Here is a 115343-nt window from a genome sequence, read left to right as displayed (position 1 = left end):
ATTTATAGGAGACTGTGATAAAGTTGAATTTAGCACATAGAGAAAATCGGACTTGGGGACTGTCCCTGCTGTTTGCTCGGTTTTGGCACAACAGAGGGACTGTCCCCATGTTTGATTTTCGAACGATTAAGCACTTTTTCACATCCTCCTATATAGTCATATTCTAGCTTTTCAGCAGTATATCACTTTTTTCGATAAGTTTTAGAAAACGTTCGGCAGCAGTAACCATTTGTGAATGTGTGGCCTTGTCATCTCCATTTATGCTTCCATCAGGATATCCGATAATCAACCCAAATTCTAATGCCCTTTTCACATCATCACGATACGCCTCCGGAATTTTTTGATTTATATCATCAAAGGTCGATATTTTGTGATCTATACCGGCAGCTTCCGCAGCTTTTACAAACAGATGTATCATTTGATATCTGTTTAAAGTTCCTTGGCTTGTCTCAAGCTCAAGGGTTTGCCCCGTTGTAACAAGAAGGATCTTCTTCAATAAATCTGCCAGTTTCTGCCCCTCTACCGGAGGATCATATTTAAAGGCACCTGCATCATCTATCAGTCCTTTCTCCCAAAGTTCGGGAAGATAAGAATCATATGCTTGGTTTCTATCCTCATTATCCATATTTTCAATGTTATAAGACATGCCGTGACCGTTTCTGTATAATATTTCTCCCTTACCATCAGGTAAGGTAACAGGTAGTTTGCCTACCGGATTAATAATCCCGAAGACTGTCTTTAACGCTGCTTCCACACCGCCGCCTTGCCAATCGGTGTATGCAGCGATATAAGATTTTACATCGTTGAGAAACTGTATATCATAAGGATTCCTCACTGCAATGGCAGCAAGCTTTTTACCATATAAATCCGTGTACTTCACTACCTCTGACGCAAATACCGGCATAAAACTACTGTCCGGCGACATGTCGGCAACCTTTACCGACCGGGTAAACAATAATACAAACGTACTATGTTTTAACGCGTTCTTTTGCTCTTCTATCATCATTTTTTCGCCGTCATAATTGAAGCCGTGCACACTCACTTTTTTTATCCCCGTACTCTGTACAAGATTCTCTAAAACCTCTTGCACCTTATTTGCACCTATTTGAGACGGTGCGAAAAACACGACATCGCTGCCCTCTTTAAGCTTGAACGGAAGATTGCTGTTGTCATTTTTGACAAGTGTTACCGCTGTTTCCGCAGCGATTTTCTTGATAAATTCGTTTGCTGTCCCACCTACCATATCAAGGGCTGCTTGATTCGAGTCAGCGTTATTTCCGGTCTCATTGCTGATAATTCCTCTTTTAATTTTGAGCGAAAGAATCTTTTCAACCGAACTATCGATTCTTTGCTCGGAAATTTCTCCATTCTTTACCTGATCCAATATGTATGGAAAGGTGTTTTCCAGATCCTGAGGCATGAGAACAATATCTGCACCGGCTTTTATTGCCATTGCCGCTGCTTCCTTATCCCCATAACGGTCGGTGATTGCCTTCATGCTGAAGGCATCGGTAATAATAACACCTTTAAACCCCATTTTTTCTCTTAACAGTCCGGTAAGGCATGGATATGATAGCGTTGCCGGCGTTCTCTCGCCATTATCAATAGCGGGAAATGTCACGTGCGCCGTCATGATCATGTCTATACCGTTGTCTATTATCTCTTGAAAGGGCTTAAGTTCTATTTTTTCAAGCCTTTCTATCCCGTGGGGTACTGTAGGAAGAGCGATGTGGGAATCCATGGCTGTATCTCCGTGCCCGGGAAAATGCTTTGCAGCCGCAATAACACCCACATCATTGAGGCCCTTCATAAATGCAATCCCCATCTTTGCAACTTCCTCCGGATCATCTCCAAAGGACCGGATTCCTATGACCGGATTGGAAGGATTGTTGTTGACATCCACTACCGGCGCAAAGTTCATATTAATGCCTACCGCTTTAAGTTCTTCTCCCGTTGCCTTTGCAACAGCATATGCCAGTTTGCTGCTGTGCGCTGCCCCTAGAGCCATATTTCCCGGCATGGTGGTACCCGACTGCAGCCTTGTTACTGCCCCTCCCTCCTGGTCTGCTGCAATGAAAAGCGGAATTTTGGGTGTGGCCTTTTGATAAGCACTGGTAAGTTCCAATGTTTGCAGCGTGCCGACAGTATTCTCCCTAAAAAGGATGACTCCTCCGGGTTTATACTTTTTTATCGCATTGACAATGCTTTCATCCAGCGAGGTTATATCTTGGCCATCCTTTTTTCTGAAATCCAGCATAAACATCTGCCCGATTTTTTCTTCCAGTGTCATATTCTTCATGATCTTCTCTATCTGCGATGACCCGTCTGTATCGATGTCTGAAGCAGCCTGGACATAAGCTCCCAAGCTGCCTCCTCCCATTATATACCATATGAAAAACATCATCACTAATAAAGCAATATTCATTTTCTTGGTCAATGACTTCATTTAAAACCTCCTAATGCTATAAACAAGTAACCAATCAGTCTTTTTACAGCAGCACTATTTTCATCTATCAGACAGGCGTGATTCCTTTCCAATCTGATATTTCATGCCATTTATGCCATTAGCCTAATCTTACAATGTCCTTTTTCTATCATATGCTCTTGCGCCGCTGCTCTGATTGTTTCATAGTAGCCTCGTTTGGTTCTCCACGCGCATTGACAGCATATTGCTATAACTATTTTTCCTTCAAACTCGTTTTCTCCCTCTCCCCCTATAACCTCACACAGTTCCTCATCATTCAATAGGGTTCCATCATCTCCAAACTGCATTAAGCTCGGTTCACTGATTGCTTCAGTTTGATTTTGACCTATATCGGGTTTTAGAAACTTGTCGTTTGACATGTACATTCCCTCCTAAATTTCAAATTATAAGCTGATATGCAAGCGAATACATTCCTTTTTAACATTTGATACGGTAAGGATCATATGTTTTATTCGTCATATCGGCGCCTTCTTCATACTGCGTATAGTGAAAGACCTGCATGGCCCGCCTCTTCCATATGTATTTTCGCCCAATATTCTACTTGCTCGTAATGACTGATACCCGACCTCCATCCGCATTTATAACATTCGCAATAAAACCGTCCTTCAGGTATGTTTCTTCCTCCAGCCACCCCATTCAGTTGCTCATCGCTCAATATGTCCATGACTTTTCCAGGCGTATGTGAGCTTGCTTCGCCGACTGTACTAATTTGATCTTGCTGTGCTTCGGATTTTAAAAAATTTTCGTTTGACATTTGAATCCCTCCAAAATATTTTTTTACTTTTACGCACAAATATGAAATCCGATACGTCTATTGCAAAAATATAAATACTTTGCTTGTTTTTTTGAATGTGCTTTAGTTATATATACGAAATTTTTTCAAAAGTAGCTCAAAACTACCTACAAAGATAATGCTATGGTATTAAGTGCTGAATTGATTACAAAATTTTGACACTCTCTTGATAAGATATATCCGATTAAGTATAGACATGTTCACAAAATTGCATTAAAATTTAATTATAACCATAATATGGAGGTGACTAATATGGCTATTGCTGAAGCAACAATCGTCCCGTTGGGAACGGGTTCAACCAGTGTTAGCAAATATGTGGCTGATTGCCATAAAATTTTACAAAATGATACGCGTGTTAAACATCAGCTTACGCCGATGGGTACAGTACTTGAAGGTGACTTGGATGTTATTTTGGAGATGGTAAGAAAAATGCACGAAGTCCCCTTTGATAATGGTGCTATGCGGGTAATTACCTCAATAAGAATTGACGACAGAAGAGATCTGGCAGCTTCCATGAGTCAAAAACTGCGTTCAGTAAAAGAAAAACTGGATACATAAATTTATCGGCGAAAACCTTTCGCCGATTTTTCATCTTAACATAAATGAAGACTTAACCTTGTCCTTATAAACCATGTTGTATAAAAGAGCTATATATACAAGATCAAAAAACAAAGTTCCTATAGAAAATAAATTTATAAGGGATGATTCAAAATATAGGCAAAAGCCAATCGCAGCTAATAAACTTCCAAGCATTTTAAAAATACCTATATATACAGACTGGCCTGACGCATTACCACGTTTAAACAGCAACACTATAAAAAGTGCAGACATCATAAAATTCTGACCAAAGGCGGAATATTTCCCCTGTAAGTCGTTAAATTCAATGGATACGGTTATAATCATAGACGCACTTAACATCAATACAATCAAGAAGGTAATATAGAAATATTTCAATGGCATGTATCTTTGACAACTCTTCCATCCGAACCATAAGAATTGCAGCATAATAATCATATCTAAAAAAAGCCATAACATATTAATAATAAGCTGAATACCTTCATGTGGATATACAAAAGAAAAAATAAACTCCCAAGAAATATTCGCACAAAGAGCAACCATTGGTATCCCATAAGTTTTATCCTTAAATCCTCTTCTAATAATCAGTATATATGCAACGGTCCAAAATAATCCGGTGCCTATTTGTAGAACAAAAAAAAGAATACTTTGGGGAAACATGGCAGGATTCCTCCAATCCTATTAAATATTCACTCTTGTATGCTATACACAAAAAATGAATGAAATGATTTTAATTTTTTATCCTAATCTATATTTACTAAATTGAATACTTAAATATTACTCTTCTTCCCCTTTTATATAAACTAAATGAACCGAAAAGTATAAAAAATAATCAACAAAATTCATATTTATTAGAAATGTGCTAAGAATATTTAATGTAAAATAATATGTAAATATAAGATAAGGAGGTACAAGTAATGAAAGAAAAGAAAAAAGACAAAGACATCGTAAAAGACGCGATCGGAGATCCGGCTTTTTATAATGATCAGATAGCCGCTAATAGGGAGCCGGTCAAGGCAACCATGGACAATAAAAAAAATGCTAAGAGCAAAAACGGTCTATAGATCCTCGCAGTGAAAAAAACAAACTAAAGATAGCGGCTAAAAAGACAATCCCTCAACCGCTATCTTTACTACACTTCGCAAATAATCTCTAAGATTTTCCATAAAACATCGTTCCATTTTTTATGGAACAAATTGAAGAAGTACCTGTTCTCCCAAACTGTATCGTTTAAATTGATCGTTGTGTACTTCATAGGTTTCTTTCATGACTTGAACATTATAATGGATTTCTTTACCTTGATATTGCGCATTTTTTATCGTACCCGGAATACCTTCACCATGCTCAAGTATTGAAAACTGTTCAGGCCTTACAGGACATATTCCCTTTTGACGAAGATTTTCAGTGACGGTATCAATAACCCAATAGGTATCTTGATTCATACCGCTAGGATAGAACTTATCACCTTCCCACTTTCCCTTTACAAGATTTGCTTTTCCTACAAACCTTGCAACAAACTCGGTATGGGGTTTGCAATAAATTTCTTCCGGTGTTCCTATCTGCTCTATTTTCCCATCTTTCATGATGACGACACGATCTGCCATCGCAAGCGCCTCTGCCTGGTCATGCGTAACATAAACAATGGCTGTCTTAGTAAATCTATGGATGTTCTGTATCTCCCGTCTCATGTTGATTCTTAATTCAGCATCCAGGCTGCTCAGCGGCTCATCCATTAATAACAGGGCCGGTTTTGCTGCGATGGCCCTCGCCAATGCTACGCGCTGTTTCTGCCCGCCCGACAGTTCGTTTGGCATGCGGCCGGACAGATGGCTCAGTCCTGTAACCGACAGTATTTCTTCAATGCGCTTTTGTTCATTCTTTTTTATATCCTGCGATACAAATCGATGGTACCGGATAGGAAACTGCAGATGCTGTCTTACATTCATATGAGGCCACAACGCAAATGATTGAAAAACCATTCCGATGTTTCTTTCTTCGGGAGGCAGAATAAAATTTGCGCCGCTCACTGTTGCACCGTTGATCTTAATCTCTCCCGAATAGAGTGCTTCAAACCCCGCAATAGATCTGAGCAGCGTTGTCTTGCCGCACCCGGAAGGGCCAAGAATAGCTACAAATTCACCGTTCCGAATGGATAAACTAACAGATTTCAGCGCTTCAAAGGCACCGAATTTTTTACTGACATTAATGATTTCCGTACTCATATATGCATCACTCTTTTTTTCCAAAATTTTCGAAACAAATAGAAGGCCAATCCCCCTATCATAATCAGCAAGACTACAAATGTCGAAAAGGCAGTAGAATAGGTAATATATCCGGCCTGTTCGAAATTAAAAATGGTAAGGCCTATTGTTTCGCACCCGCTCGACCATAAAATGGATGAAAGCGTTAGCTCGGTGAGCGATGACAGAAGCACCATAAAAGCTCCGCTCATCATGCCCGGCAAAAGCAGCGGAATAAGCACTTTTTTCCATGTACTCGCCGTCTTGGCGCCGCACGCTCTGGCAGCTTCCTCCATGGACCGGTCTACCTGCATCATCGCCGTTATACTTCCACGCACTTGCAGGATCATAAATCTTGTGATATAAGCAATAATCAATATTTTAATGGTCCCGTATATTCCCGGATTCCATCCCGGAACAGGCTCCATCCATGTAAAAATCATCGCTAAAGCCAATACCATTCCCGGAAGTGCATAAGGCAGCCCTACAAATATTTCTACAGCCTTACTGATAGGAGAAACCTTGCGGGTCCGGTAATAAGCAATGATGGTTCCAATCAACAAACATAACATTGTAGTCACCATTCCCAATATCAAACTGTTTTGAATCGCATTTTTGGTTTTTTGGCTTTCCGCCAGAATAAAATGATAGTGCCTGAACGTTAAGTTCACCGGAGTGAAATCCATGCCGTATGCATTCACCAGTGATGTCATTGCCATAGAAAACACCGGTATAATACTAATCGTGATAAGGAAAATCCATACCATTACCTCTATATATATCCGATGCCTTGCAAAAGAAAACCGTGGTGCATAATCCTCTTTTACCGTTTCAAAACGCTTGTATCTTCTTAACAACCACCATTGAAAAAGCGTTCCTATTAAAGCAATAATACCCAGAATCACTGATAATGCTGCACCCCTTGCGAATGCTGATGGCCCGTACCCGATGATCTCCTCGTAGATCATCGTACTCAATACGCTGATTCTTGCCGGAATTCCCAGAAAAGCAGGTATTCCGAAATTATCCAGGCTCGCCAAAAAAGCAAGCAGCCCACCGCTGGCAATCCCCGGCAAAGCCAGCGGCAATGTTATATGATAGAATGCCTGCACCCTATTGACACCGGACATTCTGGCCGCTAATTCCATATCTCTAGAAATCTTCCTAAATACGCTTACCGTTAACATATATACGAGGGGGTAATGGGAAATGCCCATAATCAAAATCATTCCACCATAGCTGTAAATATTCCACGGCTTCAAATCACCAGAAAAGACAGCCAGTAATTTTATCGCCAGTCCGTTTGTACCCATAAACTGTGTCCATGACAGCGTAATAATATAAGATGGAATAATAAACGGAAGCAGAATAAAGATCTGCATAAGTTTTTTCCCCCGTATATCACTGTACGCCACAAGCCAAGCCATGCATACCCCTAATACAAGGGATAGAACCGTAGAACCGCAAGCAATGATCACCGTATTGCTGATGACCTTCCATGTTTTTTGCTCGCTCAACACCCTGGCATAATGCTCAACAGTTATTGCAGTTTCCGATGTAAAACTCAACATCAACAACCGAAATATAGGTATAAAAAAAACAATAATGACCAATGCAAGCAGTAATAAAGAGCGATATCTTTTTTTTATACCTGAAAAGAAAGAAGGGTGGAAAAGCACTCCTTGCTGCTTTTCCTCCCTGCACATGATACCATTTGATAACGTGTCACCCATGATCGTCCTCCTACGTATTACTGCCCGAAAATACCTTCAAATTGCTTTTTATCTTCATCTCGTGCTTTATATAGTTCTTGTATATCGGCAGTAATCACTTTCATTTCTTTAACGGATTTTAAACCCTCAGGTGCATTCACTCCTTCACGAATAGGCGTATATCCCATTTCAACTGCCAGCTGCTGTCCTTCTTCAGATAACACAAAATCTACAAAAGCTTTTGCAGTAGCCTCATTCTTGGTACCTTTGACAATTCCTACAGGTTCTGTAATTGCCGGCACACCTTCTTTGGGATAAACCAGTTCTACCGGAGATCCTTCTTTCTTTGCTCTTGCAGCCATATAATCCACAATCATTCCGTATGTTTTTTCTCCGGCTGCAACCGTTTTTAATACACTGCCATTACCTTTGGTAACGGTAATATCGTTATCTTTCAGTGCTTTGTAATAATCCCATCCAAAATCCTTCTGTCTTGTTAGTACACCAACATTATAGGCTGCAGCTCCTGAATAAAGCGGACTAGGCATAATGCTTTGCCCTTTTGATTCTTTCGCAGTCAAAACCTTCCATGAATCCGGCATTGTACTTGCATTTTTAGTATTAATGACCAAAGCCGTAGAGATGATTTTAGTACCGGTATACATGCCATTCTCATCAACGTATTCTTTAGGGATTTTAGTAAGCTCCGGAGATTTGTAAGATAAGAGCAGACCTTGTTCTTTTAATCTTTCAAAAGTAACTGCATCTGCCACCAATAGTACATCGGCCTGTACCGCACCTGCTTGTTCTTCTGCCATTAACTTACTGATCACTTCTTCGGTACCTGAACGGAAAATCTCAACTGTCGTTCCACTGTACTTTTTAGTAAACGCATCTACCAAAGCTTGGGCGTCCTGGTCCGGTTGTGAAGTATACAATAGAATCTTACCGGTTGCTTTTGCATCTCCTGTTGAAGTATCGGCACTTTTTGGTGTCGCGCCGCTGCATGCCGTCAGGAATATCGTTATTCCTAAAACCAACACAGTGATTATTCCTCTTACTTTTAATTTTGACATAGTCAACCACTCCTTTTTTTATAGTTTTCAAAATGCTGACGAAGGAAGTTCAGATTTTCTTGTAACACTTTTTGTTTTTTACTATCATCAAATCCCTCTATAACCAAAGGTAGTTCTGAGTGATACAAAACCTTTAACATATTTACACAGTCAAGTTCCCCTTGCCCGAGAGGCACATGATATTTCTTTTTAATTCTATCGCTTATATGTATCTTATTGATCCGCTTAATTTGCGAATAATATATTGCAAAGTCTTCTTCGGAAGGAATATGGGCAATATCAAGGGTAGTCATAACCGAATCGGGCAAATAATCTAAAAGTGAGTTAATTGCAGCATAATCTGTTATGAGCTCTTTTTTCACATGTTCCATGACTTCAATTGAAACCACTACATGATGTTGTTGCGCAAACACTGCAATTTCATTCAGACTCTCAATAAGCACTTTCACATGCCAATTTGTCCATTCCTTTGACATCGTTCTTCTTCCCGGATGTATAGTGATGTTTCCTGCATGCATTTGTTCAGCAAGTAAAATCGATTTCTTTATCTCCTCAACAGACTGCACTCTAATACCCTTGTTAAGTGCAGCAATATTTAAATCCCAGCTTGCAGCATGACAGGTAAGGCTCATGCCATGTTTTTCCTTCGCATGAACAATATCACGAACTGTGCTGTTATAGTACCATACCTGTTCAGCCCATACTTCAACACCTTTAATACCGTGTTCATTAACAATCCCGAGCACTTGCTCCATCGGATACGCCCACAGCATCGGGGACGCAATATAAATATTCTCCAGTCTTACCACTCTCCTTTATAATTTTAGTATATTTCTGTAAATCCAATATATATTTTACATAAAAGAAGTTAATTATATATTAAATACAGTTTAACATTTTGTAAATTTATTTTCATTCTTATAGTTCATAAAAATAAATTTACATTTTTATTGTATTTAACGAATATCTGATATATAATAGATAGAAACTAATTAGGGTGAAATGATATGAAATCTAATATTTTAAATATAGATATCAATAAGTTATCAAAAAGTCAGAAAAAAATTGCTGATTTTATTTTAAAAAATAAAGCTAGACTGCCGTATCTCACCATTGATGAAATCGCCGGTGAACTTAATATAAGCACTGCAACAATATCACGTTTTTGTAAATACCTGGGTTTCGATAATTTTAAAGAATTTAAAAGTCATCTTAGAAAAGACATGAACATTACACCGGCTAGCAAAATTAAAACTACCTTAAGTAAAGCACACAATGACGATTTATGTATGAAATTGATCTCTCAACAGATTGATAATCTGCACAATACTATTCAAAACCTCTCTCTCGAAGAATTTGATAAAGCAATCAATGCATTGGTTAAAGCAAATAAGGTGTATATATTTGCTCCGGGCCCATCGCAAAGCCTGGCATATATTCTTAAATACCGTCTTGACCGTTTTGGTTTGGATTTGATTATAATGGAAAAAAGCGGATCGGACATATATGAATCACTTGTTCACGTTGACAAAGATGATGTGATCATTGTTTTCGGATTTGTAAAAATGCTGGTAGAAACCCATGTTGTACTGGATTATTCTAAAAGCATAGGATGTACAACCATCCTAATAACCGATTTAATGGTTTCAGAAATGGTTGATGCCGCAAATATCATTCTTTATACTTGTCGGGGAGAAATATATGAATTTCACTCCATGGTATCACCGATGGCACTCATGGATTGTATTATCGTCGGTATAGCCTTGAAAATGGAATCCAGCGCATTAAATTTAATGGATAAGCTGATAGATATCAGGAAAACTTATTCAAGTTATTTACCACGCTAGAGGTAATGCATTTAGGCTAATCTCATCGACAACATGGTATTTCTCTGTTCGATCTTATTATTTGATACCGCAATACCCACGGCCTTCTTGGCCCCAACCAATACAAACACCTTTTTAGCCCTGGTTACACAAGTATATAGTAAATTTCGCTGCAGCATCATATAATGCTGCATGGTAAAAGGTGCCACGACGATTTTATATTCACTCCCTTGGCTCTTATGAACGGTAGTAGCATAAGCCAGTACTACTTCATCCAATTCGGTGGCATCATATTCTACATCGTTCCCGTCAAAACGGATGACCAGCGTTTTATCTTCCGTGTCCATATTTACGATGGTTCCTATGTCACCGTTAAACACGTTTTTATCATAATTATTTTTTATCTGCATTACCTTGTCATTTAAACGATATACCGTACCACCATATTTAATAGTTACATGCGTAGGATTTAAAGCTTCCTGCAGCACAGCATTCAAGTTCTGCGCACCGGTTTCACCCCGCTGCATGGGACACAGCACCTGAATATCATGAACAGGATTGACTTTATAATACTGCGGCAGCCTTTTAGTACACAGGTTTTGGATGGTCTCCACTCTTTTCTGGGGTTCATCCTCCTGGATAAAGAAAAAGTCACTGTTCCGGCCGCTATGAAGATTTGGCATCTCCCCTTTATTGATCCGGTGGGCATTTGTAATGATGGCACTGCCCAAAGCCTGCCTGAAAATCCTTGTCAGTTTGATTACCTCCACCTGTCCCGAGTCGATAATATCTTTTAATACATTGCCTGCCCCAACCGAAGGCAGCTGGTCCACATCTCCTACTAAAATCACTACCGTGTCATCGGTGACTGCTTTCAGAAGATTATACATCAGAATAATATCCACCATGGATGTCTCATCAATAATCAGCACATCACATTCCAATGGATTATCGGTATTTTTCTGATACCCCTCGGGCGGTTTGAATTCAAGCAAACGATGGATGGTCTTTGACTCCATACCGGTGGTCTCGGACATCCTTTTGGCTGCCCTGCCGGTGGGGGCTGCCAGCAGTACTTTTTTACCCATCTTCTGAAACACAGTGATAATAGCGAGGGTAGTGGTGGTTTTTCCTGTCCCAGGGCCGCCGGTCAACACCATGAATTTTGATAGTGCTGCTGTTTTAATCGCATCCTTCTGTACTTCATCATAGGTGATATGCTGCTCCTGCTCTATTTCAGTAATCAAATTGTTTACGTCTATAGCATCTTGGGTTGCTTGTCCTGCCAATATTTCTCTGATCCTTTTTGCTGTACCGGTTTCACTGAAATAAAAAGGCGGGAGATAAATGGCGTTTTGCTCATCGGGTATTACCGATTTTTCTTCAATCATCCTGTCAATAGTACCATCAATAAGACCTTCTTCCAACTCAAGCATATGAACCGTCTCGGAAATGATCTGTTCCCGTGTCGCATAGCAGTGACCATCATTGGAAAGTTGGTTGAGAACATAAATAATCCCTGAACGGCAGCGTTCAAAGGAGTTCTTATCAAACCCAAGCTGCTGGGCAATTTTATCGGCAGTTCTAAAGCCTATCCCCCAGATATCATCGGCCAAGCGGAATGGATTGCTTTTGACAATATCGATACTTTCGTTCCCATAGGTTTTATAAATCTTCACTGCATACGCCGTTGATACGCCATGACTTTGGAGGAAAAGCATGACATTCTTAATTTCCTTCTGTTCTTGCCAAGCTTTTTTGATCATATCGACACGCCTTTTTCCAATGCCGTCCACATGTATCAAATGATCAGTTTCTTCCTCAATCACCCGCAAGGTATCTTCTTTGAAATGTTTTACAATCCTCCGGGCATAAACAGGCCCTATACCTTTAATCAAACCGCTGCCCAGATATTTTTCAATACCCGCAATGGTTGCGGGTATTGTCTCCCTGTAATCAATCGCTGAAAACTGTTTTCCGTATTTGCTGTCATATTTCCATTCGCCCTTTAAGCGCAAGACAGCCCCAACATTAACAGCTGCCAGGTTGCCTACAACCGTTACAAGGTCAGGAAAACCCTTGGATTTTATTTTGATGACACAAAACCCGTTTTCCTCATTTGCATATGTAATTCTTTCAACAACTCCGCTGATGTATTCCATAGTAAACCTTCCTAACTTCTCACTACTTAAATCATTATAGCATAAAGAATATTAGTGCGGAAGGGTTGTTAAAAAGCAGAATATATTGCTTTAGTGAGGAGTGGGGAGTGGATAGTGAGGAGAGCGTAAAGACTCCCCACTTAATGATTGCTGATGTAAATTCTTTGTCACAATTTATATAGCATTTTGTTTTCTTATTTAAACTCTGTAGCTTTTCCCGATTTTTCTGTCAATAAAATATCCGTATTGAGATGGGATCTTTCTAAAATAGCCGTTTTGAATAGCTTTTCTACCACAAGTGATATGAGCTATGGAATTTCCAATTTTGCCCTTTAGCTCTTCGGCTTGTTCTACATTCATATGATTAATACGTGTTATTTCATTTGAAAGATATTGAATGGATTGTTCAAGTTTTTCTGTTTCAACATCCTTTTTTATATTCCGGAAAATATCAGAAGCACACCCTATGGCATCAAGACGTTCGATACATTTCTGACGATCATTTAAAAGCTTTTTAAGTAAATGTTCATCATTTTTCTTTAGGGCATAGGACTGCGTCACCGTATTTTTATAGATTTCTTCTGCAATGCCTAATTTTATCTGAAGGTATGCGTAATAATCCGAGACTTGTAATTTCATTATATCACCCCTAACCGAGCATAGATTGGATTGAGCTTAGCTGACTATTCATTTGATTGATATAAGTTTCCATGTTAGAAAACTTCTCATAATACTGATCTTCCTTATCATCCAACTTATCCAACATCTCATCAATCTCTTCTTCATAATCCTCAATTTGGTCGGTAATAAAATTTGAATAACTCGAAGTATCCCCCTCTATTCCCGCCTTTTCCAGAAGAGTGCCTTTCTTTCCGCTATTATTTCTCATCGTAGAAATATTGTCTTGCAAAACATCATAGATTCTATATATCAAGCCTTCTTCGCTTTGTCGTATGCTTCTTTGACTTGAATCCAAAGTACGGGCACTTGTGGTTCCCGGATAGCTTTCGGATTTCTTTGAAAAAAGGTTCGCCACTGCTTCAGGATTATTTTCAATAGCTTTTTTCAATGCAGTTTCATCAACTTCCAGCTTTCCTTTATCTTCATAGTTGCTGGTTGTTGTAATCCCGATACTTGACAGATGCAAGGAAGAACCCTCAACAGATTGATAAAGAGCCCATCTCATATCATCTAAGATCTTTTGTAGTGTTGAGTCATTTTCAAGCAATCCGGTTTTCGCTTGATTTTCCCACAATTCTATTTCATCATCCGTCATTGCCTCTTTTTCATCATCCGTCAACGGCGGATAGTCACTATCGTACTCTTCGGAAATTTTATCATTGATGGTATTTATTAACGCATTATAGTCATCAATAAAACTTTTGATTTTATCATAGATCCCGTCAGTGTCCAAGGACAACCCAACGGTCTGCTCTTCAGTACTCTCTGATAAAAGTTTATAGGTTACCCCATCCTGGGTGATGGAATTACTGCTTCGGGTATGCTTTTCCCCGTCCAGTATAATTACGGCATCTTCCCCCTCAGTAAAGTCAGTTACACATGCATTTTCTAAAAATGTACTGCCTGATTCACTTAACTGAATATTATCCTTGCCCGCTCCGGTAGTTATTGCCATTAACATAAATATATCCTTTGTTTCATTATATGTCATCCTAACACCGGCATCCGAACTATTAATTTTCGACATCATTGAACTAAGGGTTGTATCTTTATCAAATTCAAAATCCGTTCCATTAATAGATATCGCTATATTTCCATCATCATTGAAGCTAAATATATTTTGCATATTTGCACAAATGGATTCCAAAGTGTCGGATGTTTTCAGCCGGTTACATAGATTATCATCATCCGAAAATCCTAATGCTGACAATACCCCATCCGTACCCTCACTGAGCGTGATTTTACTAACACCACTGTTTTCTACCGCACTAAAAGTCAGATAGCCGGTTCCATCCCCCACCGTATCCGATACCAGCACTTTACCGGTACCTATCGCATCATCAACCGCTTGCTGTAAGCTGCTGATATCCGTGTTACTGTCATCAATATCGATGGTCTTTTTTGTACCGTCTACCGTTAATATGAAGCTCTTTCCGTTCGCTGCACTAAAATCCGCTGCAGATGATCCTGCAATGGCTTTTGTTACGGCGGAAGAACTTTTATATATTGCTGCCGTAGCTAAATTACTCACTGTAATTGAATGCGTTCCCGCCTCAGCCTCTGCGTTTGCTGTTACACTCACAACCGTATTATCACTAACGACAGATGTATATTTTTTATATGTAGACTGGGACAGCATGTAGGAATCGCTATTTAAGATATCAAAATATTCATCACTAAACGCTCTTAATGCGTTGGAAATCTCCCTATAATTATCCCTTTTCCATTCCGCTAGCTGCTTTTTCTGGTAAAGCTTATTCAGAGGAACTTTTTCAGCAGTCATCAATTCTTCTACAATCGTATCGACATCAAGCCCGCTTGCCATTCCGGTAATTCGGGTGGTACTGCTGCTTATACTGCTAATTGAACTCATAGCAAACCTCCTTATCCATTATAAAATAACTACTTTGTTATAGATAAAAAACTTTAAAGTTATTATTAGCCAATATGTTAATTCTTGTTTGAATATATCTGTTTTATTATCGTAGGGGTGGACGACCCTGTCCACCCGCTGTACTATTACCCTATCTGCGGGCGGACAGAGTCGTCCGCCCCTACGGAATCTTAACTGTTAGCGTGATATATAACTTGGTAAATTACAAGTCTAAAGTTCGTTATCTATACCTATTGAAGGAAATCCAACAAGCTCGGCTGGATCACTTTTGCAGACGCAGATAAAGCCGCCGAGTAGACTGTTTCGGCACTAGCCAGTTTCATGCTTACCTCCGCATAATCCGCATCTTCCGTATTGCTTAATAGTTCTGTAAACGTGACGTTATTGCTGGATAACCGGTTTTGTGTCAGCTCTACATAGTTTGTCTTTGCGCCAAGTACCGATCTGGATTTAAGTATCCGGCTTAAATCCAGGTCCAAATCCCCCAGCAAACTACTAATATCCAGTTCATGTGTTTCTACGATTACTTCCGCCGGAGGACCTTCATCGTATGTTGCCGTTTTATAACTTGTTTCTCCCTCCAATGCCATCTCCAGCTTTGTAAGGGTATTGAAGAGAGACTCCTCACCCTTTCCAAACATCTCATTGCCTTCAACATTAATGGTTATAAGATTTCCTACTCCCATTTTATATTCTATTTCCTGCTTTGCATTAGCTATAGATTCTGTGCCTCCAGTAAAACCTATTGTTTTGACGTTCAACGTTCCGCTGTCAATCTGAATACTGCTGCCATCCTGTACGGTGAGCTTTAATTTATCATCTTGAGTACTAACTTTAATCAAAGGATCCGGCTGACCGGTTCCCGATGGAAAGGCAGCATTGATTTTACTTTGCAACTCTATCTGAAGAGTATCCGCATCATATGTCGTTCCATCTGTCAAACTGATACTTTGACTTACCCCATCCAGTGAAAGGCTAAAATCCAATGCCGGCGCCGTAGCAGTAAAAGTATTGATTACTGCTGATTGCATCTCCGGCTGCCTACTGATTTTATCCATATTGTCCAAGTAAAAAGCTTTATAGTCCTCATCAGATACCGTAGAAGAAATGGGACCTCCAAGTGATAGGTATTTACCATTGTACATGATTTTTTCTCCCACTGCTGTAGATACCGATTCAAAAGGAGCGTCACCGGTATTATAGCCCGCAAATACATATCTGCCCGAGTAGTTTGAATTTCCGGTTTCCAATATACTTTTCTTTATTTCGGTAATTTCTTCTTTAACCGCATTGAGGTCATCATCGGAATAGGTGCCGTTAGCCGCCTCTACCGTCAGTTCTCGAATTCTATCCAAATTGTCATCTATCTGACCCAATGATGACTCACAAAATTTCATCCACGACTTTGCGTCCTCGGTATTCTTCTGCAGCTGCTCCACTTCGGATAAATAACTCTTTATCTTTATCGACCTAGTGGCGATAACCGGATTATCCGACGCGTATTGTATTTGCTTGCCTGTTGATGCTTTCTGCTGTAGTGTGTCCAGTCTGGACAAATTGCTGTTAATATTTCTGATTGCATTTTGAACCAGCATACCGCTCGTTACCCTCATCATACCCCTCCAAACAATCATATAATCAAGACCTATTTTTTATGGGATTACCCTGCACCAAGCCCGTTGATAGTAATATCCAGGATTTCATCCAGTACGCTGATCATCTTGGCCGCAGCGCTATATGCCTGCTGGTATCTGACAAGATTTGCCGACTCTTCATCCAATGAAACACCGGATACCGAAATTCTGCCGGTATCGATTTGGTTTAGAGTGCTCTCATAATTAGAAGCCAACCGGGAAGCATGTGCCGCACTTGTCCCCATGGTTGAAACAATGGAATTAATATAGTCCACCGGCATTCCATCCGCAAACATACGACTATCATTAAACATATTTACAAGTTCATTGATATTCTCGTTGTTCCCGTCTTCACCGCTTAACGAAGCAGCCGCTATTTTACCCGGATCATCTTCTATATCTGACGAAATTGTAATATTGGCAGCGGTAACATTCTGATATATTTCATTCATATCGCTTCCGCTTTTCATGAGCTCGTCCGACGATTTACCGTCAAAAGTAAAAAACCGTATCCCTGTTGTTTCGTCCGAATCTGCCCCTCCGGCATGTCCTTGGATATATTGTGTCCCATCGGCATAGATCCCTTCGTTAAAAGCTTTTGCGAAAACTCCGGCAAAATGATCTAACTGCTCCATATAATACGGAATTCCTTTGTACCCTCCCTTTTCTCCTGTTCCATCACGCATATCCAGATACCCTTTGATTTCTCCACTATCAAATTCGACTTCATTTCCTGTCTTCATCCATCGGATCCCATACGTACCATCCTGCTCCGAGCCTTCATCAATGGTATAACATTCCAATTCATTGACTTGAAAATGATTGACCAGACTAACGCCATCCAATGTGATTTGAAGACGAATATCGTCTTTGCCGTTGGCTAGTGTACCGGCATCCACTTCATTTATCCGGACATCAGCTAAGCATGTCAGCTTGTCCATAAGTAAATCCCGTTGATCTCTCAAATCATTTGCAGAACTTCCGTCCAGCTCTGACTTATAAATTTGTTCATTCAAATCCCGGATTTGTGAAGCATAAGAATTGATTTCATTCACCTTTACCTTGATATTGCTGTTGTAATCCTTTTTTAATAAGATCAGGTTACTTGCCGCATTATTCAAGTATTTGCACAGGTAATCCCCGTTTTGCACTACAACAGCTCTTGTCTGTTCGCTGTCCGGATCTTTCGCAAGTTCTTCCAATGCAGAAGAAAAGCTGCTTAACACTTCATTTAATCCATCTTCCGATGTTTCGTTCATAATCGCTTCCAGTTCCGAAAGGGCTTCACTTTTTGCATTCCACTCACCATAGCTTATATTTTGATTCCAAAACCTCATATCAAGATATTCATCCCGAACTCTCTGTACGGAGATAAAATCCACTCCTGTGCCAATCATGCCGCTTCCTGTATAGGTACTTAGCGGAGCAGAAGCTTTTTGACTTGTTACCTGCCTTGAATACCCGGAAGTTTCCGCATTACTGATATTATGATCAATGGTATACAGAGCCGCCTGACTGGCATATAGACCTTTTACAGCTACATTCAAACCAAAAAAGGAATTCATATTTTCACCTCCCGACTACACCGGTACCGTTAATCAATTTATCCAGCATCCCATCTATCATGTTCATCACCTGTACGCTGGCATTATACGCATACTGATATTTCATCATGTTGGTCATTTCTTCATCCAAGGATACGGCAGACAACGATGTTCTTTTATTCTCGATTTGTTGAACCAATGTGCTCTGATTGCTTGCAGCACTTTCCGCTTGATCTCCGGCTGTTCCGATCCAATTTACAATAAATGCGTAAAAATCATCAATACCCATCTTAAGACCATCATTTTTAAAGTATTCCATGTCTTTAAAACTGATGATTTCATTGGCAATGGTAATATCACCCGAAGCTCCTGTCGCCGACACCGCAATTTTATTCGGATCATCCAAATCAGGGTTAATCATAATGTTACCGGCTTGAAAAGGCAAATCTTCATCTATCTTCACAAAGAAATCCGTTCCGGTGCTTCCATCCAAGCCTACTCCATTACTGTGTATGGCATTGATCTTTCTTGTCATCAGACTAACCAGCATATTTAAAGCAGTACGTAATTCAGGAATCAGATTACCGGAATCTCCTGTGAAATTATAAGCGTCTGCATCATTGTCCACATCCGTTTCGTCATATCCCGATTCAACCGGTGATCCGTTCTCGGAGCTACCCTTATCTCCATTCACATCCCCCCGTTCTTCTATTAAACCTAATAATTCTCCGTCTTTTAGCTTCACTTCCGATCCGGTCTTTTCCCAAAGCACCGTGGCGAATGCTCCATTGGATGCATTGGTCTTACAAATCATCTTATTCACCGCAGCCCCATTCACCAGCGAGGTTCCTCCAATAGTAACATTAAACATGCCGCTGCTGTCTTCGGTAACTTTGATATTTACATATCCTGAAAGGGTTCCTAATAACCCATTCAACTGGTCGCGGTAATCGTTTGCATTATCTCCCATCACTTCATTCACACGGATTAATCCATTTAATTGTGCAACCTGTTCTGAAACCGAATTGATTTTATCCACCATATCTTTGATTTGATCATCTAAATTTTCTTGTATCTGGTCTAATTGTTGAGATAGCTGATTGAAGGTATCCGCCAGACGATTGCCATATTCGACCAAAGACTCCCGACATGCTCTGCTTTCAGGATCTTTGGCAAGCTCTTCCCATCCATCAAAAAATTCATCGATCGTATTGCCAAGATCGTTATCAGAAAACTCATTCATAATACCTTCAATATCTTCTACAGTTTTTTGCATGGTATTCCAATAATTCAAAGTACTGTTTTCTTTTCTATAGCTGTTATCGAGAAATAGGCTTCTGATTTGCCTCACTTCATCAATATTCACCCCGGTGCCTATTTGATATCCTGTATAGGTCGCGGGACGATTTTCAGATTGAATCAACTGCTGTCTCACATAACCTACAGTATCTACGTTGGATACGTTATGTCCTGTAACATCCAAAGCCCTCTGGCTGGTATACATCCCTGACCTGCTGATTTCATAACATGAAAATGTAGATCCCACTCAACCACCTCCAAAAAAAGCTATATTATTGACTATCTTTTCAGATTGACAAGTTCCTGCAGCATCTCATCGGCGGTGGTTATAATCCTGCTGTTCGCTTGATAACCTCTCTGCGTAATGATCATCTGACTGAATTCGTATGAAAGGTCTACATTGGACATTTCCAGGCTTCCGGCGCTTAACATACCGCTTCCGTCATCCCCGGCCATCACCCCGTTTACAAAATCACCGGAGTTTGCAGTAGCAACATAATTGTTCGATCCTAATTTGGAAAGTCCGGCAGGGTTGTCAAATTTAGCCAGAGCAACCATACCCAGCGGCTGTTGTTTTCCGTTAGAATACACGCCCATGATGATTCCATCGGCACCGATACTGAAATCTTCCAATGTACCGGATGCATAACCATCTACCGAGCTTGCTTCTACCGAACTGTCATCATTGGTCATGGTAAGATTTGAAAAATCGATGGATACTGTAAAAGGACTTGCACCGCTGCTATCCGGTGAGAACTCCACTTCCGGCGTGATACTGTAATCCGAGTCGTCGGTAATAATGTTTCCTTCACTGTCAAATTTGATATATCCGCCGGTACTGCCGGCACCGGAATCATCTTGAATCTCCCAGTACCACGATGTAACCGGGTTGTCGGCATCGGTAGTACTATCTACATAACATTTAGTGAAGCTTACCTCAACCTCGTAGGTATTTCCTAAAGCATCATATACGGTCATTGTAGTACTATATTGAGATTCTAAATCAGTAGTATCCGCGATATCGTTAAGCGCTGCCCCTACCGCATCTTCGGCGGAATCCAGACTTCCGGCAAATACAGCATTTCCGGTTTCTTTTGCGGCTAAAACTTTCTTGTTCTTATTATAGGCATCCGAAAAAAGATTGAGCGGTTCTACATCTTTATCAGTATCAAAAACATAAGACCCGTCCGCTTGCTGTTCTTGTCCGTAATCCATCCAGCCATATACGTTCAATCCGTCACTTGTCACAAGATTCCCCGATTTATCCAACGTGAAATTGCCCGCTCTAGTAAATAAATAGGAACCACTGTTGCCCTGCCGTACAATGAAAAGTCCATTTCCATCTATGGCAAGGTCGGTCTGACTTCCCGTTGTTTCTGTGCTGCCCCTTGTAGTAATGGTATCTATGGAAGAAACCCCCACGCCAAGTCCTACCTGCATTGGATTGATCCCTCCTCTACCGGTGGTAGAATCAGGAGCGGTTGCCCCACTGAGGGTTTGATTGAATATATCGCTAAAAGTGACTCTAGATGACTTAAAACCTACTGTATTTACATTTGCGATATTGTTTCCGATCACATCCATCTTTTGTTGATGTGCTCTTAATCCCGAAACACCGGAAAACAAACATCTCATCATAATAAACGCCTCCTTGACAATGTTTTAATTTACACTGAAAATGCTATCCACCGGAACCTTTACCTCATTCAGTGTTACTAATAGAATTCCGTCTTTCTCACTTACTTCTGCCAATTCAGCGGTTACAGGTACCACTTTACCGGTAGCACTGTCTGTAATGCTTAAATCGATTTCCTCCCCGATACGTTCATTTAAATAATCATATTCACTTTCCGAATTTTTATAGTCTTCTGAAAGGATAGCATTCAATTGTCCTTGCACGCCATCCATCACTGCATAATCCTCATAAACCCCTTTTTCAATCCCTGACACTTGCCCTTGCACTTCGATAATGTCAAGGTTTTCAGAGTCATAAATATACCCTCTGCATGTTTGTCCAACAAGTGTTGAAAGTGTGGCCACATCCGACCGGTCATAATCATATACTGCAGTAACGTCATCCAGTTCAATCTCCTGGTCATCTACTACCAGTGTCGCTTTTCCGTTTTTAAGCTTCACATAGTCTACCACTCCCTGGACCTGGCTTGTCTCGCCTGTACTTGAATCAGTCACTGAAGCAATCACCATTTTTCCGGTCATGGTTAACGCTTCCATAGAAGAAACCCGGGTGCTGACATTATTCATCTGCTCCAAAGCGCTGAATTGCGCCAGCTGCGCGACAAATTCCGAGTTATCCGTAGGGTTTAACGGGTCCTGGTATTTTAGCTGCGTAACCAATAGATTGAGAAACTCATCCTTTCCTAAATCCCCTGTATTTCTGGTACTGGTTGTACTGGTTGTAGTACCGGCAATACTGCTTATTGAACTTACTGACATAACTCTCACCTACTTATCTATTAATTAAGTGTTGTACACCTCTTCAACTGGCATGATAACAAATAATTATGGGATAATTGTCAAAACATGATGATAGTGATTGAAATATTGTGGTAAATATTGAAATACGCATACAAAAAACCTCTAATTTACTGAATAGTAAATTAGAGGTTTTTTTGTATGCTTGAATTTAAGGTTGTGAATCAAAAGTGCAGCCTATCAAATCGTAATAGTACTGTTGCTTTCTATAGTGTTTTTTCTTTGCTGATCCGAATATATGGATTGAAGCATCCTGTATCCATATCCATAAACTGTCTCTATTCTTAATAATTTCATTTTTTTGCGTAATCTTCGGATCAAATCATCTACTGACCGGTCAGACCCGAAGTGGTCCTGCCCCCATATGTTTTTAATAATCTGTTCTCTCGAAAAAATTCTTAAAGGATTTTTTATAAATAAATACAGTAAATCAAATTCTTTGGATGTAAGACGGATAATAGTTGTTCCCATCCTCACAACCCTTTTCATTTCATCAACAACATAAGGAGGAATATGATATTCGGTCTTTTTCCTCGTCGTCCGTACACTTCCATAAGTAAGCTCCATCATTTTCCTCGCACGGATTACAAGCTCTTTTGGCAGAAATGGTTTGGCCAAATAGTCATCACATCCCATTTCCAAACCAATGACTCTGTCCATGGTTGAATTGCGGTCTGATATTAACAAAAAGGGTACTTGCGGATAAGTCTCTTTCACCTCATTTAATATCTGGTATCCGTCCATATCCGGAAGATGACTATCCACAATCCATATGTGCGGACATTTCTCCATATTTTTACACGCATTTTCTCCATTCATGAATGAAGTAATGGTCCATCCTTCTTTCTGCATGTATAACGAAAGTAAGTGATTTAGATTTCTATCATTTTCCACTAAGTAGACCTGAAACAAAGCTCTCCCCCCATCATCTATCATTCTTGTGATCACAATTAACAATAGATTTAAACTAATACTGCATTTCTTTGACTGTAACATCATTTATTTCAAACAATACTTATAACATTTCTAATTCTATCCATAATAATTTGGGAAATCTCCGCAAAACTGTGGCAAAATTATGGTAATCATGTTTTTTTATTTAAAATCATTAAATTATGGCAAAATTGTGGCAAAAACATAAGTTCTAATGTTAGGAATAACTTTTTCATGTTAGAATAGTAGATGTTCAGTAAATAACAACAAAATGGTATAGAATGTTAAAGTTTTAGGTTATAGCAATAAACTATGTTCATGTGTACTTTGAAAATTTAAAGAATGGATGATAGGAATAATTTGGTATCTAAAAATGGTCGGAGATTCCCTATGCAAGAGAATAGTAAGAATATTTTTCCTGTAGTTTATGCAGCAGTCTTATGGTATTCTTTATTCTCAAGGGTTATGGCTATGGCTTTTGCATGTTGGAGCATGCAAACTAAGGCAGTTCTCACGAAGAAGTTCTTGGTACCCCTAAATAATGGAGATTTAAGACCGTTGTTGAGTACAATATCTCCAATAACGGATTCTATACGTGCTCTTCTTGAATAGATGTCTTTCCAGAGTTGTGAGCCTCTGGGAACTTGGGTAAACCAACGAATATCATCTTCAATGTGAGTATAGACTGTCTTGCCATAGCCAGAATCACAACATGGATGATCACACTTTAGTTTTTCAGCCAATTTTTTAGAAGCTTTTCTTGGACACCGCCATTTTAGTCGTCTTTTTTTCTTATCAATACCCCAATAGTAAAATGTATGACCAGCAGCACAAACAGGCAAACCAAACTCATTAGTAGGTGTTGGAGTTTGAGAATTTCTTGGATTAATTGCAATAATAGGCTTACCGCCTAGTAAACTAATCCACCAGTAAACATAATAAGCGTCGTATCCCGAATCAGCAATGACATAATGAAAGTCAACTTTCAAGTTGTGATAAAGATGCATTATTAGATGTGGTGTCATTCTAACATCGTGGACATCAGCACCTTCGACGAAGAATGTTAGTGGTAGGCATTTAGATGGATTATCTATCATAGGAGTTGTTGCAAAATGCAGACCGTATCCCATTAGATATTCATCAAGATTATGATCATAACCTTTTGTGGCTTCGGAGTCAGTACACATAGAGCATTTAAAGGGTTTTATATTACTGGCATAGCATCTACAATATTTTTCAGGAACATACTTTTGTTTGCAAAAAGATTTTACCTTGCAGCCGTCAAAGATTACTTTATCATGGGGATCAATGATTCCTAATTCGATAGATTCTTTGACAAATAACAATTCAAATATTTTACGGATTAGAGAACCTTGAAGCATGACATCTTCAACGTTTTCATCGCCGAAAAGATTAGAGATAAACCAAGAGAAATAAGCCTTAGAGGGCGTCTTGTCAGGAGAGAAACCTGATAGATAAGCATATCTTGGTGTATCCCTAAGTTCTTTGACCCATTTATTAATGGATGTAAAGCCAGCAAGGTACATCACAAGTAAAGACCTTAAAGCATCTTGAGGGCGATAAAGTGCAATACGTCCTGCAGGATTTTGTGAATAAAAATGTAAACAGAAGTCATAAACACGAGATAGATCAATCTTTGATATTATCTTAGCAATGCTGTCAGTCTCACTGACAGATAGAAATAAATTAAGTTTATAAGCCAGGTGACTCTGGTTTGGTGGAAGCAATGACATCAGCCCCTTTCTAAAATATTCTCTATTTTAGCAGGTTTGAGGGCTGTGAGGTGAAGAAAATTGTTTCCAGTTGATAAAATCAAGTTGAATCAAGGGGTTCAGCTTTGCTGAACACCAACTTAGAATACTTTAAGAGGTGAATAAATCATGACAGATAAAAAATTGATATATATCGCTGATGATGAAGTGAATATCTGTAATATTATAAAATCTTTTCTTAATAAAGAAGGCTATGAGGTTGAAATCTTTCATGACGGATATTCCATCCTTGAAGCTTTTAACACAAAACCGGCAGATATGCTCCTTATAGATATTATGATGCCTCAAATAGACGGGTTTTCCCTTTGTGCTTCGATACGACAAAAGAGTTCCGTACCTATTATTATTGTTTCTGCTAAAGACACTGAACCGGATAAAATAGCAGGCCTCACTCTGGGAAGCGATGACTACCTTACAAAGCCATTTAGCCCGATGGAGCTTATCGCTAGAATCAATAGTATTTTCAGAAGAATACAGTTAGACAAAAATAATATTGGCAATGGTAACTTGATTAAAATCTTAGATATATCCATCAATCCAAATACTAAGCAAGCTGATTGCAAAGGTAAGAACCTAGGACTTACAGGTATGGAATTTTTATTATTATATTACCTTGCAAAAAATAAAGATCGGGCAGTAAGCCGTAGCGAACTTCTAGATAAAGTATGGGGTTTTGAAAACGAAGTCGAAACCCGTGCAACCGATGATATGGTTAAAAGGATCCGTAGAAAACTCTCGGATGCCGGTTCAATGGTAAGAATCGATACCGTATGGGGATTTGGCTTTAAACTCGAAGATAAGGAATGATGTCATGAAAGGAAATACTATAAAATGGAGGATCTTTAAGTATAATCTGATTGTAATCCTCCTATTGATCGCATTAACGACCGCTATATTTAATATTGCTGTGCGTTTATACATAAAAAACGATATCCTTGATCAGTTAAATATCATTTCATCTCGCACCGAAGATATTGCATTGCGTAAAGGACCGGAGTTTTTCCCCAAGCCTGGAGAATCAAAGCATAAACTGCCGCCTCCTCCCGATATCGAACATGACGAATCAAATAACGATGAGGTTTTCAGATTTTATTTTATGCTGGACCGATCTTTAAGAGAGCCTCTTTCCGTATTGAATGCGGATTATATTTTACTTGACGGAGATAAGAATATCATCAACATTTCACTTGAAGAGTATTTTAATACCCCAGATGAACTCTTGAATAAGACTACTGATGAAATGTTCAATAAGATTGCTGATGAACTCCATAAATCGGATGACTTAAGTAAAGATGGATATTTAAGCTTTCATTTATCAGGAATCGAATATATTTCTATCGTCAAGCCGGTATCTGAAAAGAACTCTTTTGGCTTGGGCTGGATTGTCATATATTCCAGTTTGGAAAAACTTAACCAGTTGCAGTGGACAATAAATTATATTTTATTTGCAATACTTATTTTATCCGCTATCATTACCGTGATCTTTTCTTCTCTCGCTGCAAAAAAGATTTGTGCTCCGTTTTCATCTCTTGATGAGCATATAGGCGCTATTGCAGAAAGAAACTTCGGCACTAAACTAAATACACCGGTATATGAAGAGCTGCAAGAGTTTGTAAATAACATTAATATGATGTCAGAGAAACTTGAAATCTATGATAAAGCGCAGAAAACTTTTTTACAGAATGCATCTCACGAATTTAGAACACCGCTGATGACCATTCAAAGCTATGCTGAAGGTATAAAATATAATGTCGTAGATAGCAATACTGCCGCAAATATTGTTCTAGATGAAACAAAACGCATGACACTGATGGTAGAAGATTTGTTATATCTGTCACGGCTGGATACAATTGAGGAGAACTATCATTATGAAAATTTAAAATTTAATGAACTAATCGATAACTGCATTGAACGAATGAATAGAATTGCAATAAAAAATAGTATTACGATTATCAATAATAAAATTAATGATGACATTAAGATATATGGGGATGAAGAAAAACTTTGCCGCGCAATTACAAATTTAATCGGTAATTGTATTCGATATGCCAACTGCACTGTATTGGTCAATGTAAAAGCTATCCATCATGAGATCAAACTAACCATCTCGGATGACGGCCCCGGCTTTGAATCCGACGAACTTCATAATGTTTTCGAAAGATTCTATAAAGGGAAAAAAGGCAATTTTGGACTGGGACTAGCCATCAGTAAGAATATCATCGAAAAGCATAATGGGATCATCATGGCTAAAAATACTGAAGCGGGAGCCTTATTTATTATTGAATTGCCAACTATTTAATACAAGGGTACATAAAAAGTGTTTATCGTTCGGAGATCTGACAGGAGGACAGGGCCGCAGTCCGGCCAAAAACCAGGCCTGACAGCAGGCCAGCCCCCCTGACCGACTTCCTCTGAGTGCTAAATCGGGCTTTTTCAGTAGTCTCGAACCGTCCCCATGTGTCTAATATACTTAGAAAACCAGTTTTAAATTACTTAGCCTGTTTTTCATCTTATTGATGATTTCCTATTAGCTATATTTTAGCTTTTCAATAAACGCCTTGTTACAATCCAGCGTCGCAAAATAATCAGCAGGCGTTTCTGCACGACGTATCAGTTCAGTTTCTCCGTCTTCTTTAAGAAGTATTTCAGCCGAACGCAATTTACCGTTATAATTATATCCCATCGCATAACCATGGGCACCGGTATCATGTATCACTATCAAATCGCCTATATCAATTTTGGGAAGCATCCGGTCAATTGCAAATTTATCGTTATTCTCACATAATCCCCCCGTTATATCATACTGATGGTCACAAGGCTCATTCTCTTTTCCCATAACGCTAATATGATGATATGCACCGTACATTGCCGGACGCATTAAGTTCGCCGCACAGGCATCCAGACCGATATATTCCTTATGTGTGTTTTTTTGATGTATTGCAGTTGACACAAGACATCCGTATGGTCCAAGCATAAATCTGCCTAATTCGGTAAATATTGCGATATCATCCATTCCAGCCGGTATAAGAATCTCTTCAAACGCCTTTTTGACTTCTTGTCCGATATGATAAATATCCGCCGGCTGCTGTTCAGGATGATACGGAATACCTATACCTCCGGAAAGGTTTATGAACGCAATATGCGCACCTGTCTCTTTGTTCAATTCCACTGCTGTCTCAAAGAGCATTCTCGCAAGAACCGGATAGTACTCATTTGTTACCGTGTTGCTTGCTAAAAATGCATGCAGCCCTAAATGCTTTACCCCTTTATTTACGAGGGTTTTAAATCCTTCAGACAACTGAGAGCGTGTAAAACCATACTTTGCTTCCTGGGGCGTATCCATAATAGCATTGTTGATAACAAAATTCCCTCCGGGATTGAATCGGCAGCTTATTGTTTCAGGGATTCCTGCCGTCTTTTCCAAAAACTCAATATGTGTGATATCATCAAGATTGATGACCGCTTCCAGCTTTTGGGCAAGAATAAAATCTTCCTTTGGCGTGGCATTTGATGTAAACATGATGTCCTCATTTTTAAATCCTGCTGCTTCAGACATCCTAAGCTCAGTATACGAAGAGCAATCCACTCCGCATCCTTCTTCTTGTAATATCTTGAGTATTGTAGGGTTTGGCGTCGCTTTTACTGCAAAATATTCCTTAAATCCCTTGTTCCAAGAAAATGCTTGCTTTAGGCGGCGTGCGTTTTCTCGAATTCCTTTTTCGTCATATAAATGAAATGGTGTAGGGTATTTTTTTATGATTTCCGTTAATTGATTTAAGTTTATAAAAGTCTTTCTCATTTAGTATCATTCCTTCCCATCATTTCTATCAGTTTAATTTCATTTTTCAGAGAATCCTTTAGCAAATCAATGAGGTTTTTCTTTTTGGAATACAAGCAAGTTGAATGCTCTCCATCATCAATATCTCCTGTCAGGACATTGGTTGAGTCTGCAATGAGTCTGATTTGCTGTTGAGACCTCTCAACAAAGTATATTGTAGCTCCGTCTAAGCAAACCGGCTGGTTAGTAATCAACACCATCTTAATACCTCTTTTGACCGCATCCTTTATCTCCGGAAAGATTGCCTCAAGTACCTGTTTTGACACCGAAAGATATACCCTTTCTTCTGCTTCCAATATCATATTTCTCATTTTATTCAAAATATGATGATGTCCTTTGATGGTGATATATCCTTCAGAATCTTCCCTCTTTTGTGGAACACTTTTTATCAGTTCTTTTTTTGTTTCCTGAAACTTTCTTATTTTATTATTGCAAAACTCTTCAATGGGCACTGATGTATATCTCGTTGTTGCCCCTTCCATCACAAATGCTCCTCCTTTTTCAACGAGGGCAGCAAGAGATGTGTACGTATTAGACCGTGAAATACCGGTGATTTTTGCAACTTCATAGCCATTTAGGTCACCCTCTGAAATGAGTGTTAAATATATTGTTGCCTCCTGCCTTGTAAGTCCAAAATGTATAAGCATCTCAACTATATCCATAAAAATGACTCCTTTTTACAGATCTTGATTCAACATAAATATCAAAGCTATTTAATACATATTACAACTACTTAAATAGTGTTCCTTTTTAGTAATACTATATACTAATTTATTGTGTTTGTCTATATGTAAATGTTAAATCTGTTAAAATGAATATCAGCTGTCAACACCGTATGCTATCGACGCAAGTAAAAAGAAGAGAATCCTCTAGGCACTGATATGCCGCAAGATTCTCTTCTTTTATAGTTCTAATTATTAAATCTTTCGTTCAGATTGTCAAGTCGTATGATGCACCTTGTTTTCCATCAATTCTCGTAAGATACTATTAATTTCCTAATATCTAACGTACAGTATAAATCATCATCTTCATCAAATTCGCTGACTTCAACGGTATAATCTCCTGCCGGTAGATTTTTACGGATCAAAGAATATACACCATTGTAATCATCGTTATATGCTATTTTATTACCGTTTTCGTCCCATAAAGCCATTTGCGTATCACAGTTCTGTTTAAAGAAAGAGGTTTCAATTTCAAACAAACCTTCATCTTGTTGTGTTACCGTAAAATCATAATAGTACGGTAATTGGTTTGATGCTAATTCAATATCCTCTGTATAAACATCTTGTTTCTCAACCTGAGACGGTATTTCATAATTGATTTCAAGTTCTGCTGTCTGACAGGATAAGATGGTTACATTTTTTTCTTCGTGCCGGTACTTATCTTCAAATGGATTGTAGTAAGACAGCACCACTCTATATTCTCCCGGATTAATAAAGTGGAAAGTATGACCTCCGTTCTCCCCTGTCGTACCATAGCTTACTAAATTCCCGTCCTTGTCAAATATGCTGAGAACTCCGTAGCCAACGTCAGTGACTAATTCTGTCTCCTTAATATTTGTTTTTACTTTTAAAGAACCATAATCAACAGGCTGAATGTCCCCAAGCATTGCTTCCATATCGATCACACCATATCCCAATTCTTCAGTGAAACCATTCCCTTGGGCGGTTTTTTCCAGTTGGGTTTTCACCTGAGCAGGAGTTAATTCAGGATGCTCGGATAACAGCAGTGCTGCTGCCCCTGCTACATAAGGCGATGCCATAGAAGTACCATCCATAAACTCATAGGTTCTTTCGTCATCGAATGGGTCATATAATGTTGAATATATTTTTTCGCCCGGTGCTGCCACGGAGGTCCATGGACCGGTAGTGGAAAAAACTGTCCGTGTATTCTTAGGCGTAGAAGCTGCTACGGCAATCACCCCATTATATGAGGTAGGATAACTCGGAACTCTCTTATCATCGTTGCCTGCGGAAGTTACAAACACTACCCCATTTTCCAATGCCTTATCAATGGCATCTTTAAAAGCGAAGTTATAGCCCCTGCCACCAATGCTCATATTAATAACGATACGTTTGTCAGGATATTGTTCTATATATTCCGCCACATGGGAGGTTGCTTCTATCAAATAAGAAGTAGAAATCTTTCCAAATTCATTCGCTACTCTTATTGGCATAATAGGACAATCCCATGCTACTCCGGCAATTTTTCCATTTCTGCCGTTATCCCCGGCAATACCTGCCACATGGGTACCATGCCCGTCAGTATCTATGCCCGGTATTCCTTCCCCTGTAGCATCATACGCGCCAATAAATATCTTATCTGCAAATTCCGGATGATCTAGCTGCACGCCGGTATCTATGATCGCAAGAATTACATCAGATGACCCCGTGGTTTTCTTCCATGCTTGTTCTGCATGAATATTCTTTAGCCCCCATAGCTTCTCTACTTCAACTTCCGACCCCAACATCATATCGGTAGATCCTGATTCAACCATATTTAATGATGTTTGACTATCCTTTGTTCTAACAGGCTCCGGCCCATCAAGCAAGTAGTCGGGCTGAGCAATTATAACATCTGGATCCTTAAGCAGTTTTTTGATAAAGCTTTTTACATCTTCGTCTTGGGGCACTTCCACCATACTCCATCCGGTTTTTTCCCATTGCTTGAGGGTAGCACTGCCTAAAAGATCAAGGGTTTTTGCTAGGCCTGCCATATTATTGCTTTTTACCAATACATGTCCATCGGTAAATTGACTGTCCTCAATGTTTAGAAAATCCATCTGAGGTATATTGTCCGCCCCCAGGTTCTCAACAGCTGTCGCAAACATGTTTTCACCGTTTAGAGAACCAATTTGTCCATCTGCCGCATATGAGATTGAATACGAATATCCATTACCGGTATATTCATGAGATACATAACAATCAGCTTCATTGATATCCCAAGAATAAATACCGCCCGGTTCCAGCTCAAAAGTCAGATCATATTTATTCTCATATGACTCATCTTCCCATATCAAATAGGATGTTGCATCAAATAAACGCAAGTTATAACTCTGGGATATCTGTATATTATCATATTTTGCCCGGTATTCTTCAAAACTACCGCCTATTGTTTCAATATCCCATGTGAAAGTAGGTGAAAGTTCAACATCTGTTGCTCCATGCTTGGGACTATTAAGTACTACGTTAAATCCCGGCAAAGGCGCACCGAAACGGATTAAGGCGTTCTCATTGTTATCTCCTTGGCTGTTGTAAGGCACCACTTTGTAGTAAGTTAATTTTCCGATTTCCAATGCTGAGCTAGCATCCTGATATTGGGTGCTTTTCACGGTACCAATCTGCTGATAATTCACTCCATCGAAACTCCGGTATACCTTATATCCGTCAGCTCCCGTTGCAGCGGTCCAAGTTAATCTATTCCGGATGGTAACGTCATTCATATCAGCATTTTGACTATCATCCTCTAAGATTTTAGCTTGATCCACCGGAACAGCATATAACCCCCAGTTCATACCATATGTGTCACAGATTAAATTCAGTTCTTTAATTTGATTCGGAACATCATTCTGCTCAGGATCCATCTGATTTTCTACTATCACCGGCAAAACGCTTAAAACCGAATTTCCGTTGTAATCGTAAGCCAATACTTTTAAATATGTCGGGCCATTCGGATAGGACGTTGTATCAATGGATACTGTTGCTGAATTCTCCCCCCATCCTCCTATACCATAATTTTCAATAGGGAATCGTTGTTCGCCACCTAGGTAGACGTAATAAACATAAATCCCTGATTCGGATTCAAAGGACAAATCAGAATAAACAGTCCCCGATACTGTAGCTCCTGGAGTAATTCCTTCCAATTGTATACCTGGAGGTGTCTCTCCCCAAGAGGGATTAAACAGATCTCTGACAGGGACTTCATAAATATAATTCTGTCCATTCCATCCATAAACAGCCTCAGTAACGCTAATGCTGCCTCCACCGCCATATACACTATTAGAAACAGTCTCTTCTTCATATACATACTCACTGACACTCTTCCAGTATACATTCTGGACTCTTGCTGCCGCCAAATCATTGATTGAAACCAAGAGATCGCCAGGTGTCTCGAAAATATCCACCGGATAGGTTACAGTGGCTCCGGAAATTCCCGCACCACCACGGTTATGCGTCACATAACCTTCAATCACTCTAGTGTGATCGTCGTTCTCTATCACAAAATATCCATCGCGGTTCGTTCTGACTTCCGGTTCTTTGGTTGTAAACTTCCATAATGGACCGTCAGTGCGCCCACCCTTCTCATCTTTAGCTACTACTTTCCAGTAATAAGTAGTTAAACCCTCTAACTCACCGGGTAAATACGCGGTGCCATTGTATCCGGCCTCCTTTTGAACTGATACATCCAATGTATTTACCAGCGTTTCATCGGTTCCGAAATAAACATCATAGGTTAATGCATCTCCATCCGGATCGCTGCACGTCCAGCTTAAATTTGGAGATACACTCACGCTTTCTACCTCATTAACCGGTGAAAGAACTTGCGGTACGGTAGGTACATGATTGGATGGGAGCGGATTACTGCCTCCACTGCCTCCTCCAGCATTAGGAGTATCGGTAGTAGTAAATTGCCAAACCGGGCTGGCACATTCTTCACCGTTACTATCTCTAGCTACTACTTTCCAGTAATATGTTACATGACTTTGAAGATCACCGGGAGTATAGAAATTATCAGTCTGGTTAGCTGCTCTCTTAGCTGTTACGTCTAAAATCAATTCCTGTGTGTCCACATTTATTACAAGAGTGGGTTCACTTGCGAAATAAATATCGTAGGTTAGCGCATCTCCATCCGGGTCGCTGCATGTCCAGCTTAATGTCGGAGATAGATTCACAATTTTTGCCTCATTTGAAGGATAAGGTTCGGCTGGAGTATTAGGTGCATTGTTTATTGTAGTAAACTTTAGCAACGGGCTTTTGCTTTCACCACCCTTACCATCTTTTGCTACAACTCTCCAGTAATATATCGTTAAACTGCTCAGTGTATCCGGTGCATAGGCCGTACTACTCTGACCGGCAGCTTTCTGAACGGATACATCCAAAGCTTCTACCGATGCTTCATCCGTTCCAAAATAAATATCATAGGTTAGCGCATCTCCATCCGGGTCGCTGCACGTCCAGCTTAATGCCGGAGATAATTCTACATTTTCCACATCATTAGCCGGTGAAAAATCTTGCGGTGCGGCGGGCGCATTATTGGATGAACTACTGCCTCCTGTACCTCCGCCGCCACCGGAAGGTGTACTCGGTGGTTCTGTTTTATTTTGTATGCGGCCCTCACCTTTCACGTCTACATTTGAATTCAATACAAGATCCTGTACCTGCGTACCTTGGCTTATATTTAACGTAGTACCGGACACATCATTAGACACTGTCATGGTGCCAATGCTGGTATCTCCCTGTGTCGTGACCACAACATTACTTGCTTCAATATTTATGCTATTGAATTCACCGTTAAGTATTACTTCATTTCCTGCGGCTTCTTCCGCGATCACGATGTCTATATCTTTTCCATCCGGGCCTTTAACCCCTTTAGCTACAACACGTACTTTTCCATTTACATTTTGAACGATGATGTTCTTATATTGACCTCCGTCAATCACAATACTGTTCGGGCCGCCGCCGCGTACATAGGTATCTCCGTCCACAGTTACATTATTCAAAGTCACTGTTCCTTGACCTACTTCTTCAGCGATGATTAAATCCCCATGTATCTGCTGATTTTGTAATATTACTCCGTCGGCTTTAATGATTACATCAGCATCTACTGCTTCTACGGCTTTTTCAGGCCCATAAGTGCCAGCTTTATCAAATATCAGTTGGCCGTCTTTTATTTTTGAAATACTGGTAACAGAAGCAGCTATATCCAGTGCTGTGATGGCTTCTGCACGGGTAACATTTTTCTCCGGTTTAAAGGAACCGTCAGGATAACCCTTCATATAACCCGCTTTAGCTACCGCACCAATAAAGCCTTTTGACCAATCAGGCATACCGGCTGCATCAACAAAAGCAGAAGCACTCTCCGGGTCACTCTCTAATTCTTTAATCTTTGCAATAACGACCGCTGCTTCTTGGCGGGTTATAGATGCATCAGGTCTGATGGTCCCATCAGTATAACCTGAGATATATCCTGCCGCCTTTGCTTTTGATATAACATCTTCATACCAGGCACCTTTAGGTGCATCTGTATAGTTCATATCTGCGATTTTTTTGTAACCGAATGCCTTATTTACAAATGTCATAAATTCCGCCCGTGAGATCGGTTTATCTGGCTTGAATGTACCGTCTGAGTAGCCATTGACTAAACCTTTATCGGTCCATTTTGAAATCACTTCTTTAGCCCAGTGATTATCCGTATCTGTAATGGGCGCCGCATAACCAATGCTGGCCGTAAGTGTTAAAGTAAGAATCAAAAAAATTGTTAGCAATAAATTGCCAAGACCTCTCTTTTGTAACACCATTGTTTTCCTCCTCTTAGCTAAAAATTAAGTATAATCTCTACTATTTTAGATGGTAATTGTTAGAAAAGTTCATTTTTATGTTATGGAAATGTAAAAAATATGTCTAATTTTCTGTTTCACATTATCAACCGACACATATATAACCGGTATCACAATCATTGTGAGCATTGTGGACAGCACAAGGCCATTCATTAATGCAACAGCCATCGGACTGAACAATTCACTGTTTGAAAAAGCCAGCGGTGCAAGTCCCATCAGTGTGGTGACGGTGGTAAGCATAATGGGTCTGAAGCGCATGCTCACCGCATTGATGCATGCCTCCTCGTTAGAAACTCCTTCTTTTTCGGCTTCTTTAATATAATCGATTAATAGAATCGCATTATTGACCACAATACCCATTAGGCTGACAACACCTAAAAGCGCGGTAAAAGATAATGGCTTTCCGAAAACCAACAATCCAATCATTGAACCGATTAGGGATAAAGGCACGGTAGCCAGAATAATCATCGGTTCGATGAATGATTTGAATTCAATCAGCAAAATGATGAAAAGAAAAAATAGTATGAATATACCCAATACACCTAAATTAGAGAAGTTTTGTCCTATATTTTCCCTTTCACCTTCAAAAACCAATTTGACACCTTCCAAATTTACTACTGCCAATTTTTCATTTTCTATGATATTCTCAACATCTACCGCACTGTAACCGGGTTTAACATCGCAAGTAACCACGATGCTCCTTTCTTTTTTATACCGCTTTATATTATCAATCTCAGGCTTTAATTTAATATCGGCCATTTGTTTCAAAAGCGCTTTTTTACCTGTAATGCTTGATTTTATCGCAAGGTTTTCCAATTCATGTACATTGACAATATCGCTTTTAACATAAATATCATATTCCTTGCCTGATTTTCTGTAGACTGTTGCTTTATTGCCAAGTAAAGCTGTCTGTATCTCCTTTTGTATATCTACGTTCAACATTCCCAATATAGCTGCCTTGTTCCGGTCAACCTCTACAGCATATTTATAAGTGCTTTCACTTGCATTGCTATTGACGTTGATGGTTCCCGGAATATTACTCAGCATATTTTCAAACTGCTCCGAGACCTCTTTTAATCGGTTAAGATCCTCACCATATAACCTAATTCCCACCGACGCATTCTCAGGATCTGTCAATTCCATCATTTTAACAGTAGAGGACGCTCCGACGATCTGCGAATTCAGCTTTTCTTGCAAATAAACCGCAAGTTCGTTTTTTGTTTTAAACCGATCGGTTTTTGATAAATCGGACTTTAGAATCGCCCTTGTGCGGTTGTCTTGGTCATGTAAAATATCCATCGTTAGATAAAACTTAGGCATGGAAGTTCCTACTCCTGCTGTTATGCTTAATACTTCGGGTTCTTCCAGCATTAACCGGCTTATCCGATCGGCAATTTCTTCGGTACGCTTCAGATCCCCCACCTTTTCGACATATGTATCTATATACATCACATCCTTGTCTGCTTTAGGAAAAAAAGCCACCTTCAACTGAGGAATAATTACACCAATAGTAAATACTAATAAAATCACAACGGCTCCGATGGTTGCCATCCTTTTTTTCAGCGCCAACTTTAGCAAATGCATAAAACCTTCTTTTATTTTGGTTAAGTGCGCTTTCCTTCCCGGCTGTTTCTCTTTTCTTTTCTTTATCATTGAAAGCAGCGCCGGAACGGCAAATATGGCGGAGATAAATGAAGCGGTCAGCGCATATATCACTGTCTTAGGCATGCTGGATATGAATTGTCCTACATCACCGGGTATGAACAATAAAGGAAAAAATGCCGCTACCGTTGTCAGTGTAGATGTAAAAACCGGTGCCGCTACAGCGCTTGTTGCATTGACCGCTGCGTCCGTTTCACTTTCACCTGCCGCAATCCTGACTTCTATTGCATCATTTACAACAACCGCATTATCCACCAGCATCCCTAATGCGATGATCAGCCCTGTGAGTGACATGCTTTCAATTCTTACACCAGTCGTATTCATCAATATAAAAGTGATGGCTATGGTAAGGGGTATACTTAGCGAAATAACCAGCGCATTTCTTAAACCCATACCTAAAAATATAACGGCGATGACCAAAACCATACCCATAATTAAATTTGATATAAAATTCCTCGTACTTTTTTCAACATCATCGGGCTGAAAGGTAACTTCGTTTAAATTCAAATCCGGGGGCAGATTCATTTTAGCGTCTTCGAGCGCTCTTCTGACTTTTTTGCCGATAGGTATGATATTTTTCCCGTCTTTAAAATATCCGGCAATCACTACGGCATTTTTTTCTCCCTGTTTGCATTTTTTTACATCATCCTCAAGCTCCATATCCACCGCAGCAATATCCTTTAACCTGACCAGTGCACCTGTTTGTCCCGATACGTCTACGATCACATCCCTGATATCGTCAACGGATTGGTACAATGCTTCGGTAGTTACATATGTTTTTCCTTTCTCATTCTCTAAAGCCCCATTGGGCATCTCCAGATTTTGTGAATACAGCATTTGACTTACTTCACTCAGTGAAAGTCCGAATTGATTCAATTGACCGGTATCCACTTTTACGGTAACCTGCTTATCTACCTCACCTACTAATTCTGTTTTATAAATCCCATCTACTTCGCCAATCACATCTTTGATGTCTTCAGCGTAGAAAGACAGCTGCTCATAGGTATAATTGTCACCGGATAAACTGATCAGCACCCCTGCTACTTCTGCCAAGTCCGTATTTATTTCCGGCTCATAGCAATCATCGGGCAGCTCATCCTTTATTTCGTCCATCTTATCTTTCAATTCACGGTTTGCCTTATCAATGTCCGCATCATCACGATAGGCTACCACCACAACGGATACATTTTTTCCCGATTCGGATGATACATAATCATATTCCGATATTTCCGAAACGGCATCCTCTATTTTTTTGGTTACCAACTGCTCGACATCTTCAGGAGAAGCCCCAGGATAAATAGTGGTTATGACAGCGGCTGTAATTTTTATATGCGGATTTTCCTGCTTTGGAATCACTGAATAACTATATATTCCAAATGCTGTGATAACGAATGAAATAAACAGCACTATCATTCTTCCTCTGACCACCGCGTTTAAGATGCTTTTCATTGTTTCACCCCCTATTGTCCTATCGAATTGGCATGGCTGCCATTTGCAGAAACCTCATATCCGTCCTTAATACTTTTTATTCCTTCTGTTATCAGCATCTCTCCTTCACTTAGCCCTTGGGCACACACCTTTTCCTCAATCATGCCGTTTAGTTTCACATTCTTTCTCTTAGCTCTGCTATTCTCTATAACATAGACATAATCTTCACCATCATTCAAGATATATTGAATAGGTACCCATATCCCTGTTTGCCGCCCTGCATTCATCACCACTTTTATAACTGTCCCAATATTCACTCCTGCGGTATTATCAAAGGAGATCTCTGCCGTATACGTTCTGGTTTCATCATCCGGCACTTTATGAATGGTCGTAATTTTACCCTTCATTTCTTTACCGTCAACATCTATTTTTACTTCATCCCCTATCATCACTTTTGAAACATCTTCTTCAATCAGGCCGACTTTTCCTATATATTCGCTATTTCCTACAACGACCACCGGAGAGCCGGCGGCGGCTATTTCATTTTCTTTACTGATTACACTGAGTACATAACCGTCACTATCTGCTGTAATCAGCGCATCCTGCATTAACTTTTCATTAGCTTCAAAATTCGCCTTAGCTGTTTCAACCTGTTTCAGCAGTGCTTCTATTTCTTCTCGTCTCGCACCGTTTTTTGCCAATTCCAGCGTTTTTTCCGCTTGTTCTAAACTATACTTTGCCTGCTCCATTTGCAGTTGGCATTCTTCCAGGCTTTGCTGAGAAACTGCTCCATTTTGATATAATTCTTTTATTTTCTTATATTGATCTTGTAGGAAATTATAGCTGGACTGTGCTTTATGTACATTCAACTCCGCCAATCGAATCTCTTCTTCTCTGGCACCATTCACTGCTTTTTCATACTGTGCTTTTGCAGCTTCCATCTGCGTTTTTGCGGCATCAACAGTGAATTTCAAATCTTGCTGTTCAAGCAAAACCAGCTTATCACCTTTTTTAACGCTCTGACCTTCTTTTACAAATACTTCTGCAATCCTGCCCGCTGTTTTGAAAGCATATCTTTTGACCTCTTTTGACTCAACTGTGCCGGTATAATGCAGCATGACCGGATAAGATCCCTCCTTAAGCTCCATTACAGCCACCGGCTTCACTATTTTCACGCTGTCCGTCTCGGTACCGCTTCTCGTGCATCCTGCCAAAACACAAAATAAAATATGTATCAGCATCCATAATAACCAGACCCTCTTCATAAAATATCCATCCTTTCTTTGTATAAAATGACCGCTTGTCAATAACTACCGACCGGTCGTTATTAAATTAAAAAAATTAACTGAAATCATCAGTAAAAAATTGTGAATACCCTCTAATATAATATTTTATAAACAAATTTATATTCTTTCTAATCCATGCATCACTTTTATCGTGCCGGATAATTTCCAATAGGCCTTCTATCAAACTGGTAGCAATGTAATGTACAAAAAAGTAGTCATTATCTTCGACTAAGATATCAAATTTTTTAAACTCCGAAATATAATGTTCTTGCAAACGAAGAATAAACGCCTGCTTGGTACCTTCAAACTTGGTTCCCTGTGAGCAGTCCACAATTAACATCATTTCTTTTTTATATTTTGTTAATAGCGAAATCAACTTTTCAGATGCCAAAGCTACGAATCTTTCTACATCAAAATTATCATCGGAACCATGGTTGAATAGGTCCTCAAGAACGCTTTCAATTTTATCATATGCATACTCGGTTAAGACATAAAAAATATCCTCTTTAGATGGAAAATAATTATACAAATTGCTTTTACTTATTCCTGCTTTTTTCGCGATCATGTTCATGGAAGCCATTTCAAATCCCTTTTCCAGAAACAATTCCTTCGCGGCATTTAGAATACTGAACCTTATCTCTTCTTTCAATACTTGCATTAACGACCACCTTTCCTTTATTCACCATTATATGTATAGATCTTCTGATTGTCAATATAGGAGTTTTTATAAATATATATAAAGTTTTACAAATCACAAAATAGCAGAGTCGTGACAACTCTGCTATCTTATCTGCATATTAAAAAGCATAAGGGGGCTTTTTACTTACCACAATTTTTCTTAGTTTGTTCGGAACAACCGCCTGAACAACCTGGACAAGAATTGTTTTTCATGCTTTTGATTGACTTATATGCACCAAAACCTATAAGTGCGAAAAAGATTGTACCAACAATGATAGTCGGCAACATATATATCACTCCTTAGTGAACCAGTGCTGGAGTCTGAATTCTTTTACGGTCAGCACCTTTTATTAAATAAACGATTAAACCTGTAAATAGTATACTAACAATAATTGCAGGAACAAAACCTACTGCCAACTCACCATAGACTATCATTGTACCGATTTGAGTAATAAGCATGGCCAGTAAATAACCAACACTCAATTGGAACAAGACAGCTCTACCCAACCACTTACGACTATCAAGTTCAGAGTTCATTGCACCGATTGCTGCAAAACATGGCGGTGTAAACAAGTTAAACACTAAATATGCATATGCTGTAACCGGATTAAACAATTCTGTCAATACGCCGCCGGGCATATGTAATGCATCTTCCGAAGCGGCCAATAATATGATTGCAAAAGTCGCTACAACATTTTCCTTTGCGATAAATCCGGTTAGTGCGGCGGCTGCTAATTGCCATCCTACAAATCCTAACGGAATTAAAAGCGGTGCTATAACACCCCCGATAGAAGCCAAGATACTAAGCCCGGCATCTTCCACAGCCTCTAGTCTCCAACTGTATGTTTGCATAAACCATATCAACGTATTCATTACGAGAATAATGGTTGACGCTTTTATAATAAACGCTTTTGCCTGTTTGATCATTTGTTTAAAAGCATGCACCAAACTTGGAATTTTATATTCCGGTAATTCCATAATAAATGTAGATGTATTTTCCCAAACGAATATTTTCTTAAGAATCAATCCTCCAATTGCAATCATGACAAAAGCTAAAATATACATACTGGGTGCTACCCAAGAGGCATCGGGAAAAAATACAGCCGAGAAAAGTGCGATTATCGGCAACTTGGCACCACAGGGCACAAATGGCGTTAACATTGTCGTCATACGCTTTTCATTGATATCTTCAATGGTTCTTGTGGCCATAACACCCGGAATTGAACATCCGGAACCCACAATCATAGGAATGATTGATTTGCCCGATAAACCGATTTTCTTAAAATAACGGTCCATTACCACGGCCACTCTAGCCATATAACCACTATCTTCCAGTAAACCAAGACAGAAAAACAACACCATAATCAGCGGCAAAAATCCAATTACTGCACCCACACCGCCGATAGCACCATCCACAATAAGCGCTTGCAATAACGGATGAACACCAATACCTTCCAAAAAGCCGTTGGATGCATCCGGTATCATCTCTCCAAACAGTGTATCATTAAAGTAACCGGATAAGAATCCGCCCAAACCTTCGATAGAAAAAGCATACACAAGCCACATAACCACAGCAAATATCGGTAATCCTAAAAAGCCGTTTGCTACAATTCTATCGATTCTATCACTCACTGTTACTTTGCTTGCATCACGTTTTTTCTCAAGGTGCTTACTCACAACTTCTTTTACAAATTGTTGTCTGGCCTTGTCCTCTCCTTCTGTTCCTTTTCCACTAAATTGAGGAACTGCTTGTGCTTTTTTTGCACCGACTGAATCTGCTGCGGCGTGCATCAACTCTTTTAAACCTTCACCATCGTTAGCAACCGTTTCAACCACTGGGCATTGAAGGGTTTTCGCCAGCCCCTCTACATCAATTTTATTACCATAACGACGAACCACATCTTGCTTGTTTAAAGCAATCACTACCGGGATACCTAATTCCAATAGCTGCGACGTAAAGTACAGGCTCCTTTCCAAACTGCTTGCATCTACGATATTAATAATTACATCCGGATTTTCTCCTAATACGAAATTTCGTGTAATAGCTTCTTCACTTGTGTACGGCGCAATTGAATAAGCACCCGGCAAGTCTACTACTCTAGCATTTGCAATTATTTTTCTAAACTTGCGTTGCAGGTCGGCTTCTTTCTTTTCAACCGTTACGCCCGGCCAGTTCCCTACGTACTCCGTTTTACCTGTTATTGCATTAAACAATGTGGTTTTCCCTGAGTTAGGATTCCCCGCTAATGCGATCTTCATAATCAATCCTCCTATATTATAATATTATAAATAACATAATAATGATACTCATTCTCAATTGCAGTGTCTTAAAAAAGCGGGGCCCCCGCTTAATGTACTAAACCAACTCTATGGAATTTGCCATCTTTTTATCAATAGCATATCGACTATCTTTGACACTTATAATGTAATTACCTGCTAATATAGAAATCAGCGTAATTTCTTCCCCTTCACTGCATCCTAATGAAAAAAGGAACTTACAAATTTTATCGCTTCCTGATACAGCCTTTATTCGCCCTGTATGACCCACTTTTGCTTTTGAAAGCATCACAATCATCTTCCTTTCTTAATAAATACAACCTATATATCTCTGACATACGTCCTATGCAAAATACATTGGCAATATGCTGTATTTGATAACAATTATCATTCTCATAAATATTATATACGGAAAATTTTTCATTGTCAAGAGAATATTGATTTTCACTTAATGGAAATTAAGATTGATGGGCCACCAGAGACGGTTTTCACTGTTGATAGCCGTCAAAGCCTTACAGTGAAAAACCGTCCCTCCTGCTCAATGGTAATAATATTTTAACATTTTTCTATTATCACCTTAATATCTGAAGGCTTTCCAAAATATACTGAAGTGGTAGCAATCGCATCGACACCGGTAATTGCATATTCGTCCGCATTGCTTTCGTTCACGCCACCGGCTGCAATCAAAGTAATCCTCGGATTAATACTGCGTATTTCCTTAACCATATTTTTTAATTGTGCTGCCGGCACTTTATCAAACTGTAGGCCGTCTATATCTAGCCCGGCCATCATCATCGCTTCAGTATCATTTTCAACCTCTACGATAATTTTCTTCTCGCATGCATTCATCTTGATCTGTTTTATCATTTGCGGAAGCTGCTCAAGCCCACCGAGAAAATTCACATGTTGTTTGAAAATAAGGATTGTCTCAGACAATCCCAGCCGGTGAGGAAAAGCGCCTCCGGCGATGATGGACTTGATGGCAAGCTCTTTTGTACCGGGAAAGGATTTTCTGGTTGAGACGATAGATATGTCAGGATTAGCTGATTTTGCTTTATCTACCAATCTTCTTGTCCGGGTCGCAATACCACAGCAGTACTCCAGAATGTTTAAAGAAACTTTCCATGCCATATGAAGGTTGGAACACAATCCTTCCCCTCTTATAAATGTTTCCCCGCTTCGAACCCGGGTGCCTGACGGTAAAAATCCCGCTTTACCTATTCCCAACTTATTAAAAATTTTTATTACTTCTTCCACCCCCGACAATACGGTATCTTCTCTCGCCGTAAAACATATCTGCCCATTTTCATTTCCAATTCCCAATACAAGGGTTGTCAAATCGATATAAGGCACATCTTCTTTTATAAACCTTTCAATGGTTTCATCGCTAATATACATTATAAAACACACCTTCTTAAATGAAATTTAATATACTTAAACACTAAAGGTTTTAATAGTCATTGATGCTCAAGATGATTGCGGACAAAACCGGGTTAATCCCAATAAAGCAGCGGCTCCCGCAAGCGTTGTTCCAAAGTAGATAACAGACTTTTTAATTTTAAGGAAATCAATAATTGACCCATTGCACACCGTACTTCCTGTCACCAAAAATATGTCCGCCCACGCTTCAACTTCATCCATCTTACACATTCCGTTCTCGATCATAATGCCGTATTTTTCTTTGCCGATGTTATCCTCATCAAGATCAAATACTCTCAACGGAAATTGACCTGATAATACCTCAGCCATCGCCGGCTGCAGACCGAACAAAGCAATTTTAGGCTTGCCATATTCTTTTTCAATCATTTCTGCCAGTTCCAAGCTGCATTTCTTTGGTTCGTCATCTTTGCAATGAATAGTATGGTCGGCAATTTCCAATTCTCTCAAGACCGCATTCATTCCCGAAATGAAGACCGCCCTGTCAAAATTCGTTTCCAGCGGCATGGTGGTCAATTCTTTCAATTTACCACTATAGGTATTTGGCATATCTGTAAAAGCCTGCCCGCGGGAACATCCAAAGCAAGCCTGTATCAGTTTCTCTTTCCCTTTCTGAATGGGAAAATCCTTTCTGCCCGGATTCCCAATGGCTTCCTGGGTCGTAAGCACCGAGCAGGTAACACCTATGCTTCTTTCATCCAGCTCATTTTTGCTCACTAATTCTTTAAAAACTTTCTGCAGTTCTACTAAACAACCATTTTGTTCCATATTTTTCCCTCACTTTTCTCACTAAGATTTCTACTTTTCAAATGTTAGGGGTTTTCTATCAGATGGGTATTTCGGATATCTACCGATAATGTTACCTTTGATCCTATGTCCAAAGCAAGTCTTTGCCATTCATTTCTTGACAAGGCTGCATGCCAGCATCCCCTTCCGTTACAAATCAGCTCAACATGGGTGCTATTGATCATTACTTTCTCTACATACGCGTTCCAAGCATTCGGCTTTTTCAAAAGCGAATCATTGTTTGGAGATACTTCCAGTTGTCCTGCATGAATCATCAAGTAAACTTCTTTTTGATTGCTGTCAGTAATCTTTTTCTCAGGAAGTGGTCCCACAATCCATTCATTCTCTATGTTTTTGAACCAACGCGTACCACTAATGTTTTCAATTCTTCCCTTGATAACATTTTCACTTTTGAGAAAACCGGCTACAAAAAGGGAATGAGGCTGATGAAATACATTCATAGGTTCTCCTTGCTGCACTATTTTCCCCTTATTCATCACAATCATCTTCGTCCCTAACTGTAAAGCTTCATTAAAGTCATGAGTGACATGGATCATATCCAAGCCTTCCGATTGATGCACTTCGTGCAGCAATTCCCTCATAGCATGGCGTGTTTGGGGATCCAAAGCGGATAAAGGCTCATCCAGCAAAAGAACCGGAGGGCTGACCAAGATCGCTCTCGCTAGTGAAACCCGCTGTTTTTCCCCTCCGCTCAACGCCCGCGGAAACCTTTCAAGCAAATGAGAAATCCCCATCGCTTCCGCCAGTCTATCCATGCGCTGCAATATCTTTTCCTCTTTGTGCCGTTTCCTTGCTCTGGCCCCAAACAAAATGTTCTCCCTTACACTTAAAAAAGGATAGAGCAAGCTGTCCTGATAAGCAAACCCAAATGCCCTTACCTCAGGAGTCCAGTTAGTGATATCATGATTGTCCAGCAGCATCTGACCTGCAACCGGTTTGCGCAGACCTGCCAGTGTTTCCAGCAGCATTGTTTTTCCACAACCGGTGGGTCCTAATATAATTAAATACTCCCCTTTGTCCAATGAAAAAGAAACATCCTGCAGTTCAAACCTTCCGGCTCGAACGCGCAGGTCTGTTACTTCAAAGTAAGGTTTCTTCATACCCGCACCTCATTTCGAAGAACCATTTTTAAAACAATGAGCAACATCAGCGCTATGAATAACATCACGATGGCTGTTGAAATAGCAAATTTAATATCACCAATGGACATATTCAGAAAAACCGCCACTGAAAGCGTTTCGGTCTTCATCCTGGTAATTCCCGCCAGCATGGCCGTTGCTCCGAATTCCCCCAATGCCCGTGTCCAAGCCATCATGATTCCGCTGATAAGACCGTTTTTAGCCAAAGGCAGGGTCACTCTAAAAAAAACCCTGAATGGAGAAAAACCTAAAGTACGGGCTACTTTTTCCATACGTTGATCAATAGCAGTAAACGCCTGCTTAAAGGTTTTTATGGCATAGGGAGTGGCGATAAACCATTGGGCAACAATCACTCCCAACGGCGTAAATACAATGTTTATTCCCGCCCGGGCCAGGTGTTCCCCCAAAAAAGGTCCAAAGAAAATCAGTAATGCAATCCCGCTGATGAGTGGAGGAAGCACAATAGGCATGTCCAGTATAGTATCCAAGAAAATGCTGCCGGGAAGTTTATACCGGGATAGAATATAACCGCACGGCAAGGCGAAGATTGTCGCAAGGATTGTAGCCAATATCGAAGTCCACAGCGTAAACTTCAATGCAAAGTGGAATTCGGGTTGCTTGAGAATATCAAAAAGGGTATGAAAATCACTATAAGTTAACAAACCGATGATTAATAACAGGAGAAACAGAATTATAAAAGCAAATACTATCCATAACAAACCAAAAAATATGTTATTCCCCGACTGCTTTAGATTATTTTGTTTTGAATCCATATTTCTCAAATGCTACGGGACCGTTCTCCTGTACATACTTCATAAAGTCGGCAGCCAATTCTTTATCCGCTGAATACACTAGAGAAGCTATCGGGATTTGTTCCACTTCATTCACTTTCGGATCAATTTCAATGACTTCTATTTTTTCTTTATCTTTAAACGTATTGCTGTATTCGACGATTCCGGCATTCCCCTGCCCCATAGTGATTGCAGCCAATACCTTGGGAGGTGTCTCCAAATTGGCAATGATATTCTTTTCTATTTCAGCAGTTTTGCCTGTTTTATTGAAAATCTTGTATGCTGTTTTCCCTATGGCTGTAGCATCTTTATCCGGAATTACCAATTTAACACCTTCTTTGGAAAGATCGTCAAGAGAAGACACCTGAGCCGGATTATCTTTCGGAGTAATAATGACAGGCGTGTGATACGCAATCGGCCCCACAACCTGATCGATATGTCCTTTCTGTTTAGCCTGTTCCACAAAAGGCATTCCTCCCGGCATATAGATATCGCCTTTTTTCATGGTTTCCAGCTGATTCATCAGCATCCCGGAATTATTAAAGGTAAGTTCCACTTTTACTCCGGTTTTTTCCTCATACGACGCAGCTAGGTCACTGACCGGGTTTTTAAGATTGGCTCCGACATAAGCAAATAAAGTCTTAGGTTCTTCCTGTTGCTGTTCCTGCACTACTTCACTGCTGCATCCTCCAAGAAATAACAAACTCACAAATAGGGGTACCATCAGCATTAAAATGCTTGATTTGATTTTGTTATACATTTCTTTATCCTCCTTAGTTTTTGATTATAAATTATATTTTTTCTACCAATCCTTGTCATCAGAACCGTTTAATACAGCTTTTCTTCAGTTTGCTGACGGAACACAAGCCTTGACAGTGTTTCCCTTATCATTCCAAAGTTCGTAACATCTATCTCCTTCAACTATAACGCAAAAAACCCCAGAAATACTGACAACCCGGCAACAACCGTATAGTTATCTCATCCTAGAGATTCGTTTATTGAGTTTAAATATTTTAGAATTGTTAATTATCAAGAAGAACATCCCCCTCTAAAAAAAACTTTCCAACATATTTTTCTTTTTTCTCTATAACCTCACATACTTAAATAACAAAATGATAAAACCAACACATTCATAATAAAGAATGCTATAAACTCATCATTGCGATTATATTATGTATTCTACCCAATATATAACTCTACATATCAGGTCATTACACAATTAATTTCATCGTTATATTCTTTTATGTTATGTTTTATCATTTTTTATTATATATTGTTTAGAATAAAATGTCAATAATATATGTATTATTAGAATTATGGGATTTAATAGATAAAAATCAACTCTTTACATTGGCGCAAAAAAAGAACTAAAATAGAATAACGCTATTTTAGTTCTTTTTTTATTTAGTAGTGCGAGCAAGTAATGGAAACCGTTATACTTGTATTTCATAATTTCTTATTTTACTGTATAAGATGTTTCTTCTGCTCCTCAACGCTTTCACAGGCAAAGAAGCCATTAGGGACAGTTCCCATTGTTAACAAGCATCACCACTTTAAACCATTCATCATCTACATAAAAGCGTTTGTGTTACAATATCAGAAAATATCTCCATATCATCTGTTTTAGCAATATGAATGACATGTGAATATTTTTTACTTTGAGGTAAAATAGATGTCAACATATTCTCCTTTTTTATAATCCGGTCAGCATTAAAAATAACATCCTTATGTCCGTCAAAAATGGCTACATAAAAAATTCCTGTTTCTACAAGATCCTGAAAAAAATGGCTTCCATACGATAATTCGGGTATTATTCCTGCTTTTTTCGATGCCACCTCACAGATAACCGACATATTACACAACTCTGAAAAATGCACAGGCACACCTAGTGACGGCGTTGTGGTTCCCCATCTGCCCGGACCAACTAACATTACGTTTTTCTTTTTCATTTCTGTATTTAATAATCCAATTTGCCTGGCTATGGCGTATTTGCCCTGTTCACTAAGCTCTAAGTAAGCTTGCATATGAATATAAACAACAAAATCAATAGGTAACCGTACATTTCCTCCCATAAAGTTCCCTTTTGTAGAAAAAAAGCAATCCTTATTATCATTTAATTCCGGTATCTCTATCGGCTTACCTAACCCTCTTGTTTGCAGTGGACGGCATTGCAAAAGATTAATCTTAAATTCGTTGTACTCTTTAAAATTTGCTGTAAATTCAATGTCGACGGGATAGTCATAGACTTTAGATAATAATGCCAGCATTTCTTTCATAACTAAGGAAAATTCAGTATTAGTAAATAATTTTGGAAAATCCAAAATGTATGGGGTCTTCTTATTTTTATATCCAAGTTCGCTCATGCGCGTTGCCGTTTGAAAGTCCAAACTTGCAAACAACTCCCTATCTGCCTTTATATCGTACGCGATGATTTCTTCCAAATTTCTAGTTACTAAAGCATTTTCCTTAAGAGAAAGCACATCAACATTATGTTGAGAAAACTTCTTTTGATCTTCAAAATTCATCGGCGGAATACGCAAAGGATTGTCCAGACATACAATTCTGGCGTAGTCGCCCACCGTTCTATCTACCGCTCTTGTACCAAGCCCGAATACCAGACGCAGCATACCGGAATCCATATCTACACTTCCATCCCAGACATAAAGATTAGAAGAATTTCCGACACCTGCAATATGAGGAAAAAAGTTTTCATCATATTGATCGCCGGAAACACGCTGAACCAATATAGCCATCTGTTCGTCCCTGTCAAAGAGTCCCCTGTTGATCCTGTAAGTAAGTGCATCCTCATTCATTGTACTGGCATAAACGATTCGGATTGCCTGCTCAAAAGCTTCATATCGCTCCTCGGGAGTTCCTTGGTTTACACAGAATACACTTTCATATTTCCCTGCAAAGGCATTTCCAAAATTATCCTCAAGCAACGAACTGGATCTTACAATAATAGGAGATTGCCCGAAATATTCCAACATTTGAACAAACTTCTCTTGAATATCCTTTGGGAACTTTCCATGTAATAGCTTTTCTTTAAGTTCATGCGCATACTTATAATATCCTTCTTTTGTCTTTTGCTTTGTCCGAAGCTTCCACCATCCATTTTGCACAATATAGGTGTAAAACACATCTGATCCAATATAGTAGGAATCGTGGGATTCCATAAACGGCACAAAGCGTTTTTTTCCTTCCCTCTCCAGAATTTTTCTAGCAACAAGCATACCTACGCTTTTCCCTCCGATAAATCCTGTCCCCACCTCTCTAGAAGCAATCATCAGAATATCGCTTAAAGTAAAATATCGGTTACATAGATCGAACATTCTGGATTCATTACCTATCAACATATACATTAGGAGCTTCTTTGTTTCTTCCTGCCGTTCCGGCGCAAAGCTGAGTGCTTCTTTTGCCCTGTTAAAAACAACATTCCAGTAGTCAAGCCGATCCTCACTGCGATGAATATTGGAGAACAACTCGGCAGCCTCGGAACTGGCGGTAATGCTGACAGCTTCCTGACCTTGTATCAAATGCGGAAAGAACATAGTAGGTGAATAGCGCTGCCATACCTTGAGCGGATGAATGTAATATTTATCGTTTACTTTATATAAATCAAGTAAAAGCTGTGTCGTTTCACGGATTCCTGCAATGGTACTATAGGTGTGAAAATTACGTATAATAGCAAAGTATGCAACCGTATCCAGTTCGTATAGGTAGGGACAGGCCACTTTAAAGAAGTTTCCTATCATTAGATCTGAATACCAATACTTTAACAAATCGGTCAGACAGTCAAAAACATAAAAGACCTTCTTCCCCTCTTTCTTAACTATGTTATGCACTTCTGTCGCAAAGCTTTCAAAGCCTTTACTTGCATCAAGATGATAAATCTTAATATCCCCGCTATCTTCCAATATATGTTTATGGCTGCCAAAGCGAATATAAACCAGCTTTCTTTTATCTATCTTAGCCTGCATCACATAGGGATCTACCATTCTTTTGTAATCGGAAACCGAATCCACCTGCCACACGACATTATCTCCAAGCCGAAGCTTGTCAATTACTTGATCAAAGCCCGTTAGTCCTGTGCTAACCCTATCGTGTATATCCATAAATTCCCTCCGTTACTATCTCAAGCATAATTTTTCTGCTGTTTTTTTACTTTGAAAACTATCAAATAAGTTGTGTAATGTGCAGTTTTTTGATTCTTTATTTTGAAAGATTATATCACAAACCATTTCCCTTTGCTATATAAGTTTTACACCACTTTACAAGTTTTGAAATAGTAAATTGCCAGTTAGGTTGGTAAATGCCTAAAAATAACAAAGTCAGATACCTTAATCCTACAAATACTAATCATGAAAAATAATAAATGTAGGAGGTACCTGACCCACTCATGATTAGTATTGCCAATAATTCAGTTAAACAAACATTGAATCAATATTTAATGCACTATCGTCCGGCTTTTAAGAAGCGAAGCTTTTTAGTGTTTAGTTGGCTTATTACAGCAATTATTTGTAATGAAGAAGTTCGCAGCATTAAGTTTTTATATGATAATTTTATCAAGAAGTATTGCAGCAAGGCCCTCAATTGTTTTTATTATTTTTTATCCTATGCCAATTTTTCCTGTGACCTTTTGTTGGTCATTACAGTGAAGATTGCGCTATCCTTGATACCGGATGATTTAAAGCCATACGTTACTATATTTTTAAGTACTGATGATACGCTACAAGAAAAGTTCGGGAATAAATTTGACTGTTATTCCAAACTCTTTGACCATACCAGCAAGAATGGCAGTAATTATCTAAATGGTCACTGCTTTGTATCACTAGCTATTAATATACCGCTGTTTTGGAACGGTGGAACAAAGTATTTAAGTATCCCTGTAGGGTATCGGCTTTATGACAAGCTTAAAACTAAGCTTGAAATAGCGTCCTCAATGATTGATACCGTAATGCCACTACTAACTGAATACCAAGTTATTCTTTTATGTGATAGTTGGTACAGTAAAGGTATCATTATAGAGACAGTTAAAAAGTACGATAACCTGGAACTTATTGCAGCGGTTCGTTGCGACACAGTACTTTACGACCTTCCCCCAGCCCCTACAGGTAAAAGGGGAAGACCTAGAGCCTATGGCGATAAAATAGATATCAAAAACTTAAGCTATGAAAAATTGGGTGAATACTATGTTTCAAATAAAAAGGTGCTTACCAATTTATTTGAAAGACTACCTGTTATTATTACGGTTACTGTCAAAGACATAGAGTGTTTTGACTCTGTAAGAGTTTTAATAAGCACAATAGCAGCCAACGATATTAATATCTTCAAGGAACATAAAGTGGAAGGCATTGATTATGAACTTCAGCACTATCAACACTTACCGTATTTTTGCTACAGCATTCGTTGGAACATTGAGGTCATATTTTATCAGCATAAATTCTTTTGGTCTTTTGGTAACTATATGGTACGGAACCAAAAAGCGATAGAACGGTATGTGAATTTGCTTGCTATTGCCTTTGCTTTTATGCAGGTATTACCATTTTTTCATTCGCGGTTCCATGAATATAAATTCCAAAGTCCCCAAGTAGTAAAACACGCTGTTATCGACCAACTAACGCAGGAATTAATTTTTGAGAGTTTCGTCAAACGACTCGAAAACCACAAAATTTATTTTGCTGTTAAAAATGCTGTTAATACCTTCCTGGGCTTAGATGATGTTGCTTAATAAACTTGTAAACTGGTGTAAGTTTTATAATCCCTACACATTCTAACTCCATTTGTTTTCTCTCTTTGTCTACTGCAAGAATTTTATCTAACGGACTAATATCCTCTATCATCATTTTATTCACCTGCTCATAATATAACACTGTTATGTTTATACAAAAAAATTCACCGGTCAACAGAAAAATCAGATTTTTTCATCCGTCAACTGGCGAAAGATCTCCATATCGGACTTCCTCTTTGTGGCAAATCAGATTTTTCAGTAGTGTCGGTAGGTTTGTCATTGCAAACCGGCATCAATGTTTTACAGCAAGAACCATCCCTACTGATCTACTGCTTCTATACAATGTTTAAAGGAATAACCAAATGATGTTTTTCGTTGTTAACCTGCAGTTTGCTGATATGCACATTTACAGAAAAGCTATCACACATATTTTGACTATTGACCACATCTTGAGTATTGCCAAAGATACTATATCCATTTTTATTCAGGATGAGCGATTTATTGGAAATCTTCAGCGCATGGGCAGGATAATGGGTATTAAATATCGATGAAATTCCCTTGGTTTTTGCGAGCTCCTTAATGGTTTCCAAGATAATCAACTGATTTTTAAAATCAAGGTTGGATTCCGGTTCATCCAACACCAGCATGGATGGTTCTGTTGTCAGCGCCCGTGCAATCAACACCATTTGCAGTTCTCCTCCGCTGATCCGGCTGCATTCCTTACCCCTAAGATGCGTTATACCTACTGCTTCCATCGCTGCGGCTGCTTTTTCATGATCTTCTTTTTTTGGCTGGCTTATCACACCAATGTGTGCACTGCGACCTAATAAAACCATCTCCTCCGTGGTATAAGCAAAAACCGAGCTTTTGGCTTGGGGTACATAGGCGATTTTTTGCCACAGCTTTCTAACCGGTATATGAGCGATATTCTGACCATCCAAATAGCTTGCACCCCCGCGCCATTTCAACAAGCCCATCATACACTTGAGCAGTGTTGTTTTGCCGGCGCCGTTAGGCCCGAGAATGGAAAGCACATCCCCATCACCGACGGATAGCTGCACATTTTTCAATATTTCTTGTCCGGGGAAATATCCGAAACTTCCATTTCTTATCTCAAAAATCATGTCCACGCACCTCCTGTTCTTTTAAGCAAAAAGATGAAAAAGGGTGCTCCAACAGTCGCTGTCAGGATGGATACAGGAATTTCGGCCGCTGTTGCACTGCGGGCAACCGTATCAATCACAAGCATGAATACCGCTCCAAAACTAATGCTCGCAGGGATTACAAACCGGTTGTTGCTTCCAAAAAGCATCCGGGCTATATGAGGAATTAAAAGCCCTATCCACCCTACTTGCCCGCACATAGAGATGGCGGAAGCGGTAATCATTGTGGCCGCTACTATTATGAGCAGACGCAGATGTTTCACATTGACGCCCATCGAATGCGCCTCATCTTCACTGAGAGAAAGTACATTAAGCTTCCAACGCAGTGCAGACACCAGTATAATACCTATTAAAATAAACGGCGTTCCAATCAAAAGACTTTTATAGGTAACACTGGATAAGCTCCCCATCAGCCAATATGTAATGGCGGGCAACTTATCTTCCGGGTCTGCCATGTATTTAATAAGTGATACAAAGGCTTGGAACATCGAAGATATGACCATCCCCGACAGTACCATCATGATAATGGTTGATTTTCCCCGTATTTTACTGATGGAATAGGTTAAAAATACCGCAGCAAGACCCATTAATAGCGCCACTGCCTGTACCCATATCAGATGATCGGCTGCCAAAAGTGCGACAACCGCACCAAAGGATGCTCCCGCCGCAACTCCCAATGTATCGGGAGTTGCGAGGGGATTGGTAAACAGCGCCTGGAATGAAGCACCGGACACCGCAAGCCCTGCGCCGCATAATAACGCAAGAATAATACGGGGCAGCCGGATACCGATGATAACACTATAGCTTTGCGCATCAACAGATTCCTTGCCGAACAGCAGCGCATGAAGCAGCACCTGAAAAGACTCCCCTATGGTCAGCGAATACCTTCCGATTCCAATGCATGTCAACGCCGTCAATAGAGGAATAGCAACCAAAACTACTATAAAAAGCATTCTATTCTTTTTTAATATTGCCATTATTTATACACCATCCGCTGCTTCTCGTGCCGGGTTGAAAATTTGATGCACATTCTCGTCGGTAAGCTCAATATGATAAAATTTTTGATAGTAGTCTTTTACAATTTGCTCAAGATCAATATCTTTAAACAGCTCAGGATAATTTGTTTTTGCCTGAAACCAAAGGCTGAGTGCGGACTCGGATGAAGGCGGATACCATCGGTACATGCCTAAGGGATATTTGTACACACGTTTCTCTTTAACAGCTTTGACACCACTCCAGTCATGCCCGTCCAGCGTGGTATTATTATATAGATCCTCCGGCATATACTTGGAAAAATTGGTGATATAAATAATATCCGGATTCCACTCATATACCTGCTCCATATTGATATCGGCCATCCCTTTCAGCTCAGAAGCCACATTGATCGCTCCGGCAGCGTCACACCAGTATTGCCCGAAGAAATTGCTTCCCGATGTCTGAAATTGTGTGTCACTGTATTTAAACAAGATGAGCACTTTAGGTTTATTCTCTTGTGCCACATTCGCGATGCGTTCTTGGATTTGATCATAGACTTCGCGCCCGTATTCAGTGATACCTGGGACTTTATCTTGTTCTTGAAAGACTTCCCCCAGCAGTTCAACCCAACTGTTGATGGTTTCTACAGTGTTGAATTTTTCAATGGTTGTACTGAAGCCTACGGCAGGGATACCTGCTTTCCCCAGTATTTCTTTTTCTGCTTTATTGGTGGCACTATAGAGAACAACGTCCGGTTTCAGCGATAACAGTTCCTCGATATTAATTTCACCATTCTTTATAAATCCGGTCTCTACCTTTGATACTTCGGGAGCAACAGTGGTGAGCATGGAATACTTGGCTGCACTTAAAGATGCCGGATGCATCCCTACCAGCTTATCGGCAGATCCTTGGAAAAGGACGTATACCGAAGGCAACGGCCATAATGAAGTGATGACAACCCGTTCTATTTTTTCGGGAATTTCCACCGTATTTCCGGCTTGGTCAACAATAGTCCTTGTATCGGTTTTAGCAGCTTTTTCCGGTTGTGCGGCATCCTTTTGGGCTGATTCCTCGGAAGTTTTTTCTTGCTGCTCCGGTGGGTTACCCGGTGCCGGCGCTTGGGCACAGCCTGCGAGCAGCATAAAACACATGCAAAATACTAATAAAGAGGTTAATCGTTTTTTCATTTACATTATTCCTTTCAATATTTTATTTATTTTTTCTCCTGCAAGCTCAAGGGGCTTTTCCCAATGGACTTTACTGGAAACCGCCACATGAGGCAGAGGAGTAAAATGCAAAGGTTCTGTAATGAGCTGTTCAAAGAAAGGATCCCCTATGATATGCGTATACTTTCCACTGTTAGCAATATTTTTTATGTCTTTCTCCGATAATAATGCCATATCGTTTGAAGCATTGATCTGTGATATCCGCCGGAAAGGGCACCCGATATCCACACCGGAAATCCCCAAGTCCTCATACAGGCATGCACGCAGAGAATGCATTGTCACATGTTCCCCTATGAGCAGGATGCGTGCCGTATCTTCGGGTATACGCATGAATTGGTTTTCCCCTGTATCCTGAGCCTTTTGGATAAGCTTACAGAGATTGTCGGTATGATATGTACCTATGGGCTGCCCGATCACATAGGGTGTTCCAAAAACCCCGCTGAAATACTCCGCCACTGCTAAACCGCTTGCAGAGACAACAATATTTACAGCTGCAGCACTGCTGTCGGATAGTTGCTCCAAGCTGCTGCCCATAGCAAAGGTTGAAAGTACTTCAATCCCCCTTGATTGGAATTCGAATTGAAAATCCATCACCGTGCCTACCCTCGTAAAGTCAATGGGTGTAGCACCCAGCATATTAATGGTATTTGGCCTTTTTTCATGCCTCTGTGTGACAAAACGCCGCGAAAAAGCCACAAGTGCATCCGATGCGCCCTTATCATAATATTTAAGGCCTGTTGTGGCAAATCCGAATGTCGGAATACCTGTCTTGTGCTCTATTTCTATTGCGATCCCTTCAAAATCACTGCCTATGATCATGGGTACAGGGCTGCCCATTAAGCATATGAATTTTGGATTGAGTTCTGTTGCCGCACTGACGATTCTATTGATAAACTTGTCATCATTGCCCATGACAGCATCTATCTCCCGAAGCGCCGAGCAATAAACAAAAGATTTGGAATCATACCAGCGAGGTTCATCATACCCTGTATAATTACCGGTACATCCGGAGGCATCATGGATTACCATCATGCCTCCCAGTTCAAATAAAGCGGAAATTGCACCGGAATAATCCGGTGAAAAAGGTGGTAATTTAATTGCTAATTTATGCATAACACTACCTCAATCAATTTTAATATATTTCTTTAGAACATCCATCAAACAACCAGTCCATATTGACGAATAAGCAAACGCAGATCCGTCGTACCCTTTGATGCAGCTGCAATCATTTTCATCAGTTTTTCTATCCCGTGATAACCATAGAGTGTTTCATCATTGACAAGATTCACAACATATCTGGCGCCTGTCAAATACGCTCCTTCAAAACCGATGGCAATACACTCCCTATCATGCCGGCGCACAGCAGGTGCTCTGGGATGCTCCGGCTGGAGTATTCTAATATCCGAAGCATTGTTGCAAAGCCATTGGTAGCTTTCCTTTTCAAAAACCTTGCAGTCCTGCGCATATATCTCCACGACGTTAAATCCAAAGGAAAGAAGCAATTTAGCCAAAGTAAACGGCCGAACCGTAGCTGAATTATCGATAACGACCGGCATATCCCCAACCTCTGTTCTAGCTGCCGAAATCGCATTTTGAGTCCGGTACCTGAAATGGGAAAAATCCATACTTAAACCTGCTTTTGATAGAATTTTATGATAATTTTGGTCAATTTCTTCAAAGTCGTAACTTACCGGCATATAAACATAATCTATCCCCAGTACTTCCTTAACATCTCCTGCTGCTGCGGCCCCCATAGGTGAGGGAACAACATTCAATGCTGCCCTTGACATTTGCTGAAATTCGCTAAAAGTCTTGCATTGTGAAATATGTAATATGTCTGTATATCCGGCAGCCGATAAAACAGCAAAGATCTCACTTTCTTTGTCGATTGCTACATTGTTGCCGCAGAAAGCAGCCATTTGTCGGCATACCGGCTCTTCTGACTTTTCCAGCAAACCGAATATCTTACATTGTATATTCACAGGCGGGGGTACCTTGCTATCCAATGTAATGGGATTCATATGACATAAGGTAAAACGCATATCCTGATAGCGCTCCCGAAGCTCACTCAAAAATCCATCATGATCGGTTCCAAGCAAATCATCCAAACAGCTGACAAAAATCATAAGTACTTTGGGCTTGAAATCCAGCTCATCGAGAAGTTCTTCCACCCCTTCCAAGATGAGTTGTTCATAACCTCCCGACACTATATCGGTTTCATCTATGTACAAATAGGAAAGCCTGTCCTTGAACCCTTGGGTAATAGCGCCGATAGCACCATGTCTGCCGCAGGCAAAAGGGCAGACAAACAACTGATAGCTTTCGGGTACAAGCATACCCATCCGCACAACACCCCATCCGCCATGAGAAGGTGAACAATATCTCAGCGTATCCTCGAAATGTGATAAACACGATGATTGCTGCAGGTTTAGTGAATGCATTGGTCACACACCTCCAGCACTTTTTTTGCCAGCTCCAAATATTCCTTTGCCATAGGACTGTCAGGGAATGCATTGACAACTGTCGTGTTTTGCTCTTCTGCCCGCTGCACATAATCACTCCGGCTGAGCACACTGATAATTTCACTGTCAATCTCCCCTGCAAGTTCTGAAACCAACGCATGTTCATTATGAACATTTCTGGAATTCAGAATAACTCCCGACAAGCGGGCATAACCTCTGCTCTTGAAATTGGTAATTGCCGACGCAATATTGGCAGCAGCATAAAGGGACATTTTTTCACCGGAGGTTACAACAAATACATCCCGGGCGTATTTCCCACGGATAGGCATCGCAAAGCCTCCGCAAACAACATCCCCTAATACATCATACAGCACAATGTCAGGGTGATAAACTTCGTAAGCCTTAAGCTCCTCAAGTTTCTCAAAAGCCGTAATAATTCCCCGTCCTGCGCAGCCGATTCCCGGCGTGGGACCTCCTGCCTCTACACAAAGCACGCCTCCTTCCCCTTCAAAAACAATATCAGCTAAAGTAGTTTTTTCCGGCTTCAAGCGCAGAACATCCAGTACAGTGGGTACTACCTTGCCATAATTCAGATTCTTGGTAGAATCTGCTTTCGGATCACATCCGATTTGCATCACCTTATAACCGCTTTTTGACAAGGCTGCCGCTAAATTGGATGTTGTTGTGGATTTACCAATCCCACCCTTTCCATAAATTGCGATTTTATACATACCATCAGTCTCCTCATAAAATATGTTAGATTTATCTAACATTGATCACAAAAATAATTAGAGCACCCTAACTATTTTCAATCCATGTTTTATTAAATAAGTTCTATACTTAATTATAAGTCCTATTGAAAACAGAATATATAAAGTGAGAGCCAAGTGTTCTATCTCTCTTGAAGAATCACAGAATCATTGATACTTCCAAACAAATTTTGAATCCTTACTACTAATTTGTCAGAAGAACTCTTTTGTTGTTTACTGGTATTCACTAGCTCTTCTAGAGAATCCAGGGTACTCTCTGCTACACATGCAATGCTGCTTATCCCTATTGTTGCTTTGTCGTTATATTCATGAATATTCCGTATTTCTTCATTAGCGCTCCGTACCTGCTCTGTGATGGATTCCATATGATTTAATATTTCTTTAAAAGCGGTGTCCGTCTTTTGAACGGATATTGCCTGTTGACCGAATATTTCAGAAGCTTTTCTAATATTTTTTACTGTTTCCGACGTTTGCTTTTGAATACCGCCGATCATTTTTTCTATAAATATAGTGGTCTCTTTGGTTTGTTCCGCTAGTCTTCGTACTTCATTTGCAACTACTGCGAATCCTTTGCCTGCTTCTCCTGCTCTTGCTGCTTCTATTGCTGCATTAAGCGAAAGAATATTAATCTGCTCATTTATACTTTTAACAACCTTAATAATTTCTATGATCTCATGTGACTTATGATTCAGACTATCTATACCCTTTTGTATAATATCGTTCATATCCGCAGTTTCTACCGTTTTTATTTTCAAGTGTTCAACAACTTCTACTGCCCCATTGCTTACTTCTTTGGTCTTATTGGATACATTCGTAACTACTTCAATGCTATCCTTAATATTATTAATCTTTTGTGCAAGCTGAACGGTAGATATGGTCGCTACTTCTATTTCAGCTGTTTGAGCAGATATTCCGGCAGCAATTTCTCTCACTGCATCATATAACTGCCTTGATATCTCCGCCGAGTCTAGTGCAGCTTTTCTTGTACCGCAAGTATCTTCTTTGGCTCTATTCAATTTATCTCTTAAATCTTCAATAGTAAGCGCTGCATATTTGACCATCATTGAAACAGCTTCAGCTAACCCCTTTGTAGTATTAATGGGCACCGACTCCAATGTTTTCTTAATATCTATCAAAAGCTCCGACTGTTTAAAAACTATACATATCATCCCCAAAAACAGAAAAGCCGTGACCGTGATATGCATTATAGGAACCCAAATATTTACTTTTAAATGAACCCAATCCCCTGCCTTGCTATTAATAATAGGAGATAGATAAACACCCAGAAAAATAAGATGAATCATACTGAAAAATCCAAACAATAATATTTTTATATTTCTTGTAGAAATACCTAATCTTTTTGTATTGTACAATTTCTCATAGAAATCTTCTGTCTTGATCATATGTAAAAAATCTTTTCGAAACGTAAAATCAGCTTTATGAATTTTATTTTTATGCGTCATAATAATGGTTCTGCCCCCTTATAAATAGAAAGACGACATAACTTCTCTCTTTTTATCTAAAATGTTTATCATACTGTAACTTTTAACTGTTATTCATTTGTTTTTCCCATAAGGGCCATAACTTTTCAGTTGCATCCACTAGTGCCGGGTCGAATTGTGTACCTTTATTAAGTTCTATTTCTTTTCTACATTCATCCCATGAAAAAGCTTTACGATAAGGTCTCTGTGATGTCATTGCATCAATGGTGTCGCATATTGCAATAATCCTTGATCCAAAAGGAATTGCTTCTCCTTTTAATCTTGAAGGATATCCTTTTCCATCCCAACGTTCATGATGGTGAAGAATAATATCCGGAATGATTTTAAGCCTTTTTGATTTGTTTAAGATTCTATACCCTATTTCCGGATGAAGCTGTATCTGCGCCCATTCATGAGGCAAAAGCTTCCCTCTTTTATTCAGTATCTGATCCGGGATACCAATCTTACCTATATCATGAAGATGAGCAGCTATATGTGCTTTTTCCAGCATGCCTCTTCTTAAACCAACACGTCTGGCCAAGTCATATGTCATATCGGCTACCCTGGAAGAATGACCGCTGGTATAAAGATCTTTTGCTTCCAATGCTGTGACTAAACATTCTATAATATCATGAAATAAACCGTGATTAATCATTAGTCTGGATATCCAATTCATTATCATTCCTTCTTTGTTTGTACGGCTGTTGACTCACACTGATATTTCATATGATCCTTCACACTAAAAGTCAACAAGCCGTATTATTTGGGGCAATATTTTTAATTACATCTTCCAATGAAGCTGCACTGCTGTTATGGCACCTTAAAAGAGGTATGTTTTTTCTCTTGGCCTCTTTTACTGCGACACCCACCATCTTATGGGATACCGTACTGGTAAACAATAGTATCGTATCCGGGTTTCCGATCATCTTATCGAACTTTGCCGGCATTTGGGTAAATATTTTCACCCTATGTCCTAATCTACCGCATACATTCTTATAGACATCATGCATCCGGTCATGACCTCCGACTAACACAATACTCATTGACTTCACTCTCCTTTATATTACAATGATAACGTCTGTTATTTGAAAATCATATGCTTTATTTATGCATATGCTGATGATTATTGCAGCCGCAGCCGTCACATTCTTGTCCACAACTGCAACCGCCCTTTTTGATATTCTTTATATATTTAATGATTGAATATATAACCAATCCTAGAATCAGACCACCCAAAATACAGTTAATCATTTTTTACCTTCTCTCTTTATTCTAATCCAATAAACTTGCCAACTTGAAAAATTAAAAAGGCAACAACCCAAGCTATTCCCGTCTGGTATCCCGTTGCAAATAATGTCCACTTCCATGAATTAAACTCTCTCTTCATCACACCTACTGCTGCAATACAAGGTACATACAGCAACGTAAACGCCATAAACGCATAAGCCCTAAGCGGTGTATACAAGTTTTTCAATGCCGTATGCAATTCCACCGAATCTTCTGCCACTTCTCCCAGGCCATGCAATATCCCCAGCGTAGCCACTACCACTTCCTTCGCAACTAATCCGGTTAGTAATGCAACCGATGATTTCCAATCGCCGAATCCAATAGGTGCAAATACCGGCGCAATCGCTCCCCCAATCATCCCAAAGATGCTTTGTGCCGGATCTTCAACCATCTGTAGAGAAAAATTAAACGTCTGACAAAACCAGATGACTACCGATGCCGCAAAAATAACAGTTCCGGCCTTTTTAATAAAACCTTTGGCGCGGTCTATCATATGAATGCCTATACCCTTAATTGTTGGAAAACGGTATGGAGGTAATTCCATGATAAAAGGTGCTGTTTCCCCTTTTAATACGGTTTTTTTGAGCAATATTCCGGATAATACCGCTACACCAATACCCAGCAAATATATTGAATAAATCACCAAGCTTTGATTCTTTGCAAAAAAAGCTGCCGTAAATAAGGCGTAAACCGGCAAACGTGCACCACAAGACATAAACGGTGTTAATATGATAGTTAATTTTCTATCTTTTTCATTTTCTAATGTCCTTGCAGCCATAATCCCGGGGACACTGCACCCAAATCCCATTACCATCGGTATAAATGATTTTCCGCTTAATCCAAGCTTTCTCAGCATCCTATCCATGATAAACGCTGCTCTGGCCATGTAACCGCTGTCTTCCAGAAGTGATAAAAAGAAGAACAAAATCATAATTTGAGGAACAAATACCAACATACTACCCATTCCGGCAATAATACCGTCAACCACTAAAGCATGAAGCCATTCTGCGGCCGCTGCAGATTCAAGCCATCCCGAAACAGCACCTGTTACCGTTTCATTGATAAAAACATCAACCCAATCGATGGTATACGACCCTGCCGCTCCAAATGTTACTTCAAAGATTACATACATTACCAATAGAAATATCGGTATTGCAAATATTCTATTGGTAACGATTTTATCGATTTTATCGGATAATGTCAGGGAGTTTTCCTTGTTTTTCTTTTGAGCAACACTTTCAACTATATTCCCGATATACTGATACCTGCTATCGGCAATGATGGTCTCAATATCATTATCAAATTCACTCTCCAGCTTTTCTATCAATGGCTTTATGTCTTGGCTGATTGTAACAGGAATCTGTATTTTTTCCTTGATCTTTTCATCACCCTCAAGCATCTTTAGCGCAAGCCACCTTTTAGTAAACCTGTCTCCCTTGGTATATTTGACAATGAGCTGCTGCACTTTTTTCAAGCAATCTTCAATTTTATTATCAAAAGCAATGTAATTGACAGCTGATTGGCCGGTTGCCGCAGTTTGGGCGATTTGCAGCGCTTCTGACACAACATCTTTAACACCTTCGCCTTTACTTGCCGATGTAGGTACTACCGGAACACCCAACATGCGAGACAGCTTCTCCATATCAATTCTATCGCCTTTAGCCACCACTTCATCCATCATATTTAACGCTACTACAACAGGCACACCCATCTCAATCAATTGCACCGTTAAATAAAGATTTCTTTCAATATTGGATCCATCCACAATATTGATCACTACATCGGGTTTTTCATCAATGATGTAGTCTCTTGCAATCACCTCTTCCATCGAATATGGAGATAAAGAATAAATACCCGGTAAGTCCACTACTTCGACATCTTCTTTGATGTTTTTCGCTTTGCCTTCTTTTTTTTCTACCGTAACACCCGGCCAGTTACCTACATACTGAGTGCTTCCGGTAATCGCGTTAAATAAGGTAGTTTTCCCACAATTTGGGTTACCGATCAACGCAAATTTGTAAGCCATTTGATGTCCCCTCTCTTTTGATATTGATATTCATTATCATTTACAGTTTTAAAAATTAGCTGTTTTTTCTATTTAAACAGCTTGTATTACTTAATAATGATATTTTCTGCTTCCTCTTTTCTGAAAGTGAGTTCATACCCCCTAATATTAACCTCAACCGGATCACCTAATGGCGCAACTTTTTTCACAACTACCTCTACTCCCTGTGTGATGCCCATATCCATCAGTCTTCTTTTCACGATCCCTCCACCTTTGATTTTTAACACAACGCCCTTTTGCCCTGGCTTCAATTCTTTTAATGTTTTTTCCATATATCCAAACCCTTTCATGTTATAGTTAAACAAGTTCTACATACAATTTCTGAGCAACTCCTTTATTAATTGCCAAACGGGTACCTTTAACAGATATTATTACATTTCCGCCGTTTTCAGATATCACTGAGATTTTTGTCCCCGGTATTATTCCTAATCCCTCCAAGAATTTTTTTGTTGTTTCTCTAGCATTACATATTTTAATAACGGCTTCCACTCCAAAGCTTAGCATAGTTAACGGCATAATAATACCTCCCATAATTTTCATACATTATTATATTACAGTTGATAATGGTTGTCAATATATATTGATAATCATTATCAACTGTTTGGCTATCTTTTTCTCTATTATGGGAAAATAAATGGACCATCCGAAACCACTGAAGAAGTGCTTCATCGGTCCGTCCCCATCCTTCACTCCTTCTAATGTGCTAAAACAGACTTTATCAGTGATCTCAGACCATCCCTATGCTTTTCTTTCAAACTCTATGACTGCGGTTATTTCTCTAAAACCTCAGGATTCAAAATGTTGCTTGCTTGATTACCATTATAATAATCGATAATATTCTTTGCAGCTTCAGCTGCCATATCTATTCTGGTTTCAATGGTTGCCGTTCCGATATGAGGAACGAGCACTACGTTATCCATATGCAGTAACTCTGCCGGAATAATAGGTTCTTTTTCAAAGACATCCAAACCGGCACCGGCAATTTCGCCTCTTTTGAGACAACTAATAAGGGCACTCTCATCCAACACCGGCCCCCGTGAAGTATTAATAATAACAGCAGATGGCTTCATGGTGCAAAATTCTTTTTCTCCAATCAGATGGTGTGTTTGCGCTGTTAAAGGAGTATGTACGGAGATTACATCTGACAGCTTGAGTAACTCATCCATAGGAGCATAAATTATTCCACAACTACGTTCGATTTGCTCCGTCAGCCTATTTCTATTAGTGTAAATAACTTTCATTCCTGAAGCTATAGCTCTTCGTGCAACAGCCATTCCTATCTTCCCCATACCGATAATCCCAAGAGTCTTTCCGTAAAGTATATGTCCAAGATTATCCATTAATCCCCATTTAATAGTTTTATCCTGCCTAACTTTTCGGTCATATTCTGCAATTCTCCTTATAAGGGATAACATAAGACCAAAAGCAAGCTCAGCTGTTGCTTCCGTCACTGCAGTCGGGGTGTTCGCCACAGCGACACCATGATCAGTAGCACATTTTACATCAATATGGTCGTATCCAGCTCCATGGCTGCTTACAATCCTAAGTTTTGTTGCCACATCCAACAATTTATTATCTATCTTAATACCCCAAGTTAGCAAACCATCGTATTCAGAAATAACACTTATCACTTCATCCAAATTTAACATCTGCTTATCGGGATATGTGACATCAAAATGTTGATATAATTCTTTCAATCCTTCTTTAGGAAATTGGTATGTTACAAGAACCTTTTTCATATTTGCCTCCTGCTGTCTTCAATAATAGTAATTCTGGTTCTAGTTCTAATAAAGTGCCAATGGGATGCGCGTCAGCAGGAACAGTTCTCACTGCTAACAGACACCAATGTTCTATATCGCGAACCGTCTCCATTGCCATTAAAAGTTTTCAATTATGCTGACGCGCTCTTTTTCCAAGTTTTCGAGTTTTAATTTAACTCTCAGCATATTATTTTGTATTTGCCCCATTAAACTTTCAACTTTATATATGGTTTGATTTACTTTGTCCTGCGCATCGTCAATTCGTGACTGTACGGCCCAGTCCACAAAAAATCCATCAAAAAAATAATCTGCAAAACCTAAGAAAGACCCAATCTCAATGTCGATATCAATACCTTCTCCGATATCCTGCAGTTCTCTATGAAACTTTCTCAGCAGTGATTGGACTTTGCTAATATCTTCTCTTGCCTCATCAATTTTCGTATGCTTAGCCATCGTTGCAATCAATCCCCCGCCAAGCATATCCCATGTTCCCCAATTACCCGCTGATTGAAGGCTGCTGTTAACTGCTTTTAATGAAATTTCCACTTCTCTTCCTGCCGCTAATGCTTCTTTTAACTCTTTTTCTTTAGATTTAAGTTCAGCATGTTGTTTAATCATTTCCTCAAGACGTTCCGATTCTATACGCATGGAGGATTGAATCAATTTTTCTTTATCCTGGATACACTGATGATATTGCTGACTCAAATCTCCGAAACGCTCAATATCTGCTCTTAATACATCTATTTCCCGTTCTATATTCCTAAGCTCACTACATGTTTCATCATATTTTAACTTAGCAGATAAAGCCTCTTGTTTCTCTTTCGCCACTACCTCTTCTTTGTCTCCTTTTATAATGTGAATAAAATTTATTAAAGAAATTTTCTCTAATTTTTCAACGTCCAACTCCTCTTTGTTCAACTGTTCTTTAAGCCGATCCCTTTTTTCCCACAGTTGTTTCTGTTGAACCCTTAACTGTTCCAACATACGCTGCAAGCGTTCTCTTTCTTTTAACTTAACCATCACATCCATTAGCCTTTGATTAACAGAATTCATAACACGCTCTCCTCCACCTTTGTATAAAATAAAGCATTTGCACCCTAAATAATTCCTATAGTATATTTGACGACGTGTGCTTTTAGCATACTCTATTAATAATATTACCACTATATGACTGCAAATCAATAAAAAAAGTTTCTTAGTTTAGGTAGAACAATAAAACATCTGCCCAATTCGGAGCTTGAAATCATGATAATTAAAGAGTGAGACAAGATGTTGATACACAAGCATTTATTTTTTCAAAGTCTAAAATTTTTGTGCAAAGCCGTTCCAAAAGTTTTTCACTGTGACTTACCAGCAGCACACCGATATTGCGCTCCTTAACAACTCCCATCATGACTTCCCATATCTGGACTTGAGTAATAGCATCCAGCATGGTAGTCATCTCATCAGCTACAATAAACCGCGTTTCCGGTGCCAAAGCACGAACAATGCAAAACAAAGCAGAAGGTTTCTGGTTGTTTTCGAAAACAGAGCGGAAATAAATTATACTGCACAGTTATGAGCTTCATTGAGACCTGTAAAAGAAAAAAGCTTTCTGTTCTACAATCAATAGAAAAAATATTCATGAACAGACCGGTCCAACTATAGACTGGTCTATTTATAGTCCTTTATTTTTTATAGGCTGAATAGTAACTTGCTTTCATCATATCAAAAATGGTTTTCTATTAGCCTGTTTGCATGCATCAAAAATTCCTGTATGATGCGCAAATCTGTTTCCTTTAGGCCTTCAAGATAAGCAAACAAGGGACGGTCGAATTTCTGGTGATACTCATCATGCAATACATAAGCTCGTTTTCCCTGTTCTGTAAGAAAAAGGCATAGGCGTTTCTTATCCTCAATATCTTCCCTCTTTACAAGAAAACCCCGTTCTTCCAGCTTTCTAACAGTTTTTGCCACCACAGCCCGGGTTATATTAAAACTGCGCGCCATTTCGGATATGAATATGCCGGGATGATCACCTACCATCTTAAGCATATGGATTTCGCCCCTGTAAAAAGTCATGTCCTCCGAACCGAAATCCAGTACATTGGTTTTTCCGTTGGCAATTTGCTCGGTCAGTTTAATAAAGTCATTGATAACAAGGTTGGATAACTCGCTCATATCATGAACCTCCGGATTTTTGTTTTGCTTGGATTATACCATATCCTTAAAACTGCCTCAATATCATCAAACAAATATTATCCCGTCCTTATTCTCCACTTGTTCTGTGAGCTAAATCGGGGTTTACCGCATTGTCCTAACCATCTACTTTAACGCCTTGCGTGGACTTAAGACTGTATCCACAAGCTGGTTATCCAAATCGATATTGTACATTCTATCATAATAGTCCTTTAACAATGATGAAAACTCGTCTTCGCTCATAATCTGCGGATAGCTTTTACTAATCAGCCAAAGTGGCATGAGCGGAGAATCGGAACAAGGTGCGCCCCATGAATAAACCGCCTGCGGGATATCATAAATCGTCTCGTTTTTATAGGCCGTGAGAAGCGACCAGTCCTGCCCCTGGATTTGATTGCGCCGCATCATAGAGGCAGTACTTCCGATAAAAACATAAATCAAATCCGGATCCCACAGATAGAGCTGTTCCATGCTGACTTCCGCCTGTCCGGTTACCTCCGCCGCTACATTGATGAGCCCACTTTTTTCAAACCATGTGTCTGCATAGGTTTTGCTGCCGTAAACTGTGATGCTTCCTCCTGTATTACTGAAAAGGAAAAGAGCAGTTTTCTTTTCTCCGTTATATGTACCTAAAACATTTTGTGCCTTTTGATTGGAATTTTTCCATTCACTTTCAAGCGAGGCTTTTCCGTTAACATCAAAAATTTGACGCATCAGATTATCCCATGCTATGGTGACGGTTTCTGCATTATTTTCCCCGGGCATCATAAAATCCACTATCGGAATTTCGAACTTCTCAATCCCACCTTTTTGAGCAGCACCATAATAAAACACGATATCGGGATGAAGATTTAATAGTTCCTCCGTATTGGTTACAAAGCCCTGGTTGACAAATGCAGTTTCGACATTGCTCCAATTAGGAAAAAGCTTGCTGATAATTTCCGCATTCGCCGTTGTAAAAGCTCTTGCATTAACACCTACGATCATATCGGTATCAGGGATAACCCCTAGCAGTACCGATGTTGTGGGAGGCGAGATAATAACCACACGCTTGATTTCTTCGACAGGCGGCAGTATGACGGTGTTACCACCCAGATCGGTAATGGTTCTTGCATGGCTTTTATTTCCCGAAATAGTATCGGACTCCTGTACTGCTATGGGCTCCGGTTTCTCCGGAACGGATGTTTTTTGACTGCAGCCTGCGAGCGGCAGTACTAATGCAACAAATAGAATAGATGCTGTTATTTTCCCCAATAGTTCTTTCATATCACATATCCTCCTTTTTCTGTTTACAATAAAACTCTCCCTGCAAGCTGTTGAAAGCACCGCCGACTTCATCATGCTGCACCCGCCGGAATCCTTGCTTCTCTAATCCTTCATCTATGGTTTTTTTTGTTAAAAGAATGTCCAAACCGTCCAAGTGCCCGGATAGCCACCCCAAAATACTTTCAGCAGGGAATTGGTAATCTTCGCTGACATTATGGGTTACAATATAAAGATATCCGTCCGGTGTTAAGCCATCATACAGCTTTTCCATAAGACTATCCAGATTATCCTTTGCAAAATCCAAAATACCTGAAGCGATAATCAGATCATAAGTGTCCCCGATATCATCTTTATTAAAATCACCGGTGAGAACGCTCACCTGCTCCGAAAGCCCGTATTCCTCTACAAGCCGGCGAGGCAGATCGGCTACACTAGGGTGTTCAAAAATAACACCTGCACATCCGGAATAGGTGCGAACCAGTTCCATCCCCAGAATTCCCGAACCGCCGCCAAGATCCAGTATTTTCTTCGGAGATATATGTACAAACAACTGCCGAACCGCCGCAATAAGCGATTGGACCCGACCCGTATACATTTCAGGTACACTGACACGTGCCGCCTCATAAAAATCATATGCTGCAACACCGCTATTACTTTTATAAATACTTTTATTCGGCCCCTTCCGCACTTGCGCATCCAAATTCTTAAGTGACATCATATGCTCGCGGAACAAGATACATTCACCCAAGTATACCGGACTGTTTTTGTTTAAAAACTCATTACTCTGAGGGGTGTTGCGGTAGGCATTTCCCTTTTTTTCAAGCATGCCTATACACGCAAGGGCGTTGAGATAAAAGGCCAGGCCACGTTCATCAAATCCCGTTTTCCCGGCAACTTCCCCGGGTGCAGTCCAATCCTCGAGATAGGAAAACACATCCAGACGCAGTGCGGATAAGAGAAGTTCTGCCTCCCTTTTTTGATGGAGAAGTTTATAATATAATTTAGGGTTGTTTTGAGGTTGATACAATATCCCACTTCCTTTCTTAAAAGTTAGCGTATTCTAACTTTATTCGTATGCCTAGTATACAACAATAGCATTCGTATGTCAAGCATACAAAAATAACATAATATCGACCTAAGATGTCTCGCTTTAATCATTCCAAGTCGATTAAATATATATAACGCATTCATACGCGTTAAGCTAAGCCATGTTATGGTAAACCAATAATTACATTTGCAAAAAAGAAAAAAACATGAGAACCTCAAAGTAATAGAGAAATGAAAGGTGAGGTTCCCATGTTTCAAGTTCCCATATCACTAATTATAAGCTTTATTTGCTTTTTAGGAAAGACAAAAATACTGGAAATTTCTAAGGACACAGGGTTTACGGTGCGCCGCTCTAAGCTGCTGCCAGATACTATAGTAAAAGTATTTACATTCGGCTTATGGGACACCCCTAATCCATCCTTACGTCAAACTGCTTCTAAATGCGAAAATATTCAACGCGGACTTAGTATAACACGCGAAGGACTTTTTCAACGTTTGGCTACAAGTGCTTTATTGCTAAAACAAGTATTCCAGTCAGCAGTTGAGTATTCTGCCAAGAGAGCAATAACTGTCCAGAATCTCGATGTGCTCCAAGCTTTTACTGATGTAAAAATATGTGATAGCTCTAAAGTTACTCTTCCGGACAAATTAGCAGATGTCTGGAAAGGTCTTGGTGGCAATAATGCAAAAGCTGCTCTAAAAATCCAGACTATATATAGCCTTAAGTCCAGAACTATCACAAATATGGAGTTGACAAAGGCGCCTGGTCCAGATGCCGGCTATAAAGATGAACTTCTAAAACACATTCATCATGGTGAGCTGTTAATTACTGACTTAGGATATTACAGTAAAGATTTGTTTAGGAAAATAATATCCAAAGGTGCATATTTTCTTAGCCGAATTAAATCAAATACTGTTTTTCAAATACAAAATTCTGACACTAAATCTTTTAAAGCCTTAGACCTTTTAAGTGTTTTAAAAAACAGCTCCAGTGTTGATATAGATGTATACTTTGGCACCAAGTATTCTAAATTACTACAATGTCGGCTGATTGGTGTACGTTTACCTGATGAAGTCGCTAATGAACGTAGGCGCAAAGCAAATAAAAAAGCAAAGTCACAAGGCAAAACACTGAGTGACTATGACTTAGAGTTATTAGGATGGAACCTTCTAATTACTAACGCCCCAGCACATATGCTTACTCCAAAGGCAGCCTGTGAATTGTACAGAGCTAGATGGCAGATAGAGCTTTTATTTAAGGCTTGCAAAAGCTATCTAAACCTTGGCAAAGTAGGCAACTGTGGTAAAGAGCAATTAGAGTGTCTTCTATATGGAAGGTTAATTGCCATTATACTAATTTTCACAGTCTACTCAGCACTGTATGCCCTCATGTACCAACAAAAAAACAGATGCATTAGTATGATGTCGTTTATCAAACTAATTGCGACAAAGGTGGAAAAAATATTTTCAAGCCTTTATGCAACCACTGAAGCAATATCGGAACTGCGACTGATTCTTAAAAGAGCGGCCGAACAAAGCTTACATGATAAACGTAATCGCAAAACCACGGTTGAGCGATTGCAGGAACACTATTTGCTCAATTAAATTGGTAAAAAATAGCTTAACTTAACGCGTATGATAACGCATTAAAGAAATTACAGTAACGGTAGGTTTGAGGTGGTGTATGTTTCCGGAAGAGACCGTCCACTGTTTGAACGAAGTGAGTTTGGGCGCGTCTCTGAAGAACACATACACCACCTCAAACCTACCGTTTACCAATGTAAAAACTTTAATGCGTTATATACTATAGTTTTGCACTTTTTAAATTACATGCATCAATTACCAGCATAAAAGCACAATAAAATAGGAATATAGATATTGCAGGGCACCGGCCCAATCCCTTAAAAAGGAGCGATTCTGCAATGACTATCTACATTCCTATGGAAATAATCCAGTTACTATTATTTCCAAAAGAATGCTTTAAATGCATAAAAACTTATAATTATTTTATTTGCTATATATGGTGCCTACTTGTGGTTCCAGGCAAGAAAACTACCAGAAAGCTGTATCGGCATTGCTTTTTCTTTCGTAAAGACGTATCTAGTTGGTGTAGGTTCTTTACGGAGTATAAATGGGATTATACAGAAGTTATAAGAAAAATGTTTTTGCTGCTTCTGAACTTGTTCCCAAATGAACTCATGGTACATGGTAAGATTCAAGCCTGCTTTGATACTACTTTGAATGCAAAAGATTCTAAGAAAGTAATCGGCATTCAAAAATGGGATAACCACAGCGGTAATGCTGATGCTGGTGAATATATTATAGGACATCACTGGGGAGTACTTGGTATTACAGGCTTTTTCAAAAACCAATATATTAGCTTCCTTATTTCCTTTAAACTCGTTACAGGAAAGCTTGCAAAGAGCCAATGGAAATGTAATCAATCAGGCCAAGCAGAACCATTAAAAATCTGGGATGTTGCACATGCTCAAATACTCCAGTTAAATCAATGGGTATTACAAAGCGGTCATAAACTACGTACCGTAGAAGATGCATACTTTGCAAACAAACCTTTTATTCAGCCATTGCTTGACCAAGGCATTGATGTTGTTACTAAATTAAGAGCTGATGCTGTAGCACGTTTAGACCCTGAACCGCAATCGCAGAAAAAAAGGGGTCGTAAGCCCAAATATGGCAAACAAATTAAAGTTCGTGAACTTTGGAATCTTACCGAACATGAAATTGTTACTGTACAGCTTTACGGCAAAATTCAAACTATAGAAATTGCTGTAGCCGATGTTTGCATGCTCAAGTTATCCAAAAAGGTTCGTACGGTAGTGCTCCATACTAATAAAGGTAAGCTAATGGCATTAATCAGTACAGATACAACCCTCACTGCTGCCCAGATTATTGAAATATACGGTTCCCGTTTTTCAATAGAATTGGCAATACGCGATGTTAAGCAGTATCTCGGTTTTGGAGAATACCAACACCACAGCTTATTACCTGTATTACGATTTTTACACACTGTTGGTATCGCCTATAATATTGGTAAAATTGTACTTATAAAGTATGGCAAGTGCAAATGGTTAAATATTACTTCCGATACAGGGGATACCCCTTGGGTATCAGAGTTAAGTTTTTCCAAGCTACGGTATTGTTTGAGAAAGTATGCCTTGGGAAAACTTGTATTCGCTGATTCCGCACCAGAAGCGGAACAGCATGAAATTGTCTTGGATAAAGATGCTATCGTGGACTTCGTTGCATAATGCACAGTGGGTTTTTATGGTAACACATTTACCCAAGAGTTTTCTGCAAAACTATAGTTATATATAGTATTGTCTTTATAGATATTTATACAGACAATATGCTTGATAGAATTATCACATCTCTTTTATGCTTCACAAAATTTCTTCCTCCTGGAGCTCTCCGTATGCTACCAAAGGAGTTTTTTGCCCAACTGATAGAGAAACCGTCATATATAGAACCGCTCCACAACATTCTGCTTTATAACATCTTACTGCCATATCCGTCAGCACCTCCAGGCTTTTCAGAATGGACAATACATCTTTCTTATATTCCTCTACTTCTTGGGCATCCCATAAACCGCATGGGTAAGCTTAATGTGATCACAAATACCAAAGAAAGTCCGGCTAATTTTAGCGTTGCCGGAAGACATCGTCCGATTTCCCCTATTACAGTTCGTAAAGGCTTGGTATAACTGAATCGGTTTCAGAATTTATAAAAAAAGACAGGAGAATGCCAAAAAATGCCTAACTTTTCCGAAATCAACCATGGATATGTTTCTTATGTTCAAAATCTTTATTTTTGTGTAATTGTAGGGTATAATAAGCATGTTGGAAGTGCATAACTCTTTTGCGGGTATTTATATTTTTTAGTAATGAATACCCTTTAAACATATATCATAAATAAGAAGACGGTTATCGGAGTATATCATTCTCCAACCGCTATATGGAGGAAAAACAATGGAAAGTCTTACATTTACAATGGAAAATTATCTTGAAGCAATCTATGAACTGTCACTAGACGGCAAAGGTGCCAGGGTATCGGATATCGCCGACAGGCTTGGCGTTACAAAGGCAAGCACTAACAGTGCCATGTCCACACTTTCGGACAAAGGCTTAATTGTTAATGAAAAATATAAAGAGGTATTCCTTACCCCTGCCGGCTTAAAGCTTGCTCAGTTTATTTCAAAAAAACATCATGTTATATATGCATTTTTAACAAATGTTCTACATATAGACCCGTCTATTGCCGACAAGGATGCTTGTGCAATCGAGCATGTAATCAGCAGTGATTCCATTTATGCCATGCAGGCGTTTTTGCAGTCAAGTAAAGAATCCCCGGAATGAAAGATTCTCTGAAATGAGAATCTAAAAAACCTAAGTAAGTTCCGGCAGCAGCAAACGGCTGTGTCCGCCTGAACTTGTCATAGCAATATAAGCGGGCGGATGGAGTCGTCCGCCCCTTGCAAGCTATATTTTCACTTGGTTTTTCCTAAGAATGTTAAACTCTTTTCTTACCAATACGAAAACCCATATACTTATCACCACATCAATCAGGAAAGTGCCGTAATACACCCATTGTATGCCGAAAAATCTCGGGAGTATCAGCATTACCGGCACATAGAAAATCAATTGCCGCACAATCCCTATCATCGCTGCCGGTTTTCCTTTGTTAATCGCCGGATAGAATGTCATCGACATAAATATAATAGGCAAAACAGGCAGCAGTGCCATGTTGGTTCTAAAGTAAAGCAGGCTGGTCGAATCAAATATCTTATTTGTGAACATTAGGCCTAATACCGCTTCAGGCATAAACATTGCGACTACCCAAAATGGCAGCATCATTATCGTACTGCCTACGGCAAATATTTTAAAACTGCGAATGACACGAAGGTTATTTTTTGCACCATAATTAATACCGATCACCGGCTGGAGCGCCCTCATCAGTCCGAATATAGGTGTCAGCAGCAGCGTAAAGATTCTGAATATTGCACCGTAAAGTGCCAAATCGTAGGTACTCCCGTATCTGGCCAAAGCATTGAAAACAACCACCGCTTGCACAAGACTCATAATGGTCATAATCAAAGACGGTATCCCCATCGAAAATATATCTTTGATGATTTTCTTATCCTTAAACAACTTAAAAGGATGTGCTTCAAAAGATGCTTTTCCTTTTGCAAAATATATAAGATCTGCAATTGTATAAACAGCCATCCCGATATTGGTGCCCCAAGCTGCTCCTGCAACCCCCATATCCATGAGTACAATCAAAATATAATTTGCTATAATATTCACTGCAAGTCCGACACCCATGATCACCGCGGCTGATTTCATTCTTCCTTCGGCACGGACTATCATGTTTCCGGCCAAACCATAAATCCAGAATAGTGAACCGATTGCTGTTATTTGAAAATATGTTTTTCCAATACTTAATGTATCACCGGTACCTCCCATTACTTTTACTAAAGGAGTTGCCAATAATAGTGCCAGTACCGTATAGATAATGGTGATAATAATAGATAGATAATTCACATTTCCCAATATCTTTTTCTGAGTCTCCTGATCTTTTGCTCCTAAAGCAATACTTAAGGCAGATCCTGCTCCAACCCCGATCAGCGAACCCAGACCAAGTGTTACCTGTGATAATGGATATGCCAATGAAACACCTGCCAAAGCTGTCTCTCCAACAAATATACCGACAAAAATTGCATCAAACACCGAATTAAGCCCATAGAGTACCATCGCTATGACCGCCGGCCACGAAATACTAAACATAACCTTCCATAAATTCTCCGAAAGAATCATTTGTTTTTGCTTGTCTTTTTCAGTGAATCTTGCCCCCAATATGATCACTCCTTATTAGTCATTTCATCATCTTGATTTTCCCTTTGGAAGGGATGAAGAAACTAGTTTTTTATTGATATTGATTCTCATAATCATATAACAAGAAAATAATAGCTCATTTCTACTGCTTTCTTCTACGCCAAAAGGGATAATATCTATGGCAAAAAGTATTTTAGGAACAGCGAAGCCTTTTCTCCGCTGTTCCTAAAACAATGCTATAAACTTTTAATGTATTCCGAAGGATTTATCCCGTATTTCTTCTTGAATTTTTCAGCAAAATGGCTTGCATCATTATAACCTACAAACAATGCGGCTTCTGTAACTTTGAGTCTTTTATCCTCTATCAAAAACCGTGCCATTTCCAATCTTTTGTCAATCACATACGCATGAACAGGTATTCCGAATAATTCCTTAAAACCTTTTTTTAGCTTATACTCGTTCAAGCATACCCTCCGTGCTAAACCTGCCAGCGTAGGGGGAGATACAATATCTTCGTCCAATACCATTTTCGCTTTATATAGTGCCTCCATATCGTACGAAGAAAGTTTAACCGCCGAATTCCCCGCTCCGTTTTCATTAACCATCTCATCCATATACACTGCAATCAACTCCAGTATCTTTCCTTCAAGATATACCCTTTTTAGGCTATGCCGGTAGCGGCACCGGATGATGTCATTAAGTATAATGCCAATGGAAGAAGTAAACTTTTTCTTGAATAAAAGATTATTTTTATTGAATTGCTCAATAATGCGGTATTCTTTCCCTGTACTATTTATCAAACTCATTAATAATTCAATATCCAATTTTACATTAAGGCCTAGAAAACGCTGTCCCGAATTGTAGCTGCATATGCCGCTGACCTCATATCCGTTGCACATATAGCTTTCTCCACGTTTCATTTCCAGTTCTTTCTTATTCATATCTAATTTCCAACTGAACCTTTCCCCTAGACAAAAAGCAAGCCAAAGCATGGAGCTGTCATGCCTTCCTCCCATTGTCATTTTTTGATAAAAAGTCATATCACATATTGATATTTCCATTGAAGGCTTGATAACAATTCTCCGACAGTAGCCTTTTCCAAATTGTTGAGGAAGTTCCATTTCATTTTGAAACGAGCTGGATTTGTATATACTGTTAAGACTGTTACATACAGGACAGTTTTTATTTTCCGGGTTAAAGACTTCACAACTCTGAAATATATGATCCATCAGCAACACCACCACTCCTTAAATATCGGCAATAGTTATTTAATATCCTCTCTTTAAGCGATATCTATAAAGCACCTCATCAATAGCATTAGAGAAATCATTTGTCATATAGTTATCACAACACTGTATTTTCGCCGCAATAAATGTTAGATGTATCTAACATTTATTGTATTATATCATATCCTCCCTATAAAATGCTATTATAATTTTCAAAAATTATAGTTGAAAAACGAAATCATTATACTGCCGGCTTTCCGGCATACCGGTAGTGTTCAAGTAGCTATTTTATCCCGAAAAAGCCATAAGCGTACTTTGCGGGTCATAAGGTTTACCTCCGGTTGCATCCATCAACAACTCATAATCTCCTGATTATCTTGCCCATATAAATATCCGGTGTCAGTTTTTTCAGCCCGGATCGTAAAAGACGGCATGGTACCATAACGCACCTTGCTGAAAAAAAGTTTTTCACTGATCCGAACACCTTCTTCATTAGTTGTTTGATCAAACCTTTGAAATCCTACTTTTTCTGCTTCCTTATTATCTCATTCAAAATCTGCGGTTCTTCATTGTTGCGCTACAACTTAATTGATTTAATCCTGTAGCGATAAACCCCATTTGGTGTATTCACCACTACAGTTTCATCTTTTTCTTTTAGTAATAATGCCCTTCCTACAGGCGATAAAAAAGAGATATAGTCATTTTCTATATCCCTTTCAGTAGGTGCTACTATTCTGTATTTATAAGCTTCTCCATCATCAATATCTTGGATTTCAACCTCACTGCCTATTATCACAAAAGGAAAATAGTTGTCACACTTTTCTCGAAAGGTAATATTTTTCAAAGTTGTATTAAGTTTTTTTATGTATTCCGTTAGTAACTCAACAAAGCTTTCACGTTCTTTCGTATACTGTGGGTAATAGTCATCAACCATACTCTGATATTCCTCTTCAAAAGCAACTAAATTTTTCAGCAGCTTTTCAAATGCCCTTTGACTTAACACAAATTTGGTACTCATTATAACTCTCCTATCTCTTATACATTTAATGGAATTTATTTTAAAAAAGAGTTTGGCACCTTGCCCAAAAGCAAAATGCCATTAGCTTTAATGATACCATATATGGATCCATATGTCAATCATGTAATGATTTTACACTTAAATACAGGATAGGCATTTAATAACTTAAAATGCCTTTTTATCTGTCACAAAACATACCACTTTCAATAAGCAAGCTTAAAATAGATTGTTTTTTTCTAAACTAAATTTAAAATTAAATCAGCACATTGTTTTACTGTAAAATTCATGGTAGACAAGCCCCTAAAATATTTAGGTTCAACACTAAATTTTGTGAAACAATAAAAGTTCCATAAATTACATTACCAAACTGCTGGTAAAAAGGGTACAAAAAATCCGATACACCGTTTATTCTGAAATATGCTACCAAAACAAAATAAAGGCGGTGATCGGATTGAAACCCAATTATGATTTAATCAACACTACTGTTTGTCTATAACTTCAAGCAGCAGTGCTGTCCAATTTATAGCCATCTCATCAACTCCCACATAACAGGAGCTACTGTACTTTGGCTGCACCCTTTGCAACCGTGGCATCTTTGGCTGCACTCGGTATTCAGCACCGCCCTTTGGATATAGCCTTGCCTTTCCAGAAATTCCAATTGGGCTTTAACAATTGGAATTTCTGTTTCTAAAAGATCGGCAACCTCTTGCAGTGAACGCATTTGTCCTTCTATTAGTATGTTTAAGATTTCAGTCATCATGAATACACCTCTTAGAATATCAACCGTCCGACATTATACGCAAGTGCGGACATCAGAAGTGCGACAGCTATATAATAGCCTACAATGCGCAGCGTCCATTTTAGTGAATGGCTTTCCTGTTGCGTGGACGCGACCGCCATCAAACAAGGAATATTAAAGAAAAATGCATAAATAAAGGCAAGGGCTTCCGCTTTTGAAATATTGGTGATGAGCGCACCGCCAAGAGCGGAAGTATTTACCGAAGCATGACCCGTTATCGCTCCCCATACACCGACACTTTCACCGGTGGTGTTAAATAGAGAAGCCAATACGCCAAGAGCGGCTTCTTTTCCCATGGCAGAAGCTAAAAATGCCATAAAGGTCTGCCAGCGCAAACCAAAGAACATGGTCACAGGCTCAATAAAGGTACCGATTTTATAAATAACACTGTTTGCCACCGTTCCATCTCCTGTGTAGGATAAAGCCCAAAACAAAACAGAAACAAGAACAATCACCTTTAATGCGCGTATTAGTACATCTCCCATACGGTTAAAAACAAAGCGGAATAAGTTTTTAAATTTTGGCTTGTGGTAAGGCGGCAGTTCCATAATAAGTCCGCTTCTGTCGGTTTCTTTGATCAAGTGTATCCCCATGATTTTGGATGTAATCACCATGTGAAGCAATGCAACGGCAAATAGTGATAAAACGACAAAAATTGCACCACTGCCAAAGAAGACACTGCTCATAAGACCCACAACACCCCAAGTGGCAGCGCAAGGCACCACCCACGAAAGTGCCATTGTGGTCACGCGCTGTCCCCATGAGTCAATGACTCTGGTTCCCGTTACGCCACCGATATTGCAGCCGAAGCTTACCAAAAAAGGCATCACCGCCTTTCCTTGCAGCCCCAGTTTGGACATGGTATTATCAAAGGCATAAGAAATACGCGCCATATAACCGATTTCTTCTAAAAATCCAAATATCAGGCTGATGCCAAATACGAAGCTTACCATCATCAATGCAAAGGATACTGCCGTCAGCACACCATCGCACAATAAAGAAATAAGGAAAGCAGGTGTACCAATAGCAGTTAAAGCCTGTGAAAGCATCGGAGATAAAATATTCGTCAAAGAACTGAACAAACCCATAAGCGGCATAGCAATCGCCATAGAGATAACCAGGCCTAAAATAATAATTCCGATGGCAAGAGGCTTTCCCCATGTTTTGTTTGTGGCAATCCGGTCAAACCTGCCCATTTTCGGTTTTGCTATATTACTTACGCTGACGCTGTCTTTTAGCAAAGTCTCAATCCACTTAAATTTGCAGTCACCTGTTAACAAGCTGCCGTTTTCCACGCTTCGAATCAGTACCGTCAGTTTGCTTCCGATTTCGGCACTCACAGCTGATTTTACGATATCCATTGCAGGCTCATCACGCTCCAGCAGCTTTGCAGCCAACCAAGCGGAAGAATAGGAGCCTACACCTTCCCGAGGCAGTAATTCAAAGACTTGTCGGTATGTGCTGCCTATAATTTTATTATATAAGTCTAAGAGATCCTTTTCATTTAATACGGCAGGTGTTTTTTGTGCTTCATCCAATGCTTTTAAAAAAACATCATAGCACTTTCTATCTGCTGCTGTAATGGGTACAACCTGAATACCCAGCTTTTTTGCAATGGATGCGCTATTGATGTCTTTACCCTGCTGAACAGCCACATCCATCATATTCAACAATAAGATCACCGGCGTCCTTATTCCCGTATAATCCGCCAACATAAATAAACTGCGTTCAAGTTGGGAAGCATCCGCTAAAATACAAACCAGGTCTGCCTTCCCGCTTGCGATATACTCTCTTGTTACGATTTCCTCGTCGGAATTTGCAGATAAACTGTATGTACCCGGCAGATCTACAACAGTATATCTTTTTCCGTTATGGACAAAATATCCTTCTTTCTGTTCCACGGTTTTTCCGGGCCAGTTGCCCACATGCTGCCGCGATCCGGTAAGTCCGTTAAACAATGTAGATTTGCCGGAGTTAGGCTGCCCAAGCAGCGCGATTGTCATGCTGTTCATCTATCAACCACCTCCAGCATGATTTTCTCGCACTCACTGCGATTGATTGCAATCATAGTATCTCTGCCGTAAACAAGCACCGGACGTTTTTTCTGGTTTTGGATCACCTCGACCACACTGCCTATGGTAAGTCCTATAGATGTAATACGGCTTAAGAACCGGGCATCTCCATGAACGGAAGCAATCCTGCCCTTTTCCCCTCTGTTTGCTGTGCTCAGTTTTTGCATTATCAACACTCCTCACAATTTAATATAAGTGCATATCAATAGCCTCCTTTATAAGAAGGTAACCTTGTTCCGATTAACTTCTTATAAATATAATGACAATATGTTAGATCATTCTAACATATTGTCATTATATTATCTATTTAATATTATTTCCGCTCCAAAAAGCCTTCACTGATCCGAAAAGCCAATTATTTTTTACGGTATTCTCCGGGAGATACTCCCATAATTTCTTTAAAGGATGCGGAGAACTTACCGGGGTTTTCATATCCGACCAACCCGCCAATCTCCGCAATGGAAAATGACGTATCATTCAGCATCTTTGCCGCTGCATGCATTCGATATTCCCGCCGAAATGCGTAAATCGTTTTCCCGTATATCGCCTTGAAACAATCTTTTAAAGCGGTGAGGCTGATGCGATACTCTATAGCCAACTCGTTAAGTGTAATGTTTTTGTTTAATGACTCCGTCAGCCTTTTTTTTATATGCTTTACCTTTTGCACCTGCTCCGCAGAGAAATAACGTGATGTCTCTAAGTTATCAGGCAATGTTAGAACGCTGAGAATCAAAAAAAGCTCCAGTATTTTCAATCGCAGGTAACCTATCTGAATCCTAGCGTCTACCGTATATATCTCCTGGAAGATATGCTCTATTGCAATAGGAGCCTTAAAAACCATACACCGGTTATGAGAGCATAGTTTTTCCCTTAGTGCATGCAGATCTACATCTACACCATCCAATACTTGTGAAAGAGCTTTTTGGGCTGTAGGAACATCAATCAAAATTGTTATGCCTTTATAGACTGCTAACGGGAACCTTTGGCAATCAGTCTGATTGTCCAGCATATTGACCGCCACATCCCCCTCACCCAGATATACGTAAGAATTTCGCTTAAGCTCGCATTCAAAACGTCCTCGCCGGCAGTAGTTAATTTCCATTATATTCGGTTGATATTCTGCAATTTGAAAACAATCGGAAGTGTGAAAATCATTATATACCAATTCAATACCGTCGAAAACCTTAAAGCTGATCATTTTTGCGCTGCCTTCCCTGCAGCTGATATGATAAACAGTTTTGCCGCCGCTTTGTTCGAGTATTTTTATACCTTGCTCGCAGAGTTCTTTTTCTTTAAATATTGCTGTCATAGTACGATATGGACGATTCTATCTCTGACAGCAACACCTGTTTGCGACATCCATGCACCATCAAATTTTGAAAAATCATAATCGATTTTCATCATCATTTCGACTGCTTGGTCATCTCGGATAATAGGACTTTTATTATTTGTCTCAGCGGCTCTTGCCCAGAGCGGAATTAATAACGTTTCCTGAATACCTTCTAAATTTTGTTGCACTGCTGTTCCCACCTTCCATTGTTTAAATATAAATATATTTCGTTTATTTTTCTATTAACATTCAATCGATATTGATAATTAATATCAATTAAATTTTAGCAATATTTTACAACATTGTCAATACATATTTTTGAATACTATACCATAGATAACACAAATATCCTTCACATTGTAATAATACGAATAGATTGTATCTTGCAACTTGAATAAAGTCTATTGTATATGTTGCAGACATTTTATTCATAGCTTCGCCAGAATCATAGGTTAGCTTAAAGGAAAGAGGCTTTCCATCCTTTTCACGTAGTCCAGTGTTAGTGTTCATTTTCCAACCTGTGCTTTCAAGCAGTTGCTCAGCTTTTCCCTTGTTGTAGGTACGGACAACATTAAGCTTTACATCTGAAAGAAAATTATCGTCAGGGAAAAGGTCCGGCGCAGGATTCTGATTACTGTAAAACAATCCGTCGCAAATAGCCTGTTTATCAATACCGTAGGCAATTGCTTCACGGACTGATTTGTCCGAAAGCATCGGATTTGCCGCATTCAATACAAGGCTGACAGTTTTCGTGTCAACGGTGGACACGATACCTTTGGTATTGCTCTTGGAGGTCACCTGCTTGTAATCGTCCCATGAAATGAGCGTGCTGCCGTAAATCATGTCTATTTCCCTTTTTTGCAAGGCAAGCAGGCGTGCGGAGGCTTCCGTTATATACTTTACGATTATCTCATCGTAATATGGTTTCTCTCCCCAGTAGTTTTCTTTCTTTACAACCCTAACATATTCTCCGTTTTTAATCTCACTGTAAACATAGGGACCCGTTCCGACAACCCCCTTCATGACTTGAAAATTGCCTTATCAGAGGGTGGAGAGCGGCAGCGTGATGAATACCTGGAAAATGTAGGAAAACCGGGCTTGTCCACATCGACAGATCGAATAAAAAAGTCAAGGCATATTTAAAGTCAAAAAACAGGTATTTTGTCAATAAGAAAACCGCAGTTTGCTCGTTGCAAAGTGCGGTTTTATAGGCTGTCATAGCGCTTGAAAGCACCTTAGACCCTATGGCTTTGCGTCCCTGTTTTTTGACAGCTTTGCCCTTAACACTGATAATTCAATTGTTATTAGCAACGCAATTATTAGATTTAATTTTGTTTATAAATATTTGAATCCTGTGTTCAACACTAAGATAAATGACAGGTACAACGATTAAAGACAGTATCGTTGACATCAATAAACCGCCCATAAACGAAAGGGCCATAGGCCTGAACAAAACACCGCCAAACAATGCCATTGGCAATAACCCTAACACTGTAGTTGTTGTACTCAATACAACAGGTCTAAATCTGGCATCTGCTGCCTTTTTGCACGCATTGATAATATCTGTTCCATTTTTCCTTTCTCCATTGATATAATCGATCAAAATAATGGCATTATTGACCACTACTCCGAATAAACTCAGAAAACCCAGCATAGCAAATATAGAAATGGTCTGTCCAAATATAACCAAAGCCAAAATTGATCCTATAAATGAGAGCGGTATGGTCAATAAAATGATAATCGGCTGAATAGTGGATTTAAATTGAAGCATTAAAATGATATACACTAAAAATATGGCAAATAACCCGGCCAAAGTCATATCCCCTGTGCTTCTTTCCAGCTTACCCTTTGCACCTTCTGAGACCAGCTCAATATTTTGATATCCTTTATTCTTTATAATCTCTTCCAATTCGGTTTGAATCTTAATGGCATTATAGCCTGCCAAAGGGCTTGCAGAAATGGTTACAGAAGGCTTGTTATCATATCTGACCAGCTTGCTGACTTCAGGCTCCATAGTAATACTGCCGAATTTTTTTAGAGATAAAATCAATCCTGTTATAGATGACCGTAAAGGCAAATTTCTCAAATCATCAATATCCTTAACAATGCCTTTTAGTTTTATATCATACTCCTTCCCATCATCTCTAAAAACCCCTATATTTCTGCCCATGAGCGCTATATTCATCTCATTTTGAATTTCAGCGGAAATCATACCTGTGCCTAATGCCTGCTCCTTATTAATATTAAATTTATAGTTGTATATTTCTCCTTCTATATCATTAAAGACATTTTTTGTACCTTCCATATTGTATAAAATATCGGTTATCTCTTGACCTATTTCTCTGAAAGCTTCTTTATCTTCACTGAGTAATCTGACTTGTATGGGAGAACCATCTCCTGTCATTTCAAATTCTTTCACTTCCATATTAGCGCCTGTTATCTTTTTACTTAAGGCGTTTTGTAAATAATCTACAAATTCGGGATTAGAATTAAATCTATCCGTTTTATTTAAGTCAAATTCTATGATTATTTGAGCAATATTTTTTGCTGACGGTCTATAAGTTACGGACATATGAAATCTGGGGAAATCGCCGCCAATGGTAGCATAACAGTTTTCTATTTCTTCCTGCTCTTGAAGGAATTCTTCTATTTTTCGAACTTCCTCTTTGCTTTTCTTAAAATCAGTGGCATACTCCGTTTCTACATTGATATAAAGAATATTCTTGTCTTCTGTCGGATAAGAGCTCTTTTCCAAGAAACCGGAAAGAATCATGACCAAAACCAATAATAAAACAGCTATCCCTATGGTCTTCCATCTATGAAAAATAGCATGGTTCAACAGTTTTGCAAACAGCGCTTTCGTTCTATGTGTTCTGGCTTTCTGCTTGCTTTTCTTAAAAAAAGAATATGCAAACACCGGTATAAACAGCATAGCAATCACATACGAAGCTGTAAGAGAAATAATCACAATTCTTGGTATACTGCCAATAAATGCACCGACTGCAGCAGGAAGCATCAGCAAGGGTGAAAAAGCTGCAATTGTAGTTAAAGTGGATGAAAGAACAGGAATGGCTACCTCTTTAGCACCATTGATACATGCGTCCTTTCTGTTTTCATCATTATCAATCCGGGCTTGTATTGAGTCGGAAACAACGATAGCATTATCCACTAACATACCCAATACCAAAACAAGCGCAGCAAGAGATAACATGTGGAACTTCATTCCTAATAAATTCATAGATGAAAAAGTAATAAAAATAGCCAATGGAATAGATAAAGAAACAATGAGAGAATTTCTGAGTCCCATTCCAAGCATAATGACAATAATCACAATTACGATTCCCTGAATGAGATTCATTGAAAACTCACCGATGGAATCGGCAATTGTCTCCGGAATAAAAGTTATTTCTGAGACTTCCAATCCTTCAGGCAACTGGAGAATTTGTTTCTCCAGCCTGTTTCTTACCTCTTCTCCGGCATAAATAATGTTGGAGTCCTCTTTAAAATATACACTTATAAAAACATTGGGCATGCCATTTACAGTTGCTTCAAACTCACTGTCTTCCAGCTCCATGCGTATATCAGCAACTCTATCAAGTGTTATAACTTCTCCTTCTGTCGCATTTCGTTTGATAATCACTTTTTTTATTTCTTCTATGCTTTCAAAATCGCCATTGGTTATGACATTTATACTGTAATCGTCATTTTCAACAGCTCCGATAGGAATAACAGTATTTTGAGCTTGTAATACTTTGTACAAATCACTAAGTGCCAACTGGTAATAGGATAGTTTATCTATATCAACATCTACTTTTACGACTTTATCACACAGACCATCAATTTCTATTTTTTTAATCCCATCAATACCTGTTAATTGATCTTTGAGCAATTTTGCATAATAGTCCAGCTGATCATAAGTATATTGTTTTCCGGAAAGCGCCATTATAGCACCCGGCATTTCCATTACATCTGTATCCATGGTTATTTCTTTTACACCATCCGGCAAGTCAGCCTTTATTTCTTCTATCCAATGCCTTACTTTATCCCAGCGTTCTTCTATTTCTTCTTCAGAAAGACTTGGTTCTACAACCAAAAATGTAAGAGATATACTATTATAGATCATCGATTTTGAGTAATAATAATCATTTATTTCTATTATCTTCTCTTCCAGTTTTTTTGTTACATTCTGTTCCATTTCTTTTGGTGTTGCACCCGGATATACGATTGTTATATAACAAGCCGGCATCGTCGTATCAGGATATTCCTGTTTAGGTATTTTTTGATATGCGATAGCACCGACTAAAAAAATTATAAACACTACAAAATATATAACCGATTTATTATCAATAAAGGATTTTATAAGCCCACGTTTTTTCATAGTACGCCTCCTCTCTTTTACTGATTTATGACAACTCTTTCTCCGCCTCGCAAAACTTTATTTCCAACTATAACAACTTTTTCATCATCAGAAACACCCTCTAAAAATACATATTCCTTATCATATCCGATTATAGAGACTCTTCTTTTAACTGCATGATCATTCTCTACTACAAACACAAAGGGCTCCCCGTCATTTAATACGGCATTTACAGGGACTTTAATAGCTTTTCTCTCTCCGATATTTACCTCAACTTTTACAATTGAATACAGGGGTATATTGTTATCCGGTATAGATACCTCCGCTTTATATAAAAGGGTTTTTGAATCTAAAACATCTGAAACAGATGCTATATATCCATAAATCACCTTAGAATCATATAGGATATCCACCTTATCATTTAATTGAATATTTTGTTTTTCATCAGCAGATATGCCTATGGTAACTTGTACATTTGTTGACCCAACTGCTATTACCGGATCATTCTTGCTGACTTGATTGCCTTCTTTAACAAAAATTTCTTTTACATATCCATCAATACTGCTTCTCAGTTCTCCATCTACAAATTGTGTTTTCATCATTTCATGGCTCGCTACAGCACTATCATACTTTGATTTCGCTAAATCAATAGCTCCGCCTCTGCTGATATCATAATCTTTAGCTGCAATATTAAAACGCAGCTCTGTATTTTCATATTCATTTTTTGAAATGGCACCGGCTTCATAGAGAACCTTGGTATTTTCGAAATCCTTTCTTGTATTTTCAAAACCAAATTCAGCTTTCTCTAAACTTTTTTCTGCATTATCCAATGCCGCTTTGGCAGATTTTATTTGCAGCTCACTGATTTCAAGTATTTTTTTATAATCATTTTCATCTAACTTTGCTAATACATCACCTGCTTTTACCTTTTGCCCTGACTTAACTAGAATTTTTTCAATTTTCCCTTCCATTTTAAAACTGTAAACAATCTCTTCATCATTGGAAATCACACCTGGCAATGTAATTTTTTTATCATAGCTGGCTGCTTGAACATTTAAAACCTCTACAGGTACTTCTTTTTCACTTTTCATTGTGCTTTTATCATCACTGCATCCTGACAATAATGCCAGCAAAGCAATAAACACTATAAAATGCTTCTTTATTAACATTTAATCTCACTCCTTTCCTTCGCGAAACACCGACTTTTGTGTTATCATTCAGATACCTTCTTTCTCAGAGCAGGATATACGCCGCAAGCGCCGCCGTGGCAGGCGAAGCAAAGAGCGCATCCCATACCCCAAAACCGATTTTGCAGATGTTGGTGCCGATTATATGATAATGAATTTCATTATCATATAATCAATATGCCATTTTAAACATTTTTTTTCTACGCCAAAAAGGATAAACCTTATGCAAAAAAGTATTTTTTAAAGCATATAGGAAATTATTGTAAAAAATTTTGTTAATCGAATACGCGGATCGGCAAACCCCAAAGCTAACAGCATACGCAGAACATAGTCGCTTAAAATTATTGTTCCGTTTAAAAAGAACATGCCGCCAAATGGAAGTACAAATCGATATTATTAGCAATGACAGGTCTTTTAGGACCAGTTTTAGGGGCCTTGGTACACAACGTCGGCTCTGTTGTAGTAATTATAAATTCTGCAGTATTATTGAATTTTAAAAGTTCCTGTATTTGAAAGAAATTATCCCTTAGTAGCTGTGAGGGCGCGGAAAATTTTGTGTAAATAGTGAATAAAAAAACTTCCTGACTGTCAAGAATGAAGATAGAAACATTCAAGAGAGAAAAGAAGTTTTTAAAATGGGAATGATACCGAAAGACACCATCAAAGAGTTTATCAGAGAGCAAAATTTCACGAGCACAACAGAAATTACGGAGGCAATCAAGGACATGTTCCGGGATGTGCTACAGGGGGATGGCTTTGTTAACGCCTATAATTTCTATTCCCATTACGCTCACAGACTGCATTTCATATCACCTCTCACCGTTTTCAAATGCCAAAACCGGATCGCTGACAGGAACCCATTCAATGGCAGCAACTTTTTGTTTAGGCCCCCAATATTTATCAAAGGCCTTAAACCGGTAGATTCCTTGCTGCGGGTTATATTCCTCCATCACATAAGGACCACACCCTATTGTTCTCCCTTCCCCTACAAATTTTACAGGATCATCTACTTTTTCCCAGATATGCTTGGGCAAAATCCGTGCAAAACCGATTTTTGCAAAATATGTAGCATTAGGGGCATCCACCGTTAGTCTCACGGTTTGCTCATCAAGAACCTCCACACTTTGGATGATATATTTCCCATTGATCATCAATTCATTGGAAACAGGCGGGTGATCCTTGTAATATTCAAAAGTGAATTTTACATCCTCCGCCGTCATCTTCTGCCCATCATGCCATAATACGTTCGACTGCAATTTAAACGTATAGGTCGTTCCATCGGCTCCGGTCTCCCAACTTTCGGCGAGCCATGGAATAGTGCTGCGCTCGTCTTTTTCGATGAGAGAATCATACAAAAGCTGCATCTTGGATATTCCCGGTCCCCGCGCATAGTGTTTGAAAGGGTTGGGCAGTCCGGTATCTCCTCCTGCTAACCGGATTACGATGTCTTCTTTTGCGCTTTCGGTATTTTGTTCCGTCTTTCCAATCTCCTCACTCTTGTTTGCATTGTCTCCGCTGCTGCAGCCTGCAATGCCCAATATCAGGCATAAAACAACAGACAGAACCATCATGATTTTCTTTATAGGTTTCATATTAAAACCCCTTTCTGATTTATACTTTCCAATACATCCATGCAGTATCGGAACATACCGTCCCTTTGATGAATCCGTTTTCCTGACGCTCCATAAAGAAACTCTTTATCGTCTCTTCCATTCCTTGCTCTTTAAACATCCAAACATACTTTTCGAAAGCTTCCTCTACTGAGAGTGAGATTTCGCTGTTTGTATTCAAATATGTAATTTCAGGATTGTATCCGGACAGCCATATCAGGTTAAACAGCGCATACACCGCATTCCTATCGTTATGAGGATCACGATCCCTGCGAATGCCCAAGTGCTGCATCAAACTTTCGCCGATACTATCCTCTCTACGTATAAAACGTCTGATAAAGCAATAATTTCTCGATGCCTGCGCCATTTTTTCCAGCGTTTGCATGCTCCCGACCGCCGGACACATCGATGAAAAGACCATATCAAAGCGTTTTCCCCAACCCATTTTCTTTAAATCCGCCTCTGCCCAATCCGACTTTAAATATTCCACATTTGTTAATCCTGCCTGATCACTGTTCTTCTTCGCATATTCCATCATTCCCGAAGAAATATCAATACCCATCACTTGTTTAGACACTTTTGCAAACTCAACGGTATATTGGCCTGTTCCGCAACCTATATCCAATACGGAACTATCCTTTTGTAAAATTTTCTTTTCTTTTAGAAAGCATAATAGCTTCTCCATCTGCTGTGGATCACCTTTTTGCATACTGGCATTAAACTGTTCCGCCCTTCCATCCCAAAAGGCTTCCATATCCACCGCTCTTTGCTTTCTTCCCTCTAATAATTTTTCAAAATATTCTGACTGCATCGATTACCCCTCCATCATTATTTATTATGATTTTGATTATCATTCTCATTATAAGCATAGAATTGTACTACATATTATTACATTCACCACGAAATTGATTTTGATTATCATTATCACTAATCTTGTATATTTTATCCTCTGCAGTTTCTATTACAGGCAGAGGATTATTGATATATCATTAGTTTACAGCAGCTTTGTTCTCTTACCGATAGCTTTCTATACTTTTCTATTACCTTTTATGTTCCGATAGGTTTCTAAAAAATAGTTTAAATTCGCTATCCTGTGCTGGATGTCTTGTTCCCATTCTCCTAGTTCATTCCACCCTAATGAAGTGATTTTATATATCTTTCTGGCAGGCCCCGGTTCTGAAGTGTCCCACTCGGATTCAACCGCTCCATCACTCTCTAATTCCTGAAGACATCTGTATACGGCACCTGTATCCGTATTAAAATTAGGCAAGGTTTCGCACAAGGTTGTGTGAATAGCGCCCCCATGTATTTCTCTCTGCGCTAAAACCAAAAGGATAAAAGCGGACAAATGCCGGTAATTTCGCCCTTTCATAACAGACATAGCAAACCTCCAAAGCGTAATAGCGTAATAGTATACTATCAAAAACAGTATACTGTATTTAACAGTATGCTGTCAAGAAAAATATAAAGCAAATGGAAGCAAGGGGACGGGATGTGCGCTCTTCGTGGTGCACACCCCGTCCCCTTGCTTCCCAAAAAGCGTTGCAAATATAGATTTTTTTCTATCTTAATACCTTATTAATATAAAGTGTTAGTTATTTTGATATTGAGTCTTTAGCATTGATGAAAAAATTCCTTGTTTTTCTTTTAATTCCAAAGGTGTGCCTGTTTCTACGATAGTACCGTCTTTAATAACAACAATTTTGTCAGCTCCTAAAACAGTTCTCATGCGGTGAGCAATAATCAAAACGGTCTTGTTTTTTACAAGGGCGCTAAGTGCACTTTGGATTTTACTCTCATTTTCCGCATCAAGAGATGCTGTAGCTTCGTCAAGCAGAATAATTGGAGCATCTTTTAGTATTGCTCTGGCTATCGATATACGCTGTCTCTCGCCGCCTGATAATCTTTCTCCGTTTTCTCCGATCAAGGTATCATATCCTTGCGGGAGCTTATTAACAAACTCATCACATTGGGCAAGCTTTGCTGCCTTTATTACCTGTTCGTCCGATGCATCTTTCTTTCCAAGACGAATATTTTCCATAACGCTTGAATTAAAAAGTGTTACATCCTGAAAAACGATTGAATAATTATTTAGAAGTGTTTCAGGATCAACCATAGAGATATCTTCTCCACCCAAGGTGATAACACCTTCGTCTATATCCCAGAATCTCGCAGACAGCTTTGCTATCGTGCTCTTTCCTCCACCCGAAGGTCCTACAAGTGCTGTCACTTCACCTTGCTTTGCAGTAAAACTCACATTCTTTAATGTTTGCACATCGTCTTGATATGAAAAGTCCACGTTATTGAATTTGATATCGTAGTATTTAGGATAAAACTCAGATTTTCCATCCTGCCTTGGCATTTCATCCATCTCTTTCATGCGTTTTATACGCACGTTTAGATAGAGCAGCAGTGCAAAATTGTTCATTGCATCCATAATCGGGTTGTAAATGCGTGCTGCAACTACAAGAAAAACAAGGTAAGTAAAAACAGTTACAGAACCTGTTGATAAAAGATAAGCACCATACAATATAACACTTGGAAGTCCAAGCCTTAAGAAAACATAAGACAGGTTAATAAATGCACCTATCAAAAGCTCTCCTTTAATCATAAATTTTTCAAGATTGTCTAACTTTGAGTTTAAAGAATTTGAAAAAGTCTCTTCTCTGTTATAGGATTTTATTTCATGAGCTGAGTCAAGCCCGTCTTGAATTTTATCTGAGATATCCCTTTTTATATGATAAAATTTTTCATGCATATTGTTTTGAAGCTTCTTGGACAGATAAAAGACTAAGAGTGCAACCGGAACTACCCAAAATACGGCAAGGGACAGCCTCCAGTTGTAAGAAAACATCATCACTCCCATGATTGCAACAGTCGATACTGCTGCATAAATTTGAGGCACCGAATGTGAAAAGAGCATCTCTATCTGTGTAGCATCTTCCATTATTGTTGAGCTTAAATCGGCAATATCCTTTTTGCCAAAGAACGCTAAAGGCAGCTTTCTGAGTGTTTCGGCCAAACCGATCCGTCTTCGGGCGCTTTCTTCATAAATTTTGGTGTAGGCGGAGTTGTATTGAAAATATGCGATAACAAGCATTGCAATGAAAAACCCTAAAGACATGACGACATAATAGAGAATGCTGCTTTTCTCGCCGCCTGAAGAGAATAAAAGTGAATTCATATATTCATCTAAAAATTTGAAACTGAGGATCACTGGCACCATAAAGCTGAGATCCATTACTACAGTCCAAATAATCGAGTGAAAAAGATCTTTTGCGCCTTTTTCAGACATAGCATATTTATTTTGGAAAGACTTAATCATTTTTGTCCTCCTTTGCTTACAATGTCTTTAGTGACTATTTTCCATGTAACAGATTTTTGATATTCATCCCACATCGTTTTGTATATGCCGCCTTTTTTCAGCAGCTCCTCGTGGGTTCCTTCCTCCGCAATTCTTCCGCTTTCTATAACTAATATTCTGTCTACATTTTGTACGCTTGTAAGACGATGTGCTATTATGAGAGTTGTTTTGCCACGGCTGAGCTCTTTAAGGGCTTTTTGAATTAAATGCTCATTTTCAGGGTCTGCAAAGGCAGTAGCTTCATCTAAAAGCACTATCGGAGCATTCTTTACAATTGCCCTGGCAAGCGCAATTCTTTGCTGTTCTCCTCCTGAAAGATAGGTTCCTTTTGAGCCTATTACCGTGTCAAGTCCATCCGGAAGGTTTTCGATAATTTCTCTTGACTGCGAAAAATCAATAGCTTTATTTATTTCTTCTTCTCCGACGTTTTCTTTTCCAAAAACTATATTCTCTCTTAATGAACCTTTAAACAGCTTTGTACTTTGAAAAACAAAGGAAATATTGTTCATCAGTTCTTTTTTGGGAATATCTTTAACATTTATTCCTCCAATTAATACTTCTCCTTCATCTACATCCCAAAAGCGAGCAGCTAATCGGGCAATTGTCGTTTTTCCTCCTCCTGAAGCTCCGACAAGTGCAATAGTTTCACCTTCGTTTAATTTAAAGCTGATTTTATCTATAGTGTTTTTATCGCTTCCTGCATATGAAAACACGACGTCCTTAAACTCCAGGCTGTACTTTTTAATTTTTTTTGTGTTTTCCATATAGCTCATGCTGGGATAATCTAAAAGGTTATCCAGTCTATCAATCGCTTGCTCAGCAATCAACGTATTTTGCTGAAAATGCATCGATTTCATCAAAAGCATAGTAAAGATTGGAGATATAAGAATGTAAAAAATAAAGTCCGCAAGCACAAGGGGGAGATTTTCTCCTCTTCCTATTAAAAAGATAGCCATAGGAATTAAAAAGAATGCAGCTGATTGCATAATAACGGTGTAAAACGACATCGGTTTTTGCCAAAGAAGAGTATAAGCATAAACCATCTCTTTATATTTGATGATGCTGTCATAGAATCGTTTAAAAGAAAAGATAGTTTGACCGAATGTTTTTACAACCGGAATACCACGGATATATTCCACAGATTCAGAGCTCATTTCCTCCAAAGAATCATAATACATTTTTTGAAACTTTTTGCCTTCGGAACTCATCATGAATCTCATCGTTATAAAGCCCAAGATAATTGGAACAAGAGAAGCGAGACCCATTCTCCAGTCTACGATAAAAATCAGCGCTGTAAGAATAATGGGTGAGACGACACTACCTGCCATATCCGGGAGCTGGTGTGCTAAAAATGTATGAGTTGTTGCCGCTCCGTCATTTACAATCTTTCGTATTTTTCCGCTTGAATGCTTATCAAAAAAACCAAGAGGCATAGATAGTATTTTCCCCATTCCAACTTTTTGCATTCCGACCTCTACACGAAAGGCTGCAAGATGTGAACTCATCAGTGCGCAAAAATATACCACTATTCCTCCTATTGCACTTGCAAAGGCAAGCCACGCATAAAAACTGACATTTGAAATATCAATCGATTGCGGAGCTGATAAGATATTACGTGTTATATACCATACAAGCACAAAAGGTAAGATGTTAAGAACTGCGGAAATTCCCGACAGTACCAATGACAAAGGCAAAAGTACTTTCCTCTTGCCCATGTAAGGCGTAAACCTTTTTAAAATAAAAATTTTTTTCTCTTTTGGCATACTGTTTATCCTCCTATCTAAATATGTTTAAAATATTGGATTATTCATAATCAGCTATGATTCTAGTATTCATATTTCTTCTCAGTAACTCTTGGATTCATTTCCCTTTCAAATAATATTAGAATTTATTAAAATTGTTATATTTAAATTTCCCTCCTATTTTGTTAGTTTAATCTAACTTTATGTTTATTTTTTTGAGGTTCTTTTGGAACCTCATATATTACAGAAACCCAAAAAATCAAGTACTTTTTAGGGTATATTCATGAATTTAAAATTGTCTTCCATCCTGCCGCAAAAAACTTTTTCAGACTGTCTACATAGCTGTCTGCCGTCTCCTTTGTCATGTCATGCTTTACAACCTCAAATACGGCAGAAAAAAATGCACTTGAAATAATGTGAATAAGTTCGGGATTGGCTCTGCCGGAAGCAAGCGCGTCATTACCTGTGGATTCAATAAATTTTAAGCTGTACTCTACCTCAATCTCTACGAGACTATGGATGAAATCTGAAAAAGCAGTTCCGTCCGCACAGGATATAAGCAGCTTAAACTCATCAAAACGGTCATAAATATATGCAATTAATTTCTTTAATTCTTCAAAAGTATAATCATATACGTTTTCCCTTTTGGTATTCTCCGGTAGCTCGTCAAAATTCTTCTGTATCGACAAAAACAGTTCTCTTAGTCCATTTACAGCAGGCGTCACCAATGCCTCAAACAATGCTTCCTTATCCGGATAATAGCCATAAAAAGCCCCTGTAGTGACACCTGCCCGTTTCACAATATTGCGCAATGATGCATCCTTAAAGCCTTTTTCCAGAAATTCCTTCTTCCCCTCTGTCATAATTTTCTGCAATGTGTTCAAATCATCATTGCTCACCTTATCACCTCTTATATAACAGTGTTATATCTCACTGTTATATCATATCCCATCTGGTTTGATTTGTCAAGTAGTTCAGGGAGAATATTCCAAAAGATTATAAATCCTTCGAATTATATACGCAAACAAAACATCACCTACTTCTATCATCTATATAGTATAGAAACGAGTTTAACCTTTCCTTAGTCGCAATATCATTTGAACCCTCAAAATTTAAGTAAAGCAGCGGCGTATCGTTTTTATTTCTTACAAGATTGAATATTGTCTGCACGTTCTCATACATAGAGGCTGCATCTATAACAGTTGAACAACCCTCACGACTATTTTCTTTTCCAAAGCGATATGCTGCATTCGCACCTGTTATCTCCGGTAAATACTTCTGAGATATTTCAAACAATATATCGAGATTATCGGAAAAAGGACTGTTTAGACCTAAAATTCCAGAAATATCTTTCATTTGATTTTCATAAACTTCAACTATTTTCTTTTCTTTCTTTGATTCGGCACGTTTTTTCCACATAAAGCAAAGATATTCACTCAGAGGCATCCACAAAATATCTCTGCCGTCCTCTTCCATTGCCTCGAACAGACCTTCATTAAGGTAGGAATTATAAAGAATATACGGTTCTCCGATAATTGCAATTCTTTTATTTTTATGCGTAGAAATTTGTTTTGCAATGTCCGAAAGGAAAGAAATCGAGATTTCATGAGTGTTCCTCATTTTTTCAACAAGCTTGCTTCTTTGGTTTTTGGGCGCATTCATCACTATGTCTCCTGCAAGCAAGCATAAAAATATCTTATCGCACATTGTGCTTGTGAACGGTAGAGTTTCCAAAACAGGCGCGACCACCGATACATTGTCCTTCGTTTTCAATAAGTCGTAAATCACTCTCGCATACATTCCATCAGCTTCAGCACCTTCAGTTTGCGGTATCAGTATTTGCATATTTTCTTTCCGGGAAGCTTTATCCAATACGTCCCCGGCAAGCGCTGTAAAAGAAAGGTATTCTTTTGACATCGTATGCCTTCGTCCCAAGGCAAGACTTTTTGCATTTGTTTGCGGCAGCACCTCCGTTTTATATCCGTTTTTGTTCAATGTATTGGAAATTATATCACTGTAAGGATATAGACATGGTAAGTATAAGGGCATACCCTTTTCAGGAGTTTTAATCAGATTAGCTTTATGTTTCGGCAAACAGGAAAAATATTGGGTGCTGCCGTTTACTGGAACAGTTTTTTGGTTTTTAAGACTATTAAGGAACGCTTCAATTCTTGTAATAACACCTACCTTTGAAAAATGCTCGTCTACTTCTATGCTTAAATACGGTTTGTTTCCCATTTCTCTTCTGAATAAGTGAGCAAGCATCGTATCAGGACCACACCCATGGTTTGTAAGATATACCGCATATAAGTTCGGATGATTTGCAATAAGCTTTGCCCCGGAGATAATATGCTGGCCAAACGGCCAATAAAGGTTTTCATACTCACCGGAAATATCCATATTGTGTGCCGGTAAATGTGAAAGGGTGATTACCTTATATCCCCTTGCAAGCAATTCCTGAGGAATACCCATATTCAAAACGGGATCCTCAATTCCATAAGTACGTGTAACAACAACAAGTACTTTTTCATTAGATTTCAAATCATCAAGAAGCTCTTTCCCCAGCTTTTCCACTTGTTCAGTATACTTGCGCACAGCCATTGCTCCCCTCATCAAAGCTTTCCCACAAGCAAACTTGCTTTTCCCAAGAGCAACACCTACGCCAACCATTGCAGCCGCCATAGCTTGTTGTCCGAAGTCCAAAGAAAAAATTGGGTTTAACAGCTTCATTCCTTTTTTGTCAAGTTCCATACTTTCAAAAACAAGTTTTGGTGCCGTTTGCATATAGACGCAACCATAATTATGGTGTACTTTTGAACATTCATGTTTCATAGTAAGAATACTCGGAAGGAATATGTAATCTACGTTTCTTTGGGCAAGATAAGACATATGACCGTAAATGAGCTTAACAGGATAGCAGGTTTCCGCCTGCGCATGTTTTTGAGAGGCTGCAATAATCGCTTCGTCTGTTTCGCCGGAAAGAAGAACGTTATATCCCAAGTCACTAAAGAACGCCTTTATCATAGGGAATAGTTTATGGACAACCAGAACATAGGGAACACCGATTGTTTGTTTTTGAGAGTCAAGTTTACCCGTGTAATCTCCTAAAAGATATTGTTTAGCTTTATCATAAAAATTGATATTTTTCACTACATTATCTATAATATTGCTTTTCTTTTCACATATTTGTCCGGATAAATCAAAACCTTTGAACGCAGTGATTTTACTCTTTATTTCCTCAGCTGCAATGATTGAAACACCATATGCACCGCTAACTGAGAAACAAGGCGATACGGTAACCCTGCTGCCATAAACTGCTTGAAATGCAGCAACCACTGCGGGATTATAGCAAACTCCCCCCTGTAATACGATATGTTGTCCAACAGGTTTATTTCCCACAACTTTGAATAGATAATTTCGAATAACAGAATGACACAAGCCTGCCAGGATATCCGGTATTTCCACTCCATTTGCCAAACAAGCCGAAATATTGCTTTCAATAAATACAGTACATCTTTCGCCTAGATCTACAGGATTTTGAGCCGATAATGCCAGCGTTCCATAATCCTTCAAAGGAACTTGCAATCTTCCGGCTTGTTCTTCTATGAAAGAACCTGTCCCTGCCGCACAGATTTTATTCATTTGAAAGTCTACTACAGTTCCATTGTTTATGGAAATATATTTTGAATCCTGTCCCCCAATTTCAAATACTGTATCAACACTTGGATCCATGCAGACCGCTGCTTTTGCTTGTGCCGTTATTTCGTCCTTTATAGAGTCTGCGCCTACCATCTCTCCGATCAGCATACGTCCGGAACCTGTTACACCAACGCTATCAATTATGATTTTTTTGCCGAACCTTTCATTAATTGAAAGCAAGCCGCTCCTTACAGCTTCTTGGGGATTTCCCTTTGTACGTAGATATTGATAATCCACAATCTCTCCTTTTGAATTCGTTAGAACAAGGTTTGTACTTGTGGACCCTACATCTATTCCTAAACTACAGTGTGTAACTGCATCTTCAATTACACAAACAGGTGTTGGTGTAATTACATATTCTGATCGTTTTAGAGGCAAAAGCCTTCTAATACTATTTTGACTGCTGTTGTTACTTAGATACCTGTGTACAACTTCCAAACAATCATTTATAGAAAATAACGCATTTCTTTCCATCGCTATAACTGCAGCTCCAACTGCTTGCACATAAACATAATCGGGTGATGTAATTACGTCATCGTCCGATAATTCAAATATATCCTTAACTGCTTTTCGTATCCCTGTATTATGCGTAATCCCCCCACAAACGGCAATTGGCTTTTCAACAGGAAGATTTCTAATGATTGTTGCCTTTATATTTCTTATGGTAGCATAACAAAGTCCAAGTAAAATATCAGGTGTAGTTACTCCTTCTTGCTGACGATGTATAATATCTGTTTTCGCAAAAACAGAGCATCTTCCCGAAAGTCTTGGAACAAAAGTTGCCTTTTCTACAAGGTCAGAATAGTCCTCAATTTTTAACCCTAGACGATACATCTGATCTTCAAAGAATGAACCGGTTCCGCCCGCACAGTTTTCATTGACCGAAAACATGGGTGGTGTATTTCTGTTTAATCCTGCCAGATATCTGGAGTTTTGCGCTCCGATTTCAATAGCCGATTTTGCTTTTGGACATAATACAGTAAGCCCATTATGAATTGCCGGAATATCTTGTGCTATATGAGCACTATCAAAAATCAAAGACGCGTTTGCACCTGTCAGCATCCCTGTAAAGCTATTGCTTTTATTGTATTTCAGTAATAATTCTTCAAGTATTTCCTTGATTGCTTCAATAGGCTTCCCAAAATGAGTCATTTGTTTTTTATACTCTATCTCATATTTATCATTAAGAACAATAACCTTTGCAGAGGAATTTCCAAGATCAATTCCAATACTATGCTTCATATGCTTCCTCCTAAAATAAACTTGTGGCAATTCTGTTCTGTGAAGTCATTCTATTCCTCACTGCTCTTACGAATACAACCTCTTATAAAGAATGAAGCGAGAGAACGCTCTCGCTTCGAAATTAAGTGTTTCTCACTACTGTCAGAAGCATCTTAAAACGAGTAACCGACTTCACAGCGTGAGGGATACCGGACGGCATTACAATTCCTTCTCCAGCCTTTGCCCTGTATAGTTTCCCATCAATCGTTATTTCTGCTTCTCCTTCCAGAATTACCGCCATTGCATCTCCCGGTGCCGCATGAGTATTTACTCCTTCTCCTTCATCAAAAGCAAATACTGTAATCCCTACTCCCGGTTTTTGGGCAAGGGTTAAACTCGCAACCTTTCCTTTATCGTATTCAACCAAATTCCCTAGATTAAATGGTGCTGCATGGTCCACATTTTTAATTAATACTTCTGCCATAACTAAATCCTCCTTTATTCATTTACAGTAATTTGTAATAGCTTAAAAGCACCCTTCCCTCCAATTGCATGAAGGGTATGTGCCGGTATCATTAAAGTGTCTCCTTCTTTCAAGTGATATCTGATATCCTCTTTGGTAATATAGGTTTCTCCTTCTATCACCAAATACATGGTGTCTCCTAAATACGCTTCCTCACTTACCGTTTCTTTGTCTGCAAAAGTAAAAAGAATTATTTGTAATTGCTTGCTTTGTGACAATGTCATGCTGACTATTTGATTTTTTTTAGGGGTAATCAAAGATGCTAATGCCATGGGTATTTCTATTGGTAAATTTCTAAGTATTTCCATTACCTTTTCCTTTCTTCACTATGATTTAGGATTATGCTAAGCGATATATGCAAATCAATTCAGAACATATTGATATTCGGAGTATTATCTTTATGTAAGACTAGAAACTATTTGCTGCCTGATATTGTTTATCTCTAAAGATGAAAGACTTCTGTCCTCAATACCTTTAAGATTGAATTCCTGTAGAATCGTTCCAGGTCTTTTCGACATAACAACAATTCTTCCTGCAACTGTTAAAGCTTCATCAATTTCATGAGTAATAAACAGCACACTTTGCTTGCGCCGATTCCATACCCTAAGCAGCATTTTAAGCATTTCTTGCCTTAAGCAGTAATCGAGCCCCTGAAAAGGTTCATCCATAATGAGCAGCTTGCTTTTATAATAGAAAGCTCTTGCAATTCCGCAGCGTTTCTTCATACCGCCTGAAAGCTGATTTGGCTTGTATTTTTCAAATCCTTTTAATCCAACATCACAAATCAGCTCTGATATTTCGTTTTCATTTATCGTATTATTCACTATTCTGATATTGTCCCAAACACTTCTCCACTGCAATAGCCTGTCATCCTGAAAAACATAAGAAATTGCATCTCCTGAATATTCTATTTTACCGATATCAAGCGGTTCAAGACCTGAAATAATGTTAAGAAGCGTTGACTTACCGCAACCGGAAGGTCCTATAAGAGCCACTATTTCATTATCTGCAATTTGGAAACCTATATTATTAAGTACCGGAAGATCATCAAAACTTTTAGTAACTTCCTTTACTACTAGCACAATCATCCCTCCTTTATTAATATCTTTCCAATTAAATAATCTGAAACATAGAATAACATGACCACAACAATTGACCAAGCAATAATGTTTTCAGGCTCAACATTAAGTCTTGCCAGTTTTATCATTCCGCCAATACCATCACTTGTAGTAAAGACTTCTCCCATCACGGCAATCTTCCAACTACTGCCTAAAGCCACCCGAAAGCCTGAATTAAAATAGGATGCAACTGACGGCAAAACTATATGGTGCAGTCGCTTCCATTCTGAAAAGCGATAAAGCTTCGCCATTTGTAAAAGCCTTGAATCAATGTTAATAATTCCTTCATATACATTTATTGCAATGATAGGCATAGCAGATGTAACCACAATAAAAATAGCAGGTTTTCCATTGAATCCAAACCAAACCAAGGCTAAAACGACCCATGAAACGGGTGGAATCGTCTGAAAAAGTCCAATGATTGGCATTGCAATTCCTTTGAAGAATTTGAAATGCCCCATAAAAACACCTACAACAAACCCTGCTGCAACACCTATGGTAAGACCGATAATAAGTCTTACCATGGTAACCATGATCATTTGATATAGTTGTGCGCCTGTAAATATTACCAACAAGCTATTTATAACACTACTTATTGTAGGTACAACCAGAGGGGGAAAATATACAGTCAGCAGTTTCCATACACTGAGAACAATTAGCCCCGATACTAGAGAATATATTGATTTAGGAATTTCTTTATTTGTTTTCATAATACAAGCCATCATCAGGTATCTTTCCGCCAATCATAGGAGGATTAAAATCAAACAGCAACTGATAAAACATTGAGAGTTCTTCTTTAGCATCTGTCGCAGATTTGAACTCAAGTCCCATACTAGGTAATGATTTCACAATTAAAAGTGCTTTCAGCCCAAGGTATTTTTCTGCAAGCGCTCCCATTTCTTCAGGATTTTCTTTAGCCCAAACCGAAGCTTCTTGGTATGCCTTTTGGAATTTCATTGTTAATTCCGTGTTTTCATCAATAAATTTCTGTGTTGTTCCAAACCCGGCATTCGGAATCTTAGTTTCAGTATGATTCACTCTCTGCCACTCATCTTCAAAACTACACGCGATACGAAGGTTCTCGTTGCCCATCATAGCCTTTGTTACTTGAGGCTCAATTAACGTACCGTAAACAGCTTCTCCCGAGGCAAGAAGTGAAGCAACTTCCGGCGTTGTAGCATAGATTATTTTGACGTCTTTACCAACCTCAAGACCTGCCTCTGAAATGAAGTACTGTATTAAGGCATCTGGCGGCGAGGATTGCAAAGGAATATAAACTGTTTTTCCCTTAAGATCAGACCACTCCTTGAAATCCGGGTCAGATGTCATAAAATATGTAACCCCCCATGTGTTTACATTCATTAAACGAACATCAAGGCCCTTATTGTACAACTTAGAAATAACGGTAAGCGGAAACGCAAACATATCGTGTTTACCATCTTGAACCATTGCAATAAGCGTTTCCGGTTCATTCCAAATATCAAGTTTTATCTCCACGTTTTCACCTAATACCTTTGTTTCAATCATTTTAAGAATAGGGAGTGCAGGAGGTGCTGCCGGAACACCTACGGTAATAGTCACCATCTTCATGGATTGTATATTGTCGGATTGCAATTTTTCCAAACTATTTTTTGAAGTATCCGACACTTGCTCTGACGAATTAGTGCCTCCACAAGCTACAAGCGACAAACAAAGAACCGCAGCAAGTAATAAAGCCAGTATTTTTCTCATTGTAATATCATCCTTTCTATGGTACAATTTATTTATGTTAGATATATCTAACTTTTTATGATTATTATTTTGTTAGATTTATCTAACAAAATAATAACTTATTTCTTACTTTATTTCGGTTGCTACTGCAACGGGAAGGTGAAAAAATTTGGATCAATATTATAGAATTCTAATAGATATGCCATTTTTTAACAATGTTTCTATTAGTAGAATCCCTGATATCATCCGCTGTCTGGACGGATATATAAAAGATTTTGAAAAAGAACAAATTGTTTACGATTATCATAATTCAATTAATTACGCTGGAATTGTGCTTGAGGGTGAGATCGGCATCATTATGCTAAATCACTCAGGCAATCAACACAATATATGCAAATATTTGGCAGGCGAGCTTTTTGGAGAAGCCTACGCTTGTGTCACAACCGAAAAATCTATTGTGCAGATTGTCGCCAATGAAAAGAGCAAAGTCCTCTTTTTAAAATTCGAGAATTTATTTAAAGAAAACGCCATACATTGCCCTTATGCTTCACGGGTTACCAGCAATCTTCTTCGTGAAATCGCAAAGAAAAACATCTATCAGAATATGAAGATTGAGATTCTAACACAAAAATACATAAGAGAAAGACTAATCGTTTTTTTATGTTCGTGCAAAAGAGAAGACAATACAATTCTCATCCCTTACAACAGACAAGATTGGGCTAGTTACTTAGGTGTAGAAAGAAGTGCTTTGTCAAGAGAACTTAGTAAAATGAAAAGTGAAGGATTAATAGATTATGATAAAAATAAAATAACCTTAATATCGAATAAATTTCTTTGTTCTCTCTAAAGAATAAGACGGTTTTGGAAATCGGAACAGGCCCCGAGGACATTGCCATCAATATTTCCTCAAAGGCTAAAAAGGTTATAGCATGCAACCTGTCCCCGGACATGATAAAACATTTACAATGTGCACTCAAATCACCCCTTGCAGCTCAGACAAAAAACAAAGCGATTATTCAATACACTGTAAAGATAACCGCTTTGTTTTTTGTCGTTATTACTTTTTCTCCGATTCGCAGGGATGCTCTTTCGTGCTGCCATGACATTTTTTGATTAGTTCTTCGCTACATTTTCCGTCCGCCGGTCTCAGCTCGGGATGGTCACATTTGTCATTCTTATTAGTTTCGCACATGATTTACACCTCCATTTTGTTATTATAAATTGCCAGTGAGAAGATACATATGCAATTTGATTTAGCACTGACTTAAATAAATTGTATATCGCTTATTTATTTTTGTCAATATGCAATAGATAAATTTTCTATTTTATTTAATATCATCTAGAAGTTCACCATTACGAAGGGCTTCCCTGTATTTTATTAAATCATTGTCAATTTCAGTTAACCGGATCAAACCTTTTTTTTCATCTGGCGTGGTTTCAATAACCTTTTGAATACCACCATTTTTGATAACTACTCTTTTATTTCCCATTAAAGCAAGAAGAGGGTCATGGGTAGCAATAAGTACAATTTTATTTTGCCCCACCAACAACTCCAAAGCTTTGTTTCTATGAATCCCGGCATTTTCAATTTCATCAATCAGCACAATAGGAGATGTGCTTAAGAAGGCAGTATCGGCCACCATCAAGGCTCTGGACTGTCCGCCGCTTAAGGAAGTAAGCGGCGTATTTAAGTCAAATCTTTCACCGGACAGCTCATTTGCATGAAATATGATTTCCCGCATTTTATCTTCAATATCGTCAATCATTCTGCTTTGCGCATGCAGTTTTATAAAATCTCCAACACAAATATCCATGACAAAATTCATATTCTGAGATAATTGAGCTACCAGCTTGTGTTCAACCGAAAAACGCCAATCTCTCGGTGGGACAGACCCGTCGATCAATATTTGTCTTTTAGTGGGCGTATCCCTTTGCGCCATCCACTCGATATCGGCGAGCAGCCTGCTTTTGCCTGAGCCTGTAGGACCAACAATACAAATTATCTCCCCCATGCTAATCTTCAACTCAATTTCTTCGAGTTTTTCATTTTTATCTCTGCCACCCAAAATAGTAATATCACGGATACTGAAAGTGCGTTCTTCTCTGATATCCTTCATACGACTCATAAAAGCACGAAACCGCTTAAGTAAATTTTCCTGATTCAGACCCATATCTTCCAAAAATACATAAGGGAGTGAAGTGATATAGTCTTTGACAGTATTATTTACATCATCAATCGGCAAACCGTTAATATCAAAAAACTCCATGGAGTATGGGTATATTCTAAACAAGTCTTCTATAGTCAAATTCTCCAATGGAACAGAATTCTTCATTCAAATCACTTCCTTTCAATCTAATCCAACTTCATTTTTCTTATATTTCCTTTTTGTTTATCCATTCCAATCTGCGTTTCACCAAGACAGTACGAGCAAAGAGCGGATGGCATACTTATTCTCAGTTCCTTTCCTTTCAATGTTTCAACCTGTATGGCATTCTCTATCAGTACCGCTAACTCACCGGCTCCTTGACCTGTAAGCCCGTTGACGTGTAATATAATTCCATCCGGATTGGCCTGTCTGATTTTTAATGCAAATATCTCTCTTTCTGCCTGTGAAACAATATCTCCCTTTGTAATCACAATAATATCTGCCATTTTGAGCATAGGGCCGATTTTTTTGGGCGTATTTATGCCCATTAGATTATCTATGACACATACGGCCGTACATCCTTTAATATGGGGTGAACAGCGATTGCATAGTCCTGCGCTTTCACTGATTAAAATATCATAGGAGTGCCTGATACCCCAATTAAGACAATCATCGATGTTGCTGACAAAAAAATGGTCCGGGCACATACTGCCTGATAGACCAACTCTGCTGTCAATATCCTGCGCAGCATACAGTTTATCGTCGTCGGTTACCAAACAGTCAAATTTCAATACTCCAATTTTAAAATGCTTGTCCTTTATTTCCTCCATTGCTTTTAAAATAACCGAAGTTTTTCCGGATGAAGGCGGTCCGGAAAACGTAATCAATTTCACGAGAATCTCTCCTTTCGAATCATAGTGTATTAAAGCCTTTTTTCTTTTCCTTTTTTATACAAAAGCAATAAGAAGAAGGGTGCTCCCAATACCGATGTAATAATACCAACCGATAATTCAACCGGCTGAAAAATTGTCCTTGCAACGGTATCGGATAAAATAAGTAAAACAGCTCCCAGTATTGCAGATAATGGTACAAGATATCGATGATCGCTACCGATTAAAAGTCTTGCCGAATGGGGAGCGATAAGGCCTACAAAGCCGATAGTTCCCGTCACGCTCACAGCACTGCCCGCCAATACCGCCGCAGTAAGCATAATGACAATCCTATATAAACGGATTGGCAGACCGACACTGCTTGCTACTTCATCTCCCAGTCCAAAAAGATTAACCTTCGGACTGATAAACAGGGCTGCTGTCAAGGCAACAAGACTGTACGGCCAGATAGTATTTACTGCCGTCCAGCTTCGGCCCGAAAGGCTGCCAAGCAACCAGGAATAGGTCACTTCCAGTACATCACTGTTAATCATCATCAAAGCGGAAGTTACCGCACTTAGAAGATTGGAAACCGCAATACCGGCTAAAACGATATGAACGGTACTGGAACTTCCCGAAGTTGTAGAAAGCATGTAAATTAACAGTACTGCCAACAAAGCTCCAATAAAAGAAGCTAAAGGTATCATTCCGATTTTTCCGGGCAATATGGTCATAATAATCACAGCGGCTAATCCGGCTCCTGCGTTAACACCAATAATATTGGGAGAAGCCATTGGATTACGTAAAATGCCTTGCAGCAAAACACCTGCAACCGCCAAATTCATTCCGACAAACACTCCGGTAAAAACTCTGGGCATTCGCACATTGAAAATTATTTGATTTGCCAAACTTCCCTGCAAATCACCTTTCAGCAAACTTATTATTTCATGTACAGAGAATTGTATTGTGCCGGTCACTATGCTAAAAAAAGCTGCCAACACAAGAATGCCTGTTGCTGTCAATATAACTGTTAATCGGTATGCTTTCAGATGAGCAGGGTTTTTTTCAACTTGATTCAACAGATAAGTCACCTCATTTATTTACATTTTAAAACAATGGTTTATATATAAGAATATTTTGCTGTGCATACAATTTTGGCCTTGAAACAATGCGGAACGAGAGGATACACAGTCCCATCGTTCCACAAACTCTTTTAAACGGTATTTATTTTTGCTGCCGGCTGGTTTTTAATATTGCTTCTGCTGTTGCTTTAACCATCTCTTCAGGAGTTGATCTGTTCGGGTTAACAGAGAATGGCAGAATTAAAAGCCTATTTTGCTTAACAGCATCCAGTGCTGCCCACTGGGGATCGCTCTTGAATTTTTCCAGGATCACTTTATTGTTTTCAGCATCTTTACTTGATGTCATGATAAAAACAAGGTCCGGATTGCCTGCCAAAATGGTTTCAACATCAAACGGAACAAAAGAAGATTTTTTGGCGTTTGGTAAATTATCAGGAACAATATTGTCAATTCCCAGTAATTTAAGCATAGAACCGTAGGAAGAAGCGTTTTGCGCTGCAACGATGGTGTCACCATCCTGTATAACAATACCGGTTTTAATATCCGTTTCAGAGGCTATCTTCTCTTTTAGCTCATCCGCAACCGTAAATACCGACTGCACATATTGTTTGGCCACGTCTTCTTTATCCAGCAGCTTCCCAATGTATGCCGTCACTTCCACTACAGGGATATCCCCCACCTTATCCGGATCAAAATAGTAAACCACCGCCCCTGTTTTTTCCAGTTCTTCCTCAAACCCGGAATGGAATCTGCTGCTGGCAATAATCAAATCGGGTTGAAGGGCATAGACCGATTCAATATTTACGCTGGATGCAGTTCCGACAGAGGGCAGAGCCATGCCTTCCCCTGTGACTTTATAGTCATCAACTTTTCCGACAGGAGTAATGTCAATATTGAAAAGTGACTGCATAACAGCGGAAGTCAGTGCCAGAACTTTTTTGGGATTTTCCGGAATCGTTACCTCCCGTCCTAGCTCGTCCTTAACCGTGTTTTTTGTTTGCATGTCCGCAGGCTGGTCATCAGACTGATTTGTGGATTGGACCTGAGAATCGCCGTTGCATCCGACAAGCCCAATTGCCAATACCAAAATTGTTATCAGGGCAGCTGCAATTTTTTTATTAAGTTTCATTTTTATTCCCCCTCACAGATGCATATTTTATTTTCTAATTTCCACCCATTTACCACTGCTTGTGTCTCCGTCTGTCATAATTCGATAATCAGACAGTCCGGATTTCTGCACCATAGCCTCAAATTCCTCAAGGCTAGGCCTTTTCTCTTTTCTTTCTTTCAGCCCCTGCTTAAGGGCTGCCTGCAATCTGTTGCGCATAGTTTCAGGAAGATACCTTCCCAGTCCTCCACCAACAACCGCAACACCCCCCGGCTTTAAAATCCTGTGGATTTCCCGCAATCCTTTTTCCGGTTCCTTCCAGAACCAAATGGAACCTCTGCTCATGATAAAATTTGCGTAGTTATCCTCAAGAGGAAGGGCCTGAACATCAGCGTTAATAAATTCAGCTTCATTGTCCAAATCCAGCGAATTAAAAGTATTCTTTGCCTGATCCAATGCTTCCTGACTGATGTCAATAAAAACGATTTTCATATTGGTTATCTTTGCCATCTCCAGGCCCAAGAAACCTGGCCCCACACCAATATCTACAGCTATACCTTCGCTAAGATTATAATCGTCTACAAACTGTTGAATTAACAAAGGATACATAGGCTGTAATTTTGCAAAATTATTAGATTTGAGCATTATTTTTCTCCTCCTATTGCACAAGTAAATTTATCAAACTCGTAAACTTCCTCGATATAAGCTTCCCAACCTTGCCAATTCTTCAACCTGCCATTATATGCAATGGTATCATGCATTGGAATGCCTCTATGAGCCGGCCAGGCTCCCTGCTCACTCAGATAATTTTGAATTTCCTCGCCCATCAGCAGGTCGGCAATAATTTTAAGTTTTTCATCAGCACCTTTTTTCCACACAAGAACCTGTGGTAAAAGAACAAATCCTTCTTGGGGATAATTAATCGAAATATTTCTGCTTTCTGCCATCAGAGCAAATGATAAATTAGTCATGCCCATATCATATTCTCCTGAAGCAACCGACTTAATGACATTCGTCGGAGAGCCTTCATATACGGCTCTTTTTTCAAATTCAGGAAATTGTTCCGGGAATTCATGTTTTAAATAGGCTCCTACCGCTCTGCTTAAGGGTTTATCTCGTTCAGGAAATATAATCTTAAATTTTTCATTAAAGAGGTCAGCCCAAGAGTGTTTTAATTCCTCTTCCTTTATTTTTTTCGTGTTATAGAACATAGCCAGTGGAACTACAAATAGGGGATAAAACAATCCATGGGGATCCATCAGCATGTTTAATTCTTCTCTTACCGGGTTTTCATTTGCATACCGGCCTGCCAAATCTGAAAGCAAGGCGCTTTCTACTCTGTTTCTTAAAGCGGCAAATTCAGAGGCATGGGTTAGCATCAAATCGGGAACAATTCCTTTTTTAATCGATGGGCCTAGCCATTCCTCGCTGCAATTTGAAGAATATTCAGGATCATGCGGCGTGTAGAGCGTAATTTTATCACCAATGTTTTTTTCCAGGTCGGGTAGATTATTTTTTAAATAATCCAGCATACGACCTCTTAAGTTAACCGGGGTGTGAATCATAATACGTATCAAATCTAATCATCCTCTTTCTTTATTTTATTTGTAAGTTTTCAAGCAGAGTGTCCATTGAACCGTCATGTACACCCGCCGGAACAACTACATTGCGGCAACACCTTTTAAACTTGCAAATATGTGCGTATACCCCATACACATCTTTAATAGCCTGTTCCGTAATCACCTGCTCGCTGCCCCCAGCCTTATAAACGTGTCCATTCTTCAGAAGATATACAGAATCGGATATCTCAATAGCGTGGTTGATGTCATGAAAAACCGCAACAACGGTTTTTTGGAAATTATCTTTCAAATCTTTTATTGTTCTGAGCAGTTCGCATTGGTACTTCAAATCCATATATGTAACCGGTTCGTCCAGTAGAATAATCGGCGTGTCCTGAGCGAGCACCATGGCAATCCAAGCACGCTGTTTTTCTCCTCCGGACAGCATTTCTACCAGTCGGTGCATCAGATGGCCGATTTGCATGTAGTCGATAGCCCATGCGATTTTCTCCTGATCCTCCTTGGTATTTATCCAGCCGGAGCGGTGGTAGGGAGCTCTCCCCATTGAAATTAATTCGTACACTGTCACGCCTTGCAATCGTTCATGAGATTGTGGAAGAAAGGCTACTTTTTTCGAAATTTCCTTCACTCCCAATGTCTCTATAGGCCTGTCAAACAAAAACACCGAGTTTCTCTTTACAGGTATCAATCCGCATAAACAGCGCAGCAGTGTTGACTTTCCCGACCCATTAGGGCCAATCAGTGAAATAACCTGCCCTTTTTCGGCTGTAAAATTTACATTTTCCAAAATATTTCGTTTACCATAGTTAAAATTAAGCTCTTTTGCAACTAACATAACATTTCACCTCCCTATTCACTATAGTTAGAATACGCTAACTTTTTTCTCTTTATTTAATCCTTCTGAAATAGAAGGATTAAATAAAGTTTATATTGAAATTGATATTCATTATCACTATATGGAGAAAAAAATTTTATCTCTTATATAAATCAATATTCATTATATGAAAAATGTTAGTATATTCTAACTTATATTTAAAATTTTTTTTATTTTTGGTTACATTGACACTCACATCCACCAGTTTGTTCACGTTGACATCCACCGTCATATGGCTTAGATGCAATTTCAATCATTTTTTCACCAACCTGCTTTAGAAGAGACCGATTTACTACGTAATGTGTATAATATCCTCTTTTTTCTCCAGTAACCAGACCAATCTTTCTTAGCGCCTGAAGATGCTGTGAAACAGCAGGTTTAGATATATCAAGCTGTTTTGCCAAACCTCCAACACATAGATCGTGGTTTAATAATATATTAATAATTTTAAATCTAGATTCGTCTGATATTGTTTTTAAAATATCAGAATATTGTTTCAACTCCATTTTAAAACCTCTTTCGGGATAAGTCGCAACTTAAATAAAGTATACTCTACTTAAACAAAACTGTCAATCACTTATCCAAATAATTACATGATAAAAGGCTGAAAAAGAATAGCAGAGATTATCCATTCCGGCCTTCCATATCGATTATTCCCTTGCAGGGTAAACACTGAAATCATCTCCCCTTCCGGTTCCACTATCCAGTATTCCTTAACCCCTGCCTTTTCATATTTATTGAATTTCCATATTTTATCGTTCTTTGTAGTAGAAGGCGAGGATATTTCAATTACAAGAGTAGGTGTTCCATAATATTTCGTTCCTTTCAACCCACTTATATCATATTATTTTTATAATGTCATTCTGCCTATGCACCCCCTTATATGCACAATATTGCGTCAACAGCTTCAATTTTTTTATTGAATTCTTTTACTGAAAATACTGAATTTAACAGCATTTTGGTATAGGGATGCTTTGCATCCTTTATAATATTTTGACTTTCAATCACTTCAACTATTTCTCCCAGGTACATAACATATATTCTATCACATATACTTTCTGCTAAAGCTAAATCATGGGTTATGAATATATTGGAAAAGTTGGTTTGTTTCCTTAATTCCAGTAAAAGATTTACGATCTGTTGTTGTATAGAAACATCAAGGGCAGATGTGCATTCATCACAAACAATGATGTCAGGCTTCAAACCTATCGCTCTGGCTATGACCACCCTCTGAAGCTGCCCGCCGCTTAATTCACTTGGATATCTATGTGCGTAATCTTTATTAAGTCCAACCATAGAAAGCATTTCTTCCACATACTTGCAGGATTGCTTTCTATTCATAATATTAAAATTAATAAAGGGCTCAATCAAATATGTACCTATCTTCATTCTTGGACTAAATGTGCTTAACGGATCTTGAAATATCATTTGGATACTTTTATAATATGTCTTTAACGACTTTCCCCTTAAAACCGCAGCATCCTCTCCTTTGAAAACAATCTTCCCTTCACTAGTGTCTACTAAACGGGATATTATCCTCGCAAGGGTACTTTTACCACATCCGCTTTCTCCAACTATACCGATACATTCTCCTTGTGCCAATTTTAGATTTACATTGTTGACTGCCTTAAAAAGTTTTCCATCATTGTCTTTGAACTTTTTACAGACACCTTCTAACTCAAGAATTATATTATCATTCATGCTTCTAATCCTTTCAGTTCCGGAATAGCATTGAGTAAATTTCGTGTATATTCCTTTTTGGGTTGTGCAATAATTTGGGCTTTGCTTTCAAACTCCACTATTTCACCTTTATTCATAACCATAATTCTATCTGCCATATATGCGGCACAACCTATATTGTGGGTAACCATTATAATACTGGTATGAAAGTCCTCCCTAAGCGCCATAAGCTCATTGGCAATTTGAACCTGAGTCATTACATCTAGAGCGCTGGTTGGTTCATCGGCTAGTATTAGTTTTGGTTCCATCGCAATAGCCATGGCAATAGCTACTCTTTGCTTCATACCTCCGCTTAATTGAAACGGATAGGAATCCATAATCCTGTCACAATCCCTAAGATGCATTTTCTCAAGGGTTTCTTTCGCTTTTTTTATTGCCTCTCTTTTTGAAAGCGCCCTATGGTTTCTGATGCTTTGCACAAACTGTTTGCCGATCTTAATAATAGGATTAAGATACGATCCGGGATTCTGGAAGACCATCGCAATCTCATTTCCACGTAGATTTCGCCATTGTTCCTTGTTATATTTTATAATATCTTGTCCATTAAAAATAATTTCTCCGGAAACGACTTTAGCGTTAGAAGAAAGCAAATGAATGATTGATCTTATCAATGTTGTTTTCCCACATCCGCTTTCACCAACAATACCGATAATTTCTTTATGATCCACCGTCATATCGATATTCTTAATAGCATTGCCGTCACCGTCATATTTGACAGTAAGAGATCTAATTTCAAGTAATCCACTCATTCCTTACAAGCTCCATTCTGAATACAAGATAACCACATACACTCAATTGATCCAAATATTATCTATTGGATTTTCACTCTATCATCGATGTAGTATATCTCTGATATAAATCTATAAACGCCCTCTACATTTTTCCTGGTTACTACTGTTCCCTGCTGATAATATACAAATAATGAAGCTACATCTTTCATCAGCAATTCAGCACCTTTTATCCCTAATTCATCTCTTTCCTGTTTTTCAAACGCGCTATCTAATTGTACACAGAGAGCATCAAGTGTCGAGTTACTGTATTTTCCATAATTCCCTGCACTTCCTGTTTTATAGCTGGCCTCCAAAAAATACTGTGGATCTGCCGTGGGGGCCGAAGTCCATCTTTCCCACAACAAGTCAAAATCTCCTGCCTTGGATACATCAGTAGAATTTTCCACTTGAAGTACATCTACCCCTATTCCTATCTCTTTATACTGGGATTGCATGGCTATTCCTATATTTTTTGCATCATCGCCATGATTTTTCCCTGAGACAAGTTTCAATACAATGTTTTTCCCATCTATTTCTCTAATTCCATCTCCGTTTGTATCTATAAAACCCGCTTTATCAAGCAGTTCTTTTGCCTTATCAGGATTATAGGCATAATAATCCTCTCCTTTGTAACTGAAAGAAAGCAGATCATTAAAAGGACCTTTTGCAGGTATACCGCTCACCAATTCTTTTGCATACGTCTCCTTGTCCATACCATACGACAGCGCTTGCCTGAACGCCTGACTCTTCATATATGGTTTTTCCATATTTAATCTTACCAGAAATATACGTAGGTTGGGTCCCTTTAATACTGTAAACTCATCATTATTTTCAAACAGCGTTAAATCCTTTGCTCCGATTTGTGTTGCAAGATCAATCTCTCCCGATTGCAGTGCCATGGTCCGTGCAGAAGCATCCTGGATGAATTTTACATTCACTACATCCGGACCAATTTCTCCACTCCAATGCTGTTGGTGTTTATGAAGAGTCAATCCTACATCCGGGGTAAACTCTACTACTTTAAACGCACCGGTGCAAATGGGTTTAAGCTTAAACTCCTCCCACTCAGCGGCTGAAGTGTCTACGATGATATATACGGGATCTGCTAAATTATTGATTAAAGTCGCACAGGGTTTCGAAGTCTTAATGGTCAATTTTTGACCTTCAGCCATAATAGATTGGACAGAGAATTTTACATCTTCCCGGTTGGATATCTTTAACGCTCTTTCTATGGATTCTTTACAAGCTTTCGCATCTACCGGATGACCGTTATGGAATTTCACATCTTGCCTTATGTTGAACACGATGGTCGTGTCATCAATCTGTTCCCATGACTCTGCGATTACCGGTTTAAATTCCAGGTTTTCATCAATCTGCACAAGGTTTTCTCCTATGCCGCAGCGGGTTAAATTCCAGCCATTCCACCCCTCGGTAGGTTCAATATTCCTAGCCGGGGAAAACAACGCCATATTCAGGACTTTTTCTTGGCCCGATTGATTTGCCTCAATATTCGCCCCTTGCTGCGCTTGCTCTGTTTGGTTGCAAGCAGCACATGCAACACACATTACAATCATTATCAATACTGCAAAAAATCTCTTCATCATTAATCTCTCCTTTTATCATTTTTATTGCCCTTCACCTGCGTAGGGTATTGTCGAAATGCCATGCCGGAAAATCGCCAGAACAGTGATTTCAGGTATCATCCGCCAAGGATTCCGATTGATGCCGACAGCTTGGCCGGCAGGCAATACCTACCTGGCTGAACAGCAACTAATTTTTTGTTCCTAGCCATACTTCGGATCCAATATATCTCTTGCCGTATCTCCCAAAACATTAAAGACCGCCACTACAATGAATATTGCACCTCCGGGATAGATGAGCAGCCAAGGAGCCGTTT

General features: G+C 39.0%; 99 protein-coding genes, 1 pseudogene and 1 riboswitch (1 of these 101 running past the window's edge). Of the genes and pseudogenes, 11 read left to right on the top strand and 89 right to left on the bottom strand.

Translation table 11 applies throughout. The features are described 5' to 3' along the window. Positions 1-163: 163 nt before the first annotated feature. The 3 genes from nagZ to QKW49_RS23720 form a co-directional block, all read right to left on the bottom strand. Complete coding sequence (nagZ, locus tag QKW49_RS23730; RefSeq protein ID WP_282865105.1) at positions 164-2446, bottom strand: beta-N-acetylhexosaminidase; 2283 nt, start codon at positions 2444-2446, stop codon at positions 164-166. 110 nt (positions 2447-2556) lie between these two features. After that, positions 2557-2844 (bottom strand): hypothetical protein, encoded by a 288-nt coding sequence (locus QKW49_RS23725; RefSeq protein WP_282865104.1) that lies wholly within the window; start codon positions 2842-2844, stop codon positions 2557-2559. 113 nt (positions 2845-2957) lie between these two features. After that, positions 2958-3239 carry a hypothetical protein gene (locus tag QKW49_RS23720; protein ID WP_282865103.1) on the bottom strand — a complete coding sequence of 94 codons (282 nt, stop codon included), beginning with the start codon at positions 3237-3239 and terminating at the stop codon, positions 2958-2960. Positions 3240-3530: 291 nt separating this feature from the next. On the opposite strand from QKW49_RS23720, the gene QKW49_RS23715 reads away from it, so the two are divergent. Next, positions 3531-3836 carry an MTH1187 family thiamine-binding protein gene (locus QKW49_RS23715; protein WP_282865102.1) on the top strand — a complete coding sequence of 102 codons (306 nt, stop codon included), beginning with the start codon at positions 3531-3533 and terminating at the stop codon, positions 3834-3836. A gap of 30 nt (positions 3837-3866) precedes the next feature. Here QKW49_RS23715 and QKW49_RS23710 read toward each other — a convergent pair whose 3' ends face one another. Then, positions 3867-4514 carry a hypothetical protein gene (locus QKW49_RS23710; protein WP_282865101.1) on the bottom strand — a complete coding sequence of 216 codons (648 nt, stop codon included), beginning with the start codon at positions 4512-4514 and terminating at the stop codon, positions 3867-3869. 257 nt (positions 4515-4771) lie between these two features. Here QKW49_RS23710 and QKW49_RS23705 point away from each other — a divergent pair, with 257 nt between their 5' ends. Then, entirely contained in the window at positions 4772-4918 is a 147-nt protein-coding gene (locus QKW49_RS23705) for a hypothetical protein (protein ID WP_282865100.1), read from the top strand. 120 nt (positions 4919-5038) lie between these two features. Here QKW49_RS23705 and QKW49_RS23700 read toward each other — a convergent pair whose 3' ends face one another. From QKW49_RS23700 to QKW49_RS23685, 4 genes are read right to left on the bottom strand one after another with little or no spacing between them, the layout of a single operon-like run. Continuing rightward, entirely contained in the window at positions 5039-6076 is a 1038-nt protein-coding gene (locus tag QKW49_RS23700; protein WP_282865099.1) for an ABC transporter ATP-binding protein, read from the bottom strand. Continuing rightward, positions 6073-7827 carry an iron ABC transporter permease gene (locus tag QKW49_RS23695; RefSeq protein WP_282865098.1) on the bottom strand — a complete coding sequence of 585 codons (1755 nt, stop codon included), beginning with the start codon at positions 7825-7827 and terminating at the stop codon, positions 6073-6075. The genes QKW49_RS23700 and QKW49_RS23695 overlap by 4 nt, the downstream gene beginning before the upstream one ends. 17 nt (positions 7828-7844) lie before the next feature. Continuing rightward, positions 7845-8882, bottom strand: a complete 1038-nt coding sequence (locus QKW49_RS23690) for an ABC transporter substrate-binding protein (protein ID WP_282865097.1) — start codon at positions 8880-8882, stop codon at positions 7845-7847. Between the two features lie 2 nt (positions 8883-8884). Next, positions 8885-9637 carry a sugar phosphate isomerase/epimerase family protein gene (locus QKW49_RS23685; RefSeq protein ID WP_282865096.1) on the bottom strand — a complete coding sequence of 251 codons (753 nt, stop codon included), beginning with the start codon at positions 9635-9637 and terminating at the stop codon, positions 8885-8887. Positions 9638-9889: 252 nt separating this feature from the next. Between QKW49_RS23685 and QKW49_RS23680 the strand changes: the two genes are divergently transcribed. After that, entirely contained in the window at positions 9890-10729 is an 840-nt protein-coding gene (locus QKW49_RS23680) for a MurR/RpiR family transcriptional regulator (protein ID WP_282865095.1), read from the top strand. 11 nt (positions 10730-10740) lie between these two features. Here the strand turns inward: QKW49_RS23680 and QKW49_RS23675 are convergent, their stop codons facing one another. The 10 genes from QKW49_RS23675 to QKW49_RS23630 form a co-directional block, all read right to left on the bottom strand. After that, complete coding sequence (locus tag QKW49_RS23675) at positions 10741-12870, bottom strand: ATP-dependent RecD-like DNA helicase (RefSeq protein ID WP_282865094.1); 2130 nt, start codon at positions 12868-12870, stop codon at positions 10741-10743. Positions 12871-13068: 198 nt separating this feature from the next. After that, a complete protein-coding gene (locus QKW49_RS23670; RefSeq protein WP_282865093.1) occupies positions 13069-13509 on the bottom strand; it encodes a hypothetical protein in 441 nt (146 codons plus the stop codon). Positions 13510-13519: 10 nt separating this feature from the next. Continuing rightward, on the bottom strand, positions 13520-15424 hold the full coding sequence (gene fliD / locus QKW49_RS23665; protein WP_282865092.1) for a flagellar filament capping protein FliD: 1905 nt from the start codon (positions 15422-15424) through the stop codon (positions 13520-13522). Between the two features lie 251 nt (positions 15425-15675). Then, a complete protein-coding gene (gene flgL, locus QKW49_RS23660; RefSeq protein WP_282865091.1) occupies positions 15676-17058 on the bottom strand; it encodes a flagellar hook-associated protein FlgL in 1383 nt (460 codons plus the stop codon). 47 nt (positions 17059-17105) lie between these two features. Beyond that, on the bottom strand, positions 17106-18644 hold the full coding sequence (gene flgK, locus QKW49_RS23655; protein WP_282865090.1) for a flagellar hook-associated protein FlgK: 1539 nt from the start codon (positions 18642-18644) through the stop codon (positions 17106-17108). Positions 18645-18648: 4 nt separating this feature from the next. Continuing rightward, complete coding sequence (flgK, locus tag QKW49_RS23650; protein ID WP_282865089.1) at positions 18649-20169, bottom strand: flagellar hook-associated protein FlgK; 1521 nt, start codon at positions 20167-20169, stop codon at positions 18649-18651. A 32-nt stretch (positions 20170-20201) separates the two neighbouring features. Continuing rightward, entirely contained in the window at positions 20202-21560 is a 1359-nt protein-coding gene (locus tag QKW49_RS23645; RefSeq protein WP_282865088.1) for a flagellar hook protein FlgE, read from the bottom strand. Between the two features lie 24 nt (positions 21561-21584). Further along, entirely contained in the window at positions 21585-22376 is a 792-nt protein-coding gene (locus QKW49_RS23640; protein ID WP_282865087.1) for a flagellar hook capping FlgD N-terminal domain-containing protein, read from the bottom strand. A 219-nt stretch (positions 22377-22595) separates the two neighbouring features. Beyond that, positions 22596-23327 (bottom strand): response regulator transcription factor, encoded by a 732-nt coding sequence (locus QKW49_RS23635; RefSeq protein WP_282865086.1) that lies wholly within the window; start codon positions 23325-23327, stop codon positions 22596-22598. A gap of 446 nt (positions 23328-23773) precedes the next feature. Continuing rightward, positions 23774-25102, bottom strand: a complete 1329-nt coding sequence (locus QKW49_RS23630; RefSeq protein ID WP_282863714.1) for a transposase — start codon at positions 25100-25102, stop codon at positions 23774-23776. A gap of 147 nt (positions 25103-25249) precedes the next feature. On the opposite strand from QKW49_RS23630, the gene QKW49_RS23625 reads away from it, so the two are divergent. Next, the gene (locus QKW49_RS23625; RefSeq protein ID WP_282865085.1) at positions 25250-25948 is read left to right on the top strand and encodes a response regulator transcription factor; all 699 of its coding nucleotides are present in this window, start codon (positions 25250-25252) and stop codon (positions 25946-25948) included. 4 nt (positions 25949-25952) lie between these two features. After that, positions 25953-27440, top strand: coding sequence for a HAMP domain-containing sensor histidine kinase (locus tag QKW49_RS23620; RefSeq protein ID WP_282865084.1), 1488 nt, complete (start codon positions 25953-25955; stop codon positions 27438-27440). A gap of 228 nt (positions 27441-27668) precedes the next feature. On the opposite strand, the gene QKW49_RS23615 is transcribed toward QKW49_RS23620, so the two are convergent. The 15 genes from QKW49_RS23615 to QKW49_RS23545 form a co-directional block, all read right to left on the bottom strand. Next, complete coding sequence (locus QKW49_RS23615; protein ID WP_282865083.1) at positions 27669-28940, bottom strand: diaminopimelate decarboxylase; 1272 nt, start codon at positions 28938-28940, stop codon at positions 27669-27671. Then, positions 28937-29641: a TrmB family transcriptional regulator gene (locus tag QKW49_RS23610; RefSeq protein ID WP_282865082.1), complete on the bottom strand. Its 705-nt coding sequence runs from the start codon at positions 29639-29641 to the stop codon at positions 28937-28939. Before QKW49_RS23610 ends, QKW49_RS23615 begins: the two co-directional genes overlap by 4 nt. 305 nt (positions 29642-29946) lie before the next feature. Further along, positions 29947-35496, bottom strand: a complete 5550-nt coding sequence (locus QKW49_RS23605; protein WP_282865081.1) for a DVUA0089 family protein — start codon at positions 35494-35496, stop codon at positions 29947-29949. Positions 35497-35571: 75 nt separating this feature from the next. Continuing rightward, complete coding sequence (locus tag QKW49_RS23600) at positions 35572-38646, bottom strand: efflux RND transporter permease subunit (RefSeq protein WP_282865080.1); 3075 nt, start codon at positions 38644-38646, stop codon at positions 35572-35574. 11 nt (positions 38647-38657) lie between these two features. After that, a complete protein-coding gene (locus QKW49_RS23595; protein ID WP_282865079.1) occupies positions 38658-39890 on the bottom strand; it encodes an efflux RND transporter periplasmic adaptor subunit in 1233 nt (410 codons plus the stop codon). 76 nt (positions 39891-39966) lie between these two features. Then, entirely contained in the window at positions 39967-40569 is a 603-nt protein-coding gene (locus QKW49_RS23590; RefSeq protein WP_282865078.1) for a TetR/AcrR family transcriptional regulator, read from the bottom strand. Positions 40570-40730: 161 nt separating this feature from the next. Beyond that, positions 40731-40877 carry a FeoB-associated Cys-rich membrane protein gene (locus QKW49_RS23585; RefSeq protein ID WP_282865077.1) on the bottom strand — a complete coding sequence of 49 codons (147 nt, stop codon included), beginning with the start codon at positions 40875-40877 and terminating at the stop codon, positions 40731-40733. A 12-nt stretch (positions 40878-40889) separates the two neighbouring features. Next, positions 40890-42848, bottom strand: coding sequence for a ferrous iron transport protein B (gene feoB, locus QKW49_RS23580; RefSeq protein WP_282865076.1), 1959 nt, complete (start codon positions 42846-42848; stop codon positions 40890-40892). Between the two features lie 97 nt (positions 42849-42945). Next, on the bottom strand, positions 42946-43155 hold the full coding sequence (locus QKW49_RS23575) for a FeoA family protein (protein WP_282868228.1): 210 nt from the start codon (positions 43153-43155) through the stop codon (positions 42946-42948). A gap of 266 nt (positions 43156-43421) precedes the next feature. Further along, entirely contained in the window at positions 43422-44267 is an 846-nt protein-coding gene (gene modD, locus QKW49_RS23570) for a ModD protein (protein WP_282868227.1), read from the bottom strand. Between the two features lie 66 nt (positions 44268-44333). Further along, positions 44334-45071, bottom strand: coding sequence for a DUF364 domain-containing protein (locus QKW49_RS23565; protein ID WP_282865075.1), 738 nt, complete (start codon positions 45069-45071; stop codon positions 44334-44336). 44 nt (positions 45072-45115) lie between these two features. Continuing rightward, positions 45116-46210: an ATP-binding cassette domain-containing protein gene (locus QKW49_RS23560; RefSeq protein WP_282865074.1), complete on the bottom strand. Its 1095-nt coding sequence runs from the start codon at positions 46208-46210 to the stop codon at positions 45116-45118. Beyond that, positions 46207-47022, bottom strand: a complete 816-nt coding sequence (locus QKW49_RS23555) for an ABC transporter permease (RefSeq protein WP_282868226.1) — start codon at positions 47020-47022, stop codon at positions 46207-46209. The genes QKW49_RS23560 and QKW49_RS23555 overlap by 4 nt, the downstream gene beginning before the upstream one ends. Beyond that, the gene (modA, locus tag QKW49_RS23550) at positions 47003-47800 is read right to left on the bottom strand and encodes a molybdate ABC transporter substrate-binding protein (RefSeq protein ID WP_282865073.1); all 798 of its coding nucleotides are present in this window, start codon (positions 47798-47800) and stop codon (positions 47003-47005) included. Before modA ends, QKW49_RS23555 begins: the two co-directional genes overlap by 20 nt. 805 nt (positions 47801-48605) lie before the next feature. Beyond that, a complete protein-coding gene (locus tag QKW49_RS23545; protein ID WP_282865072.1) occupies positions 48606-51155 on the bottom strand; it encodes a PEP/pyruvate-binding domain-containing protein in 2550 nt (849 codons plus the stop codon). A gap of 284 nt (positions 51156-51439) precedes the next feature. On the opposite strand from QKW49_RS23545, the gene QKW49_RS23540 reads away from it, so the two are divergent. Next, entirely contained in the window at positions 51440-52771 is a 1332-nt protein-coding gene (locus QKW49_RS23540) for a transposase (protein WP_282865071.1), read from the top strand. A 335-nt stretch (positions 52772-53106) separates the two neighbouring features. Here QKW49_RS23540 and QKW49_RS23535 read toward each other — a convergent pair whose 3' ends face one another. The 19 genes from QKW49_RS23535 to QKW49_RS23445 form a co-directional block, all read right to left on the bottom strand. Next, on the bottom strand, positions 53107-53895 hold the full coding sequence (locus QKW49_RS23535) for an ABC transporter ATP-binding protein (protein WP_282865070.1): 789 nt from the start codon (positions 53893-53895) through the stop codon (positions 53107-53109). Next, positions 53892-54911 (bottom strand): iron ABC transporter permease, encoded by a 1020-nt coding sequence (locus QKW49_RS23530; RefSeq protein WP_282865069.1) that lies wholly within the window; start codon positions 54909-54911, stop codon positions 53892-53894. Before QKW49_RS23530 ends, QKW49_RS23535 begins: the two co-directional genes overlap by 4 nt. Positions 54912-54914: 3 nt before the next feature. After that, the gene (locus tag QKW49_RS23525) at positions 54915-56096 is read right to left on the bottom strand and encodes an ABC transporter substrate-binding protein (RefSeq protein ID WP_282865068.1); all 1182 of its coding nucleotides are present in this window, start codon (positions 56094-56096) and stop codon (positions 54915-54917) included. Then, complete coding sequence (locus QKW49_RS23520; protein ID WP_282865067.1) at positions 56097-57248, bottom strand: nitrogenase component 1; 1152 nt, start codon at positions 57246-57248, stop codon at positions 56097-56099. 44 nt (positions 57249-57292) lie between these two features. Further along, on the bottom strand, positions 57293-58576 hold the full coding sequence (locus tag QKW49_RS23515; RefSeq protein WP_282865066.1) for a nitrogenase component 1: 1284 nt from the start codon (positions 58574-58576) through the stop codon (positions 57293-57295). Continuing rightward, complete coding sequence (locus QKW49_RS23510; RefSeq protein WP_282865065.1) at positions 58564-59328, bottom strand: nitrogenase iron protein NifH; 765 nt, start codon at positions 59326-59328, stop codon at positions 58564-58566. The genes QKW49_RS23515 and QKW49_RS23510 overlap by 13 nt, the downstream gene beginning before the upstream one ends. Before the next feature lie 161 nt (positions 59329-59489). Continuing rightward, the gene (locus QKW49_RS23505) at positions 59490-60830 is read right to left on the bottom strand and encodes a methyl-accepting chemotaxis protein (RefSeq protein ID WP_282865064.1); all 1341 of its coding nucleotides are present in this window, start codon (positions 60828-60830) and stop codon (positions 59490-59492) included. 82 nt (positions 60831-60912) lie between these two features. After that, positions 60913-61524, bottom strand: coding sequence for an HD-GYP domain-containing protein (locus tag QKW49_RS23500; protein WP_282865063.1), 612 nt, complete (start codon positions 61522-61524; stop codon positions 60913-60915). Between the two features lie 70 nt (positions 61525-61594). After that, positions 61595-61891: a DUF2325 domain-containing protein gene (locus QKW49_RS23495; protein WP_282865062.1), complete on the bottom strand. Its 297-nt coding sequence runs from the start codon at positions 61889-61891 to the stop codon at positions 61595-61597. A gap of 58 nt (positions 61892-61949) precedes the next feature. Further along, complete coding sequence (locus QKW49_RS23490; RefSeq protein WP_282865061.1) at positions 61950-62099, bottom strand: FeoB-associated Cys-rich membrane protein; 150 nt, start codon at positions 62097-62099, stop codon at positions 61950-61952. A 16-nt stretch (positions 62100-62115) separates the two neighbouring features. Then, the gene (gene feoB / locus QKW49_RS23485; RefSeq protein ID WP_282865059.1) at positions 62116-64161 is read right to left on the bottom strand and encodes a ferrous iron transport protein B; all 2046 of its coding nucleotides are present in this window, start codon (positions 64159-64161) and stop codon (positions 62116-62118) included. Between the two features lie 86 nt (positions 64162-64247). After that, positions 64248-64472, bottom strand: a complete 225-nt coding sequence (locus QKW49_RS23480; RefSeq protein ID WP_282865058.1) for a ferrous iron transport protein A — start codon at positions 64470-64472, stop codon at positions 64248-64250. 25 nt (positions 64473-64497) lie between these two features. Continuing rightward, positions 64498-64716 (bottom strand): FeoA family protein, encoded by a 219-nt coding sequence (locus QKW49_RS23475; RefSeq protein ID WP_282865057.1) that lies wholly within the window; start codon positions 64714-64716, stop codon positions 64498-64500. A gap of 254 nt (positions 64717-64970) precedes the next feature. Then, positions 64971-65939: an NAD(P)-dependent oxidoreductase gene (locus QKW49_RS23470; protein ID WP_282865056.1), complete on the bottom strand. Its 969-nt coding sequence runs from the start codon at positions 65937-65939 to the stop codon at positions 64971-64973. 138 nt (positions 65940-66077) lie between these two features. Then, positions 66078-67013: a hypothetical protein gene (locus tag QKW49_RS23465; protein ID WP_282865055.1), complete on the bottom strand. Its 936-nt coding sequence runs from the start codon at positions 67011-67013 to the stop codon at positions 66078-66080. Positions 67014-67212: 199 nt separating this feature from the next. Further along, on the bottom strand, positions 67213-67437 hold the full coding sequence (locus QKW49_RS23460; RefSeq protein ID WP_282865054.1) for a hypothetical protein: 225 nt from the start codon (positions 67435-67437) through the stop codon (positions 67213-67215). A 230-nt stretch (positions 67438-67667) separates the two neighbouring features. Next, a complete protein-coding gene (locus QKW49_RS23455) occupies positions 67668-68120 on the bottom strand; it encodes a MarR family transcriptional regulator (protein WP_282865053.1) in 453 nt (150 codons plus the stop codon). A 144-nt stretch (positions 68121-68264) separates the two neighbouring features. Continuing rightward, positions 68265-69404 (bottom strand): ABC transporter substrate-binding protein, encoded by a 1140-nt coding sequence (locus QKW49_RS23450; protein ID WP_282865052.1) that lies wholly within the window; start codon positions 69402-69404, stop codon positions 68265-68267. A gap of 1 nt (position 69405) precedes the next feature. After that, complete coding sequence (locus tag QKW49_RS23445) at positions 69406-70431, bottom strand: methyltransferase (protein WP_282865051.1); 1026 nt, start codon at positions 70429-70431, stop codon at positions 69406-69408. Positions 70432-70700: 269 nt separating this feature from the next. Between QKW49_RS23445 and QKW49_RS23440 the strand changes: the two genes are divergently transcribed. From QKW49_RS23440 to QKW49_RS23425, 4 genes are all read left to right on the top strand, one after another. Continuing rightward, the gene (locus tag QKW49_RS23440; RefSeq protein WP_282863409.1) at positions 70701-72056 is read left to right on the top strand and encodes an IS4 family transposase; all 1356 of its coding nucleotides are present in this window, start codon (positions 70701-70703) and stop codon (positions 72054-72056) included. Between the two features lie 317 nt (positions 72057-72373). Beyond that, positions 72374-73720 (top strand): transposase, encoded by a 1347-nt coding sequence (locus QKW49_RS23435; RefSeq protein ID WP_349239048.1) that lies wholly within the window; start codon positions 72374-72376, stop codon positions 73718-73720. Positions 73721-73884: 164 nt separating this feature from the next. Beyond that, complete coding sequence (locus QKW49_RS23430; protein WP_282865050.1) at positions 73885-74172, top strand: hypothetical protein; 288 nt, start codon at positions 73885-73887, stop codon at positions 74170-74172. 265 nt (positions 74173-74437) lie between these two features. After that, positions 74438-74824, top strand: a complete 387-nt coding sequence (locus tag QKW49_RS23425; protein WP_282865049.1) for a metal-dependent transcriptional regulator — start codon at positions 74438-74440, stop codon at positions 74822-74824. Between the two features lie 123 nt (positions 74825-74947). Here the strand turns inward: QKW49_RS23425 and QKW49_RS23420 are convergent, their stop codons facing one another. The 23 genes from QKW49_RS23420 to QKW49_RS23310 form a co-directional block, all read right to left on the bottom strand. Then, complete coding sequence (locus tag QKW49_RS23420) at positions 74948-76321, bottom strand: MATE family efflux transporter (protein WP_349239061.1); 1374 nt, start codon at positions 76319-76321, stop codon at positions 74948-74950. A 215-nt stretch (positions 76322-76536) separates the two neighbouring features. Then, positions 76537-77529: an AraC family transcriptional regulator gene (locus QKW49_RS23415; protein ID WP_282865048.1), complete on the bottom strand. Its 993-nt coding sequence runs from the start codon at positions 77527-77529 to the stop codon at positions 76537-76539. Between the two features lie 574 nt (positions 77530-78103). Next, positions 78104-78544 (bottom strand): GreA/GreB family elongation factor, encoded by a 441-nt coding sequence (locus QKW49_RS23410; RefSeq protein ID WP_282865047.1) that lies wholly within the window; start codon positions 78542-78544, stop codon positions 78104-78106. Positions 78545-79064: 520 nt separating this feature from the next. Further along, a complete protein-coding gene (locus QKW49_RS23405) occupies positions 79065-79304 on the bottom strand; it encodes a FeoC-like transcriptional regulator (RefSeq protein ID WP_282865046.1) in 240 nt (79 codons plus the stop codon). 11 nt (positions 79305-79315) lie between these two features. Continuing rightward, a complete protein-coding gene (feoB, locus tag QKW49_RS23400; protein WP_282865045.1) occupies positions 79316-81355 on the bottom strand; it encodes a ferrous iron transport protein B in 2040 nt (679 codons plus the stop codon). Next, entirely contained in the window at positions 81352-81582 is a 231-nt protein-coding gene (locus QKW49_RS23395; RefSeq protein WP_282865044.1) for a FeoA family protein, read from the bottom strand. Before QKW49_RS23395 ends, feoB (QKW49_RS23400) begins: the two co-directional genes overlap by 4 nt. A 188-nt stretch (positions 81583-81770) precedes the next feature. Continuing rightward, positions 81771-82724: an AraC family transcriptional regulator gene (locus QKW49_RS23390; RefSeq protein WP_282865043.1), complete on the bottom strand. Its 954-nt coding sequence runs from the start codon at positions 82722-82724 to the stop codon at positions 81771-81773. Next, positions 82721-82933: a hypothetical protein gene (locus QKW49_RS23385; RefSeq protein ID WP_282865042.1), complete on the bottom strand. Its 213-nt coding sequence runs from the start codon at positions 82931-82933 to the stop codon at positions 82721-82723. Before QKW49_RS23385 ends, QKW49_RS23390 begins: the two co-directional genes overlap by 4 nt. A gap of 106 nt (positions 82934-83039) precedes the next feature. Then, positions 83040-83768: an ABC transporter substrate-binding protein gene (locus tag QKW49_RS23380; RefSeq protein ID WP_282865041.1), complete on the bottom strand. Its 729-nt coding sequence runs from the start codon at positions 83766-83768 to the stop codon at positions 83040-83042. A 180-nt stretch (positions 83769-83948) separates the two neighbouring features. Further along, positions 83949-84034, bottom strand: a riboswitch (cyclic di-GMP riboswitch). 5 nt (positions 84035-84039) lie between these two features. Further along, positions 84040-87123, bottom strand: a complete 3084-nt coding sequence (locus QKW49_RS23375) for an efflux RND transporter permease subunit (RefSeq protein WP_282865040.1) — start codon at positions 87121-87123, stop codon at positions 84040-84042. Between the two features lie 17 nt (positions 87124-87140). After that, a complete protein-coding gene (locus tag QKW49_RS23370) occupies positions 87141-88271 on the bottom strand; it encodes an efflux RND transporter periplasmic adaptor subunit (RefSeq protein ID WP_282865039.1) in 1131 nt (376 codons plus the stop codon). Positions 88272-89098: 827 nt separating this feature from the next. Beyond that, on the bottom strand, positions 89099-89881 hold the full coding sequence (locus QKW49_RS23365) for an ABC transporter substrate-binding protein (protein WP_282865038.1): 783 nt from the start codon (positions 89879-89881) through the stop codon (positions 89099-89101). 19 nt (positions 89882-89900) lie between these two features. Then, positions 89901-90710 (bottom strand): class I SAM-dependent methyltransferase, encoded by an 810-nt coding sequence (locus QKW49_RS23360; RefSeq protein WP_282865037.1) that lies wholly within the window; start codon positions 90708-90710, stop codon positions 89901-89903. A gap of 216 nt (positions 90711-90926) precedes the next feature. Further along, on the bottom strand, positions 90927-91280 hold the full coding sequence (locus QKW49_RS23355; RefSeq protein ID WP_282865036.1) for a helix-turn-helix transcriptional regulator: 354 nt from the start codon (positions 91278-91280) through the stop codon (positions 90927-90929). Between the two features lie 210 nt (positions 91281-91490). Beyond that, entirely contained in the window at positions 91491-93224 is a 1734-nt protein-coding gene (locus QKW49_RS23350) for an ABC transporter ATP-binding protein (protein WP_282865035.1), read from the bottom strand. After that, entirely contained in the window at positions 93221-95026 is a 1806-nt protein-coding gene (locus tag QKW49_RS23345) for an ABC transporter ATP-binding protein (protein WP_282865033.1), read from the bottom strand. The genes QKW49_RS23350 and QKW49_RS23345 overlap by 4 nt, the downstream gene beginning before the upstream one ends. 260 nt (positions 95027-95286) lie before the next feature. After that, positions 95287-95904 (bottom strand): TetR/AcrR family transcriptional regulator, encoded by a 618-nt coding sequence (locus QKW49_RS23340; protein ID WP_282865032.1) that lies wholly within the window; start codon positions 95902-95904, stop codon positions 95287-95289. A gap of 133 nt (positions 95905-96037) precedes the next feature. Next, the gene (locus QKW49_RS23335) at positions 96038-99946 is read right to left on the bottom strand and encodes an acyl-CoA dehydratase activase (RefSeq protein ID WP_282865030.1); all 3909 of its coding nucleotides are present in this window, start codon (positions 99944-99946) and stop codon (positions 96038-96040) included. Positions 99947-100067: 121 nt separating this feature from the next. After that, positions 100068-100409, bottom strand: coding sequence for a cupin domain-containing protein (locus QKW49_RS23330; RefSeq protein ID WP_282865029.1), 342 nt, complete (start codon positions 100407-100409; stop codon positions 100068-100070). A 14-nt stretch (positions 100410-100423) separates the two neighbouring features. Beyond that, entirely contained in the window at positions 100424-100756 is a 333-nt protein-coding gene (locus tag QKW49_RS23325; RefSeq protein ID WP_282865028.1) for a cupin domain-containing protein, read from the bottom strand. A gap of 90 nt (positions 100757-100846) precedes the next feature. Beyond that, positions 100847-101530, bottom strand: coding sequence for an ABC transporter ATP-binding protein (locus QKW49_RS23320; protein ID WP_282865027.1), 684 nt, complete (start codon positions 101528-101530; stop codon positions 100847-100849). Between the two features lie 2 nt (positions 101531-101532). Beyond that, positions 101533-102276 (bottom strand): ABC transporter permease, encoded by a 744-nt coding sequence (locus QKW49_RS23315; protein ID WP_282865026.1) that lies wholly within the window; start codon positions 102274-102276, stop codon positions 101533-101535. Continuing rightward, the gene (locus QKW49_RS23310) at positions 102263-103297 is read right to left on the bottom strand and encodes an ABC transporter substrate-binding protein (RefSeq protein ID WP_282865025.1); all 1035 of its coding nucleotides are present in this window, start codon (positions 103295-103297) and stop codon (positions 102263-102265) included. The genes QKW49_RS23315 and QKW49_RS23310 overlap by 14 nt, the downstream gene beginning before the upstream one ends. Positions 103298-103445: 148 nt before the next feature. Here QKW49_RS23310 and QKW49_RS23305 point away from each other — a divergent pair, with 148 nt between their 5' ends. Beyond that, on the top strand, positions 103446-104123 hold the full coding sequence (locus QKW49_RS23305) for a Crp/Fnr family transcriptional regulator (RefSeq protein ID WP_282865024.1): 678 nt from the start codon (positions 103446-103448) through the stop codon (positions 104121-104123). 210 nt (positions 104124-104333) lie between these two features. On the opposite strand, the gene QKW49_RS23300 is transcribed toward QKW49_RS23305, so the two are convergent. The 14 genes and pseudogenes from QKW49_RS23300 to nikC form a co-directional block, all read right to left on the bottom strand. Further along, the gene (locus tag QKW49_RS23300; RefSeq protein ID WP_282865023.1) at positions 104334-104468 is read right to left on the bottom strand and encodes a hypothetical protein; all 135 of its coding nucleotides are present in this window, start codon (positions 104466-104468) and stop codon (positions 104334-104336) included. 133 nt (positions 104469-104601) lie between these two features. Further along, positions 104602-105609, bottom strand: a complete 1008-nt coding sequence (locus tag QKW49_RS23295; protein WP_282865022.1) for an ATP-binding cassette domain-containing protein — start codon at positions 105607-105609, stop codon at positions 104602-104604. Positions 105610-105629: 20 nt separating this feature from the next. After that, positions 105630-106316, bottom strand: a complete 687-nt coding sequence (locus QKW49_RS23290; RefSeq protein WP_282865021.1) for a GTP-binding protein — start codon at positions 106314-106316, stop codon at positions 105630-105632. A gap of 29 nt (positions 106317-106345) precedes the next feature. Then, positions 106346-107371 carry an iron ABC transporter permease gene (locus QKW49_RS23285; RefSeq protein WP_282865020.1) on the bottom strand — a complete coding sequence of 342 codons (1026 nt, stop codon included), beginning with the start codon at positions 107369-107371 and terminating at the stop codon, positions 106346-106348. 145 nt (positions 107372-107516) lie between these two features. Next, positions 107517-108503 (bottom strand): ABC transporter substrate-binding protein, encoded by a 987-nt coding sequence (locus QKW49_RS23280; RefSeq protein WP_282865019.1) that lies wholly within the window; start codon positions 108501-108503, stop codon positions 107517-107519. A 27-nt stretch (positions 108504-108530) separates the two neighbouring features. Continuing rightward, complete coding sequence (locus QKW49_RS23275; RefSeq protein WP_282865018.1) at positions 108531-109127, bottom strand: class I SAM-dependent methyltransferase; 597 nt, start codon at positions 109125-109127, stop codon at positions 108531-108533. After that, entirely contained in the window at positions 109127-110059 is a 933-nt protein-coding gene (locus QKW49_RS23270) for an ABC transporter substrate-binding protein (protein WP_282865017.1), read from the bottom strand. Before QKW49_RS23270 ends, QKW49_RS23275 begins: the two co-directional genes overlap by 1 nt. Before the next feature lie 19 nt (positions 110060-110078). After that, positions 110079-110897 carry an ABC transporter ATP-binding protein gene (locus tag QKW49_RS23265; RefSeq protein ID WP_282865016.1) on the bottom strand — a complete coding sequence of 273 codons (819 nt, stop codon included), beginning with the start codon at positions 110895-110897 and terminating at the stop codon, positions 110079-110081. A gap of 209 nt (positions 110898-111106) precedes the next feature. After that, positions 111107-111442 carry a metalloregulator ArsR/SmtB family transcription factor gene (locus tag QKW49_RS23260; protein WP_282865015.1) on the bottom strand — a complete coding sequence of 112 codons (336 nt, stop codon included), beginning with the start codon at positions 111440-111442 and terminating at the stop codon, positions 111107-111109. An 83-nt stretch (positions 111443-111525) separates the two neighbouring features. Beyond that, positions 111526-111777: pseudogene (locus QKW49_RS23255) on the bottom strand (Uma2 family endonuclease); the annotation flags it as partial. 38 nt (positions 111778-111815) lie between these two features. Then, entirely contained in the window at positions 111816-112637 is an 822-nt protein-coding gene (locus QKW49_RS23250; RefSeq protein ID WP_282865014.1) for an ATP-binding cassette domain-containing protein, read from the bottom strand. Next, the gene (locus QKW49_RS23245) at positions 112634-113425 is read right to left on the bottom strand and encodes an ABC transporter ATP-binding protein (protein WP_282865013.1); all 792 of its coding nucleotides are present in this window, start codon (positions 113423-113425) and stop codon (positions 112634-112636) included. The genes QKW49_RS23250 and QKW49_RS23245 overlap by 4 nt, the downstream gene beginning before the upstream one ends. A 62-nt stretch (positions 113426-113487) precedes the next feature. Continuing rightward, positions 113488-115050: an ABC transporter substrate-binding protein gene (locus QKW49_RS23240; RefSeq protein ID WP_282865012.1), complete on the bottom strand. Its 1563-nt coding sequence runs from the start codon at positions 115048-115050 to the stop codon at positions 113488-113490. A gap of 180 nt (positions 115051-115230) precedes the next feature. Next, positions 115231-115343 carry the final stretch of a nickel transporter permease gene (gene nikC / locus QKW49_RS23235; protein ID WP_282865011.1) on the bottom strand. It continues 706 nt past the right edge of the window, so the window shows 113 of its 819 coding nt (coding positions 707-819); the start codon falls outside the window, past its right edge; the stop codon is at positions 115231-115233.

The sequence above is a fragment of the Petroclostridium sp. X23 genome, from assembly GCF_030013905.1.
In the GTDB taxonomy this organism is placed as follows: domain Bacteria; phylum Bacillota; class Clostridia; order SK-Y3; family SK-Y3; genus X23.
Note: the sequence above shows the minus strand (reverse complement) of the source record. Positions and strands in the feature narration are given on the sequence as shown.

Coding starts and splice junctions, on each gene's coding strand:
- QKW49_RS23300 (WP_282865023.1), bottom strand. CDS start 104,468: ATGTGCGAAACTAATAAGAATGACAAATGTGACCATCCCGAGCTGAGA.
- QKW49_RS23360 (WP_282865037.1), bottom strand. CDS start 90,710: ATGCAGTCAGAATATTTTGAAAAATTATTAGAGGGAAGAAAGCAAAGA.
- QKW49_RS23405 (WP_282865046.1), bottom strand. CDS start 79,304: ATGATGACTGAAATCTTAAACATACTAATAGAAGGACAAATGCGTTCA.
- QKW49_RS23620 (WP_282865084.1), top strand. CDS start 25,953: ATGAAAGGAAATACTATAAAATGGAGGATCTTTAAGTATAATCTGATT.
- QKW49_RS23700 (WP_282865099.1), bottom strand. CDS start 6,076: ATGAGTACGGAAATCATTAATGTCAGTAAAAAATTCGGTGCCTTTGAA.
- QKW49_RS23465 (WP_282865055.1), bottom strand. CDS start 67,013: ATGAATTCTGTTAATCAAAGGCTAATGGATGTGATGGTTAAGTTAAAA.
- QKW49_RS23430 (WP_282865050.1), top strand. CDS start 73,885: ATGCTACCAAAGGAGTTTTTTGCCCAACTGATAGAGAAACCGTCATAT.
- QKW49_RS23685 (WP_282865096.1), bottom strand. CDS start 9,637: ATGGAGCAAGTGCTCGGGATTGTTAATGAACACGGTATTAAAGGTGTT.
- QKW49_RS23410 (WP_282865047.1), bottom strand. CDS start 78,544: ATGAGTACCAAATTTGTGTTAAGTCAAAGGGCATTTGAAAAGCTGCTG.
- QKW49_RS23375 (WP_282865040.1), bottom strand. CDS start 87,123: ATGAAAAAACGTGGGCTTATAAAATCCTTTATTGATAATAAATCGGTT.
- QKW49_RS23520 (WP_282865067.1), bottom strand. CDS start 57,248: ATGCATAAATTAGCAATTAAATTACCACCTTTTTCACCGGATTATTCC.
- QKW49_RS23525 (WP_282865068.1), bottom strand. CDS start 56,096: ATGAAAAAACGATTAACCTCTTTATTAGTATTTTGCATGTGTTTTATG.
- QKW49_RS23490 (WP_282865061.1), bottom strand. CDS start 62,099: ATGATTAACTGTATTTTGGGTGGTCTGATTCTAGGATTGGTTATATAT.
- QKW49_RS23595 (WP_282865079.1), bottom strand. CDS start 39,890: ATGAAGAGGGTCTGGTTATTATGGATGCTGATACATATTTTATTTTGT.
- QKW49_RS23690 (WP_282865097.1), bottom strand. CDS start 8,882: ATGTCAAAATTAAAAGTAAGAGGAATAATCACTGTGTTGGTTTTAGGA.
- QKW49_RS23280 (WP_282865019.1), bottom strand. CDS start 108,503: ATGAAACTTAATAAAAAAATTGCAGCTGCCCTGATAACAATTTTGGTA.
- QKW49_RS23370 (WP_282865039.1), bottom strand. CDS start 88,271: ATGTTAATAAAGAAGCATTTTATAGTGTTTATTGCTTTGCTGGCATTA.
- flgK (WP_282865090.1), bottom strand. CDS start 18,644: ATGAATTCCTTTTTTGGTTTGAATGTAGCTGTAAAAGGTCTATATGCC.
- QKW49_RS23265 (WP_282865016.1), bottom strand. CDS start 110,897: ATGTTAGTTGCAAAAGAGCTTAATTTTAACTATGGTAAACGAAATATT.
- QKW49_RS23720 (WP_282865103.1), bottom strand. CDS start 3,239: ATGTCAAACGAAAATTTTTTAAAATCCGAAGCACAGCAAGATCAAATT.
- QKW49_RS23295 (WP_282865022.1), bottom strand. CDS start 105,609: ATGAAGAATTCTGTTCCATTGGAGAATTTGACTATAGAAGACTTGTTT.
- QKW49_RS23250 (WP_282865014.1), bottom strand. CDS start 112,637: ATGAATGATAATATAATTCTTGAGTTAGAAGGTGTCTGTAAAAAGTTC.
- QKW49_RS23390 (WP_282865043.1), bottom strand. CDS start 82,724: ATGACAGCAATATTTAAAGAAAAAGAACTCTGCGAGCAAGGTATAAAA.
- fliD (WP_282865092.1), bottom strand. CDS start 15,424: ATGAGTTCAATTAGCAGTATAAGCAGCAGTACCACCCGAATTACCGGA.
- QKW49_RS23245 (WP_282865013.1), bottom strand. CDS start 113,425: ATGAGTGGATTACTTGAAATTAGATCTCTTACTGTCAAATATGACGGT.
- QKW49_RS23480 (WP_282865058.1), bottom strand. CDS start 64,472: ATGGAAAAAACATTAAAAGAATTGAAGCCAGGGCAAAAGGGCGTTGTG.
- QKW49_RS23675 (WP_282865094.1), bottom strand. CDS start 12,870: ATGGAATACATCAGCGGAGTTGTTGAAAGAATTACATATGCAAATGAG.
- QKW49_RS23345 (WP_282865033.1), bottom strand. CDS start 95,026: ATGCCAAAAGAGAAAAAAATTTTTATTTTAAAAAGGTTTACGCCTTAC.
- QKW49_RS23275 (WP_282865018.1), bottom strand. CDS start 109,127: ATGCTCAAATCTAATAATTTTGCAAAATTACAGCCTATGTATCCTTTG.
- QKW49_RS23450 (WP_282865052.1), bottom strand. CDS start 69,404: ATGAAAGAACTATTGGGGAAAATAACAGCATCTATTCTATTTGTTGCA.
- QKW49_RS23575 (WP_282868228.1), bottom strand. CDS start 43,155: ATGCTTTCAAAAGCAAAAGTGGGTCATACAGGGCGAATAAAGGCTGTA.
- QKW49_RS23555 (WP_282868226.1), bottom strand. CDS start 47,022: ATGGATTCAAAACAAAATAATCTAAAGCAGTCGGGGAATAACATATTT.
- QKW49_RS23615 (WP_282865083.1), bottom strand. CDS start 28,940: ATGAGAAAGACTTTTATAAACTTAAATCAATTAACGGAAATCATAAAA.
- QKW49_RS23510 (WP_282865065.1), bottom strand. CDS start 59,328: ATGTATAAAATCGCAATTTATGGAAAGGGTGGGATTGGTAAATCCACA.
- feoB (WP_282865045.1), bottom strand. CDS start 81,355: ATGAACAGCATGACAATCGCGCTGCTTGGGCAGCCTAACTCCGGCAAA.
- QKW49_RS23705 (WP_282865100.1), top strand. CDS start 4,772: ATGAAAGAAAAGAAAAAAGACAAAGACATCGTAAAAGACGCGATCGGA.
- QKW49_RS23640 (WP_282865087.1), bottom strand. CDS start 22,376: ATGTCAGTAAGTTCAATAAGCAGTATTGCCGGTACTACAACCAGTACA.
- QKW49_RS23380 (WP_282865041.1), bottom strand. CDS start 83,768: ATGAAGGGGGTTGTCGGAACGGGTCCCTATGTTTACAGTGAGATTAAA.
- flgL (WP_282865091.1), bottom strand. CDS start 17,058: ATGAGGGTAACGAGCGGTATGCTGGTTCAAAATGCAATCAGAAATATT.
- QKW49_RS23605 (WP_282865081.1), bottom strand. CDS start 35,496: ATGGTGTTACAAAAGAGAGGTCTTGGCAATTTATTGCTAACAATTTTT.
- QKW49_RS23630 (WP_282863714.1), bottom strand. CDS start 25,102: ATGTCATTGCTTCCACCAAACCAGAGTCACCTGGCTTATAAACTTAAT.
- feoB (WP_282865059.1), bottom strand. CDS start 64,161: ATGGCTTACAAATTTGCGTTGATCGGTAACCCAAATTGTGGGAAAACT.
- QKW49_RS23610 (WP_282865082.1), bottom strand. CDS start 29,641: ATGGATATAGTTGAGATGCTTATACATTTTGGACTTACAAGGCAGGAG.
- QKW49_RS23585 (WP_282865077.1), bottom strand. CDS start 40,877: ATGTTGCCGACTATCATTGTTGGTACAATCTTTTTCGCACTTATAGGT.
- QKW49_RS23590 (WP_282865078.1), bottom strand. CDS start 40,569: ATGCAAGTATTGAAAGAAGAGATAAGGTTCAGTATTCTAAATGCCGCG.
- QKW49_RS23710 (WP_282865101.1), bottom strand. CDS start 4,514: ATGTTTCCCCAAAGTATTCTTTTTTTTGTTCTACAAATAGGCACCGGA.
- QKW49_RS23330 (WP_282865029.1), bottom strand. CDS start 100,409: ATGGCAGAAGTATTAATTAAAAATGTGGACCATGCAGCACCATTTAAT.
- feoB (WP_282865076.1), bottom strand. CDS start 42,848: ATGAAGATCGCATTAGCGGGGAATCCTAACTCAGGGAAAACCACATTG.
- QKW49_RS23695 (WP_282865098.1), bottom strand. CDS start 7,827: ATGGGTGACACGTTATCAAATGGTATCATGTGCAGGGAGGAAAAGCAG.
- QKW49_RS23415 (WP_282865048.1), bottom strand. CDS start 77,529: ATGGATCATATATTTCAGAGTTGTGAAGTCTTTAACCCGGAAAATAAA.
- QKW49_RS23240 (WP_282865012.1), bottom strand. CDS start 115,050: ATGATGAAGAGATTTTTTGCAGTATTGATAATGATTGTAATGTGTGTT.
- QKW49_RS23440 (WP_282863409.1), top strand. CDS start 70,701: ATGTTTCAAGTTCCCATATCACTAATTATAAGCTTTATTTGCTTTTTA.
- QKW49_RS23495 (WP_282865062.1), bottom strand. CDS start 61,891: ATGAGTATTGTGTTAGTCGGAGGTCATGACCGGATGCATGATGTCTAT.
- QKW49_RS23545 (WP_282865072.1), bottom strand. CDS start 51,155: ATGGATATACACGATAGGGTTAGCACAGGACTAACGGGCTTTGATCAA.
- QKW49_RS23530 (WP_282865069.1), bottom strand. CDS start 54,911: ATGGCAATATTAAAAAAGAATAGAATGCTTTTTATAGTAGTTTTGGTT.
- QKW49_RS23565 (WP_282865075.1), bottom strand. CDS start 45,071: ATGGAACAAAATGGTTGTTTAGTAGAACTGCAGAAAGTTTTTAAAGAA.
- QKW49_RS23680 (WP_282865095.1), top strand. CDS start 9,890: ATGAAATCTAATATTTTAAATATAGATATCAATAAGTTATCAAAAAGT.
- QKW49_RS23535 (WP_282865070.1), bottom strand. CDS start 53,895: ATGATTTTTGAGATAAGAAATGGAAGTTTCGGATATTTCCCCGGACAA.
- QKW49_RS23425 (WP_282865049.1), top strand. CDS start 74,438: ATGGAAAGTCTTACATTTACAATGGAAAATTATCTTGAAGCAATCTAT.
- QKW49_RS23600 (WP_282865080.1), bottom strand. CDS start 38,646: ATGAAAAGCATCTTAAACGCGGTGGTCAGAGGAAGAATGATAGTGCTG.
- QKW49_RS23725 (WP_282865104.1), bottom strand. CDS start 2,844: ATGTCAAACGACAAGTTTCTAAAACCCGATATAGGTCAAAATCAAACT.
- QKW49_RS23560 (WP_282865074.1), bottom strand. CDS start 46,210: ATGAAGAAACCTTACTTTGAAGTAACAGACCTGCGCGTTCGAGCCGGA.
- QKW49_RS23355 (WP_282865036.1), bottom strand. CDS start 91,280: ATGTCTGTTATGAAAGGGCGAAATTACCGGCATTTGTCCGCTTTTATC.
- QKW49_RS23540 (WP_282865071.1), top strand. CDS start 51,440: ATGATTAGTATTGCCAATAATTCAGTTAAACAAACATTGAATCAATAT.
- QKW49_RS23310 (WP_282865025.1), bottom strand. CDS start 103,297: ATGAGAAAAATACTGGCTTTATTACTTGCTGCGGTTCTTTGTTTGTCG.
- QKW49_RS23325 (WP_282865028.1), bottom strand. CDS start 100,756: ATGGAAATACTTAGAAATTTACCAATAGAAATACCCATGGCATTAGCA.
- QKW49_RS23515 (WP_282865066.1), bottom strand. CDS start 58,576: ATGCATTCACTAAACCTGCAGCAATCATCGTGTTTATCACATTTCGAG.
- QKW49_RS23505 (WP_282865064.1), bottom strand. CDS start 60,830: ATGACGCATAAAAATAAAATTCATAAAGCTGATTTTACGTTTCGAAAA.
- modA (WP_282865073.1), bottom strand. CDS start 47,800: ATGTATAACAAAATCAAATCAAGCATTTTAATGCTGATGGTACCCCTA.
- QKW49_RS23625 (WP_282865085.1), top strand. CDS start 25,250: ATGACAGATAAAAAATTGATATATATCGCTGATGATGAAGTGAATATC.
- QKW49_RS23715 (WP_282865102.1), top strand. CDS start 3,531: ATGGCTATTGCTGAAGCAACAATCGTCCCGTTGGGAACGGGTTCAACC.
- QKW49_RS23350 (WP_282865035.1), bottom strand. CDS start 93,224: ATGATTAAGTCTTTCCAAAATAAATATGCTATGTCTGAAAAAGGCGCA.
- QKW49_RS23455 (WP_282865053.1), bottom strand. CDS start 68,120: ATGAGCGAGTTATCCAACCTTGTTATCAATGACTTTATTAAACTGACC.
- QKW49_RS23475 (WP_282865057.1), bottom strand. CDS start 64,716: ATGCCGTTAACTATGCTAAGCTTTGGAGTGGAAGCCGTTATTAAAATA.
- nagZ (WP_282865105.1), bottom strand. CDS start 2,446: ATGAAGTCATTGACCAAGAAAATGAATATTGCTTTATTAGTGATGATG.
- QKW49_RS23435 (WP_349239048.1), top strand. CDS start 72,374: ATGACTATCTACATTCCTATGGAAATAATCCAGTTACTATTATTTCCA.
- QKW49_RS23260 (WP_282865015.1), bottom strand. CDS start 111,442: ATGGAGTTGAAACAATATTCTGATATTTTAAAAACAATATCAGACGAA.
- QKW49_RS23645 (WP_282865088.1), bottom strand. CDS start 21,560: ATGATGAGATGTTTGTTTTCCGGTGTTTCGGGATTAAGAGCACATCAA.
- QKW49_RS23365 (WP_282865038.1), bottom strand. CDS start 89,881: ATGAAACCTATAAAGAAAATCATGATGGTTCTGTCTGTTGTTTTATGC.
- QKW49_RS23315 (WP_282865026.1), bottom strand. CDS start 102,276: ATGAAAACAAATAAAGAAATTCCTAAATCAATATATTCTCTAGTATCG.
- QKW49_RS23335 (WP_282865030.1), bottom strand. CDS start 99,946: ATGAAGCATAGTATTGGAATTGATCTTGGAAATTCCTCTGCAAAGGTT.
- QKW49_RS23670 (WP_282865093.1), bottom strand. CDS start 13,509: ATGAAATTACAAGTCTCGGATTATTACGCATACCTTCAGATAAAATTA.
- QKW49_RS23500 (WP_282865063.1), bottom strand. CDS start 61,524: ATGAATTGGATATCCAGACTAATGATTAATCACGGTTTATTTCATGAT.
- QKW49_RS23395 (WP_282865044.1), bottom strand. CDS start 81,582: ATGCAAAAACTGAGCACAGCAAACAGAGGGGAAAAGGGCAGGATTGCT.
- QKW49_RS23470 (WP_282865056.1), bottom strand. CDS start 65,939: ATGAAAAAGGTTCTTGTAACATACCAATTTCCTAAAGAAGGATTGAAA.